We start from the raw sequence: 107,341 nt of genomic DNA, 5'->3' as shown, positions 1-107,341 counted from the left end.
GTTTTTGGTGTTATTGCCGGGTTGTCGTTGTCGTTGTGGTGATTGTGGTGTCTTGTCATTGTCGGTGTATTTTTGGTGTTATTGCCGGGTTGTCGTTGTCGTTGCCGTTGTGGTTATGGTTGTGTCACTGTCATTGTCGGTGTGTTTTTGGTGTTATTATCGGGTTGTCGTTGTCGGTTGTCGTTGTCGTGCTTGTGATGACGTTGTCCTTTATGGTTGTCTTTGTAGTTATGTTATTTCGTGGCTTTGTAGATACTACAGAACCTCATATGTTTAGTGGATGTATGTCGGGGAGTGCTGGTTATTGCTACTGAGCTACGTTGTGGAACGCATAAAAGCTGCCCTTTCTATGTTAGAAATGTAGGCAGCTTTTATAGGGGGATTCCTTGTTTCCAGAGTTCTTGAAGTTTTCCTGCTATATTGGGTAATTCGTTAATTAAATATGGAGCTATGGTTGAGCTTGAGAGCAGCTTTTGAAGTCCATCTGAGGGCATGATGGTGATAACATTGACGGCTATAATGATGATCAAAAGTGCTTCTGCTAAGCCCAACAATGCGCCGCTCCAACGGTTGATGAAGTTCAGGCCTGGGGTTTTTGCTAGAATATTAAGTGCTCTGCCTACGATGACTAGTGCGAATTTTACGCCAAAAAACAATATAGCAAAGGCTAAAGCGTTCAGGATATAGGTATCCAGATTAAGGCCTTTTACGATAAATTCGTATTTTTGATAATTTTGATAGGTTGGCAGTGAAACTGCGTTTCTAAGCAGAGGGGCAAAATCCTTGTAAAAATAAAATGCAACGAGGTAGGCGAGAACAAAACCTGAGAGCGAAACAATCTGGGCAATAAATCCTCTAAAGTAACCTAGCAGCAGACCTAAAGCTACTATCGACAACATGACATAGTCTAATGTATTCAGTGTCACTGTGGATTACCTGCCAGGGGTGTCTGTTTCTACAAGCTCGATCCACTCATTGTATTCATTCTGCAGTTTAGCATATTCCTCGCGTAGTTCTTTATACTCTTCTTTGATGTTTTGAAGTTCTTTTTGCTGAGCCTCATCGTTCAAGCTTTGGTGCATTAATTCTTCTTTTTCTCTGCGGGCCTGGGCTAAAATCCGTTCTTTTTCTTCTTCAAAATGTTGAGCAAGGGCACTTCGTTCTAATTGCTGCTGCTCTAGTAAGGCATCAATTTGAGCTTGATATTGTGTAATTATTGTTGATTTTTGGTCTTCAAGTTGTTGAATAATGTTTGTTTGCCGTTCTTGGAATTCCCCCACTAGGTTGCCTTTATCTTGCTCAAAACGCAGAATCTTGGCTTCTGCCTCGTCCTGGTAAAGGGCGGTGAGTGTTTCTATTTCCTCTTGGTGCGCGGCTGTGAGAATTTCTATTTCTTCTTGATGCTGATTTGTAATTACATTTATTTTTTCTTGAAGTTGGTTCGTAATGGTATCTATTCTCGCTTGTTGTTGGTTTTTGATAGTTTCAAGTTCTGTTTGATGTTGGTTTGTGATAGTTTCAAGTTCCGTTTGATGTTGGTTTGTGATAGTTTCAAGTTCCGTTTGATGTTGGTTTGTGATAGTTTCAAGTTCCGTTTGATGTTGGTTTGTGATAGTTTCAAGTTCCGTTTGATGTTGATTAACGAGTGTTTCCTTCTCCGCTAGATGTTGATTCGAAAGCTTAATGATCTCTTCTTGATGTTGCATGTTGATGATTTCTTTATCCTGCAAATGTTGCTGCATTAGTGTTTCTTTGTCTTGTTGATACTGTTGATTTAACATTTCTTTGTCTTGCAAGTGGATTTCTGAGAGGGACTGTTTTTCGACTCTGTGTTGTTCGTTGAGCTTTTGAAGCTGATGTGCCTTTTGTTGTTTCTCTTGCTCGAATTGTTGCTTTGTTTGTTGGTGTTGTTGTTTTTCTTGGTCTAGCTGTTGTCTTACTTGTATTTGTTGACGTTTTTCCTGCTCTAGTTGTTGTTTGACTTGTTCTAGTTGATGCTTGAATTGCTCTTGCTGTTGTTTAGCTTTCTGCTCTTGCTGTTGTTTAGCTTGCTCTTGCTGCTGTTTAGCTTGCTCTTGCTGTTGTTTAGCTTGCTGTAGTTGTTGCCTCAATTGCTCTTGTTCTTGTTTTGCTTTCTGCACTTCTTGTTTCATTTGCTCTTGCGCTTGGTTACTTTGTACTAGCTTAGCATTTTGTTCACTAATGGATGTCTGGTGTTGCTCGTATTCTTGTTTCAATTCGTTAAAGTTAACGATTAATTTGTCATAGGCAGCTTTGGTTGCTTCTTGGTTCTTTTGGGTTTTGGTCAGTTCTTCCATGATTTCGTTCATACGGAAGCACTCATCTGCCATGTTTACGGCAGCCAGAACGGCGATTTTCTGTGAATCTAGCCGCGGGTAGCCCTTTGCAATACGAAACATTTGGTCGTTCACGTATTCAGCTACTCGCTTCATGTAATTGGTGCTGGTGCTTGCTTTTAATTTGTATTGGTGACCATATATATCAACGGTAATCCTCGTTTTATCTTCAGCGTTCACTTTTTTATATCCTCCCTTAGATGAAAGGCTGGCCCTATCGAGTGTAATTTCGATAAGACCAGCCTGTTTTCCTGCAACTTAAATGAAAGTTGCACTATTTTCTTAACTCTGCCTCATATTGTTGTTCCAGGGTTTGAACTACTTTGGCATGGAGCTCTGTTACTTCTTCATCCAGCAGTGTTCTCTCCGCGTGACGGTATACTAAAGCAATCGCTACGCTCTTGCGGTTTGCGCCTAAACGTTCTCCTGTATAGATATCGAATACTTGAATCGATTCTAACAAGTCTCCGGCAACTTCGGTGATTGTTTGTTCCATTAGACCTACTGGTACACTAGCATTCACTACTACAGCAAGATCGCGCCCAATGGACGGATAACGCGGCAGCAATTTATATACAATTGCATCTCCAGCAGCTTCTAAGATTGGAGAAAGTTCAACCTCAAGTACGTAAGTGTCATCAAGATCACGTTGCTGTTGGACTGTAGGATGCAGTTGGCCGATTCGACCTATTACCTGCTCACCTTCAGCTGTGTTTAAAAGGAGCTCAGCTGTTCGGCCCGGATGGAAGCCATCTGGTGAAGCAGATTTATAGGTGAGTCCTGTAACTCCTAGGTAGCTTACAAGGCGGTCAAAAATACCTTTGATATCATAAAAGTCGACAGCTTCGGACTTCTGCGCCCAATGTGCTTGACGGCGTTTGCCTGTCAATACGATGGAGAGGAGCAGCTTCTCTTGCGGCAAAGCTGTTAGTGAAGCCTCATCTGTTATGAATACTTTGCCGATTTCGAAAATAGCCACGTCATCCATTGTACGGTTACGATTGTAGCTAACAACGTCTAGCAGATGCGGCAGCAAGCTAGTACGCAGTTGGCTGCGATCCTCGCTCATTGGCATCGCGAGCGAGATCGGCTTCGCCGCTGGGTATAGACCCGGCAGAGAAACGGTTTGATCCGGCTGTGTGAAGGAATAAGTGATGACTTCATGCAGTCCGCTTTGAGTCAGGAGATTCCGAGTGATACGACGGATCGACTGCTCTTTGGTCAAGGAGCCGGGCGTCGTCACGCCGGTCATTAAAGTTGTAGGGATGTTGTCGTAGCCGAAAAGGCGAGCTACTTCTTCGATCAAATCGACATCCCGTGTGATGTCTCCGCGGCGGCTCGGCACATGCACGAGCAGCTTGCCTTCGCCTGCCTGCTCGAAAGTGAAGTGCAGGCGCTCTATGATTTGACCCATCTCGGCCAAGGAAAGTTCAGTGCCGAGATAATTATTCACACGGTCAGCAGCAAGCTCGATGCTGACAGGCTTGTGTGAGCCTGCTACGGCTTGGACGATGCCGTCAGCGACTTGACCAGCCGCGTACTGAGCCATTAACGCAGCAGCACGGTTTAATGCCGGAAGCACCGCTTCCGGGTTCACTTCTTTTTCGAAGCGAAGACTCGCTTCAGAGCGGAGCCCTAGCTGGCGCGACGTTCGGCGCACAGAGCTGCCTGCGAACTTGGCGGATTCAAGAAGAATCCGTGTTGTACCTTCTGTCACTTCGGAGTTAGCGCCGCCCATAACACCAGCAATCCCTACAGGCTTCGTGCCGTCCGTAATGAGCAGCATGTGCGGCTCTAGCGTACGCTCCACATCGTCGAGCGTGACGAGCTTCTCGCCTGCCTCAGCGAGGCGTACATCGATGTGGCCATTGTTCAACTGCTCAGCATCGAAAGCGTGAAGCGGTTGGCCGTATTCAAGCATCACGAAATTCGTGATGTCTACGATATTGTTGATCGGGCGGATACCAGCCGCCATCAAACGGTTCTGCATCCACAGCGGAGAAGTGCCTACGCGTACGCCTTCGATAAGGCGAGCCGCGTAGTGCGTACACTGCTCCGTCGCTGTGATCTTCACACTGATGCGGTCAGCAGCTTTCACTGCGGCAGTTCCAGCCGCCCCGAGCGCTGCTTCCGCATCAGGCAGTTTGACGCCGCGCCCAAGGATCGCTGCGATCTCATACGCTGCTCCGAGCATGCTCAAGCAATCGGAGCGGTTTGGTGTCAGGTCAAGCTCTAATACCTTGTCGCTGATAGCAAGGACATCAAGAATCGAGCTGCCAACTTCGGTATCTTCAGGCAGAACTAGGATACCTTCTTGAATTTCCTTTGGCAGCAGCTTGTCGTTCAGACCAAGTTCTTTGGCTGAACAAATCATGCCTTGTGACTCTACGCCCCGCAGCTTAGCGCGTTTGATTTGCAGTCCGCCTGGCAGCACGGCTCCAATCATGGCTACAGGAACCTTTTGTCCTGCATCTATATTTTTCGCCCCGCAAACAATTTGCAAGTCTTCGCCTTGTCCGGCATCAATGATACATACACTTAATTTATCTGCGTCTGGGTGTTTTTCGCGTGATTTTACAAATCCAACAACTACATTCGTTACACCCTTATTGCGATCTTCCACGATATCCACTTCGATGCCGCTTCGGGTCAATTTTTCTGCTAATTCCTCGGCTGTGAAGCCTGATACATCTACATATTCCGATAACCATTGATAAGAAACCTTCATGCTTAACCCCTCCTTTTCCTGATGCTTACAAGTGTAAGAATTGCTTTAAGAACCGTAAATCGTTCGTGTAAAAATGACGAATATCTTCAATACCATACTTCAGCATCGCGATGCGCTCAACGCCCATTCCAAATGCAAATCCTGTGTATTCCTTCGGGTCATATCCACCCATCTCCAGAACGCGCGGATGAACCATGCCCGCTCCAAGGATTTCTAACCAGCCCGTTTGTTTACAAGTACGACAGCCAACGCCGCCACACATTGCACAGCTCACATCAACTTCAACGCTAGGCTCTGTGAATGGGAAGAAGCTTGGACGCAAGCGAATTCTCGTCTCTTTGCCGTACATTTCTTGAACGAATTGAAGCAACGTGCCTTTCAGATCACTCATCCGTACGTTACGGTCGATGACCAGACCCTCAATTTGGGTAAACATATGGGAATGTGTTGCATCATCGTCATCGCGGCGATATACTTTGCCCGGACAAATGATTTTGATCGGAACTTCCCCTTTGCGTTTCTCCATTGTTCTAACTTGAACTGGGGAGGTTTGTGTACGCATTAGAATCTCATCCGTGATATAGAATGAGTCCTGCATATCGCGAGCTGGATGATCCTTCGGCAGATTAAGCGCCTCAAAATTGTAGTAGTCCTGCTCGACCTCCGGACCTTCAGCTACGGTGTACCCCATTCCAATGAAAATGTCTTCAATTTCCTGAATAACTTTGCTTAAAGGATGCACAGCGCCTTGCTGCGACGGGCGACCTGGCAGTGTTACGTCAATCATTTCCGCACGCAAACGGTTCTCGGTTTCTTGCTGTTGGTACGCTGCTTGCTTCTCTTCAATAACCGTTTCAATCGCTGCACGAACGTCGTTCGCTACTTGACCGATAACTGGTCTCTCTTCTGCACTTAATGCGCCCATACCGCGTAACACCTCGGTTAATGGTCCTTTTTTACCCAAATACTTAATACGTAAATCGTTCAACTCCTGCTGACTTTGTACGCCGCTTAGCTCCAGCAGCGCTTCCTGCTTTAAAGCTTCTAACCGCTCTTTCATCGAAATCCCTCCTGAATTAGGCCCCTGAATCACCCTAAATGAAAACACAAAAAAGACTTTCCGCTCCCTCACAAGGGACGAAAAGTCGTGGTACCACCCTAATTAGATTCGTTCACTGGCAAATAAGCCAAATAAACGATTCTCACTTCATTTCAGATAACGGACGATGTGTCCGGTTCCCTCTAATGACAAGCTGATAATAAGCTTCTGTTCAAAGGACTGCTCGGGAGCGAACTTCAGCAGCCTGATTCTCGGGGATAGCTCTCAATCATCGGCTTTCCCTCCCTGTCAAGAAGCACTGCGTACTCTTCTCCGTCAAAGCATTTCACATATATGTACCAGTTATTATATGCAAGATATGCCTGATATGCAAGTGAACTAGCCTCGGGTACTGAATTTCCCTATTGACTTCGAATCATCATCGGCGTATATTTTATTTAAACAGTTTAAACATTAGTTTATATAAACATTTTATTATTTAATTATTTGATACTTTAATTAAGTGGTAAGGAGGAATTCAATATGGAAGATGAACTGATTGCATATACGGATCGTTTCCGCACAACATTTGAAACCGCACATCGGAAAATTGGCCATACGGTACTTAGCCAGTTAAATTCGGAGTTAACAAAGCCACAAATATTCATGTTATTCATGATTTCTAAAGAAGGCGCTCCGAAACAAACTCATCTCGCTGATAAACTTGGCGTTAAACCGAGTGCTATTACCGTTATGATTGATCGACTTGTCCAGAGTGGGCATGTCATTCGTAAACACCATGAGACAGATCGACGGATTGTGCTGGTTGAAATAACCGAAACCGGCAAGGCCATACTCAAACAAGCGGAAGATGTCCAGAAAGAAGTGATTGCTCGTGGACTATCACAGCTTCCCCCGGAAGAAATGCGCATTCTTGTGAGTGCCTTTGAAAAGCTTACTAGTTTTTATTAATTTCATCTTATTCAAGGAGTGGTAATCGTGGAAAACATACAAAAAACAGCTTCAGAGAAATCCATAGAAGCAGAAGGACCAGAACTCAAAAATCGAGGTCTCCTGCTTACCGGCCTTATCATTGCTATGCTATTTGGCGCATTAGACGGCACAATTGTCGGAACTGCAATGCCGCGTATCGTTGGTGAATTCGGCGGTCTTGGCTTAATGGCTTGGTTGACTACTGCTTACATGTTGACATCAACGGTTGTCGTTCCTATTGCAGGTAAACTTGCCGATTTAATTGGTCGTCGTGTCATCTATGTAACAGGTTTAGTCATCTTTATCGCGGCTTCCGCCTTATGTGGAATGTCTCAGAACATGACCGAACTGATTCTGTTCCGCGGTCTGCAAGGTCTTGGCGGCGGTATTATGATGCCCATGGCGATGATTATTATCGGGGACTTATTTACCGGTAAACAACGTGCCAAATGGCAGGGCGTATTCGGTGCGATCTTCGGTCTATCATCGGTTATTGGCCCCCAAATCGGCGGTTGGATCGTTGACGCATTAGACTGGCGTTGGGTATTCTACATCAACCTTCCTGTCGGTATCCTTGCTGTTGTCTTAATAGCAATTGCCTTACCAAAGCATAAAGCAAACGGCAAAGTAAAATTCGATATTCCAGGTATTGTCACCATGATTGTCGGGGTCGTCAGCTTACTGCTGGCATTAACTTTTGGCGGCAAAGATTTCGCTTGGTTCTCTTGGCAAATCATTGGGCTTTTTGCATTGGCTATTGTATCCTTGGTTTCCTTCGTTATTATTGAGAGTAAAGCAGAAGAGCCGATCCTTCCTGTTCGGTTATTTAAAAATAGAACATTTACAACAATTAACGGTGTAGGGTTCCTTATGGCTGTCGGAATGTTCGGGGCTATTATGTTCGTTCCTCTCTTCATGCAAGGCATCGTCGGTATCAGTGCTTCAGCGTCAGGTACAGTGATGACGCCGCTCATGATTACGATGATTGCAGCCAGCGTTGTTTCCGGTCAATTCATTCAAAAAATCGGCGTTCGTAAGCAAATGCTTGGTGGTATGATTATTATGGCTATCGGCTTCTATTTCCTTGGCACCATGGGCATCAGCACGACGAAGTTGATCGCTTCAAGTTATATGTTGATTCTAGGTTTAGGTATGGGGCTAGTTATGCCAATCCTTACACTTGCTTTGCAAGAGAGTTTTCCAAAATCCGAGCTTGGTGTCGTAACGTCTTCCAGTCAATTCTTCCGTCAAATTGGCGGTACCTTCGGTATGACGATTCTCGGAGCCATTATGAACCACAAGTCAACTGTGCTGTTAGAACAAGATTTAACTCCAGTTGTCAATCAGCTTCCCGCGGAAGCAGGTGGGCTGGCTTCACAAATGACGGATATGATTCATACCAATCCACAGGCCTTATATTCTTCCCTATTAAGTCCTGAAACTTTAGCGAAAATGCCAAAAGAATTCGTGGAGCACATGCTGCCAATTCTAAAAAATGCCCTGGTTACATCGCTTCACCAAGTGTTTATTGTAGGCTTAGTGTTCGTTTTACTTGGGGCTATTCTGACACTGTTTATCGGTAACATTAAAGTTTCTGATCGTAAATCTAAGAAATCAGATGGCAAAAAGGAAAACGAAAAAGAACTTTCACCAGGACTCGCTTAATACAAAAAGGCTCTTTTCTCTTAATAGAGAGGAAAGAGCCTTTTTCTTTTTGACACGGAGCAAGCTATAGCGTTTAATAAACTTGGATACCTTAAAAAGGAGAGTGCTCGCCATGAAATATCGCAGACTTGGTAAAACGGATTTGAAAGTTTCCATCGTAGGTGTAGGGACTTGGCAGTTCGGCGGAGAGTGGGGACTTACCTACACGCAAGCTGAAGCGGATGCTATTCTCGATCAAGCAGCTGAACTTGGTATAAATCTGATCGATACAGCAGAATGCTATGGTGACCATCTATCCGAATCTCTTATCGGTAATTACTTATCCCGCCGCAATCGCGAGAACTGGATCGTGGCTACGAAATTTGGCCACCATTTCCACGATCTGTTCACCCGAACAGATGATTTCAGTTCTGAAGGCGTGATCAAACAACTGGACGATTCTCTGAAAGCTTTGCAAACGGACTATATTGACTTATACCAATTCCATTCCGGACCTGATGATTTATTTGATAATGATGTGCTTTGGACAACTTTGGACAAACAAGTTCAAGCCGGGAAAATCCGCCATCTAGGAACATCCATTGGCAGTAATGCTAATATTCATCAAACAGAAGCCTCCAGCAAGGTCCATTCCAAAGCCATTCAAGTCGTGTACAATCGCTTGGATCGAGCACCAGAAGAGCTTGTTTTCCCTTCCTGTGTGAATCAAGATCTTGGTGTTCTGGCTCGTGTCCCTTTGGCTAGCGGCTATTTGAGCGGTAAGTATAAGCCTGGTGCGGTGTTCAGCAACACAGACGTTCGCCATCGTCATGATGCCGAGAGTGTGAAACAGAAGCTTGAGGATGTGCAGCGCATCCAAAAAGAAGAAGTTCCTGAAGGAATGGATATGGCCAAATGGGCATTAGCTTGGTGTTTGAAGCATGATGCCGTTACAACGGTCATTCCGGGCTGCAAAAACCCTGAACAGGTTATTGCGAATGCAAGCGCAACGGAGCTTATCAGTGATAACCACCCACAGGCTTGGAAAGCTTAAGAGAACGAGGAAGGAATGACTTCTGAATGAGTCGTATACAACACGAAGAAACATGGAAGCAACTCAAAGAACACTTGCCTCAATGGGTTACGGAGAGCAAGGCACATACATCAGACGGACATGTTGCTTCCTACATTCCTGAACTTGCTAACGCTCCAGCCGATGTTCTAGGTATCTGTATTATGGATACTGAAGGAAATATCTCTGTGGCCGGCGAATCTGATTTCCGGTTTACCTTACAAAGTATTTCGAAAGTGTTTACACTCATTTTGGCATTGATGGATAACGGTGAAGAGATTGTTTTCTCCAAGGTGGGCATGGAGCCTACAGGAGACGATTTCAACTCGATGCTGAAGCTCGAACTCGTCGAGCCCGGCATCCCCTTTAACCCGCTTATCAATGCTGGGGCAATTGCGATATCATCCTTGATTGCTGGTAGTGATCCTAGGGAGCAGGTCGAACGGATTCTCCATTTTTTCCGAGATATCGCCAATAATCCTTCACTTGAAATCAATCAAAATGTGTTACGATCTGAGTCGGATACCGCACACCGGAATCGATCATTAGCTTACTTCCTGAAAGACAACGGTGTGCTGGATAGAGAGGTTGACGACGTTCTCCACGTCTATTTCAGCCATTGTTCTGTCGAAGTCAGTTGTACCGACTTGGCTAGAATGGCCCTCGTACTAGCGCATAATGGCGTAGATCCGATTCGTAATCAACGCCTTATACCGCGGCGATTCGTGCAGATCGCTAAGACGTTCATGTTTACCTGTGGGATGTACAACGCCTCTGGTGAATTCGCCATGAACGTTGGGCTCCCCGCCAAAAGCGGCGTGTCTGGCAGCATTATGACCATGGTACCTGGACAATACGGGATCGGGTTGGTCGGCCCCGCGTTGAACCGCAAAGGCAACAGCACAGCTGGCGTTCACCTTTTGGGTACGCTGTCGCAGGAATTTAATTGGAGCTTATTTTAGATTTCGTTAAACCAACTTGTAATGCCTAACAAACACTTGCTATCCGTAATATTGTTGTACGTTGTACAACTCTACGTGGGCTAATTTACATTTTCCTCGCGAATGTTGTAAAAAATGCGACAATTCCCGCCAAAAGTATCTATATTGTCTATAAAAAGGCTAAATTGTTGCACAACATACAACATCCTTAGATTTCCCAGAAGAAATCTTCTTTTTACTAAGCATGCTAAAAGGGGCTAAACCTCGGTTTCGGTTTCGGCTTCTGCTATGGTCATGGCTTGGCTTGGCTTACACAGCTTCAAAAGAACCTTCCCATTAGTCGGGAAGGTTCTTTCGCCTATATGGGTATTTTCCTGGTACTTCCGGTACTTCTGGTACTTCTGAGGAATGTCAGAAAAACACTTTGGTTAGTTCAACGGTATCAACTGGAACGTCATATTATCCGCGGCGGAATATGGCCATTGAATCATTTTTCCTCCAGCGATGAGCGAGTTATCGGCTACATTCAATGACTTGCCGGATAGCCTGTTAATAATTTTGAAATAACCGCCGCCTACGCCCTGAATTCCCCACTGATCATTCAAGGTCGAGCCGAAATCCCATTGGATCACGTCTTCACCGTCCATCAAGGAGGCGTTTTTGACAGCCATAGCCTTACCGCTCTTCACGTTGATAATTTTATTAAAGCCTGCCGTTGTCGATGTAATTACCCATTGGTCATTTTGCGCAGTACCGTAATCCCATTGAAATATTTTCGCTCCATTGTTTAGGGCAGCTGCTTCAACGGCAACGGATAAGCCCGTCGATTTGGGTACGATTCGGTACGTTTTACCTGAGATAAAGGAACCGCTCGTCGTTTCTGATCCCGTCAATTTCACCATAACGGTCCCATGTGATGGTACATTTACAGTGTAGCTGTTGGTGAACGTTCCCTTCTCGGTCTTGGACCATAAATCCCTTACGCTAGCTGTAGCATTCAGGCCAATGCTTGAGAAATTGACCGTCATGTTCGCAGCCGCGCTGGAACGATTAAACAACACAACCGCACGCGTCCCATTAGCCTGCAGTTTTTTGGAGTATACCTGCAGACCTCCGAGATCGCTTACTAATATGCCTTGGCTGCCGAGCGCATCCTGATTTACAGCAATCACTTCAGAATTCATCAGTGTATCTTTGGTAAATTGGCTCATCGCGCTTAAATTATTTCCCGCAATTAACGGCGAAGCCATAATCGTCCACATCGAGAAATGCGAACGGTATTCCGTATCCGTCATGCCTCCGCCGAAGACGGCGCCAGTTCCATAATTACCGACCATGAGCATATCTGTGTCATTCCAGCCTTTCGTAGGCCCCGCAAAATTGGCAAGCGGAGCGTTCTGATCAATGATCCAAGTTACTCGATCCCAGTAGTCGAAGATATCATCCGTTGTCCTCCACATATTGCCCGTGGCCGCACCCCACACCCATGGTTTGTTGATGCCCCAATTGCAAATGCTGAATAGGATGGGTCTTCCCGAATTAGCCAGTGCATCTCGGATGATCGTATACCTGGTCTGCGGATCCATGCCCCCATTATCGCACCAGTCGATCTTGACGTAATCAACGCCCCAGGAAGCAAACGTATTCGCATCCTGCACCTCATGTGAATACATCCCCGGTTTTCCAGCACAAGTAGTGAACCCAGCATCTGTGTAGAGACCGAATTTTAAGCCTTTGCTATGCACATAGCTCGCAAGTGATGCCATCCCGCTTGGGAATTTGACCGGATCGGCAATTATGGTACCGTCGCTGGTCCGACCTGTCTGCCAGCAATCATCGATCACAATATACTTGTATCCGGCTGCCTGCATACCGCTGCTTACCATCGTATCAGCCGCTTGTTTAATTTTCACTTCATCTACGTTACAAGCATAGAAGTTCCAGCTATTCCAGCCCATTGGCGGAGTTGGCGATAAGCCATTATTTAAAGCAGAGGCTGTTTGCGGAGCGATGCTGCCGGACAGCACAATAGGCAATGCGAGCAGGAAGGCGAGCAGGATTTGCACGATAAACCGAATTTTTTTCCGAGCGAATTTCCCCATAAAAAACCTCCGTACTAAAATAAATTTAGCTCTACAAGCCATATAGTTGGTCCATATTCAGCCAGTTATTGTTTCCTTTCGAGGTGTCATAACCAAGTTGAATCGTATTCGATCCTGCTTGAAGGGAAATGGTCAAAGAAACGGTGTTCCAGCTGCTCCAGCCGGAAGTTCCAGAAAAATTCAAATTGGCAGCCACGTCTACACCATTTACTTTGACGTATCGGCTCGCATTGCCGGCACCTGCTGCATATCGGAACGTAATCGTCTTCGTTCCCGCACTATTTTGATTCACATAGAAATTAAGCGATGTTCCATTGGTATTCCAGCCTGCGACATAGCCCCTGCCATTAAAGCCGGTCTGTGTGCTTTCGTTGATCATGCCAACACCGCCAACCAAGGTGCGCTGTGCATTTTCCGCTTCATAAAGACCGTTCCCTGCTATATTGCCCGTATAATTGTCCGAAGGAACGAACTGAAGAATAGATGCACCCGCAGCAGCAGTTAGGCTTTGGATATAGGCAGATCCGGTAGGAGCCGTCCAATCACTTCCGATGATAGCGTCTGAAGTTCTTCGATGATTCCATGCTTGCGTAGCATTTTGCTGTAAAAAGTTCAGGTATTGCGATTGGCCTGCTTGTATGCGAAGCTGATTCAGATTGCGGGCAAAGATCATTTTAAATCCGGGAGCATCATTCTCCCCTTCGTACATCAAGGTAGTAGCCGAAGTCATTTTATCTATCACATATCCAGCTGCATTGTTCGCATCCGTTAGGTAGCTGCTCGTACCAGTAACCCCATATAAAGCGGTCGCCGCCCCAAGAAAAGTTCCGTAGTTGTATGTGAAATCCCAATCCTTGACGATGCCAGCTCCAGTGCCTTCCATGTGATCATTGACTTTGCTGCCACTAACCAGCTTCGTTTTGACCCAAGTGTACATTTGCTGGGCTTTCGTTAGATAAGTGTTGTTATTATAGGCATTTTTTAGTTTAATAGCCGTCATCACCATGGGAGCGTTGGTAGCCATATTTTTCTGAGCATTGCTGCTGATTGCCGGATTCGTCGCATCCTTTCTCCACCAGATGCCCCCTCCGTAATAGGTTGTATCCCAGTAAGCATAGACTTGATCGAAGAGGAAGGAGCCTCGATTCAAATATTCCTGCGTGCCGGTAATTTCGTATGCACGCAGACAAGCAAGCGCCCACCAACCAAGGTCATCATTGAATTGGTTATCAATCATATTCGTATATTTTGCATTGAATCCGGTATAAATATCATCAATCATAGTGCGATAAGTGCTGTTTCCCGTCCGCTGATAAGCATCCATGACTGTCTCCCACATTTGAGCCTCCCACCAGAAATCGGTGTACAGTCCTCCGTCGGGTCCATAAGCATGAGCAGCATGTATGAGATGGTCGCTGTTCGTATAGAAGTATTTGGCGTTAGCATCGTAGAACACGTTCACTAATGAATTCATTGCTGCATCAGCATTCGATGCTGTGAAAGCAGATGCACGATTCGCACCTCCCCATACGGAAAGGAAGAGCGCCAATACTAAACTCACACTTAACCATTTGACAGCTGATCTTCTTTGCATGATCACATAAAACAACTCCTTTTCTCATTTAAAATTAGTCGTCGTGAATGCGCTTTCAAAACTGTAAATTTCACCTCCCTTCAGACCAATTTGTCTCTACTTTGTTTGAAGTGTTGCATACGCCTCCAGTAACATAACACCGCTTAGCATCACACTTAACTGAATGGAGCCTTCAGGAGGCATTGTCCAATCTGTGCCGACACGTCCGATGCTGTCTATGCCTTGCTCCATAAGCGTGATTGCATTTTGCTCAATAAGCTTAGCCGGCAGCTCAAATTCGGGGTAAATCTCCGTCAAATTCAGCAGATACCTGATCAGTATCCCTTTGAATAAACCTGTATCGTCGATTCCTTCATCAGGCAGCATCCCAGTAGCACTATCGCACAATCGGTTCTTCACCGCAGTTGCCGTTCGCCAGGCATCCTTCAGGTAAACTGAATTCCCTGTGCAAGTGTAAAGTTCGAGGCCGGCCCCAATGAAGACACCCTGACAATAAGTAAACTGCCAGTCCATATCTATCTTCTCGTCGCCCAGTCGATTGATGCCATCCCACACGAATCCGTCAACGGGGTCGGTTAATGTCCTTTTGTTCCAATCATAGATTTCTTGCGCCCAAGCTAAATCCGCTTCATCGCCAAATCGTTGAAATAAGCGTGCAGCTAGGATAGCGGCTGGAGCGTTAGCTGGCGTGTTCTTGTAATCCAGCTGATTTTTTCGCCAAGCAATCCCTCCGCCCATATGTTGATTCCATCCTCCTCGGATGTCTTCCCACAAGTCGGCAACGCTTTCCCAGTACATCTGAGCGCCTGTCATGTCGTAAGCCCTTAGCCAAGCTAGCGCCATCCACTGCATATCATCATAATATTGATGGCGAAACGTTCCTCCGTTAGAGCGAAGAATGCCGTGAAACAGATGCTCTAATCGGTTCAAATATGCCACATTGCCCGCTCGCGCATAGCCGTCAAGAATGACATCCGCAGCATGTGCTTGCCACCAATAATAGTAATTTTCGCCAGGGCGATTGAGCGTTAAACTATCGTCCCATTGATTCATAATTTGTGTATCCGGATTCCAATAAAGCTTGTGAAAAGTCGCTTGCAGTAGATCTGCCATCGCTGCCGCATTCATCTATCCCTCGACTCCTCTATGCCTAAAAATAAAGGGGCAGATTTTCGGCTGCCCCTGATCTTAATTCATTAGTTCTGTTTCAACAATCCTTGCTTCTCCAGCGCGGCCATACGCTCCAGAAGCATAACGCCGCTCAGATTCACGCTCAAATCCTCAGCAGGCTCAGGCGTTGCCGCCCAAGATTTACTGAACATTGCGCGTTGCTCATCTCTCCCGTACTTCCAGAGACTGTCTGCATTCGTTACTAGAAGCTCAAGCGACTCCTTCTGACCAGGGTCCGCTAGAACGAGTTCAGCCAAATAACGGACATAAATCCCTTTGAATAAACCGCCGTCTCCATTGCTTTCACTAGGCAGCATGCCTGTTACCGGACTTGTCAGCCTGAGCTTCGATGCTTGAGCAGTCCGAGCCGCATCCGCCAGATAGCTCTTATCGCCAGTCGCCTGATGCAGCGCAACCCCTGCTCCGATATAAACACCTTGGCAATAGGAGAATTCCCAGCTCTTATCAATCTTGCCGTCTCCCTCACGGTTTTTCCCATCCCAGACGAAGCCCGTATCCGGATCAACGAGATTGGCCTTCTGCCAATCGTAAATCTTTTTCGCCCAAGCTAGATCCTCCGGCTTGCCGAACTGCTTATATAATCTAGCAGCTAGAATGACTGCTGGAGCATTCGCCGGTGTATTCTTATAATCAAGCTGCGGCTTACGCCATGCAATGCCTCCGCCTTGCTCTTCGTTCCAGCCCGTCTTAATATCTTCCCAAAGCTCAAGCGCGGCTTCCTTGTATTTCTCTTCCCCAGTGGCGTTATAAGCTCGGAGCCATGCTAGAGCCAACCATTCCATATCATCGTAGAAATCATTCGGCAATACGCCGCCATTGCGGTCCAAAATCCCCTGGTACATGTTCGCCAAGTAGCCCTTATACGCCGCATCACCAGTTCTCGTATAAGCGTCCACCAGCGTATCTACACCATGAGCCTGCCACCAATAATGGAATTTCTCATTGCACAGATCGTTGCAAGGCGACAAATTATCGAATAAGTTCAACTTTCCATTCCAATATTGCTTCAGCAGCCCGGCTTGCGCTAGATCCGCACGTTGCTCCCAGGTTTCTCTATTTGTGCTCACTTGCACATCGGTCATCTTATTGTTATTGTCCATTGTCTCCACTCCCCAACTAGCAGCCACGATGATGCCTACCCCAACAATCATCAGGACTATGATCATTTTTAATCGAATTGTCAATTCGCTTCACCTATCTGTCCGACTTGCGTACTATCCTTTCGTTCCTGTAAAAGCAATTCCTTGCACAAAATATTTCTGCAGCAGCAGGAACAAGATCAGTATCGGCACTACCGCAATTAAAGCACCTGCCATCAACGGGCCGAAATCGACCTGTTTGTTATAAGTAAAAGCAGCTAAGCCTAGCTGAATCGTTTTCTTGGCAGGGTCGTTAAGCATAATGAGCGGACCGAGAAAGCTGTTCCAGCCTGCTTGAAAGGTAAATATGCCGAGTGTAGCCAACGCTGGCTTCGCAAGCGGAATATAAATATTCCAAAAAATACGAAGCTCTCCACTGCCTTCAATTCGAGCCACTTCTTGCAAATCACTAGGTAAAGAAACGAAAAATTGCCTCATAAAAAATACCGCAAAGGATCCCGACGCACCTGGCAAAATAATTGCCCAAAATGAATTGAGCAAGCCGTTGCCGCCACCGCCCAGCCAATCATTTCCTCCCATGAAAGGAATGTGCTTCAGCACGAAAAATTGCGGGATCATCGTCACAACACCAGGTATCATCATGGCAGCGAGCAGAATTTTGAACATCATATCTCTTCCGCGGAAATGAAGCTTAGCGAAGGCATAGCCGCTTAAAGAGCCAAAAAGCAAGTTGAAGAGCACACCCATAAACGCAAGATAAAATGAATTCCAGAAATACAGAGCAAATGGAACGAGCTCAAACGCCTTGCGATAATGCTCCAACGTTATGCTGGAGGGAATCCATTGAATCGGCAGCATGAAAATCTCTTCATCCGGACGAATAGAAGTGATAAGACTCCATACAAACGGGACGACCATGACGATGCAGACGGCGATGGAAATGATATACAGGATTGTCGTTTGCCAATAATATTGTTGTTTCACTTTCCATCCCTCCTAGATCACGGATTCCTCTTTGTTTAGTCTCATATTAATAAGCGAAAATACTAGAATAATGATAGACAGCGCAAACGCCATGGCATCGGCATAGCCCATCTGAAGCTGATTGAAGCCCTGCTGATAAATGTGATACACGGTTGTTTTCGTCGAGTTGGCGGGACCGCCCTTGGTCAAGACGAACGCCTGGTCAAATAACTGCAGCGCGCCAATGATAGCCATTGTACTTACGAAAAAGGTGGTCGGTCTCAGCACTGGCCAAGTGATATAGCGAAAGGACTGCCAAGCATTAGCTCCATCCAGCTTTGCGGATTCATACAGATGATCGGGAACCCCGTTAAGTCCCGCTAAATAAATGATCATGTTCGATCCAACGGATTGCCACAAGGTCACTAACACAATGGACAGCATGGCGTAAGGCATTTCAGCCAACCATGAAGGTCCAGTGATTCCAAACTTGCTCAGAACATCGTTCACGAGTCCGAATTCTGGATTTAGCAGCCATATCCACACCGTGGCCGCAGCAACGCCCGAGGTTAACGTTGGCAAATACCCGGCTGTACGAAACAGCTTTACGCCGAAGCGGCTGCGCATAAACAGCAAGGCCATCGATAAAGAGATGGCAATATTCAGCGGAATATAAAGGACAGAGTAAAACAAAACGTTCTTCAACGTCGTCCAAAAGATGTTATCTTCGGCCAGACGCTTATAATTATCTAATCCAACAAAATCGTTTTTACTCACAATGTCATAATTCGTGAAGCTTAGATAGAACGCCATGATGACAGGAATAATCGTAAAAATAATAAATAGCAAAATCGTTGGCGTAATAAAGAGATAACCCATCCTAGCTTGATGTCGACCCAGCTTGGTTATCGATGCCAAGAGAATTCCCCCTTCCACAAAGAGGGAGGGATGACCCTCCCTCACATTTCTAGTTACTTCCCTGCTGCGTTCTGATCGAGCAGCTTATCACCTTGCTCTTGCCCCTTCTTGAGCGTCGCTGCCGCATCCTGCTTACCTTGAATGAATAGCTCAATATTCGGCATCAGACCGTCGCCTTCCATAACCGAGTATCCTGGATGCTGCGGACGAATTTTCGCGAATTCGAGTGTATCCATGAACGGCTTCCAGTTCGGATCGTCCTTGAAGAACGGATCCTGCAGCGCCGGTTTGAAGCCCGGCAGGTTTAAGCTTGTTTTTGCCCATAGCAGCGTGTTGTCTTTATTCGCTAACCACCATTTCTCGAATTCCCATGCCTCGTCTTTATGCTTGGAGCCCGCTGGAATCACGAGACCGAAGCCGCCCATTACGCTTCCTTTGGCGCCGCCAGGTCCAGCTGGAGGAGGAACAACACCGAAATCAAGATCCTTGCCGTATTTCTTATACGTCGAGAGCATCCATGGACCTGTATAGGTCATAGCTACTTTTCCGGTCACGAAAGCATCCGTGCCTTCGCCAAGACCTTTTTCAAACCCAACCTTATATACCTTATCCTTATTGATCAACTTATCCCAGAAATCCAATACTTGCTTGCCTTGATCGTTATTAAAACTCGTTTTCTTCAGATCGCTGGTCATCATAGAACCGCCTGCTTGCTGCAGCCACATATTGAACAGGCCATTATCCTGCATCGACATACCGGAACGAACCAGCTTATCGCCTTCCCATACCGTTAACTGCTTAGCTGCGTTTTCCAGCTCATCCCAAGTTTTCGGAGGTTGTAGTCCTTTCTCAGCAAACAATTTCTTATTATAAAATAGTGCGCGCGCATCAACCGTCAAAGGAAGACCATACAATTTACCGCCAGAGGAAAGCTCCTTCAAGGCTTCATCGTAATAATCAGCACGGTTAATATTGTCTTTCTTCAAATAATCGTCGATTGGGTGAAGCACGTTCTTGGATGCATACAGCGAAGTCCGCCATCTGTCCCAGAACATAATATCTGGTGAGCCTCCTGAAGTAGCCGCAGTTAGAAACTTCGTGATCATATCTTCCTGCAAAACATATTTAACTTTAATCTTGTCTTGCGATTTATTAAAAGCATCTGCCATCATGACAAACTGCTTTTCACCTTCTCCGCCCCAGTCTCCCCAGAACGTAATTTCTACCGGTGCTCCTTTGGTGGCAGCTGTTGATGCTGCCGCTGCTGTCGTGGCCTCAGGTTTCTTGCTTTCCGCCGGTTGATCTCCGCCAGTTTTTGTGCTGCATGCTGCCAAACTAAACGTGAGTGAGAGAGCAGTTAAAACGGTCATCCATTTTTTCATGTTTTTTCCTCCCTTTTTAAGTAAACGTTATAAGTGCAGTTGCTATGTTAAAAGGGGTTCCACCCCCTGTATAACCTAAGATGAGTGTGATGCGTTCACGCGATCATTCAGCAGCTTCTTAATCGATAGGCCACACGCGTCTAACACCAACTCGCTGAACATGGAGTTCGCCCAAGAAAACCATGGCCGCGTATACTGCGACGGATCGTCTACGTGGAAGCCCTCATGCATCAATCCCGTTCCGGCATCGGTGTCGGCTAGTAAATCAAGGATACGCAGCTTTTCCTCCCGGCTTGAAGCAGTAAGACCTTGAACCGCCAGGGAAATATGCCAGATGTAGCGATCCGGCGTATGCGGACTGCCGATTCCCTGAGCCGCTTTCCCCTTATAAAAGTAAGGATTTTCATCACTAAGTATAAAGCTGCGTGTATGCTGATAAACAGGATCGGATTCGGCGACATATCCCAAGTAAGGAATCGAGAGCAAGCTGGGCACGTTGGCATCATCCATCAGATTGAAGTTGCCAAGTCCATCTGTTTCATAAGCAAACATCGTACCGAGCTTGGGATGCTCGATCGTTCCGAATGCTTCTATTCCCTGTTTAATCTCAGCGGCCAGCTTAAGCGATTCACGGCTAAGACTGGCATCCTGCCACACCTGCTCTGAGATTTCAGCGATATAACCCAGCACCACAACCGCAAACATGTTGGCTGGAATCAAATATCCGTATGAACAAGCATCGTCGCTAGGGCGGAAACCTGACCATGTCATCCCCGTATAGCCAACTGGACTGCCCTTTCCATCTCTCGTTAACGTGTCTGTTGGAGGACAATTCAATCGTTGGAAGCGATAAGGAGACTTCGTCTCATGATCTTGTTCAACCCGCCAAAGATTCAGTATTGTATGAACAGCGGATTTGTAGGCATCATTGAAATGTGCGGTTCTCCCTGTTGCTCTCCAAAGTAAATAACTGAGCTGAATAGGATAACATAGCGAATCGATTTCGTATTTACGCTCCCAGATCCATGGGCTCATTTGGGTCAAGTCCTGCCCATGACCTGCGCTGGTTGGCTCCATATTAAAGCCATTCGCATACGGATCAAGTTGAATATATTGCATCTGCCGCTTAACCACACCTTCAATCATATCTGCCAAGCTGGAATCCTCATTCGCTAGAAGCAGATAAGCTCGAACCTGAGCTGATGAGTCACGGAGCCACATGGCCGGTATATCACCGGTGATTACGAAAGTTGATCCGTCCTCTAGGCTTTGAAGCGTTGTTTGATACGTGTTGGAGAAGCAATCGCGGAACATGGCAGCTAGCTTCGGCCGTTGTTCTTTCTGTAATTCATTATTTACTTGCTCAATGAGTTTACTCATTGATGCAGGTAACTTAGCCTCATTCGTCATCGGGTTTGCTCCTCTCTCTTCCGATAAATAAACCGCTTACATTTACGATTATATTGGTATGTATACATTATGTCAATATATATTTATCATATTATTTACATATCATTTAAATCGTTTGATATACCAATCAAAAAGAGACTACTAGATTAGCAGTCTCAGTTTCGATATCCATGATGATTTATTCACCGATCATTTGGAGGGTCCCGTTGACTCCCCGATAATTAGCTTTGCTTCCAGACTTATTTTATTGGCAACCTTCTCGCCTCGCTTCAGCTTTAGCACATTCTCTACAGCAAGCTTGCCGATTTCATCCTCCGCTTGGATCAGATGGGTAAAACGATAGCCGCTGCCAAGCGTCGTAGGAGGGCTATCAAAACAAATAATTGAAATATCCTCGGGTATCTGAAGTCCCATTTGTTCCACAGCAGCCTTAGCCAATAGAGCAATATTATATTCCATAGCAAACAAGGCGGTAATTTGCGGATTGCTTCGCAGGTGCTCCTTAATCATATCGATATCTTTATCAATATTAGGTGAATGAAAAGAATTGGGCAGCGTAGAGGTGATTTCATCTAGCCAAAGCGACCGGTCAACCATAACCCCGCGTTCCGCATGAGCTCGCACGAAGCCTTCTATACGATCCTCAATAGCTGTTGTATCCATTGGCGGCGGCGTAAGTAAGCAAATCTGTTTATGCCCCAAATCAAGCAAATAGTCAGCACCCGTGCGAGCAGCCGTTATGTTATCTGTGCTAATCGAAGCCGCGGCTACGCCTTTGAGATGACGGTCAACCAGAACTAAAGGAAATTGTTGTATGACCAACTTGAGAAGTTCATCATTATAGAACTCCCCTTGTGCAGGAAACACAATAATGCCATCCACGCCTAATTCAAGAAACGATCGAATAGCTTTTTCTTCATTCTCAGGCACACCAAACGATCTGCGCAGCACCAGGAAGCTATCGTGCTCAGCGGATGCCTGCTCCATGCCATAAATCATCTCCGTACCGAAGGTATTCCCGAAATCCGTTATAACTAATCCAATCAGCGTATGCTTGGTTCTCTCGCCCGTAGATGGACCTTCAGACGGAATACCCCCTCCTTCCATGACAAAAGAGCCTCTGCCTGGCTTACGCACGATGAGACGTTCTTCTGCCAGCATCTCCAGTGCCTTTTTGCTCGTAATCCGGCTCACGTTATATTCATCCGCCAGTTCCTTCTCGGAAGGAACGCGGTCTCCAACGTTATATTTACGTTGTATTATTTCTTCACGCAGCGTTTCGAATATTCGCTCATAAATGGGTCTCGAATCTGTTGACAATGCTACCTACCCCCTGCACCCAACCTAATGTTATATCATACGATACCATTAATATATCATGATATACATGTTTTGGATAGAGTCAGAAGGAAAGCTGCTATTTCTTACCTATCTTGATGGAAAACTATCAACCACTCCTATTTATGGGCAGTTTAATTTAATGACAAAAATACAATATTGTCACTTGATTTTTGTATTTTAACTGTTATAATCAAATCAATATCAACCAAATTTGAATCAACGAATCTAAGTAACCCCTATGAGGAGGAATTACCATGGAGAAGAAATTAGAAGGGAAAGTAGCGATAGTCACAGGAGCATCAAGAGGAATGGGACGTGAAATCGCAGAGGAGTTGGCTCGAAACGGAGCCAAGGTTGTTGTAAACTATGCAAGCAATCCAGCAAAAGCTGCAGAGGTCGTTCATGGGATTGAACAGAACGGTGGAATAGCCACAGCCATTCACGCTGATATCAGCCGCGTATCGGACATTGAACTGATGTTCCAGAAAACGATTGAAGCCTATAGTAAGGTCGATATTCTTGTTAATAACGCAGGCCTCATGATCACTAAGCCCATAGTGAATATCACAGAAGAAGATTTCGACAAGCAGTTTAACGTCAACGTCAAAGGTACCTTCTTTGCTTGCCAACAAGCGGCCAAATACTTAAGTGATAAAGGCCGAATCATTAACTTCTCAACCTCTGTCCTCGGTAGTATGTTCCCGACCTACAGCGTTTATGCCGGTACCAAAGGAGCTGTTGAACAGTTCACTCGCCAACTCGCGAAGGAATTTGGCCCGAAAGGCATTACGATTAACGCAGTAGCTCCCGGTCCAGTTAATACAGAACTTTTTACTGCTGGTAAAACGGAAGAGCAAATTGAAGGTATGCGCAAATTGAACGCTTTCGGGCGTATAGGTGAGCCAAACGATATATCAGGTGTTGTCTTATTTTTGGCAAGTGAAGAATCCCAATGGATAACAGGTCAAACGATCCGCGTCAATGGCGGGTTTATCTAAACGGGAGTCAACACAAAAAAGGGGCACAATGTGCCCCTCCTCCCACTCAAGCCATCGCTATTGGAGGGCTTCTTTAATACGTTTTAATGCCCCGATCAGATCATCAATCTCTGTTTCATTTAAACGAATGGTTACGTAATTAGGCGAGATTCCGCCATCGTTAATCTCTAGCAATGCCGTCTCATCCTTGTCATCAAATTTGACCGACAAATTTTCTTTATCGAGTACTTGAATCCATGCCATTATCGCCACCCACTTTCAACCATCATATATTCAAACCATGTTAATACACCATGAATTCTTTGTTGTACACCGTTTCATTATCATCCGCATCCATGACACGCATCTCTAGTTCCCAATTGCCTCGGAAAGGCAGATATGCGCCTTGCGCTTTGTAACTGAATTTCGCAAAGCCATAAGACTCTTCTTGTTTGTTATCCTCGTACATGGTTACTGGCACAGAAATAGGAGCCATTTCTTTATCGTCTAAATAATGAAGCAGCATGAGCACTTGCTTCGGTTTCCCAGCTTTTTCTGGAAGAAATACTTTTGCAACAAAGGTATTGGTTCCCTGGATTTTAGGCGTAATCTCAGCAGATACGTGCACCTTTTCACCCATCTGATGCCACTCTAGCGGCTCGTTGACAGGAATTGGCGCCATATATGTGATGAGCCCTACCAGCAGCACGATAATAACCATAAAGGTAAGATCAACCTTTATCCAGAGAACTGATTGTTTAACCTTTTGTTTGCGCAAATAGATCCGAATAATAAAACCTATGAGTACAACAAGTGCAACAGCACCAATTTTCACAAGCAGCAATATTCCCCACGATGTGTAAAGCAAATAACATAAGTTTGGCAGGAATAACAAGATAGATAAAGATCCGGATAAGGTAAGTACAAGGATGGAGATCAAAGCCATTCTCGAAAATTGTTTCATATAGGAACTGACATCATCACTTTTCTGACGCCATTTTGCATAGAGCAGCACTAAGCCCCCAACCCAACAGGCCGCGCCAACCAAGTGAATAAAATCCAGCCCGATTGTTGCCCATAAAGGAGTAAACGAAGCCGCGTGACCGCTAAAGCTTTTCACCCCTAGAAAACACAAAGGCCATAATAAATCAAGCCACTTTACCCTACCGACAAGTACAAATCCAAGGAAGGACAGCACTAGCATAAGCGCCCAGGAAATACCGATAGTCGTTGCACTAAATAGCTTCCATATCTCTTCCACCCCACCGCCACCAAGTAGAGCTTCGATGTGCGTGAAAATGAGCAGCAATAGAGCTACTAATTGTGCGCGCTGCAGATTGAGAGTCCAAGCTGATAGTACTTTTCGGGTATCGGCCCCTCCTGCTCCCAACAACCTTAACCAGATAACCCAACCAGTCAACGTCAACAACATCAAATACCACAGTCCGCGAGACGCATATTGCAGGATATCTTTCGTTGTTAACTGACCTGTTCCATGATTGTGCCCACCATTTGCGGAAGGTAGATCGAGAGCTTCTTCTTGCGGTGGATTGCCAATCGTTATCGGGTAACTCCCTGCAACAGGGTGTCCATCCGCCGAAATGACGTGATAGCTGATCAAATAAAAGCCCTCGGTTAATTTCGGCAGATCAAGAATTATTCCTGTCTGCTCTTTGTTCAAATAAGCTTTATTACTTGTAATTTCGTCACCGTTATGATCCAATACTTTGATATAAAAAAGTCCTGCATCTAGCTGTTCATTAAATGTAACGGCTACTTGGGGAGGCGAGCTTTCAAGCTTGGTGCCCGCTTCAGGTTGGGCCTGTACTAATGACGCATGAGCAGAGACTGTCTGAGGGACAACTACTGTGCTCAAGAGAATTAAAGCGAACATGCATACGAGCAATGAAGGTATGAACAACAAGCGTTTGGCCGTATAACGTAAAGATCTATGCATCATATATTCCTCTATTCCGAAATCGGTTTACGCCCAGCAAATCCATCCTGTTTGCCATGGTAATAACGAATTCTATCCTCTCCCTGTTTCCAACAAAGCAATACTTCTTGTCCTTCCATCAACGCGGGAAAATCGACAAGACCTGTATCTATATCCTTGAGCTCTACACCCGTAAGCTGAAAATTATGAATAAGCCCGCGCGCTTCGATTTGAAGGAATTCCAGCTCTGCTTCCATAACGAAAAACGGATCCTTCTCAGAGCCGGGTTTCTCAGCATGCTCATTTTTCTTTATACGGAGCTCTGTATATTTTTCCTCAAAATTGTGCTTCAATGCTTGCATTTTCTTCAATTCCTGATCAACAAACGGCAGCATTTCATTTGCCTCTTCTATACTGAACCATTTTTTAACTGACATATCGCACCTCCGTGCCCTAATTTTAACAAAAAAACATGACAACTACGAATTCTACAAATGAGAATGAGGAGGCTCATGCGAGTGCCCATGCTCGTCCACATGAGTAACAGACAGCTCCGCATAACCTACACCTTTGAGTACTTGTATTCGCTGTTGAAGCTCTCTAAGCTTCTGCACCTTACCGCGAACAACTAATATTTCCAAGCATTGCTGATGGTTTAAATGGATATGCATCGTAGAAATAATCGCATGGTGGTAATCATGTTGAAGCTCCATCAAGGTAATCGGCAAATCGCGAATATGATGGTCATACACCATTACGATCGTTCCGGCAACGGTTTCGTCGGGCTGCATGCTGCTAGACGTCAATAGCGCTTTGCGCGTAAGATCACGAATTGCTTCAGAGCGATTATCATAGCCCTGCAAGGCAATGAGCCGGTCATATTGCTCTATGAGAGATTGCGGCATGGAGATACCGAAGCGTACCAGATTTTCTTTGTCAGACATCCGCCCCACTCCTTTTCGTGTAACATTTCCTATACCCTTACTCTAGCAGAAAGCTGCTCTGCCGCAAACCTTACCCGGAGCGAATTCGCAAATTAAACACAATATGGTAAGGTGTATTCATCTATCAATTCATTCATAGGAGTGGGATCATGTCATGTCTATACAACCATTATCTTTTTCGATTGTTGATGTATTTGCCGAGCATAAATATGAAGGCAATCAGCTCGCCGTATTCCGTCATACTGCCCACCTATCCACTGAGGAAATGCTGGCCATTACTCGCGAGATGAACTTCTCCGAAACAACGTTTATCCTGTCGGAAGGGTCTGTTAATGGCGGATATGATGTGCGTATCTTCACCCCGAAAGAAGAGGTAGAGTTCGCTGGTCATCCGACTTTGGGAACAGCCTACATCATTCAAAAAGATATCATAGGACATCCTGTCCAGCAAATTGTGCTTAACTTAAAAATCGGTCAAATACCAGTCACTTTTGACGAGAAAAACCCCGGTATGGCTTGGATGCAGCAGAAGCCGCCTATATTTGGAGAAATTATCGATCTAGATACGATCGCAGCTGTTTTAGGAATTCCAGCTTCGTCCATTGATCCGCGGTATCCGATTCAAGAGGTTTCCACTGGGCTGCCAGCCCTTATTGTCCCTCTAAAAAGCTTGAAAGACGTACAGCGCTGTAAGGTGAATCTTGATCTATATTTCCAACTCATTGAGCCGCTTTCAGCTAAAATGATTTTAGTCTTTTGTCCAGAGACTTATCAGGCAGGCAACTCTTTAAATGCAAGGGTGTTCGGTGACTACTATGGTGCGCCCGAAGATCCGGCTACCGGTAGTGCCAATGGCGATTTGGCTGGATATTTGATCAAATATCGCTATTTCGGCAATGAGTCTATCGATATCAGCGTCGAGCAAGGCTTTGAAATCATGCGTCCTTCCATTCTGTATCATCGAGCATCTCAGAGGGAAGACCACATCTCTATTCAAATCGGCGGTAAAACGATATACACAGCAAAAGGCGAGTGGGTATAAGTAAAATAACAATTAAAATGCCGGGTCCTGTTGAACAGGACCCGGCATTTTATTAGTTCGAACGTTATAGCAACGCTTCTCATTTTATAAACAAGACAACCAGAGTAAGGATAATTAAAATAACGGGCATGCCTATTTTAGATACAGGATCCTTAATACGTAGATGCGTTATGACCGCTCCAACCATAATAACGGCTAATAGCCATCCGCCAATAGCAACAAGACTGTTGTTCCAAATTCCTGCAACCAGGAGTGCGGCACCGGCAATTTCGAGCAAGCCAGTGATGACTCTGAACCACTGAGGCATCCCGTAACGTGTAAATTCATCCACCATTTGCTTTGAACCGAGCTTCAAGGCTCCGAACATCAGAAACCCCAGTGCTAAAATGATTTGAATAATAATAGATACTGTATTCATCTAACTCTCCCCTTTTTTTACCTAATTACAGATAAACTATAATAAGATATCCTAATATTATTATAATATATACTAACATTAGGATATTTATTTGTCAATCATTTTCAACAAGGCATTTAAATAAAAAAAGCTATCCAGCAACGCCTGGATAACTTGAATTTGATTGATATTGTCTTATCTATTTCTTACTGAGTTCTTGTGCTCCAAACCCCAGTTTCTTTAATAAATCGATCATCTGAAGTTTTTCCTCGTTGCTTATAAAGGATAAATTCTCAGATATAACGCCTGCATGTTTCGGGAAAATCTCGTTAAATAAAGTATCACCCTTCTCAGTAATGGCGACAATGGAAGTTCTTCTATCCGTAGGACTCGATTGTCGTTTTACATAATCTTTCTGTTCAAGCTTATCTACCACATAGGTAATACTCCCGCTTGGAATACTAAATATTTCACTAATCCTTTGAATAGGGTGTGGTCCTTTGTTATAGAGAAGCTCTAGAATCATAAAATGGTCCGGACTGATTCCATGACTTTCGATATCTCGTTTGGTATTATCAGCAATAGCTTTGGAAGCTTTGCTCCAGATTCGGAATAATCTTAAATCAAGCTGGCTTTGTTCGTCTCCCTGGTACATGATCGTTCCTCCTTTGGTGTGAATCATTTCCAATTCTTCTTAACTTCCAATCGTAATAACACTATGCTAACTTTAGGCTAATTTGTTTGTCAAGTCATCGACTTTTTTCAGAAAAAAATAAACTCCTCTTCAGGAGTTCATAAGCGCAAGCATCTCTATTTGGGATCTAAAGGTAAAATAAGATCAACCGTTGTTCCTATATCGATCTGACTCTTTATATGAAGACTCCCGTGATGGGCTTCAATGATTTTTTGGCTTACCATTAATCCTAATCCGGTCCCTTTTTCTTTTGTTGTATAAAAAGGTTCTCCTAGCATCGCTATTCGTTCTTCAGAAATTCCACACCCCTGATCAATGAACCGAATAACGAGTTTATTGTCGTCTACTTTCATAATAATTTCGATCATACCGCCTTCTGTCATCGCTTCGATCGCATTTTTAAGAATATTAATAACGACCTGTTTGATTTGATTTTCTTCACAATTGATTAACGGAATGTCCGAATCAAACGTCGTATGGATTTGCACATCGCTAAGAATGGCTTGTGTGTCAAGCAACGAGATCACATCATGAAGAATTTTACGAACATCCTTCATCTCAAAACACACGGCCTGCGGCTTAGCAATAACCAAAAACTCGCTCACGATATAATTAATTCGGTCTAATTCAGTCAACATGATTTGAAAATACTCATCATAATTATCCGTTTTGGTTTGTAATAATTGAACAAATCCTCTAAGTGAAGTTAATGGATTTCGAATCTCGTGAGCAACTCCGGCGGCTAGCTGCCCCACCACTAAGAGCTTTTCTGATTTAATCAGAAGCTCATCTGTCCTTTTACGTTCGGTGATATCTTTTGCAATGCCATAAACACCATCGATCTTATCATTTATAATAATAGGAACCGTCTTTAAATTTAATTCGACAGAGTAGCCACGTTTATTAGTAATGGTCACTTCGATGTTGTTTGACTCACCTTTTGCCGACGCTTCAAACACATTTGATGCCCTAAGGTGATCTTCGCCTACCATCAAATGACAAAAGGATTGTTGCAGCAGCTCTTCCTGCTGATAGCCCGTAATCCTTTCCGTAGCTGTATTCATATTAAGTATTCTTCCATTTAGATCTAATTCAAATATAGCATCGGGGTTATTTTCAACAAGGGACTTATAACTCTGCTCTCTCTCTTCCAGCATACGCCTTGCTCGTTTACGCTCAGTGATATCCTTACATATAAGCTGTACGGCCGGTTTACCTAAGTAGGTAATAGGTACCGCTCTGACCTCCACATCAATAACTAGACGATCGACACGAAGAAATTTTTGCTCAATGGGAGCTGTCGGAACTCTCTCCTCTTCGATCAACCGAATTCGTTCCTTCGCAATGTCTATATAATCGGGATGAACCAAATTCATTATGGGAAAACCAATAAGTTCCTCTGGGCTAGCTGCCCCAAATATTTCGGCACCGGCAGGATTGATATAGACTATTTTCCCTTTACTGTGAACAACTAACGGTTCTGGTGAGTGTTCTACAAGTATTCGGTAACGTTCATCGCTTTCTGTAAGGGCTTTCTTCAAACGTGATACCCACCAGTATAGAACCAATGCCGTAAGTAATACATAAAAAAGACCCTTAGTTGAATGAATAGTGATTGCCCCTGATAAGTTAAGAATGTCCATAACTCTATCGGACAAGATAATCCATAGACTTCCTACAAGCATGTAGACCAAAGAGATTTTAAAAGGAGTTCTGAGATTTAGTGCCTTTGACCAATTATGCATATCATTCTTCCTTAACCTTCCTTTTTCACTCTAACTAAACACACAGGATAATGAACTGACCGTTTTTATACACAGACGAGTTTGATTATAACATTTATTATTCAAAATGATTATCGGTTTTTTATTCCATCGCATAAGTCCTCTAGTAAACAAAAAAAGGAGCCGCCGATTAGCAACTCCTCTACTTCATGATAAATCTTCTATTCATATAAAAGGCAGTGAGTTTATTCAGCAGCCGCGGCCCTTGGCAGAAGACCTACGGGAGCTGCCGCTCTCGGTTTATCTTCCAACACTCGTTTATATTTGGCAGAAGCAGCCTTGAGTTTTATATGCAATTTATCACACTAAGTTCATTAACTGTCTCACGCGAACTTCCAACTCAACGAGCGAGAAAGGCTTCGTCATATAGTCGTCAGCTCCCATTTGAAAGCCTTTAGCTAGATCATCTTCCTTCTTCTTGCCTGAAAGCATAAGTACCTTCATGTCCCGAACGGTTAGACGCGGATCCTTCTTTATTTGCGACAACAATGAGAACCCATCCAGCTTCGGCATCATACCATCGAGAATACAAGCATCATAGGTATTGTCGAGCAGCAAGCCGAGTGCGATTTCACCATCGGAAGCATGAGTAATAGTAATAGGTAAATGCTCTAAATGTGAGGTGAGAATCGCTCGTAAAATCGGATCATCATCCACGATGAGCAGATTTTTCTTGTCAATGTGAGAACTGGCAGCCAACTTACGAAGCTCTTTTTCTTCCTCCTCAACCAAAGCGCTAACAATCCTATCCCTGCCTTGTTGCTTAGCTTGATACATCGCATCGTCAGCCTTAGCCACCCATTCCGCAACCGTCATCCCCTCATGCCACTCTGCAACGCCTGCAGAGAAGGTGACAGAGAAGGTTTGGCCCTCATACTGTGCAACAGCATTTAAACGCACTTTATTAAGTATAGACTGCATGGTTGCAATTGCTTGTTCCACCGTTGTATTCGGAAGAGCAATAACGAACTCTTCGCCGCCAAAACGTGCAAGCAGGTCTGTCGAACGCAAGTTCACTTGAAGCAAATGAGCTAAGCCTTGGAGCACCAAGTCTCCTACGTGATGCCCATAAGTATCATTGATCCGTTTAAAGCAATCAATATCTATAAAAACAAGTGAGATTGGTGCCGGATAACGCTCAATACGCTGCAATTCCATACCAATCTGAAGATCAAAATAGCGCCGGTTGAACACCCCGGTAAGCGGATCACGGAAGGCTAGCTGCTCGAAATTTTTGGTCCTCTTGAGCAGTCCATAGATTCTTGCGGCCAATTCCTCATACTGAAATGGCTTCGTCACATAATCATCGGCTCCCAAGTGAAAACAGCGGACTTTATCATTCAAATCGTTACGACCCGACAATACAATAAGCGGTAACCATTTCAATGTCGGATCCTCTTTGAGAAATTCAAAAAGCTCATAGCCAGACTGAGGATGCATCATAAGATCCAGCGTCACTAAATCATACGTATGTTCACGTAATAATTTCATCGCGCTCTCCACATCGGCTGCCTCATCAACAATACAATCATCGAGTTGAAGACGACGGGTCAAATAAGTACGCAGCACCTCGTCATCATCCACAAGCAGCAATCGACTCTTCATGGATCCAAGCAAAGAACCGCCTCCAGGATCCTGCTGTTCATCCATCTGGATTTCCGTCATACCAATATCATATTCCATATTCATTTCACGAAGTGAAATGATACTGCGTTCTGCACTTTCAATAATCGGGTTGATCGCCAAGAGCAGTTCTTCTCCGTCATTATCCATGGATTGCGTCCATTCCCAGGCTCGAACCATATCCTCAGCCAGCTTACCGATCCGGACATAACCAAAAATAGGCGCACTGCCTTTAAGTGTATGTACAATGCGATAAAACTGTTTTAAATCATCGGCTGCAGCCGCCATCTGGATCGTATCAAGCAGCGAGTTAAGCTGTTTAAGCTGCTTTTCAAATTCACGAATAAACAGCTTTCTTCCTTGTCTAAGAATTCTTGCATCTCTATCCGATTCTGACTTGGAGTCCTTCAACCCCTCTAGGTTCGTATAACTCATGACAGCCAATCACCCTTTTTTATATATAAAATAATCTCAATCTCTATATAGTTCGAATTAACGTTGTAATAATTGTCCGACCGTATCTATTAATTGAAGAGGGCTGAATGGTTTAACAATATAGGTGGTTACGCCTGCTGCTTTGGCTTTTTCTTTGTCCTTATCCAAGGCTTTAGCCGTCAACAAAATTACCGGTATATCCCGATTGGCATTATCGCTATGCCGCAGCCAATCACAGACTTCAACACCCGTCCGCTCCGGCATCATATAATCAAGTATGATCAGATCGTAGGTTTCTTTTTGCAATTGCTCCATCGCTTGTTGACCATCTTCAACTTCCGAGATGGCATAACCTTCATCAGAAAGAGTTTCAGTAAGCAGAAAACGTAGCGCGATTTCGTCATCTGCAAGTAATATTTTAAAAATAGACATTGCGTTCTCCTCAGCCTAAATAGATTAACTTAATTATAGCATCATGCATTCTAGCAGGATAGAAATTTGTCGAAATAAACCGAACTTTTCACTTGTTTTTTTGGGCTGAATAGGCTCTCCATGAGGAGCTGTTAATCTCTTTGAGCCCGCTAATGGTTTCCCAGATATAAACCCAGCCTTCACGCAAGCCATTTACATCGCTGACCCACACTCTTTCATACTCATTAGAGGCACCGGGACCGTTGTACCCCTCCAGAATATCCATTGCTTGCAGCCCTTCCTCTGTTACTTCGAACCACTCGCCAATCACTTTATGATCCCCTTCCGTAAGAGTAAGAGCTGGATATGGGCCTACATCATATAGACGACCAAATATCGTACCCGGTTGTATGGAGATTAAAAAAGGTGCAGCAACATGATGATTACTCTCTCCCGCAAGCAATGTTCCGTAAACGAATACGGAAATCATAATGACTCCTCCTACCTAATCGATGAATTCAGATGTTTCAATTTAATTCCATTAATTCGCTGAGACATTAAAGCATCCCTTCTATCAAGCGCACAAAAGACATACTGCATGACAGTATGTCTCATTAAGATTAGGTTTTTTGCCCCAAGGCCAAGTAAGCACATCCTATGTTTCGTATAAACGGACCATCAGAATGCGGCTTCTTACTGTACGGAAGTCCCCGCCTCGGCAGTCATCTTGAGGTCGGTAAGCCAGGCTTCGAGCGAGGACGTGAGTGCCGCGCGCATGCCATCGGGGTCGGCTGCAACTGGCGGACCGTCCCAGGACTCCGTGGTGTGCACGACAACTCCTTTGAGGGTGGGAGTGATGGTCCAGACGTGGACGCCTTCGATGCCTTGTGCTGGCCCGCCCCAAACGATGCGCCGCATGGGATCGACCTCGCGGATGGTGGAGACGATGGATAGCCCATGCGTCTCCCACTGAAAGGTACTTCCCACCGTGATTGGACCGGATAACCGTGCCTGTGAGACATTTTTCTGCCAAGTTGGCCACTGGTCGATGCCAGTCTGTATCCGCCATACGGTCTCTTGTGGAGCGTTAATTTCGATGGAAAGGTCGACGATGACCTGGGCGTTTCGGTCGACATCGATGGTGGCCCGTTGGGAATCATCAAAGGGACTCTCAAAAATGATCCCACCAATCAGAATAATTATCAGTAAAAGAAAGCTCATCGTGAATGTTTTTAAATTAAACGATCTAAACATCCTATTTCATCTCCTCAGTGTAATTGATTGATCACTTATTAGTGTGCGAAAGATGCCTTACTCTCCTGCAAGGCCAAAACAGTCGAAGTAATCCCCTGCTGGAATGGCGTCGCGGTGATCGGTCCTATCAACCGTTTGTATTTTTCTCCGCTTAGAGTCAGCGGCTCTTCGGTTAAATAAAGCATCTCGACGACTTCTTTCATCACGGGCACACTCATACCTATCAATGATAAACCTAATTTTTTCAGCGGAATCACCGGTTTGACTTGGCCGCTTGCCGTTTGTGCAATCCGTACGATCTCTCGCCCCGATATAAGCCCAGCGCCCGGTATATTCCAGTTCTGTCCATATGCGAGGTCTTTGCCTGCCAGCTCAGCAACCATCACAGCTGCATCCGGTAAATAAACGAATTCGCGGGGAACATGCATGTTGCCGACGAAAAAAGCCATTTTGCCAGCAGCTATCGCTTCCAGGGTCGAACCTAAATACGAGGCTTCATTAGCTGTAGGGCCATAATAATCGGGCAAACGAACAATCATTACTTTCGCCTTAGTCCATCGATTACTGAACAACATCCGTTCGTAGTCCAGGCGTACTTTTCCTTTTATCGTATGAGGCTCCTTTGGATGTTCTTCCGTGACAAGATCCATCTGTTTTTTCCCGTAAGGATAGATCCCATCAATCGCTACTACTTTAATTGCAAGTCGTTCTGCCGCCTCCATCACGGATTCGCCTAGCGGAATCAGTTTGTTTACCATCTCGTTATAAGGTACGTTCGCACAATGGAACAATACGTCAGCACCGCCTGCTTGGGCTACAATGTCGTCAGGATTCATTGCATCTCCAAAGGCGAGCGTCAAATGCTTAGGATTTCCAAGTTTTTCAGCAAACTGTTCCAATTTCTGGCGTGAACGTCCAAAAGCAATGGTACATACCCCCCGTTTGATAAGTTCTTCTGTGATTGCTGCTCCTGTCCCGCCTGTTGCTCCAATTACAATCGCTTTTTCCATTTTCGTCAGCCTCATTTCGTATTTTTAATTTGTGATTGATTAATTACTAACTTGAACTTATCTTATCACGTTGTTATTGATTGGTCAATTACTAAAATTCAAAAATTGAAAAATACAATAAGAACATTTGATTTATAGCAAAAAAAAGGGACTATCCTCCGGCAATCATTACGCCTGCGGATAGTCCCTATTCCGTGCGTTTATCTGAAATTTTTGCTGCCGATCAGTTTGGCGCTCTGCGGCAGCAGCCCCGTATCAGAACCATTAAGGTTTCGCTTGTAAAGCTCTGAGAATGACCGTGACCGCTTCGGCGCGGGTCGTGTTCACTTTCGGTTTCACTGTGCCGTCTCCATAACCGTTGATCAAGCCCTTGGCTGCCGCCGTTGCAAGAGCCGTACGCGCCCAGTCGGATATATCTGCGCTGTCCGGGAAGCTGACGCTCTTGTCTGTCGCAGCCAGCTTGGCGGCGCGAACGACGATCGCCGCCATTTGCTCGCGGGTAATGAGATCGTCCGGCCCGAAACTGTTGTCACTATACCCGGCAACAATGCCTGTCGCTGCGGCAGTCGCAATTGAGCTCTTCGCCCAGTGGTATTCCGTATCGGCAAAAGTTTTGCCGTCTTGCGCCCTAACTTGGAATGCTTTGACGATGACAGTCACGAATTCCGCTCGTGTAATGTTCGCATTCGGCTTAAACGTGTTGTTCGCATAGCCGTTAATCGCGCCGAGCTTCACCAGTTCCCGCACGTTCGCTTCGGACCAATGTCCTTTGATATCGGCAAAGTCCGCTTCGTTCGTTTGCGGCTGCGCGATCTTCGCTTTATCCGATGCCAGAACGGCGAATTTCGTAAAATGGCTCACCGATCCGAATGCTGTCCCGTTCGCTTCGTCGACTTTCAGGCTGTCGAGTGGCACCCATTTATGGGTTTTTTCGTTCAGCCAATATACGCCTGCCGTCGACTTCGCAAAGTCCACCTTCGTCTTGTCGAAAGGTAGTGTAATAACGACCGGCTTGCTAAAGTCGCCAACCTTGTCTTTCTTAATCTCGTAAACCTCGCTGACCAATTGCAAAGCGTTCTATTCGGGCAGGATCGAGGTATCGTTCACTTTATCTACCGTAACTTGAATGTTGCTAGCCATCGCTCCGGCCGGAACTTCGATGGTAGCTCCGTTCAACGTTACCGTTCCGCCGCTGGCGGCCGCAATCGTTGCGGAGTTAGTTGCACCGATGCCGCCACCGCTGGTTACGGTTGTCCTCATAGTCGTATAGATGACAAATTGGGTAAAGTGTTTCGTCCAAACCACTAGGTCATTGCCCACTGTTATTTTGGCTTCTCTTCCTGCGTCAATTTCGCTGTCTGCCACTGATTGGGTATCTGCGGATACCATCTCCGTATCCGCGATTTCGGTAAATACGCCATTTCGTACAAAACCAACCCGTTTGCCCTTTTGGCCCGGGAAGAGCAAACGCACCGCCTTATCGAACGTTAACGATACATCCGTCGATCCGACTTCAATGACGGTGCTCACATTGCCGCTAGGGACCGTTACAATGCTGTTGCTTTGCACTTGCGGCAGCTTGATCGTGCCATCCCAATTGGCGGGAGCTGTAATTTTCGTTCCGTCAGGAATCTTTACAATAACATTGCCCAGAGTGGTAGCCGCATGTACTTCCACTAACGGGAGCGTCGCTTCTTTGTTTGATCCTGCCGTTGTCGTTGCGACCGCAATCTCGGCATTCGTTACACTCGCAGGGACGATAATGGATACAGGTTTAGTCGTCACCTGAATCGGTGCAGTAGAACTGGCCGTTATCGCTTCGGCTCTAGTCACGATCACGGTGTAGATCTGTATGGTCTTTCCGTCTTGAGCCGTCACTGCTACGTAGATCGGATTGTTACCCACGTTCAGGCTGATCGCCCCCGACGCTTGACCGCTCGTCATTGCCGTTCCGTTCACCTTCACTGTCGCGTTGCTATCCGATATTGTAGGCGTCACTGTCAACAACGTTACACCATTCGCCACACTCGCTGTGTAGGAAAATGTCCTCGTATCAAATGATGGACTCAACGTAAGTCCTGATGCTGCTATGCTGCTCAGATTCGCATTACTGGATGCGCTCGGTGCTGTGGCTTGCGGTGTTGCGATGACTTCGTTCGAGTAGCCGCTGTTTCCTTTTACGTTGCTCGCCTCTACCGCGAAATAATAGGTCGTGCCGTTCGTCAGGCTCGTTGCCGTGTAGCTGTAGGTCGCGCCGCTCACCGTCGCTATGGGGGTTAAGTCATAGGAACCGGAAGCTGTTCCCTTATAGACACTATAGATAACTGTTTCAGATAAACCATTCCAAGTTAACGCAACTTGCCCATTCCCAGCTATTGCTGTAAGCCCCGTAGGTGCTGAAGGTGCTGAAGAATTTGCCGCGTTGACTGACAACTTGGCTAGGCTGCTTGTTACCGTGGCCGTTTGGCTGCCCGTTGCGCCGCTGTTCGTGTTCGTCACCACGACGTAGTAATATGTCGTTCCCGTCGCTAACGTCGGCGCTGAGTACGATGCGTTCGTTGCTCCGATAATCGCTGTGCCGCCACTATAGCTGCTAGTCGTGTTGTTGTACCACTGGTAGCTCAGCGTTCCGCTGTCGCTAACCGTCGCTGTTACGCTCAAACTCGGACTGCAGGCGCCTTCGTTCACCGTTGCGCCCGTCGGTTGCATGCCAATGCTCGGTGTGGCCGCGTTCGTCAGCGCGTTCACTATTACAGCCACCACGCTGCTCGCCGCCGTCGCCGTTTGGCTGCCCGTCGCGCTGCTGTTCGTATTCGTCATGACGACGTAGTAGTACGTCGTTCCCGTCGCTAACGTCGGCGCTGCATACGATGCGCTCGTTGCCCCGCTGATCGCTGCACCGCCGCTATTGCTGCTGCTCGCGTTGCTGTACCACTGGTAGCTCAACGTTCCACTGTCGCTCACCGTCGCTGCTACGCTCAAGCTCGGACTGCTGGCTCCTTCGTTCACCGTTGCTCCCGTCGGTTGCGTGCCGATGCTCGGAGTCGCCGCGTTCATCAGCGCGTTCACCGTTACAGCCACCGCACTACTCGTCGCCGTCGCCGTTTGGCTGCCCGTCGCGCTGCTGTTCGTGTTCGTAACGACGACGTAGTAGTACGTCGTTCCCGCCGCTAACGTCGGCGCTGCATACGATGTGCTCGTAGCGCCGTTGATCGCTGTGCCGCCGCTATTGCTGCTGCTCGTGTTGCTGTACCACTGGTAGCTCAGCGTTCCGCTATCGCCCACCGTCGCTGCTACACTCAAGGTCGGATTGCTGGCGCCTTCGTTCACCGTTGCGCCCGTCGGCTGCGTGCCGACGCTCGGCGTTGCCGCATTGATCAATGCGTTCACTGTTACAGCCACCGCGCTGCTCGTTGCCATCGCCGTTTGGCTGCCCGTCACGCTGCTGTTCGTATTCGTCACGACGACATAGTAGTACGTCGTTCCCGTCGCTAACGTCGGCGCTGCGTACGATGCACTCGTTGCGCCGCTGATTGAGGTGCCGCCGTTATTGCTGCTGGTCGTGCTGCTGTACCACTGGTAGCTCAGCGTTCCGCTATCGCTCACCGTCGCTGCTACACTCAAGGTCGGATTGCTGGCGCCTTCGTTCGCCGTTGCGCCCGTCGGCTGCATGCCGATGCTCGGCGTTGCCGCGTTCGTCAGCGCGTTCACCGTTACCGACACCGCACTACTCGTCGCCGTCGCCGTTTGGCTGCCCGTCGCGCTGCTGTTCGTGTTCGACACCACGACATAGTAGTATGTCGTTCCCGCTGTTGCCGTCGGCGCTGCATACGATGTGCTCGTTGCGCCGCTGATCGCGTTACCGCCGCTATTGCTGCTGCTCGTGTTGCTGTACCACTGGTAGCTCAACGTTCCACTGTCGCTCACCGTCGCTGCTACGCTCAAGCTCGGACTGCTGGCTCCTTCGTTCACCGTTGCTCCCGTCGGTTGCGTGCCGATGCTCGGAGTCGCCGCGTTCATCAGCGCGTTCACCGTTACCGACACCGCACTACTCGTCGCCGTCGCCGTTTGGCTGCCCGTCGCGCTGCTGTTCGTGTTCGACACCACGACGTAGTAGTACATCTTTCCCGCTGTTGCCGTCGGCGCTGCATACGATGTGCTCGTTGCGCCGCTAATTGCGGTGCCGCCAGTCGTGCTATTCGCCGCGTTGCTGTACCACTGGTAACTCAGCGTTCCGCTGTCACTCACCGTCGCCGCTACGCTCAGAAGCGCGCTGTCGCCTTCGTTCAGCGTTGCGCCCGTCGGCTGCGTGCCGATGTTCGGCGTTGCCGCATTCGTCGCCGTCCACTTAGCGTACAGTGTCACGTCGGTTGAACCTATGGTGATCGGGACACCTGCCACGTAATCCGTTCCAGTTCCGTCTGCCTTCGTGTTCCAACCCGCGAACGTGTAACCCGTCTTCACTAGGCCTCCCGTGTTGTCCTGAACCATGGCCGTCTTTCCAGACTGATAGATGGTGCTGTCCGTCGGCGCGCTTCCGGACGCAGCGAAGTTGCCGTCATACGTCACCGTGCATGTCATTGTAAGCTTCTTGACGGGTACTTTATAGTTGTTACCCACATCCGAATACACAACATAGGGCGTGCCACTACTGTCGATGGCTATACTTGTAGACTCGGCGCGATCTGCCGAAAAACCGACGAAGCCTACATTTACCCACGCGCTTCCGTTATATTTCATGACGGTTGCTTTACCACTGTTACCCCAATCCTGATACACAACATAGGGTGTGCTGCTGCTGTCGAGGACTATACTAATTTGGTTTGCAGGACCTGCCGAAAAACCGGCTGAGCCTACATTCACCCACGAGCTTCCGTTATATTTCATGACGGTTGCTTTTTCGCTGTTCATATAATCCTTAAACACAACATAGAGTGTGCCGCTGCTGTCGATGGCTATCCTTGTAAAATTTGCATTACCTGCCGAAACACCGGCGGAGCCTACATTCACCCACGCGCTTCCGTTATATTTCTTGACGGTTGCTTTATAGCTATTACCAGCGTCCCAATACACAACATAGGGCGTGCCGCTGTTGTCGATGGCCATACTTGTATTACTTGCAACACCTGCCGAAAAACCGGCGGAGCCTACATTCACCCACGAGCTTCCGTCATATTTCATGACGGTTGCTTTATTGCTATTACCCCCATCACTATACACAACATAGGGCGTGCCGCTGCTGTCGATGGCTATACTAGTATAATTTGCAACACCTGCCGAAAAACCGGCGGAGCCTACATTTACCCACGAGCTTCCGTTATATTTCTTGACGGTTACTTTATTGCTGTAACCCCCATCCGCAAACGCAACATAGGGCGTGTCGCTGCTATCGATGGCTATACTTATATTAATTGAACCACCAAAACCGAGGGAGCCTACATTCACCCACGCGCTTCCGTTATATTTCTTGACGGCTGGATTACCCCCATAACTAAACGCAACATAGGGCGTGCCTCTGCTGTCGATGGTTATCATTGTATTACCTCCACTAGTTTGCGTTACACCAGCAGAGCCTACATCGACCCATTGTTCAGCCGCCGCTTGGGCAACCATTGGCGCGCCCATATTGGGTACGCCTGACAAAAAAATCAGCGTTCCCAGCAGGAAACTTAATAAGTTATGATTAGTCTGCTTTACTTTTCGATTCATTTTCCTCTCACTCCCCATCTATAATAAATCAATAGTAAAATTCTGGTATCCAACACTACCGAGAGCCGTAAAAAATCCCCCTTTGCAACGATATCCACGTCCTACCGTATTCCACGATTTTCGTCGCGTAAAACTTAACTTTAGTAAACTTCAAATCATCCCTTTATAAGTGTACTAAAGCCAAATAAAAGAATAATGAAAGATTCGGCCATAAATAAATAAAAACCCCGTAGCATCAAGCCTTCGCGGTTTTTGTCAACTGATTTAATTATTTATTTTCTGTCGGCGAACCCTCTCACCAACATATCGTATTAGGTGCGAACTCCTTTTTTCTTTCGTGTCTTGTCATACGCTGATTCTAACAAGAGGCAAAGTTAGCCGTGACAATCTATGATTCATAACATAAAGTATTCCATCTGAAGATGGAGGTGTATGAATCATTGGCAATGATAAAATATTCAACCGGTCCCTTAAATAACCTTGCTTTCCGCAACAAGATTGTTTCGAAAAATATTATTATTAATGCCGCTCATCGTGGTCGGAACGATCAGGGAAAAGTTCACGTCAAAGTATTTGCCTTAAATGGAAGACGGCGATTGATTGCCTCTCTCTCCTTTGTAGTCGGTCCGTTGTCTTCTGCGATTAAAATCATTGATGTTTCCAAGACGAAGGCGTACGAGGTGCAATTTTCGTCGAGCGATAGGGATATACTGTTTGCTGTATTCGGAATCAGCCCTAAAAACAAATATGTTGCAGCACATCGCGTCGTTCATTCGGAGCTGACACGTATATAAGAATGAGAAGACCCCGACACTTGATGTGCCGGGGTCTTCTCATGAAGCAGGGAGCTATTCTTCTGACTTTCCTATTATCGCGCAGCTCCGCCAAGAATAATATCCAAGTGCCGAGAAGTGTCATACACCGTCTGCAGCGGAGTTTCTGCATAAAGTCCTACTTCAGCCGTTATGGTATCGGTATATCCGATGTCCTCTAGCGCTGTGCGGACCGCCGTCCAATTGACATCTCCTGCGAGCAGCGGGACAAAGCCGTTGCCATTGCCTACGCTTGGCCGGTAATCCTTCACATGTACTTTGAATATACGTGAACCAAGAATTTTGATCCACTGCTGCGGATAACCGTTATGCAAAATATTGCCTACATCAAAATAAACCCCGACATATGAAGATTGAAGATCATCGACATAAGCACGCATTTCAAGCGGCGAGAGCAAAAATTTGTTCCACACGTTTTCGATGCCAATGCGAACGCGCCGTCTTTCTGCTTCTTTCACCAGCAAAGCTAGTTCCGCACGGCTGCGGTCGTAGCATTCATCGTACGAAGTCTCTTCGTTGACAGCTCCAGGCACGACAAGCACCGTATCGATACCTAGCAGCTCCGCTAGCTCCAGCTGTTTCTCGACAACGCGACGCCCCTGCTCACGTACAGACGCGTCTGCCGAAGATAGCGGAGTGTGCCACAGTAGAGAGGTAGACAAGCTTCGCAGCTGTATACCGTACTCTTTGGCCATAAGGCCAATCTCCTCTGCCTCCTTCACAGTCGTCTCCATGGTCAAACCTACGCCGCCTAGCGGATTGACATTCAGCTCAACCGCATCATAACCAGCCTCACGGCTAACCGAGAATAACTGCTGAAGCGGCAGCCCTTCAGGGAAACACCATTGATTTACTCCTTTTAACATGCCTTAACCTCCTTCGTGTATTTCAATATAGTAACATTCGTACGTTTATGCCGAAGTGATCGTTATCGTTTGCTTCGCAACAGCCGAATCATTCGCTGCCAGTGTAACCTCAAGTGTCGCTGCCGCTTCGCTATAATCACCAAGTACTAGCTCCTGCCGTCCTGTTTTCACAGCTGCGACAAACGCCCGATTCTGCTCGAGGTAGAAATCCATCTCCGACGTCAAAGTCACGTCTTGCGTGTCATCTACAATCCGAACCGTCATACCGCTTATTGACACGTAGAAGTCATGCCCGAAAAACTCCACATCCCCACGTCCAATTTTACGGGACAAGACCGTATTGCTGATCGTGCCTAGCGCCCCGCTTCGGAGGCCGAAAGATACGATACCCACATCATACACCGTTGCCTCTGGATAATTTCGATGGATGTGTCGCTGCTCGTAGTTCGCTTGGACGTAGTCAAACTCACCTGCCAAATAACGAATTAAGTCCACTTGATGTGTCGATTGCTCTACAAGTTGACCGCCCGAAAGATTCATAAGCCTCCACCAACCTACTTCTGGCATGCCGCCAATTCGGTACGCGAGCACCATATCTACTTGCTTATCAGCCAAATACTGCTTTGCCTTCTGTACAGTGTCTAGATAGCGCAAGCAATAGCCTGAAGAATGAATGATGCCTGACTCACGAATGATCTGTTCTTTACGACGCACTTCTTCCATATGTAAACCGGTCGGTTTCTCCGATAACAGATGTATGCCCCGTGCTGCAGCCGCTTCTTCAATCCCTTCCCTAGCAAAAGGCGGTGTGCATATATAAAGCGCATCGATTAATCCCGCATCCAACATTTCTTCCAAAGTTTCGTACTTTTTTGCGCCGAATGCTTCAGCTATCTCCCTCGCCCGATCTGCGTTCATATCGCATACGGCCGTAATCACTGCGTCATCGATTTGCTGCAATGTTTTCATATGATACTCTGCCATGCCGCCTACACCGATAAATCCAATTCTTACTTTTTCCATCCGTTGTTGCCTCCCTATGTGTTTACGTTTACTTTATTAGCATATCGAATCAGAAAGCGCTTGTATTTAGGGAAACCGAACCGCAATTTACGCAAAACGCAACTAGTCCAGCACCGAACCGTGCTGCAACCTTTGACTTTTCCGCCAAACGGTAGGCGGGAGACCTTCTTGCTCCTTAAACCACTGTGAAAAGGAATGCAGCCTAAAAAAGCCAACTTGCTCGGCGATTTCACGTATGTCCTTATCTGTTGAGCTAAGCAGCCATTTTGCCTCCTGCAAACGGCACTGCTGCTGATATTGCTTTGGGCTAACGCCATACATTTGTTCAAATACACGGCGAAACGCAGGCTCCGTAAAACCGGCCATCTCTGCCAAATCAGAAATATGAACAGATTCCTGCACATTTTCACGAATGTAGTCAGCCGCCTTGGTCACCGTCATCCCCTGCAAATCCTGCTGTGAGTGTTCAAGTAAAAAAAGCAGCAGCACTTCCATCCATGCCGAATAATTAGCTTGCTTTTCCTTTAGGAACGACGCTTTCATCCGAAGCCACTCCCGGAATAATCGCTCGAATCGCTCTTTATCCAGTCGGGATAAAGCAAGGAATAACGGCGATCTATCAGCGCCGCCCCCGTCTCCAGTAAATCCGCTGCCTCCGAGCTTCGCTACCAGCTCCATCGTACGCGCCGTTACGCCTTGCAGCAAAATAACCCCAAATCTCACATTCGTCACCGCTTCGAACCTGTGTGACAAGTCTGACGGGATAATGACGATATGCCCTGCTTCCATCCAGCTTCGCCTCGACCATTCGAACAAGCACCGTCCTTCTAACACGATACTGACTTCAACGGCCGAATGACGGTGAAATCCATCATCATAAAAATCGGCATCATGTGTGCCAATAAAACTGCGGATATCCAGCTCATCTTGCATTTGTCTAGTACCACCTCCAAAGCGATCGGACGCTCACTACGTTTTCTTTCCTTTTAATTTCAAGAAGGTAAAGGCATTTCCTTCAATTTGACGGCAATATGTACGAAGCAGGCTCAACGAAAAAAAAGCAGCACCTCTAGGGATGCTGCTTCTATGCTTGATTGGTTGTTAATTCGCGTGTTTTCACGATGATTTTGCGGATGCTGTCTTCCGATAAATGAAAGACTTTGATAAGTTCCATCACCGTGGAACCCGTTTGGTACAACCGGAAAATTTCTCGATTTCTACGTTCAATGATAATACGTGTTCCGTTATTTTCTCCCCATCCAGCGCGCTTCTGCTCTTTCTTAGGGATATATACAATTTCACCTTGGATATATTCTTGTAATTGTTTTAATAGGTTAGGGGGAAGAACGTCTTTCCCGTTCTTGTAACTCATGGATGAAAACCTCCTCAAATTGTCGAGCAAAGTTAAACTTTGTCTGATTTGCAGAGAGTATCTTCATCGCCCCATAACCTCCTACCATTCTCAAAAAATGGAATAAAAAAAACACGATCATAATCGTGCCTGTCGGTTGTATATGCAATTATACACTTCAGGTGAACGGTTATTCCACGAATGATATTCAGTTAGGAGACGAGTACCTCTGCGGCGGCCGCAACATTCATCGCTACTGTCATTGTGTTCATTAAAAAGCACTCCTTTCACCAGATAGTTTAATTTTTGAATTTGGGTTGGAGAGCAAAGTCTCTCCTAATTTATGGTGTTCACTATGTGTTCACATTCTCATTATATGTAAAAAGCATCTCGCTGTCTACTCATTCAGGAAAAATATGCGGGGGCCTAGCGACCCCCGTTTGGAACGATGGACTCTGCTTACGCAGAGACCACCTCTGCTTTTGTTGTAATCACTTTGATCACTCCTTTCCGAAGTAATTAGCCGGCCGGCTACCTTTATATTTACTCATATTTCCAGCTTGTTCTCAAGTGAAAGAATGGTTATAAAGATTCTTTCCTAAGTGCCAGTGATTGGGGTGGCTGATCGAGCGCCATCACCGCGATGCCGCTGCTGTTCAGCAGCGCGCGGATGTCGCGCGCGAACTCCACGGCGTGCGTACCATCGCCATGAATGCAGATCGTGTCCGCGCGCATACTCAGGTCCTCTCCCTCCCGGGAGAGGACCTTCCCTTCGCGGACGAGCCTTACGACCTGCGCCGCAGCGTCGGCGGCGCTGGGCAGCAGCGCCCCCGGCTGATCGCGGGGCGTCAGCGTGCCGTCCCGCTGGTAGCTGCGGTCCGCGAAGGCTTCGCTCGCGGTCTGCAGCCCCGCGGCGGCACCCGCCCGCAGCAGCTCGCTGCCGGGCGGGCCGAACAGCGTCAGCTCCGCGCTGACGCTGGCGGTCGCAGCCGCAATGGCCGCGGCGAGATCATGGCGCTTCGCAGCCATGTGATAGAGCGCGCCATGCGGCTTGACGTGCTGCAGGCGTCCGCCTTCGGCGTGGACGAACGCCTGCAGCGCCCCGAGCTGATACAACGTCAGCTCGTAAGCCTCCGCCGGCGTGATCGCGATCTCGCGCCGGCCGAAGCCCTGTAGATCGGGAAGGCCCGGATGGGCCCCGATCGCAACGCCCTTGCGCAAGCACAGCTGCACAGTGCTGCGCATGGTTGCGGGATCGCCTGCGTGGAATCCGCAGGCGATGTTTGCAGAACTGACGAAGTCAAGCAGCTCCTCATCCCGACCAAGGCGATAAGTGCCGAAGCCTTCGCCCATATCACAATTCAAGTCAATACGCAGAATTATCACTCCAATTCTTCAGTTCTTTGCTTCTTCTTTTAGTTCCACAGTTCTCCAGCACTTAAACTCTTCAGTTCTTCAGTTCTTCAGTTCTTCAGTTCTTCAATTCTTCAGTTCCTCAGTTCCTCAGTTCCTCAGTTCCTTAGTCCTTCAGTTCTTCAGTTCCTCAGCCTTCATTTCTTCATTTCTTCATTTCTTCATTTCTTCTTTTCTTCTTTTCTTCAGTTCTTCATTTCTTCACTTCTTCTTTTCTTCAGTTCTTGAGTCTCTCAGTTCCTCTGTCCATCAGCCCATCAGTTCACTCAGTTCCTCAGCCTTCAGTTCCTCAGCCCTTCAGCCCCTCAGTCCTCAATTCCCCCACGATCCCGCACCCAAGCTCGAACCCCAGCCTCAAGCAGCCGCAAATCCATCGCCTGCAGCAAGAGCTGCTCCTGAGCTTCCCGATGGCTGACCTCCCTGAAGCGAAGCTTTCCGCCTGGTTTCACCTGAGCTACTAAGGGAAGATCGGCCGTGATGACATGCGCGATGCGCGGGTAGCCTCCGGTTGTTTGGCAGTCCGCCATCAGCAAGATGGGCTGGCCACTTGGGGGTACTTGAATCGTCCCTTGGACGACTGCTTCTGAGATCATCTCACTCGGTACGCCATTAGATAGTTCTAGCTTCTTCCCTTCCAAACGATAACCCATTCGATCCGATTGCGCGGTAACGATATAGCTTTGAGCCAAAAAACTCCGTCTGCTTGCATCTGTGAAATGGGTGGCTTCCCTACCTTGTATCACTCTTATAACAGGATTCTCTTCATAGTCCGGACGAATAAAGGAACTCACAGCCCCTGGAAGGTGAAGATAATCACCTACTACGACTTTTCTTACTGGCAACTCATCTCCCGCTTGTAGTGCTCTTCCTTGGTGACCGCCTATACCCGCACGTAAATAGGTGCTTCTGCTGTCCATTACAGGTTTCACTGCGAAACCACCATACACGGCTAAGTAGGCTCTGCAGCCCTTAACTGCATAATGAACATTTAGCTGCTCTCCTTTACGGATCTGAAATGATCGCCACAATGGAACCGGAATACCGTCAACATCGGCTTCCATATCAGCACCGCATAGAGATATCAGCATATCCTTCTGCGCTACCATGCTCGGTCCAAGCAGTGTCATTTCTAGAGCAGCTGCGCCCCAATCATTCCCAACGAGTATGTTGGCTGCTCGATGCGCAAAGAGGTCCATGGGGCCTGATGTAATGACGCCATATTTCCGCTGTCCATAACGTCCCTCATCCTGCAAGGTTGATAATAACCCTGGCTTGATGACCTCAAAGCCCATTTCGCATGTTCCTCTCCTTTTCATATTGGAACTGCTCTGTCGTAATGGATACAAATCTTACTTGATCTCCTACCTTCAGTAGTGATGGCGGATCGGATTCTGGACGAAATAATGCCAGTGGAGTACGACCAATCAAATTCCAGCCGCCCGGCGTTTCAAAAGGGTAAATGCCTGTTTGGGCGCCGCCAATGCCTACAGAACCAACAGGTATACTCGTCCGAGGTATCGATTTCCTCGGTGTAGCTAGCTGGTTATCCAAGCCTCCTAAATAAGGAAATCCAGGTGCAAAACCAATCATATATACTGGATAGATCTGTGAGGTATGAAGGTGCACAATCTCTTCCTTGCTGACATGATGATAGGCTGCGACATCCTCAAGATCCGGACCATAATCCTCACCGTAACAAACAGGGATTTCAATAGTTCTCCCAGTCTCGTTACTATGAACCTCATTTGTATGTTCAAAGTTATCCAAGAGATGTTGAATATGTAATAAGACAATGTCATAGGGGAGTAACGTACTCGTCCAGCTGGCACGCCCATTTTTTCGGGTGGTTGCCTTTTCTGAATAGTGATTGTGAACTTGGAAGCTATCATAATAAATCGTGATTGTTGTATACGCTGTTACTATTTCGATAAAACCTTCAAAACGATTATTCTCTAAGTAAGCTGTTAACTGACGCACTCGATTTAGAATGGATAAATCAATGTCTGCACCAAGCCAAATCACAATAGCCGTATCTCCAAGCATATGGCATTCGTAAGTGAGTTTGGTCATGCAAAATGTTGCTTTTTGAGCCAATTCGCACAGAGTTCAGGCCAAATGTACGCTTCCTGATGATCATCAGCTATTCCAATACCATGACGCCCGCTCTCAAAAACGTGCAGATCAAAAGGCACTTTATGACGGCTAAGCGCCCCTGCAAATAGCAAACTGTTCTCGACAGGAACGGCTGCATCATCTGCTGTATGCCAGAGAAAAGTAGGTGGCGTATGCGCTGTTACTTGTTGATCATTAGATAGCAGCGAGACTAACTCCTCATCCGGTGTTTTTCCCAGTAAATTGAGCTTTGAACCTTCATGTCCATACTCTCCGGAGAATGTAATAACGGGGTAACACAGCACCATCACATCGGGACGACTGCTTTGTCTATCGATCGGATCAACGGACTCCTGATCCCCTGCATCGTAATGAGTACCGGCTGTAGAAGCTAGATGTCCACCTGCCGAGAAGCCGAGAATACCAATGCGGTTCGGATCAATTTGCCATTCTTCCGCATGATGTCTTACTGTTCGAATTGCCCGCTGTGCATCTTGGAGCGGAACCGGATGTTCGTAGGGAGCTACGCGATAATTCAAAACAAAAGCTGAAATCCCAAGTCCATTTAACCATTTGGCAATGGGCTCTCCCTCATGATCAGCACGCCTACCGTAGCCTCCTCCGGGACATACTATAACTGCAGAGCTCAGCCCTTCCTTAGACACAGGGTATAAAGTCAAACTCGGACATCCTTGGTTATATTCACCTATGCTATCCTTGGATGCTCCGGGCCATAATTCAATCGTTTTTATCATACTCAATGTGAAACCCCCTATTTTCATTTTCGTACTAAGTTAATAATATCGAATCTCATTCAAGTAGCAAGAGTCTATTTGACAAAAAAAGGAGATGATCTTCATGATAGTAGCTACAACAGAAAACATTGCAGGCTATGAAGTCACGGAAGTGTTGGGCAGTACATTTGGGGTCGTCGTGCGAGCCAGAGGAATTGGCGGCGATATTCTTGCTTCATTAAAAGGGCTTGTCGGCGGGGAAGTCACGCAGTACACCCAGATGGTAGAAGACGGGCGAAAGCAAGCTATGGACCGATTAGTCAAAAACGCCGCAGCTATGGGAGCTGATGCTATCGTAATGATGCGTTTCGATAGCGGCGACATCGGACAAAACATGAGTGAAATTGTCGCTTATGGCACCGCCGTCCGGACACGAAGGCTATGAGTGGACTTGGTCCAATTTTACTTATCTATGGAACATGGGTTATCGGATTTATCATTCTCCTTCTTCTGGGTTATCTCATTTATGACAAACGCTATAAAAGCAACGGTTCAAAGACGCCTAGCAAGCCTTCAAACGGCTTTGTCTCAACCTCAGAGGTGTTCATTGATCCAAAAGATGGATTCACTTACCGCGTATATTACAATCCTAGATCAGGGGACCGGGAATACATTCGCGAATCATAACGCCATTCAAACAAAAAAAAGCCGAACACTAGAAAGAGTCTTCACTCTCTCTAAATGTACGGCTTTTTTTACGGCCACAACCTAGTCCCAAATAACTTCCCAATTTCCGTTCACACTAGCTTCAATCGTGCCTCGCTCCATGATGTATCCTGCCAATAGTTCAGCTACGTCCGTCGGGATATCCTTGATGACCAGTTTGTCTTGGAACATCGCATAATTGCCGCCGCCAGCAGCCCGGTAATTATTCATAACAACATCATATGAGGCTTCAAGATCCAGCGGTTTCCCTTCATATTCCAGTTGTACGACACGCATGCCAATTGGGCGGGATATGTTCAATTTATAGGTAATCCCTTCCCACATATCATAGTTATAATGCTGCGGCTTCGGGTCTCTAAACTTGCTGCTCACCTGAACTTCACCCGATAACGTTAATTCAAAGTATTCTGCTGACTGCTCTAAAGCATCCTTGATGTCTTGTCCGGAAATCCGAATCACTTTCAGTGTATTCGGATAAATGTAGTTAGATACGATGTCCCTCATTGTAATATCGGATGGAAATCCTGGAGATACGTTATCAAACAACGCTGTATTTGAAATGGCTGCTCCCGATAGCTCCATCTGAACACGATTGATGAACTCGATTAGCGCATTGTCCTTCAAGCGAATTTGCATGGGATCTTTGACGAGCATATCTCCGGACAGCTTACCAATTGGTTGATCGAGCCACTCCTGAGTCTTCGCTTCATATGGGCTAACAAGCTCTATCAATTTCTGGTCCGCTTCAATATTAGCCACAGAAAGCAGCTCCGATTTCTTGGCATCGATGCGCCATTTGCCATCTATCTTCGAAAGCTCTAATTCCACTTTGCCAAGTGACACACCGGCAGTTCCTGGTTGAACAATAACGACACCGTTGATTTCTGCTCCTGCGATGCTTCGATGTTGATGCCCTGTAAGCAGAACATCTATACCTTCTACTTCCATACATAGCTGATAGCCCTGATTTTCTCCCGTTAATGGCTCTGTTGGTTCACCCGTTGTTAGATGTCTTTCAAAACCGCCATGGTAAGATACAACAACGGCATCCGCTTGCTCATTCTCCTTGAGGAACTTTACCCATTTCTTAGCTGACTCTAAAGCATCTTCGAACCGCAGACCCTCGATATGATCGGGATTCTCCCAATTCGGAATATAGGGTGTTGTCAATCCCAGAATTCCTATGCGAACACCGTCAGGTAACTCTTTAATCAAATAGGGCTTTCCTAGGAACGGTTTTCCGCTCTCCACATCCACAATGTTTGCACATAGCCAAGGAAACTTGGATTCTTGAACCGCTTTTCGCAGTACACGAAGTCCATAGTTAAATTCATGATTACCAATAACGGCCGCATCATAACCCACATAGTTCAGACCTAGGACCATTGGATCCATCGGATCGTTATTCAATCTAGCATGATGATACGCAAGCGGCGTACCTTGAATCAGATCCCCATTATCGATCACAATTACATGGGCTTCTTTCTTCCGTTCTGCAGCAATAAGCGCAGCCACTTTGGATAGACCCACATCGTTAGGTTGATTGTTTGCATAGTGAATAGGCAGCATATTTCCATGCAGATCACTTGTTTCTAATATAGTTACTCTACTTTTCTGCAGCTTACTAGGTTGAGTCAAATTACCCACTCCATGCATGTTATTTTGTAACGCCATACATATCGATTGTCAGATTAACAAATACTTCACACTATCTTCCATATATTATATGATAATGTTATAGTACATCATAGATAAAAGTAAACAATTAAACGGAGGTCAAAAAAAGATGATGAAAAAATTTACTGTCATTAGCTTGTCCATGATTGTTGCTGCAGGTGTTCTTGCAGGCTGTGCAAAAAAAGAGGAAACAGCCCCTGCTGCATCCGCATCCACCAAAGCTTCTGCAACACCGGCTGCAGCTGCAGGCTTCGTACCTAAAGAGCTTAAAGTACAGTTCGTTCCTTCCCAAAATGCAGAGACGCTTGAAGCAAAAGCAAAGCCACTTGAAAAACTATTAGGAGACAAACTGGGCATCCCCGTTAAGGTTTCCGTATCAACAGATTATAACGTTGTTATCGAAGCAATGGCATCCAAACAAGTTGATGTTGGCTTCTTGCCTCCAAGTAACTACGTTGTTGCCCATGACAATCGTAAAGCAGCAGACCTGCTTGTACAAGCTACACGTCTAGGCGTTGACGATGCAACAGGCCAACCAACGAAGGATCTTGTTGATTTCTATAAATCAGAAATTCTCGTTAAAGCTGATTCCCCAATCAAAACAGTCGCTGATCTCAAAGGCAAGAAAATGGGCTGGCAAGGTGTTACATCCGCAGCTGGTTACGTTTACCCAGGATTCGTACTGAAAAAAGCTGGCGTAGATCCAGTAAAAGATGTAACTGGCGTTCAATTCCAAGGCCATGATAAAGCGGTTATCGCTCTTCTTAACGGACAAGTTGACGCTGTAGGCGTATTCCAAGACATTCGTGCAAACATGACTAAAGATTACCCAGATGTTTTCAAACAAACTCGTGTTCTTAGCTTCTCTGACAAAATTCCTAATGATACTATCGCTGTCCGTTCTGATATGGATGCAGCATGGAAAAAGAAAATTACGGATGCGTTTATCGCTATCGGTAACGACCCAGAAGGTCAAAAAGTCATTTTCGATGTTTACTCACACAAAGGCTATGTAGCTTCTGATGATGCCAAATTCGACATCGTTCGCAGCGTAAATAAAGAAATGGGCTTGAAATAAGCTTTGCTCCCTGTAAATTGAAAAAAACCTCTACATGATCTTTTTGAATCATGTAGAGGTTTTTTTTGCATTCTACTCCGAACCTCCCTTGCATACTATGAATGTGGCACGTCCGCGTAAATGTTTTTTTACTTTTGCATGACAAACGTTTACCTGGACCTGTCATATATCATAGTGAGGTGAAAATTGGATGTTCGAAATGCTTATTAGCTGCAAAAAAGAAGTCTCTATCCGATGCGGTAAAGACGAGATAAGGGGGGTTATTACGAATTACTATCCTACTTTTCGACTTTTGAAATTGAATAACGTCTTGATTCCTATAGAGCTGATCGAACAAATTGAGGTGTTTGAACCTGTTTTGAGTTCAGTAGCCCGCTCACAGAACCACCGTGAAAATAGGTCACTTCGCTTGGTAGCCCAAGGAAGGCATTACAGCTAATGCTTTGATAGAAAAATCCCCTCAAGGATTTGATTTTAGAGTCATTCAGCTTTTCGTGAGAGCAAATGGGCCCAAAGGCTATTTAGCAACTTGAAGTTGCAGTTGGTACAACATTTTTAGCCCATTTGTTGCGAAATGGCCTGTATCGGACCAAATTGTTGTACACTTTGCAACAACGAAGATAAGAAGGCGTGATTTAGGCAGAATTGTTGCACGTTATACAACTTCCCAGCTCATAAGCGGGTTAAAATCAATTTGCCAGTAAATAATCTTCCTCTGAACCGATTTTTTCCACAATCCACGAAATCCGATAGACAGTTATCCTGTTATCCTAAAACCAACACAACGGTTCTGCCCTGAAAGAACCATCCTAATGAAAAGCCTCATTTATGAATAAATAAGCCTCCAAACCCACTGTGATAGCTGGAAATGGAGGCTTATTTTCAACTAAATTTCACTTATTAAAATACTTCCCCATGTCCTCATACAATGCGTTTGCGGAGTGTCCCTGAGATGTAGTCAATGACGGAGACGGTGACAATAATACCAATGAGGATGATACCTACTCGCGGCCACTGCCTTGCGTTGAGAGCGAAGATGAGTGGTGTACCGATACCACCTGCACCAATAACACCTAGCAAGGTCGCTGAACGGACATTAATCTCAAAGCGATATAAGGTATACGAAATGAAATCAGGAATGACCTGCGGCACCACGGCATACGCCATCCGCTGCCAAATGTTTGCACCCACAGCTGTCATGGCTTCTGTAGGTCCCATATCCATATTCTCAATGGCCTCTGCATACAGTTTGCCGAGCATCCCCACGGAGTGAAGTCCTAAAGCCATAACCCCAGCAAAGGCATTAGGGCCTACAGCTTTAATAAAGATCAAAGCCATAATAATCTCCGGTATTGTCCGGACGACACTTAAAAACAATTTCCCTGTGCCTGAAACTGCACGAAATCGACTCATATTCGCTGCTGCCCAGAAAGCAAACGGGATACAGACAATTGCTGAAACAAAGTTTCCTAAGTAGGAAATCGATAAGGTTTCAAGCAAGGATCGAAGTAAATCCTCTCCTTCTGGGATATACACATAGGCCCAGTCAGGATGTACTAAACCGGTTAACATAGACTTCGTGAGAATCCATGTCGTTGGTTGGAAGCCTGTCAACTCAAGGCCAGTTAGTGCCCATATGAACAAGGCAGCAACGGCAACCCAACCGATTATCTTATACGTAGTAGAACGCGAAGCTGACATCGGTTTCGCGCTGCCTTTTAGCAAATAGGAACGGAATCGTGTGCTGACCAAATCAATAATAACAACCACTAATAAGGTATAAATAACAATGGCGCAGGATTGATCGTAACGGAACAGATCCAGCGTGTTTTTGAGCAGCAAGCCAATACCTCCGGCTCCAACCAATCCGAGAATGGCTGAGGCACGAATACTAACTTCGAATGTGTACAATAAATGAGCCAAGTACGTAGGAGCTACCTGAGGAATGACGCCGAAACGAATGAGTTTGAGTTTGTTAGCGCCTACAGCCGTCATGGCTTCAAGCGGTCCGGGGTCAATAGCTTCCGTTGATTCGTAAGAAAGCTTAGATATAATACCAAACGTGAAGAAGATTAGTGCAAGTGTACCGGCCGTTGGGCCAAAGCCTACTAGAACTGCAAACAGTGCTGCGTAGAGCAGATCTGGAATCGTTCGGAATAGATTCATGATAAGTCTAGCTGGGTAGAACAACCACGGCGCCGTAGTAACATTACGAGCTGCAAGCAATGCCATCGGGAATGCAAACAGGGCTCCAATTGCTGTACCAATAATGGACATCTGCAGCGTTTGTGCCATTGGCTTCCATATATCAGCGAAAAACAGCCAATCCGGCGGAAACATTTCGGCTATGAATTTAAGAATCTCCGGAGTACCGGTAACGAGCTTCGTCAGCGTCGCATCTGTCTGATAAATACTCCCAATCAGGAAAAGTACCATGATCAGGGCAATGAGATAGATTTTCGTGCGAGGAGGCTTCTTGACTATCGCTACACTCATTCCTCCAGCACCCCCAAGAGCTCGTCTTTCTTAATCGCACGGCCATAAATCTCGGAGAAAACATCATCCGTTGCTTCCGAAACGGGTCCGTCGTATACGACTTTACCTGCGCGAAGTCCGATAATACGAGTTGCATATTCACGTGCGAGGTCAATAAAGTGAAGGTTAACGACAGTCGTTATACCAAGCTCTGTATTGATTCGCTTCAAGTCATCCATAACTTGTCTAGTCGTTAATGGATCAAGTGAGGCTACCGGTTCATCCGCTAAAATGATTTTCGCTTCTTGCGCCAGCGCTCTCGCGATAGAAACACGCTGCTGTTGACCGCCGGACAATTCATCGGCGCGTGAATAAGCTTTTTCCCTAATATTGACTCTCTCCAGCGCTTTCAAGGAAAGCTCGATATCGTGTTTAGGGAACAAACCGAGAACTGTGCGTAGGGTGGAATGGTAGCCTACCCGTCCGGATAACACATTTCGAATCACGGTAGAACGCTTGACCAGGTTAAAGGTTTGGAAGATCATCCCGATATCTCTGCGCATGCGGCGTAATTCGCCACCGTTCGCCTTTGTTATGGATTTGCCATCGATTAATATTTCTCCATCTGTCGTCTCATGCAAACGGTTAATCGCACGCAGCAAAGTAGATTTACCTGCTCCTGATAGACCTACAATAACAACGAATTCTCCGGGATGAATGGTTAAATTAATGTCATTCAACCCAATAGTTCCGTTAGGATATACTTTGGAAATATGCTTAAACTCAATCATATAAGTCCTACTTTCTTTTAAAGAGTATCTGAAGTTCAGACAGACTACTTTCAACGTATTTCGGCAAAATCCTTTTTTCTAAGATAACCTTTAGAAAATATTCATATTCCTTTGTTCACTACAACAAAAAAGTGGTCTCATAGGCTATCTGAGACCACTTTTATCATGATGATTTATACTTTGGCACGCCAGCGTTCTTCTATCTTCATCCCTTTCCAAACCGCAATGGAAATCGCCCACGCCACCACGAACAGAGCAACTAAGATATACCCTAGTGTCCCGAAATCAATCTCCTGCAGCCACGTCCAGAAGGTCCCTTCCAAGCTGAATTCTTCGGAGAGAACTTGACCTAGCTCGATCACGCCAATAATTAAAGCAGCAATGACGGCCAATGCGGTCACTGTTAAATTGTAATAAAGCTTACGTACCGGTGTATGAAATGCCCATTTGTATGCTTTGGTCATGAACATCCCGTCAGCAGTATCGAAGAGGCTCATCCCCGCCGCGAACAGCAGCGGAAGTGAAATGACGCCAATGAAAGGGATCGCTTCCTTCGCTGCATGGGCTGAGATCGCTAGCAGCGCGATTTCGCTCGCTGTATCAAAGCCTAATCCAAAGAGAAAACCTAACGGGTATACATGCCAGCTTTTGCCTATGAAAGAGAAAAGTGGTTTGATCATTCGAGCAATGAATCCACGGGACTCTAGAAGCTCCTCAAACTCTTTATCATCATTGGTGCCGCCGCGAAATTTCAAGAACATTTTATATAGATTGATAAGAATGAGTAAATTTAAAATACCAATAATGACAAGAAACAGACCGGAAACCGAAGCGCCGATAACACCGCCAAAACGCTGCATCCAAGGAAGCTCACGTTCTGCCCATTGTACGGAGAATGCAGTCACAATAGCCATGATGAAGACGACGGAAGAGTGTCCCAATGAGAAGTAGAAACCAACACCTAATGGGTTCTTTTTCTGCTGAACGAGCTTGCGTACGGTATTGTCGATCGCCGCAATATGGTCAACGTCGAAAGCATGCCGCATCCCTAATGTGTAGGCAAGGAGCCCAATCCCCCAAAAGGCAGGCGTCATTTTCGCTACACTATATAATCCGATAAGCCCAAATATATGTAGGAGGACGATCACACCAACGTATCCAGCCCAGCTTCTTCTCTGCTGTAGAATTGATTTCCACATCTTTGACACCCTGCCTTTCATTTCGTGTTACGATTTAATAATAATGTAGCACACGTGTGCATGACTTGAGAAGTACCTACCTCATTTTTTTGTGAAGAAATCTAACACATATCTGATATAATAGGAACCGTTCCAAAGATGGACTACGGAAAGGAATGGATCGGCCTTATGTCTCTTCGTATTTTCAAGCTTTTTACGATTCTAGTGCCTGTTTTCATCATCGGCGGCTTTGAGTATATTCGTCATGAATTTTTACTTAATTATTTAACCATGGAAGCTGGTAATTTCACGATTACCATCATTACACTGCTGCTTTCGTATCTCTTCGCTTCGTGGATGTTTCAAAGTATTGAGCGCAGCAACGAGAAAGTGACAATCGGTGAAGCCCGCAGGGCTGTGTATGAAGAACGTGAGCGTTTGGCCAGAGAGCTGCATGATGACTTGGCTCAAACCCTTTTCTTCCTCAATGTGAAGTTGAAGCAAGGAGATTTAGAAGAAGCCAAAGCAGCGGTTTCAGAAATCGATAACTCGCTGCGACAAGCCATTTTTAATCTAAGAACACCGCCGGAGGAAGGAGCTAACTTCCAGCAGCGCATCCATAAATTTCTGGAGAATTGGCAATTGGTGACGGGAATTGAGCTTCATGAGAAGCTAACTGTGGAAGAGAACAGCTTCTCTTCTGGAGAAGAAGTTCAGCTTTTCGGCATTATACAAGAAGCGTTTACCAATATACGCAAGCATTCCATGGCAACGCAAACTTCAATTACTCTGGAAGCGCATCCTGAGGCATGGCGTCTACACATTACCGATAACGGAAACGGACTGTATCACGGAACAGCTAAGAGTAAGACCTATGGCGTTGAATTGATGCAGAAGCGTGCGGCCGAGCTTGGTGCATCTTTCGAGCTAAAGATGAAAGAACCAGGCGAGTTGGCAACGGGAACTACACTTTTGGTACAAGCAGATAGGAGGAGGATCTAATGCCGAGCAATCAGCCGTTCCGTGTACTCATCGTAGACGATCATCCGCTGGCTAGGAAAGCAATACGCAGCATGCTGGAGCCTGTATCTGACTTCTATATTGTGGGAGAAGCAAGCAGCGGGGAAGAAGCTATTCTTTTATGCGGAGAAGTCGCGCCAGATGTGGTTTTGATGGATATACATATGTCCCCTATGGATGGACTTGAAGCAACGCGGCGCATTAAGCAAGCATACGGGGCTATACGCATCGTCATGCTCACCGTTTCCGACGATGTAGCCGATCTCTTTACTGCGCTGCAATTCGGAGCCCAAGGCTATTTGTTAAAAAACATGGACCCTGACGAATGGCTCACTTACCTACGCGCGCTGCTCGACGATAATTCAGAAGCCGCCAGAGGGATGGCGGATAAGCTTTTTCAAAGATTCCGCGCGCCCATGGGTACGCATACCGAAGGCCCGACACCGAGCATGTTGACCTCTCGTGAACAGGAAATTACCGCCTATGTGGTCTTAGGGGATAACAACCGGCAGATTGCAGAAAAGCTGCTAATATCCGAGCATACGGTTAAAAATCACATGAAAAATATATTAGTAAAGCTCGGACTCGAGAATCGTGTCCAGCTCACTGCATTCGCCATTAAGCACGGACTGACACGAAAAGGACAAAACTAGTCGAAAAAATAGCCCAGTCGAGTCATACTCTTATGCTTGTCGATCAGGTAATATGGACAACATGATAAGAGTTAATTTGAAAGGGGAAACAAATAAATGTTTAAAAAGCTTATGTTTAATGCAAGTATTATGTTGATTGGCTCTATGCTTCTCGCGGGTATCGCCAGCGCCCACGTTACTGTATATCCCAAAGAATCCACACAAGGCAGCTACGAGAAATTTACGGTACGTGTGCCTTCAGAGAAAGACATTCCTACTGTGAAAGTAGAAGTGAAATTCCCTATGGATGCTGTAGCGGTTTCTCGCTTCGAGCCCAAAGCAGGTTGGACCTACGAGCTAGCCAAAGATTCCGCTGGTAAAATTACAGGTGTAACTTGGAAAGCAACCGGAGATGGGCTTGCTAGTACGGAATTCGGTGAATTCAACATGCAAGGCAAGGTAGCGGATGCGGCTACCGAGATCGTGTGGAAAGCCTATCAAACTTATAAGGATGGCAGCGTGGTTGAATGGGTTGGCGCTAATGGATCTGACAAGCCTGCTTCTGTAACGACAGTCAAAGCCAAATCAGCAGCCGGTGCTACAACAGATAGCCACGGACAGGTAATAGCTGGTAATGCTGCAGCGAGTGGCACATCATCCAACACTACTCTCTACCTCTCCATTGCTGCAGTCGTACTTGGAGCTTTATCCCTGATCGTGTCACTTACAAAAAAGCGTAAATAATAAAAAGGCCTTGAGCTCTCTGTGAACATAACAGATAACTCAGGGCCTTTATTTATTTCCTTAAGCTTGTTTTCTTTGGTAGATTCGGAAGTAGTATTCGTAAGGATTTTTCTCGTTCCGTTCGCCTTGTTCACTGGATACCAAGGTCCATTTGGACAAGTCTAGATCGGTCATAAACGTATCCGCTTCAAACTCATGCTCGATGTGCGTAATATACATGCGGTCTACGACGGAAGTAAACAGTCGGAAGATTTCCGCCCCGCCGATAACGAACAGTTCCTGATCACGGAAACTGTCCACCGCTTCTTGCACAGAGTGAATAACTTCACAGCCGTCCGCTTGGAACTGTGGATTTTGAGTGAGAATGATGTTGCGTCTGCCCGGTAACGGCTTGCCAATGGACTCATACGTCTTCCGCCCCATAAGAATAGGGTGACCCATCGTCACGGATTTGAAAAACTTCAGATCCCCTGGTAAATGCCAAGGCAGTGTATTATTCACACCGATGGCTCGGTTGCGATCCATTGCAAAAATAAATGAAATACTCATGCAGGAGCCCCTCCCTTCGTCACATGTTGTTTATACAGCCACAGGTGCTTTAATCGTTGGATGCGGATTGTAATCCAGCATTTCAATGTCACTAACGTCGAAATCAAATATAGAAGCGACATCCTTGTTCAGCTTGAGCGTTGGCAATTCGCGTGGCTCGCGGCTGAGCAGGGTTTGAATTTGATCCATATGATTCGTATAAATATGGGCATCTCCGATCGTATGGACGAACTCACCGACGCCTAACTTACATTCATGTGCAATAAGATGCGTCAGCAATGCGTAGCCAGCGATATTGAAAGGGACGCCAAGGAACGTATCTGCGCTGCGTTGATATAATTGGCAAGACAGCTTGCCCTCTGCCACATAAAACTGGAACATGGTGTGACAAGGCGGAAGCGCCATGCTGGGTACGTCCTCCGGATTCCATGCTGATACGATGAGACGGCGGGAATCAGGGTTCGTTTTGATCATATGAATAACCTCTTTGAGCTGATCAATCGTGCCTCCCTGCGTTGTCGTCCAATCCCTCCATTGTTTGCCGTAGACATCCCCCAGCTCACCGTATTGCTTAGCAAACTCATCATCCTCGAGCACCTTTTTCACAAACGCATCCATTTGCTCATCGTATTGAAGCTTGAAGGTCTCGTCTTGCTGTGAGCGTAACCCGAAATTACTCATATCCGGTCCCGAATAATCCGCGCTCTCCACCCATTTCTTAAATGCCCATTCATTCCATATGTGGTTATTATGTTGTAACAGATAACGAATATTCGTGTCGCCTTTAATAAACCACAACATTTCACTAGCGATTAAGCGAAAAGGTACCCTTTTTGTCGTCACCAAAGGAAATCCTTCTGCTAGATCGAAGCGCATCTGCCTGCCGAATACCGATATTGTCCCTGTCCCTGTTCTATCTTCCTTTTTCGTACCATTGGTAAGAATATCTTGTAATAGTTCCTGATAGGCTTTCAAGCTTAAGAACCTCCATCTCTATGTTACGCATGTATTTATCTATTTTACCCGCATAGAGCCCTTTTGGCTACCTGTCTACAATCGTGAATATGCTGAAACTTTCGTATGTAAAAATGGCCTCTCCACGAAATTCCATTAGCGACGAGGATGCATTTTGCGTGCGTATATGGTACATTTCTAATGAAAAATACAAGAGGTTCGCGAACTCCCTCTCTAAAAAACTATGAAATGAGGAACCACCCATGTCAGCAGGTAGAAGCAATGAAGATTTGAAAGAGATTACCTTATTAGGCAATCAAGGAACCAAATATGTCTTCAACTATGATCCCACTTTATTAGAAGCATTCGATAACAAGCACCCGAACAGAGATTACTTTGTTAAGTTTAATTTCCCTGAATTCACGAGCTTGTGTCCCGTAACTGGACAACCTGATTTTGCTACACTCTACATCTCTTATATTCCGAATATTAAAATGGTGGAGAGCAAATCACTTAAGCTGTACCTGTTCAGCTTCCGGAATCACGGTGACTTCCACGAGGACTGCGTCAATATTATTATGAATGATTTGATTGAGCTGATGGCGCCTCGTTATATCGAGGTTTGGGGCAAATTCACCCCGCGCGGCGGCATTTCTATCGATCCTTACTGCAATTGGGGTCAACCCGGCACGAAGTTCGAAGCGATGGCTGAACATCGATTGATGAACCATGATCTTTATCCGGAAAAAATTGATAATCGCTAATTGGCAGATTATAAATATTAAGCTTAGTCAGTCCTTAGGGGTTGATTAGGCTTTTTTTGCTCTATTTAAGCTGGTAGAAAAGTCCGCTTGAATCGGACCATTCGGCAAAAAGAACCCGTTCATGATGGCTGATTCCACTCAGCTGCAGAAGCTGCTTCAGCCATTCCTGATCACGGCCGAGACGCCCCAGTGCTGCTTCATTGATACTTCCATTCTCAATAATACTCTCCGGCAGGCAGACCCTTTTCTTAGGCGAATCTGTCTCACCATCATTCTGGCTTCCCGGATCCTTTTGACGTAGAACGCTAATGCTACCATTCGTCTCAAACAACGCATAGGCGACTTCCCTCATAGAGAACACATCATTTTCCCGCAGCAGCATACTTAGTTGAGCAAAGTCCAGATTGTTACGCTTCATCGCCTTGAAGTCGATAACCCCATCACGGATCAGTAAATCTGGTGTTCCCGATGCATATCGTGAAATCCAAGGGACAGCCCATATAAATTTCTCGAGGCCAAGTGCAAGCAGTGTCCAGATCACAAGTGCGAATACAAGATGGCTAAGATGAACACTGTCATCATAAATCGTATTTCCAACTAACTCACTGAGCATTAAGGAGGAGACAAAATCAAAAGCCGTAAGCTGAGAAATCTCTTTCTTTCCCAGAAGTCGTGTCATGATCAGCAATCCAACCAAAGCAACAGCTAACTTTACAGCTATGCTTACATACATGGTAATTTCCATCATATCACTCCCAGAACTGTCACTTAAAATGGTATGACCCTTACAAAGGCAAAGTGATTGTGACAGTCGTACCGACGCCTTCTTCACTTTCGTAGTTTATTTCACCATTCATCGTTTCTATAATCCGAATGCTAACCGCGGTCCCTAACCCCGTTCCAACATCTTTCGTTGAATAGAACAAATTACCGATACGAGAGAGCTGATCCTTCGTCATTCCCTTACCATTATCAATAACCTTGATTTCGGCTCGGCCAACCAATCTTTTTAAGCTTACCTGTACCTCACCGTTGGCGGGCGTCGCTTCTATGGCATTTTTAATTACATTCACCAAGGCTTGCTGCAATTGTCCACGGTCTGAAAAAATATAAATTTGATCCTCCAGACTGACAGTAATCTCAACACCATTCTTCATCGCCATTGGCGTTAGAAGCACAATAATGTTGTTTAATACGTCAGAAAATGAAAAAGATTCTAATTTGGTTAGTTTCGGCTTGGAAAAATTTAAGTAATCATTAATGATCGATTCTGCTCTAGCAAGCTCTTCCATGGCAATATTCAGGTATTGTTGATTCTTCCCTTGCTCGTTCGGGCGCATAAGCTGCAGAAACCCTTGAACAACAGTTAATGGATTACGAACCTCATGTGCGATGGATGCAGCTAACTCGCCAAGCGTTTTCATTTTTTCAGCTTTTTGAATTTGAACTTTCATTTTAAATCGCTCTTCATGTATTTCTTGCAGCATGGATGATAACCAGGTTCCTAGAACTAGGAGTATGCCAAAAGAGATCATAGCAGGAATAGTAGCAAGATCAAACGATTCAATGCCTTTATAAAGAGACACATAGCTCAATAAAATGAGCAGCATAACCAGTAACGGACTTAACGAAACCAATATAGCTACCTTTATTCGTGAGCTTCCTGTTAATTCTTTGATCTTGTAAGAAGCTGCAAAAGGGATAATAAAACTGAGTGTCATACTAATATAGCCAAATATAAGCGCATCTCCACCTAGATACGTACGCATGAGCAATATCATAATAAAATTAATAAGACCTGCTAAGGGTCCCCAATAAATGTTCGAAATGACAAGGGGAACATAACGTAAGTCCCAGTACAAATCAAGTTCATAATAAGAAAATAATAAGCAAAGCGAGGAGGCTGTGCCATAAAGTAAGCCCATCACGATCGGTGACGGATCATTGCGCCATCGATCTCCAAAGACACTCTGTAATAAGACAGGAGCAAGGACGATAAGGATGTTCAAAAATAATTTTTCTAATAACATAGCTTACACTGCGCTCCCTTCATTCCACTCTTCCAATGTTTCTGCAAGGGTAAGCGTTATCCTTTTTTTAACAGGGAGAAATATGTTAAAAAAGGCTCCAACTAAAGCAGCATCTTACACTGCCGTTTAGTCATAGCCTAGATAAACTCTTTTTTAACAAATACACGTCATCTTCTTCTTCCCTACTCGGCCCATCGATTCCACTTTATGAATATATTCAGTCGCGAGCGGCACTTTACAAGCTGTTTGACCGACGTCGACATGAACCTTACCAATCTCATTAGCTACTTCCATCGCTGCTTCAAATAGTGGAAAACAATACGCACCCACCGTAATAACAAAGGTGTTCATTGTATATCTAACGCGATTTCTTTCCGCATGAATCGTTGTTCTCACTTGCTCCAGCAGCTGCGCAATTTCATGAAGATCCAGCTTCTCATCTGGTGTGATACTTATATAGTTTGCATAAGTGCTCCACCCGCATGTGGCAATTAATTCGTCGGGAGATTGCAGCCATTCCCTTGCCAATTCAAGCGCACTGCTGCTTTCTGCAGCCACGCCCGCTACCGTATATTCAGTGAGCATATACCAATAGGCTTGCTTCGCCCAATTCTGAAGTTCTTGCTTCGTCATTGTTTTTGGATCAATGGAGAGTCCGGCCAAATACATCGCATCCGTATTGCCTGAATCATACAGAGCAAGGGCAAGCTCACGGTCTTTTTTGACGAATTTGACCAGCTTCTTCAGATCGCCTACTTTTACTCCGAAAAAAGGCTCCTGCGCACCATGCCGAAGAAACGTTTTCTTCGTTTGTTCGCTTCCGAGCTCCTCTAGGTTATTCATTACCTCTTCAAATGTCATAGATTCACCACTCAACATTCATTTTTCCGTATTGTATCATAGGGCAGATCATGATGTGAAATTCCTTCTCCTTCGCAAACAAAAAAGAGTCAGGAGGATAACCTCGCCGACTCTTTATCTGTTAAAATCTTATTTGTCCTTGTCTTTATCCTTGTCACTGCCTCTCATCACAATGAGCTTGTATGTTTTAGTGGAGTTATCCTCAGCTGTCACCTGAATCTCAATCGTGTTCTCACCTTTTTTCAAGTGAATGACGTCAGATGCTGCTCCATTTACAATTAATGCTCCGTCTATCGTTACCATTGCACGGCTATCTGCAACAGTTGGCGTGATGGAGATCTTACTAGTTCCATTTGACACCGAAACCATGTATGCTGTTACATTCGCTCCGAATTCCGGACTTAATGTTCCCGCACTAATCGTCAAGCTGCTTAGATTCGCATTGTTTGATAACAACCGAGTTACTGTCAGTTGATATGTCTTTGTAGAATGATCTTCGGCTGTAACAACTATGTCGATCCTATTCTCGCCTACATTTAGCTGAATGTCATTGGAAGCCTCTCCACTAGTGACTGATGCTCCGTTAACCATTATCTTCGCTTGGTTGTCCGATACCATTGGATGGATGCTGATTTGAGCTATCTCATTAGACACACTGGACGTATATTCGGTTACAGCTGCATCAAATGTAGGACTTAATGTACCTGCACTGATCGTCAAACCGCTTAAGGTGTTGTCGGTCGAAGGCCATATTTCCATAGCTGTTACACCAGCTGCCTTTTCATAATTGGTCCCGATATTGTTCAAGAAATTCTTATTAACCGTAATATTTAAGCCTGCCTGCAGCTGAATCCCATTCGTATTTCCTGTTAGCGTATTCCCTGTAATTTGTACGTTTTGAGGATCTCCCTGTCCCACACTATTGGCATTTTGGTCACCATTGTCGTGTTCGAGCAGAATTCCCCAGTAATTGCCCGCTGTATTATTACGAATATGATTATTGATAATCCGAGTACCTGGTCCGTTTAAAATATTGATCCCAACGCCGTTATTGACTGTTGTCGTATTTTCTATCGTGTTGTGCTCGATCAACGTATCCGGCGTCCCCATCGAAACGACTATGCCTTCACGTGAGTTTTGAATGACATTGTCATGAATGTAGTTATTAGGACCCGTTTTACTATGGTTGCTTGGCGTTGTACCGCCTGTGTTTCCAAGCCCTATGCCACCGCCGGTAAATATGTTTTCGATCGTATTCCCGTGAACTTCGTTCAAATATTCCAGCTCACCATGAAGATCAATAGCATCCAATTTGGTATTGGTATAGTGATTATTTCTCAGAACGTTATTGTGCGCTACATTTTGGATGAGGGAACCATGACGCAAATACGGCCCTTCAAACGTAGAATTTTCCACCACATTCCAATACGTATCATTATCAAAACCGAGCCTATCAACCTTCGGCATTCCTTGGATCGATGTTCCATAGCCTGCTCCGCCGCCACCGAGATCGGTTGCATTGCGGAATGTACTGCCGCGAACTACGACATCATGGCTGTTCTCAATCCGAATCGCCATTCGTCTAAACCGTTCAACAGTAACCTGATCGATGGTCACGTTATAGGACGGATTCTCACCATAGTTCGCTATGGCAATCATGCTGTCGGGTCCCCCGGCCTCTGGATTATTCGTTGTATGCTCTAAGGAAAATGTACGATTCCAAGTTGAAGTCACTGTCAGGTTCGAAACGACTATATCGTGTTGATTGGATGATTTCAAGACTGAACTATTCTTGACATCGTCAATACTTGATTTCAGAAGAGTGCCTGTTTGGCTTTCTCCTCTTATGTTCACTCCGGATTTGAGTTTTATGTTAATAAACCCGTCAGGCGATGTTTTCAAGTTATACACACCATTCGGTAAAAAGACTTCATCGCCGAAAGCGGCAGCATTGATCGCATTTTGAATAGCTACCCGGTCATCTTGTTCATTATCCGCTGGGTCGGCGCCATAATCTACCACATTAATCGTATTTCCCGTTACAGCATTAGGTGCATGAATGGGGTGCTCAGAACCATCGGGTTTCGTCAAGCCAGCCTTCGTGAAAGGAACTGTTCCAGGGGGAGCCGTTGGTGTAATATTCGGAACAATAGCAACCGGTGTATCTCCGGATACAAAAGGCGCATAAATCATCACTTCCGTTAAGCTGGTAAAAGTACTGCCATCCGAGTTACCGTGTCCTACTACTCTTAGGAAGCGAGCATTGGTATCTGGGAAATCAAATGCCTGCATGTTAACCGTACTCGCGCGGCTGCTGCCACTAAATACATTCGTCCATGTTGCAGCGTCGTTTGAAGTTTGAATATCGATAAGGGTAGCACGTTGATCTCCTTTATAAAAAGCTATGCCCACGTACCCGATACTCTTCGTTTGCCCTAAGTCAAACATTACATATTGACCATCGCCAGAAGCTGACCAACGGCTGTATAAATTGTTATCCAGTGTATTGCTCTCTACATTTCCATCGCTGCTGCTAGCATTAACTTCTACAACCTGCAAGGGAGTAACAGGTGAAGCTAACGTTGTCGTGCTATAAGTCAAAGGGGTTGAGGAATAGTTCCCAGCTGCGTCTCCGGCGATGATTTTATAGGTATAACTCGTATTTGGTGTTAATCCTTCGACGTTATAATAGGTACTGCCATAAACGGTAGAAAGAACGGAGTCATTTTGATAGACCAAGTAATTGGTTACTAAAGTATCATCTGTAGCTGCTGGCCAGGTTAATTGGACAAAGTTCGTTCCCAGATTGCTTGACTTTAAGACAGCGTTTGATGGCCAAGTAGGCGGTGTATTATCGCCTTGAACCACTCGTTTCACTACCAACTGCGGCTTAGGATTGGATGCCGTCGTTTCTTTGGAATACACATTAACCGATCTGCCTAAGCCTTGTGAATCACCGACAACAAAGGACACTGCGCCATCTGATAAATGTTGTCTTACATAATTGGTCACGTCTACCGTATATAGAGCCGGCTTAGATATCGTATTAGGCTGAGTGACCGTAATCTGCCCGAGTTGAGCTAATTGAGCCAGATCCGTCTGGGGCGCTGTATTCCAAGTAATGGCTGCTTCCTGCCATGTAATATCGTTCTGAGCGAACACTTGTAAAGCTGTGTCCACGTCATTTGCACCGCTCCCCCGTTTTGCAGAGACCTGCAAATAATACTTGTACGCACTGTCCGAAACAGCAGCCAAGTTAAATTTATAGTAGGCCTGTCTTTTGACTGTGTTGCTGGACAAAATGTTGTATATACCCGTTGTTGAGCTCGTTTTGGTATCAAAGTTGGTATTTGCAATTGCTGCATTCGTAGTGTCCAGAGCGATAGCCGCATCCGCTGTAGGCAGCAGGGCAGCTACATCCACCTCAACATCAGTCGCGTTTCCTGGCGAAGGGATGAGGAGTAATGAGAAAACCGTTGAAATCATTAACATCATGGCTAGCTTTCTTTGAATGAAATGAGTTTTCATGTGAATAGGCTCCTTATTCTGATTAATAGTTTGAATGCATATGTAAGCGTATACAAAAACCTTGTGACCAACATCATACTCTCTTTCAATCTAATTTTATTGTCATTTATTTAGGTCTTAGAGGGGTATTATTAGGATTTGGCTGATATGGCGGTAAGCCTCGTGCAGCCTCAAACAAATAAGCGCGAAAAGCACGCTTTCAGCGAAACTTCCGCGAGTCGAAGCTCGCAGACAGTACATCGAGCTAACTACTCTAGTTAATATCTCAAGTTTATATAATCCTCTGCATGTTACCTAATTGGACAATTATGGAACAGCAGGCTGATTTATCGAGCAACTCAAACGACAGATTTACCTAGGCAGCAAAAAGAAAAAACCGATCCACGAGGATCGGCATTCGGAATCTTTTTAACTAATCTTCTTTTTAAACTAATATAAAGGTTTCGGTTGGTACACAGGCGGTTGAGGCTGAGGGCATTGCGGGAAAGGGAGAATATCTCGAATTTGATTGAAGGCATAATGTTTGGTTGCAAATTGGGTGTGGTATAAATATTCAATTATATAAATAGACCCACCTTGAATACTGCACAGAATACCAGAAATACCAGTGCCGTCCATTAGGGATACACCTACTGGGCTTCCGATCAAGGAATACGTTTTATGCTGTAATGACATAGGCCATCACCTCCTGAATTACCTTATGCGGCGAAGCGCCCAAGGGTTCAGTTTACTTCGCGCTTCTCCACCCGCACACGACCCGAGAAGAACGTAGCGCCACCGCCCATATCGGCTACTCGGTCAGGCGTAAGCGCGTTAACCAACGCTTTGTTCCCCGGCAAATCCGCCCAAAGCCCTTGGCTCACAACCACGCCCGGGAGCACATCCGTGCCAGCCGCTACGATTAATTCGCACTCTCCGCGATCATTCCAAACACGGGCAACATCACCACTAACCAAGCCTAATGCGGACGCATCCGCCTCATTCATATGAAGCTTCGGCGTTTTCTCCATGCGAATATGCTTTTCATTATGCGCAAACGTCGAATTCAGGAAGTTATGATTCGGTGCTGGAATGAACAAGAATGGCAGGTCACCATCATCCACTAGTGGCTTATATGTCGGAAGTGGCGGGAACCCTTTACTCTCCATCTCATGAGAATACAGCTCGATCTTCCCGCTTGGTGTCTTCAATTTCCCAGGGAATAAGGGCTTAACATCCGCCTTGATAAACTGTTTTTCCAGTAGTGTTTCATACGATATGTTATTCAGAGCTGGGTTCCCGGGATGATCCAAAGCCTGTCGAATCAAAGCTTCATCGGTATCCCTTAGAGCCTCATCCTCATAGCCCATCTCCACCGCCAACAGACGAAACACATCCACATTCGCTTTACTTTCCCCAAAAGGAGCCATGACGGGAAGCTGAAGGTGCACATATTGATGCCAATAGGAGCGGTAAAAGTCCGTATTTTCAAAGGAGGACGTTGCTGGAAGCACAATATCCGCAAACTTCGCTGTTTCGGTCAGAAACAGGTCATGAACAACGGTAAATAGGTCCTCCCGCTGAAGTCCCTCTCTCACCTTATTCGCATGAGGAGCAACTAACGCCGGATTGGAATTGTACACATAAAGCGAACGAATAGGCGGATCAAGCTCCAGCAAGGCATTCCCGAGTAAATTCATATTGATTTGCCGAGCTTCCTTCTCTCGTAAGTCGGGCCGCTGTAAGGCCGGAATATTATGTTCCAAATAGCTGCCATTTCCTTTAATCGCGCCGCCGCCTTTATGCAGCCACTGCCCCGTTAACGCTGGTAAGCACGCTATGGTCCGCACACACATACCACCGTTATCATGATGCTGAATGCCATTCCCAATTCGAATAAAAGATGGCGATGTCTGACCGTATAATCGAGCTAAGCGGTAGATGTCTAGGGCAGGTACGCCCGTTATTGTAGATACCACAGAAGGATCAAATTGACGCACATGTTCCCTTAGCTCCTCATGCCCAGCGGTATATTGCTGCATAAACGCTTCATCTACCAAATTCTCAGCGAACAAGATATGCATGATTCCAAGAGCAAGGGCAGCGTCTGTTCCTGGCAAAATCGGAATAAACCAGTCCGCCCAGCGGCCTGTTTGGTTCTTGTGAGCGTCAATCACGATAATTTGCGCGCCATTCTTACGGGCTTTTTCAGCCAACATAACCTGATGCATATTCGTGCTGACCGCATTAATGCCCCACATGATGATCAGCTTGGCATGAACTGTATCCTCAGGATCCGTCCCGAAGCTTCCTCCCATCGTATACTTGTAGCCTTCTGTGCCTGCTGATTCGCAAATGGAGTACAGCAGTCGGCTCGCACCCATCCGATTGAAAAAGCGGCGATCCATCCCTTCCGTCCCAATCCGTCCCATGTTGCCATAGAAGCTGTAAGGCAGAATAGACTCGGCTCCCTCATCTGCGATTAGCTGCTTCCAGCGACTAGTTATGGTTTCGATCGCTTCTTCCCAGGTAATTCTTTCAAACTGGCTGCCTTCACCCTTAGGCCCCACGCGCTTCATGGGATACTGCAGCCTTTTATCATCATATATACGAGCCGTCATGTTGCGGACTTTATTGCAAATAGCCCCTTGTGTTACCGGGTGATTCGGGTCTCCCTCTATTTTAACGATCTTTCCAGCTTCTTTATGAAGCAGCAGGCCGCATTGATCTGGACAATCCAGTGAGCATACGGCTGGGAAAATACCATTTTGTTCATCACGCATCGTTGTAAGCATTTGGCACTCCTTTCAACACTTCAATTCTTTTTTACTATATAACGAAATGAAGCGAAGCGAAAGCCTCTTTACATTTAGTACAACTGCTCCACGGCCCAATCCCCTTCCAATGGTTCGCAGCTCACTTGGGGCAGCTTTAATGCCTTAATGGCTAGTTGCAAATATTCACCTTTGAAGCAGATTTCTTTGGATAATGGCAGTGATAGCTGCTGTAGAGCGTTCATATCTTTCGAATAAAAAGCAGCGTCCCATCGTACTTTAGCGATTATGCGGGCTGTAATTTCTGGCGGAATGCCTTTGGCCCGGGAAATAAGCTCGGCAGCTGCAAGAGGATTAGTGCGGATAAACGCATGGACCCGAACATGTGCTTTTAAGTAGGCAACTGCGTCACCTTCATGATGTCGCGCCCAATTCTCATCAGCAACAATTCCTGTTAAATAATTCTCCCCCATTCCCTCTGGAAAAAGCACATGGCCAACGCCGTGGTATTGAGCCAAGCTAATATACGGCTCCCACATGACACTTCCGGCAAGCTTCCGCTTCACGATCCCCGCCATGCATTCATCCATTTCTTTATGTTCAAAATGATTCTCATGACCTCCATGCGATTGAAGCAGCTTCGATAAACGATAACCCGCACTCGATTGCGCTGCCGATGAAAGCGGCCACTGGCAGATCTCCGAAATTCCGTTGATCTCCAGCCCTTTGCGCATAACGAGTGAAATCCCTTGTCCACCTGAGGTTTTACCGTCAAAGGCTAGTAGAATAGGACGAAATGCAGGCAGCGTCTGACTGAGTGATTGACTAAGTACAATCGGATAGTCTCCCAAGGAAGCAATCTGGATGCTTCCCCCTATCAAGCCCTGCAAAAGCAACGTTCCATTAGCTGCATCCAGCCATTTTACATGCACAGTACGGCTAGGATTCGCTAAGATGAGCTCTTCCTCCAACCAGCCAAGCTCTTTCATGATGAGCGCTGACCACATATGGGCCGTTCCGCTTTGATAACCAACTGTAATCGTGGGCTGCTCCTTAGAAGCAACGGTTGTTGGTGCGCCCGAGGCAATTGACGGACTCTGTATGCGAAAAGAGTGATGACGAACCCACTGCTCTAGTTCATTCTTATCAATTAAGATTTCTTTCCCTATTTTCACAAAAGGAAGCTGCTTTAATTTACGCCATCTGTCAAAGGTGGATCGGCTTACACCAAGCAAATCGATCGCATCATACAAAGAAATGAGGTTGAATCGCTGGTTGGTCATTGTCATCGCGCCTCCTGCCGGGGTTAAGATGGTCATTCATCGTCATTCATGTTCATGTGTTTCCAATTCATTGACAGTTAGGTGGGCTGAGATTATATTTCATTATAGAAATATATTCATAGTAAGTCTATAGGAATTATACAATTTAAAACCAAGCCATTGGAGATAGCTTGGTCAGAAAGTCAACGAAAGCAAATTATCGTTAGGGGGATATGAACATGACTCATTTTGCTAAAAAAGGCTGCACGACAGCCATCGTATTACTTCTTGCTTCCTCTTTACTACTGACAGCCTGCGGCAAAACAGAAGCTACTGCATCAGCGAGCGGCGGAGCACCTGAAGTAACTGAGCTTCGCTATCAAGGAGGTGTTGGCTCCGTTACTTTTCCAGAATTAGCTGAGGACTTGGGATACCTTGCCCCTTTGAAGCTGAAGTTTATCGGCAACACGATTAGTGGTCCTCAAGATATTCAAGCTGTCGTTACGGGGGATACCGACTTTGGCGGAGCTTTTAATGGGGCCATCGTGAAATTGATATCTGCCAAAGCTCCGATTAAGCCAGTGATTGCTTATTATGGTGTCGATGAGAACACGTGGACGGGATATTACGTGTTGGATGGCAGTCCTATCAAGTCTGCAAAGGATTTGATCGGCAAAAAAATCGCGGTGAATACACTAGGCGCTCACCATGAATTCGTCATTAAGGAATACCTGCACAGAGCCGGCTTAACGACGGAGGAAATAAAGCAGGTAACGCTTGTTGTCGTACCGCCGGTCACAACGGAACAGACGCTGCGCGCGGAACAAATTGATGTAGCTGCACTAGGCGGTGTACTGCGTGACAAAGCGCTGGAGCGCGGCGGCATTCATCCTTTGTTTAAGGATATCGATCTGTTTGGCACCTTTAGTGCCGGCAGTTATGTCCTGACTGATAAATTCATCAAGGCGAATCCGAATGCCTCTCGAAAATTTGTTGAAGCAACCGCCAAAGCCATTGAGTGGGCTCGCACAACACCCCGGGATGAAGTCGTTGCTCGTTATGAGAAAATCATTAACGCACGAGGCAGAAAAGAAGATACTTCTACTGTGAAGTTTTGGAAAAGCACCGGTGTTGCCGGTAAAGGCGGTTTGATCTCCGAGAAGGAATTCGATACATGGATCCATTGGCTTGTGAACGAAGGTGTCATCAAAGAAGGGCAATTGAAGGTCAAAGATTTGTACACGAATGAATTCAATCCTTTTGTTAACGAGAAAAAGTAACTGTTTATAAAGCCAGTCCCGACTGGCGAAACCGTTAAGGAGGTGCTGTAAATGACAGCTAAAATCAGCATTCAGCATGTGCAGAAATCGTTTCGAATCCAAAGAAACCTGGGGCATTTGAAAGAAGATTCACAGCCTATTTCCGCCCTAAAGGATATCAATTTGGAGGTGAAGAAGGGCGAATTCATGGTCATCGTCGGGCCAAGCGGCTGCGGTAAATCAACCTTGCTAGACTTACTTGCGGGCTTAACAAAGCCTAGCAGCGGGCAGATTTTGTTAGATGGCAAGGCCATTACAGGACCGAATCTGGACCGCGGTATCGTGTTTCAGCAGTATGCGCTTTTCCCCTGGAAGACGACGCTGGCGAATGTGGAGTTTGGCCTCGAAGCCAAAGGGGTGGGTCGCAAAGAACGCCGCAAAATTGCCCTAGAGTTTATTCATCTGGTTGGGCTTGCCGGCTTCGAAAACCGTTATCCCCATGAGATTTCAGGAGGCATGAAGCAGCGGGTTGCGATCGCCAGAAGCTTGGCCTACGATCCCGAAGTGCTGCTGATGGATGAACCCTTCGCTGCGCTGGATGCGCAAACACGTGAAACCCTGCAAAGCGAACTGCTCCGTATTTGGGAGGCTACGAAAAAAACGATCATTTTCATCACGCATGGCATTGAAGAAGCGGTTTACTTAGGACAGCGTGTCGCTGTAATGACCTCTCGTCCAGGAAGAATCAAGAAAGTCATTGATATCCCTTTTGAATCACGAAGAAGTGAAGAAGATTTACGGTCTCATCCTGACTTCGTCAAGCTGCGCCATGAGGTGTGGGATTTGCTTAAAGACGAAGTAACGAAAGCCCAGGAGCAAGAGATAGCCAAGAGCTTGGATAGCTTTGAGCACAATAAATCTGAATTAAAAGGAGGCGTCATGAATGGCTAGTGTGAATGCGGGTAAAGCCCTGGTTCTTCGTGAAAAAGAAAGCTTTGATGTCGTCAGTTGGTCCTTAGCGAATCTAAGAAAACTGTTCAAAAATGCCATTGTCATCGTGGCCTTGCTTTTCGTATGGGAAGTGGCACCTCGCGCAGGGCTCGTTGATCGAACGTTCTTCCCTCCGATCTCCGAAATTGCGGCTGCTTGGTGGCAGTTGCTGCTGTCGGGTGATCTTATCGAGCATACGATAGCCAGTTTATCGCGTTCTTTGGGCGGATTTACGCTGGCAATCCTCATCAGCATCCCTCTTGGTCTGGCCATCGGTTGGTGGAAGCCCGTATCGGAGTATCTCAATCCCTTGCTCGAATTATTGCGAAATACGGCCGCACTTGCCATACTCCCGGTCTTCATCCTATTACTCGGACTTGGTGAAACCTCGAAGATTGCCATCGTGCTGTATGCCTGCACGTTCCCGCTTCTACTGAACACCATAAGCGGCGTCAAAAATGTCGATCCACTTTTGATCAAATCAGCTCGTTCCATGGGTTTATCGCCAGTCAGCTTGTTTCGCAAAGTGATTATTCCCGCTGCGACACCGACTATTTTCGTAGGCATTCGGCAGGCTGGAGCCGGTTCTATTCTAGTGCTCGTTGCCGCTGAGATGGTCGGTGCGAAGTCCGGTCTAGGTTACTTAATTCAATACACACAGTTCAGCTTTCAAATCACGAATATGTACGCTGGCATTATCTCTATTTCGGTTATTGGTTTAATCATTAATTACCTGCTCGTTACGCTGGAGAAGAGATTAACAGGCTGGAAGCAAACCTATAGTGAATAAAAAAATAAAAGGGTGCGTGAGTGATCATGAGCAAAGCCAAAAGACAACTGCATTTAAATGTATTCATCATGAATACGGGACATCATGAAGCATCATGGAGACACAAGAACACAGAGCCGGAGAATATTACGGATATTCGATATTTTCAACGGATTGCGCAAATTGCGGAACAGGCTAAATTCGACTCCCTCTTCTTGGCGGATGGGTTAGCGGTCAGTCAAAACATTAAACATGGCGCGTTTGTTGGGCTTGAACCCTTCACTTTACTATCTGCCTTAGCCTCGGTAACCGATCATATCGGACTTATCGGCACCGTCTCTACAACGTATAACGAACCCTTTCATGTTGCGCGCAAATTTGCCTCGTTGGATCACATAAGCAAGGGGAGAGCAGGCTGGAATATCGTCACATCCGGAAGCTCCTTTGAGGCTAGCAATTTCAGCAAAGATGACCATTTGGAGCACAGCAAGCGCTATGAACGAGCCAAAGAATTCTTAGACGTAACGACCAGTCTATGGGACAGCTGGGAAGATGAAGCCCTGATCATTGATCGAGAATCAGGCACCTTCGCAGATCGAAGTAAGGTCCGGGAAATCAATCATGTCGGCGATACCTTCAAAGTGCGCGGACCTCTGAATATACCAAGGTCTCCGCAGGGATATCCTGTGCTTGTTCAAGCGGGCTCTTCCGAATCCGGCAAAGAATTCGCCGCTCAGTATGCGGAGGCTATATTCACTGCTCAACAAACTCTGGTAGAGGCCCAACAGTTTTATTCGGATGTAAAATCAAGACTTGCCAAGTATGGCCGATCTCCTGAGCAGTTGAAAATCTTACCGGGCATCTGCCCCATCATCGGCCGCACCGAATCAGAAGCCAAAGAAAAAGAGCAAGAATTAAACGAATTAACCGTTCCGGAATATGGGCTGAATCAATTGTCCAATATGTTGAACATTGATTTAATCTCCTATCCGCTGGATGGACCTCTGCCAGAGCTGCCAAGCTTGTCCGACATCAATGGGAATAAAAGCCGCTTCCAGTTGGTCGCTGATTTAGCGAAGCGCGACAATTTGACCATTCGCGGGCTGCTTCACCGTCTAGCTGGCGGACGCGGTCATCGTACGTTTGCTGGTACGCCTATTCAAATAGCTGACCAGCTGGAAGAGTGGTTCTTACACGGAGGCAGTGACGGGTTTAATGTGATGCCGCCTTATTTACCTGCCGGATTGGAAGAATTCGCACAGTTCGTCATACCCGAGCTGCAGCGAAGAGGATTGTTCCGAACGGAATATTCAGGAACTACGCTGCGGGGACATTTGGGCTTGTCTCGGCCTGCTAATCAGTATGCGACTGCTGCCGTTGGAGGCGCATAAATATAATTAAAATGGAGGTAATTCGTATGAGTACAAATGAACAAGTTAAGGTAACTCCAGATCACATTGAGGTGCTTCCGATTGCAGGCAGAATTGGTGCAGAAATAAAAGGGGTGAGCCTTAGCGCTGATCTGGATACTCAGACGGTTAGGACGATCCGCGAAGCGTTATTGCAGCACAAAGTCATTTTCATTCGCGATCAGCATCAGCTGGATGACGCGGGGCAGGAGGCTTTTGCTCGCCTGCTTGGTGATCCTGTTGCTCATCCGACGGTGCCAATTAAAACTGGAACCGATTATGTGCTTGAGCTTGATTCTGCTCATGGCGGGCGGGCCGACTCTTGGCATACCGATGTGACCTTCGTCGATGCTTACCCGCAGGCTTCTGTGCTTCGCGCCGTTGTAGTTCCCGCTTCCGGCGGTGACACGGTTTGGGCGAATACGGCTGCAGCTTATGAGCACCTCCCTTCTGAGCTGCGCACCCTCGTGGACCAGCTATGGGCACTGCATAGCAATGACTACGATTACGCCGCGCAGCGTCCTGAAGTCTCTCCCGAGAAAGAACGTCATCATCGGGAAGTGTTTGCCTCCACGGTGTATGAAACCGAGCATCCGATCGTTCGTGTGCATCCCGAGACGGGTGAACGTACCCTTGTGCTTGGCCATTTCGTGAAGAAAATCCTGGGCCTTTCTTCCGCGGATTCTGCCCAACTATTTTCTCTACTCCAGAGCCATATTACTAAGCTGGAAAATACGGTACGTTGGCGCTGGTCTGCCGGAGATGTCGTGATCTGGGACAATCGCGCAACGCAGCATTACGCGATCAACGACTACGGAGATCAGCATCGGATTGTGCGCCGAGTCACCGTTGACGGCGATGTTCCGGTGAGTATCGATGGCCGACAGAGTGTAACACGCATCAAACAGCCATCCGAGTCGTTAACCAAAACGAGTGCTTAGTTGAGATAAACAAATGCCCAACTACTAGGTTTTTGGCCTTGTAGTTGGGCATTTATTAGCTAATCCAATATTCCGCCGCCTAGAATAAAGCGGTACTGCAAATGAAAATGATTTTCAATAATCTGATCGATCCGAACCCCGCCTGTTTTCTTCGAAGCCGAATGAATGATCTTCCCGTCACCTAAATAAATTCCCATATGACTAATGGGCTTCTGTGAAGCATCCAGCCCTGCATAATCCGCTGCCCGATTGCCTCGAAAACTCGTAAAGAACAATAAATCTCCCCGCCGTGCCTTGCTTATATCACGGTACTTGCGTTTAGACAAGGCATCTACATAGGCGGCCTGATTTTTGGCATCCCAAGGCAAATCCATCCCGAGTGCATACAAATACACCCAACGTGTAAAATCAGAGCAGTCAAACGAAGAAGGCTCCAATCTGTCGGAGCCATACACATAAGGTGTCCCTAGGTAGCTGATAGCCGTATCTATCACATTCTCTACATAGCTTCCTTGTTTGGGAACAATAGCGGGATTGGGGTAAGCCTGAATCAACGGGAAGCCGTTAGGTAAGAGGGCCTGTTTCGTACTTCCCGTCGCCATGCTCCTCACCTGGTTTGTTGTGAAGTGCTGCTCTACTCCCAAATCCCCTATATACAGCTCTGCATCACTGTTCGTTAAATTCCAGTCCGACATTCTGTTATCGGTCTCACGCTCTATTGCAAGGTTCGAATGCTCCTTAATACCGTGCTGCTCCATTTTTGATTTCTGGGAGCATCCGCTAAGTATAGAAAATGTGCAAGCCAGCAACAAACTAAAGACGATTTTCCGCATCATCAAAGTCATCCAATAAACCCCTTGTCCATGTGATGCTGTTAGGATGCCAAAATTTTGTAAAAACAAACATGATGAAAACATCGTCACAGCAGCATTCTTTGTCAGGTGGAGCGAATCCCGCGACTTTAAGGATGTTTTTCATCGTTACGGAGCCAATTTCTCGCGCTCCCACCACTGTAACGATGAAAAACATCGTCTCAGCAACATTCTGCGTCAGGTGGGGCGAATCCCGCGAAATTCCTGAGAATATGATCAAGCAGACTGCCTTAAGAATAAAACATCCTTCGGATGACGAACAAAAAAAGCCCGCAGGCGAAAACTCCACCCACAGACTTGATTACTAACGCTGCTTCTTACCCAGATTCAGCTCTTTCATGATTTGTTGGCCTGTCGGTGTTTGAGCTAAGCCGCCTTTGGCTGTCTCCCGGTGTTTCTCCGGCATTGCCGTGCCTACTTCATACATCACTTGAACGACTTCATCCGAAGGGATGACGGATCTGACACCGGCCAAAGCCATATCCGCTGCTGCCATCGCATTAACCGCCCCGAATCCATTACGGACAATGCAAGGAATTTCAACCAAACCGCCAACAGGGTCGCATATGAGCCCCAATGTGTTCTTCAGAGCAAGCCCCACTGCATGCATCGCCTGTTCCGGCGTACCGCCGCGAAGCTCCACGAGCGCACCTGCTGCCATACCAATGGCGGACCCAACTTCGGCCTGGCATCCTCCTTCAGCACCGGAGACGAAGGAGTTGTTGGCGATGACATAACCGATGGCACCGGCGCTTAACAAGCCTTTTACCATATGGTCGTCATCCCATCCAAATCGCTGCTGACTGCTAATGAAAACACCCGGGATAATTCCGCAGGAGCCAGCCGTCGGCGTGGCGATGATTCGTCCCATGGATGCGTTGACTTCTGATACGGCGAGTGCATAAGCCATCGCTTTGCAGGCCTCTTCGCCTAAGGACGCTTCTGTCGTTGTCATATAGCTCGCAACACGCTGAGCATCTTTTCCTGTCAACCCGCTCCGGGAGGTCGTATCCTCCGTCAATCCTTTGGCAACAGCTTCTTTCATGATTTGGTAATACGCTCGCATTTTTTCAAAGACATACTCAGGTGGTTTACCCGATTCTTGGCTCTGATCAGCCAGCATGACTTCTGCAATGGTTAATCCTTCGGAAGCACATACTTCCGTTAATTGTTTCAATGTCCGGAATCTCATTTATTCGCCTCTTTCTGCGAGGTCTACTTTTTTTATTTCGTGTATCATACTTAAATTCTTAAGCTCCTCTATAAGCGAATCCGGAATCGATACATCCGTTTCGATCACTGTCATCGCTTCTCGATCGCGGCCTTTCCGATCCAGATCCATGAAACCGATATTGATTTCGCTGCGACCCAATAAAGCAGTAATATCTGCAATCATTCCTGGACGGTCATGATGGGAAATAACTAGCGTAGGGTATACCGCAGTAAATTTTACATCAAATTGATTCACATTAACGATCTCAACATTGCCTCCGCCGATCGACGCTCCCGTCATACTCAATTCCCGTGTATCGGAAGAAAGTATAAATCGAACAGTGTTGGGATGATCAGCCTTATCTTTACTTGTAAGAAAGGCAATCTCCACACCAAGCGCTTCGGCTTCTTCGGCAGCAGCAGGAATACGCGGATCATCGGTTTCATAATCCAGTAGACCGCCAATGAGCGCCAAATCGGTGCCATGCCCCCGGTAAGTATCGGCGAAAGAACCGTATAGTATGATTTCAACCTTCTTTGGCTGTTCGCCAAGCAGTTGTCTCGCAACACGTCCTAGCCTGACCGCTCCCGCGGTATGAGAGCTTGATGGACCGATCATAGATGGTCCGATGATCGAAAACACATCTTTAAAACGCATCATACAGCTCTCCTAACATATAGTGTTGTTCCCTTTACTCCCATTGTATGAAGCCAATACAATAAAGACAAGTCTTCAATGCGTCCTTATATTCCCATATTATCACAATCTCATTCAGCAATTGGAGTGGCTTGGAGCAAATTCAATTGTGTGGCCACAGTGACTGCCTTCACGCGGTTATTGACGTGTAATTTACCGAAAAGATTTCTCATATGCACCTTGACTGTTCCCGCGGACATCACTAACCGCACGGCGATTTCTTTATTGGATAATCCCGCCGCCATCCACTGCAAGACTTCAATCTCACGCTCTGTTAAAGGGTTCGTGGGGGCCTTAAGCGCTCCGACGAACTTAGGTTCTTGAATGCTCTGTGAACTGCCGTAATAGCCGAGCAATCTTTGTACATAATTGATTTGCGAAGCCAGCATGTGCAAGACACCTAACCGGTCTGCTGCAAAAACACCAGACGTCAAATTATTTTCCAAATAAAGGACTCCCTGCAGTTCCCCTTGTGCAATGATAGGCAGCCCTAATACGGATTTGGGTTTATGCTGTTGGACATAGGGGTCTTCTGTAAATAGCCCTTCCCTTACCGCATCTTCCAGGATGACAAAATGGCGCTTAATGGCTACATAACTGATTAAGTTCTGGCAAACGTTCTCATACTGACTTAGCAGAATACCTCCCCTTAAGGGCTGTTCTCTTCCTTCCGCTTCCACAATCTGCTCCACATAAAGTTCCGCTGAACGTATGGCTATGAAACAACCTCTTTGCGCCCCCGCAACCTCGATTAAAATACTCATTAATTTAGAGAGGAGATGATAGGAATCCGTCTCTTCTGAAAAAGCTTGAGAGGCCCGCATGACGGCCGCTAGTTCTAGCACCTGTGAGTATCCGTTGCTTGTCTCGCTTGTTTCAAATTCTGTTCTCTCTGATAACATGACAGGTTGATCCGAAGAATCACGATTCATCTCTAACAGCAGCGGCCCATCTTGCTGAGCAATCCTAAATCGCTCACAATCGCCGTTTGCCTCCCACTGCTGCAAGCAATTCTCTAAGTCCATTCGCAATCCATACGCACTCTTATATCTGCGATCCATTGTTTTCTCAAGAAGTTTCATTATGATCTCATCGATAATCGCAGGTACTTGCGAATTGAATGTTAATAATGGAAGAGGCGTTTTGGCTAAGTGAGCATGAGCCCATTCTAGCGGATCCTTCGCATGAAAAGGAAGTTGACCTGCTAGCATTTCATAGAAAGTTACCCCTAAAGAGTAAAGATCGGTGCCTCCATCCACAACGCGGTTCAATTGCCCCGTACGCTCGGGTGCCATATAAGGGGGAGAGCCCTCAATAAGCGGCATGTTCCTTGCTTGTCTGCCCCCGTCCATCGATAACACGGAGTGTCCCATGCCCGTCAAACTAACTCGTAGAGAGGATGGCACTACGACAATCGTATCCGGTCTGATATTCATGTGTACAATATGTATTTTATGCAGTTGCTCCAGCACACGCGCTATTTGAATCGCAATCTTAAGAAAAACAGGAATAGATATCTGACCTGATTGAGCAAAATGACGCAGTGTCAAGCCATGTACCCATTCACTAGCCAAGACTAGGACATTTCCTTGTCTTAATAAGGCGATTGGTTTGATAACACCTTGTATATTTAAACTTCCGGCTATTTCATATTCATTAATAACCTTCGCATTTTCTATAATCGCTCTATGGCCTTCTTTAACAATCTTTAAAAGCACCTCGCAAGCATGTTCATCTGAGGTAGCGTGGCAAACGATAATCGTTGGGTCTTCAAAAATAACTTGATGAATTTGATAACCAGTTACGGTAATCATTATGTCGGCTCCTTTAATCAAAAAAGGTAGAGTCTTTCCTCATAGTAACACATTCGACGACAATTCGCCTTTACATGTGAAAAAGCGATCCCTCCCTTGTGGAACTAGGAGAAAAGATCGCTTTTCGAAGATATATTAACATTTACTTTAATTTGGCTGTCCACACTCATTTTGCGAAGATATTGTTTAGGTGTACATCCGTTGAATCGTTTAAACAACTCGTAGAAATGAGCCATATTCTCTATCCCAACAGACTCGGCAATTTCGTTCACACTACGGTTTTCCGTAACAAGCAGCCGCTCCGCTTTGGAAATACGCTTTTGATTGACGTAATCGGTAAACGAGGATCCCATCTTTTTCTTGAAATATTTGGAGAAGTAAGTGTAACTCATACCAGCGATTTGGCTCACTGCTCCCATGTCTATTTTCTCTGTCAAATGGTCATCCACATAAGCAACAAGCGACCGAATGATATCAACATCGGCATCCACATTGACATGCGTCGTTAACAACTCCCGGTTGTCATAGCGAAGCAGCATCAAGAGCAGATGCTTGATATGCATGCTGACTGCGATTTCATAGCCTTTATTTTTGCCCATAACCTCATTATGTGTATCCGTGATAATCATGCCAATTTCCTTCTTCACCTTTTCGTTTTCCCGGAAAATGTAATTCAGCTCTTCTAATGGATGAAATATTTCTAAAAAATGCCGGTAATACATCATCATAGCCGGATCGAAATAAGGTTGAAGGTCGATGTGCAGCACGATGTAGACGAGATCCTTATCACCGATCTTTCGTCCTCTGTGCAATTGGGAAGAACCAATAACCACCACATCCCCGGCATTAAGCGAGTAGACATGATTAGGCGTCTGAATTTCGTGAGTCCCTTCTTCAACCAAAATCAACTCAACCTCTTTATGGTAGTGCCAGGGATTCAATTCTTTCTGTTCTTTTCCAGACTGGGTAAATCGCCACACCTTCATACATAACGACGCGTTTTGGTAGGGGATCGGCTCTTTAAAAATTTCCATGGATGTCAATCACCGCACTTTCAATCAGCACTAATATGGATATAAAAAGAATAAATGTCCGCATATACGGTAACTAGTATTACGCATATGATATAGATTAGTTAGAAATAATTATACATCAAAGTGAGGAGTGAGTTTGATGAAAGTAGCCATTATCGGTTGCGGGGGAATGGGAAATGTACACGCCCTTAGTTACGTTAACATGCCGGATGTGCAGCTTGTTGGCGTCTGCGATACGGATTTCAAGCTAGCGCAAGAACTTTCCGCGAAAACAGGGGCACGTGCATTTAATTCCTTTGAAGCCATGTTGGAAGAGATTGATTTCGATGTCATCAGTGTGACATTACCAAGCTTCTTACATAAAGAATATACGTTGAAAGCGGCAGAAGCCGGTAAACATGTGATTTGTGAAAAACCGCTTGCGCTTAATTTAGAAGATGCAGAAGCTATGATCCAATGCTGCGAACAAAATGGCGTTCGCCTTTTTGTCGGACACGTTGTTCGTTTTTTCCCCGAATATGTACAAATGAAACAAGCCATCGATGAGGGGAAATTAGGCAGAGTCGGCGTAGTTCATGCCAAGCGGATAGGCTCACATCCCGGGAATCTCAGACCGTGGTTCTACGAAGCGGATAAAAGCGGCGGCGTTATTGCCGATCTCATGATACATGATATTGACTATTTACGTTGGGCGGTCGGAGAAGTGAAGTCGGTATATGGCTTGAATCAACGCGTTAATGACATCGACTACGCTCTGGTCACTCTTCTTTTTGAAAACGGGGCGGTTGCCAATCTGGAAGCATTTTGGGGGTATCACGGACCTTTCCAAACCGCCGTGGAAATTGCGGGCAGCAAAGGCATCATACGAAGCGACAGTCAAAAAAGCAGTTCTCTGCAAATCTGCAAGGCCCCTTCCGATTCAGAAGACAGACGTTTCGCAGAGGTTCCGCAAAGTCCAGGCTTCTCTAGCCCCTATGACTTGGAGATAGCTCATTTCATTCAATGCATTCGAGATGGAAGCGAATCCATCGTAACGGCTAACGATGCTTATAAGGCGCTAGAAATTACTATGGCTGCGCTGGAATCGGTACGGACAGGGAAGTCTGTGGGGCTGCAGCTTAGCTCAAAGCTCGGGGAGGAAACAGCATGAAGAAATTAAAAGTAGGTATGATCAGTTTTGCGCACGGCCATGCATACTCTTATTTGAATTCGTTCATGGCCATGTCGAATGTCGAAATCATCGGTATCGCGGACGAGATCAAAAGCCGCGTAGCAGAAGTAACGACCAATTATGGACTGCCCTATTATGAAAATTATGAGGATTTGCTTGCTGCTGATATTGATGCAGTCGTCATTTGCTCGGAAAATGCCCGTCACGCAGAGTTAACACTAGCGGCTGCGAAATCCGGCAAGCATGTGCTTTGTGAAAAACCGCTTGGCATTTCCGTCTCCGAAATGGAAGCCATGATTAGCGCTTGTAAGGAAAACGGCGTTCAGCTTATGACTGCTTTTCCATGCCGGTATTTGGCTTCGGTTATTAAAGCGAAGGAAGCGGTCGAACTTGGTGAGATCGGCGATATCATAGCCATTAAGGGAACCAATCGCGGTTCGCTTCCTTCCGGTTGGTTCCTCCAATCGGAGTTATCCGGTGGCGGAGCTTTGTTGGATCATACCGTTCACGTCATGGACTTGATGAATTGGATTACCAAATCCGAAGTGAAAGAGGTCTATGCCTATTCAGCCACTTTATTTAACGATCATCTGGATATCGATGATGCTGGCATGATACATGTCAAGTTTGCCAATGGCGTGTTTGGCGTTTTAGACACAAGCTGGTCGCGGAACGCGTCATTCCCTACTTGGGGAGATGTGACGATGACGATCATCGGTACGAAAGGAACCATTGCGATCGATGGTTTTGCTCAGAAAAACGAGCTATATAGTATGGAAAACGGAAAAGGCGTATGGAATTTCTGGGGTGACTCCATGGATGATTACTTGGTGAAATCATTCGTTCATGCGCTGCTGAATGGCGAACAGGTACCGATCACCGGGGAAGATGGATTACGTTCAACCGTTGTCGCCTTAGCGGGTTACAAATCCGTAGGACTGGGGCAGCCCGTTTTGTTATAAGCGAAAATAGAGTTGTCTCAGAACGAAATTCATACCTCCATTGGATTTTGCCAATGGAATCAACTTTCAGGCCTCGAAATTCTTTCTTCTATTGGAATAAATCCAATGGAATTGACTTTTAGGCCGCCAAATCCCTACTTCCATTGGATTAATCCAATGGAAGTAGCAGACAGACTGCGAAATACATAAAGTGGGATTTCATTTTTCTGAATTTGACTTTTGGGATAGCCCCCTTCAGCTTTCGTGACGGTAGATGGGCTATAGGATTACAAATGTTGTATTTTCTACAACAATTCTCACGCCTAGAGGCTATTTTGCAGCTTGAAGTTGTAGTTTGTACAACATTTCGAGCTCACTTGTTGCGAAATGGCCAGTATAGGAGCAAATTGTTGTACATAATGCAACAACGCAGTGAGAACGGCGAGATTTAGGCAGCTAATGTTGCACCTTCTACAACAATATTCAATTGAGAATATGGTTTAATTCATTCGGAACCTCAATGAGAGCATATTATATGACGATAGATATCAATTTAAGAAACATCCATTAGATTAGACGCGCGGCGTATAATCTCTAGAACTTCTCTTTGTATGCAAAAGGGGCTGTCTCAAGAGTGAGACAGCCTCATGCACATATGATTTTAGCTTATCTATTTCTATTTCTATTTCGTATCGATCATTCTGCTAATCATTGCCACTGCTTCCTCGCGCGTAATCTCATTATTCGGCCTTAACGTACCATCCGGATATCCGCTAACAATCCCTTGGTCTACGAGCACTGGAACGTATTCGTTCGCCCAAGCCGGGATCTTGCCCCCGTCGAGGAATGAACTACCCGCTCCGACTGCCTTGCTGTCTCCAGCTTTCAAGATGCGTCCGATAATCGCAATCGCTTCAGCTCTTGAAATAGGCACGGAAGGCGCGAGATAAAGCTTATTCTGACTGGAAGTTCCCCCCAGCCATTGATTCGTAAGCGCCGTAGACATATAAGGCACTGCCCATGGTGCTACATCGTCCCGATCCGCGTATTCCATCGGCAGGTTACTGGATGAAAGCACAGTGCCCATTGCCCCAACTACGATCTTGGCAAACTCTTGCCTTGTAATGGATCGCGTAGGTGCAAAGATAAGGCCATCCCCCTGATTAATGCCGTTCACCGCACCAATCGATGCGAGACGATAGACCATATCGCGAGACCAGCGATTGTTCATATCTTTGAAATCCTGCATATCTGCGTTATACAGGAGAGCATATTTGCTAAAATGCGGAAGCGTCGCAGTTATCGTGCCTGCTAGCGGATTCATCACGCCGCCGATATATTCCCACTTCTTCGTTCGCTCGTTATACCAATAAATACCCGCCTTACTTGGATCCTGAATCTCTTCTAAATTAAAGCGGATCGTAAGCTCCGCAGGCTCTTTCAGCTTAATCGGTTTATCAAACTTAAATTCATAGATATCTCCTATGACTTTCAAGCCGTCACTTTCATAGGCTTTCAGATTCCGTACTACGCCAATCCCAAGACCTACGTTCTCTTGCATTGGCTGCGCTGCAAATCGAAGTGCCGCTCGATCACGAATTTTCACAATCGATTCTTGATTAGGCACAAGCTTAGCCGAGCTGACGAACTCCACATCCTGCTCCAGCTCGATGAGCCGTTTCAGGATATTTTGCAAGGTTTCCTCCACTACTTTATCAGCTTGCTGCTGCGAATCACCGGAAGAACCGTCTCCGTCAGGGTTCGGGTTCGGATTCGAAGGCGTCGGCGGAATATACCAGTCATCATAGTTAGGTTTAGATGGCGGAGGTGCATCTGACTTCTTGCCGACTTTAACGATGAGCGTATCCTCAAATGCGTATTCTGTCGTCACTGCATAGGAGGCTTTGACAACCAGCTCGCCCTCATAGTCTGCTGCAACCTGCCCTTGCTCCGAAACGGAGCCGTTGGCGTCACCCAGAATCACACTCCAGCCTACTTGACTAGGATCAATAACCGTAGATACGCCGTTCTTATCCACACCTACTAGCTCTAATGATTGCTTGCTGCCTGCCGGAAGGCTGAGCTCTTCTCCATCAGCCGATAGCTTTCCTGAGGCTTCAGCAACAGGTCGAAGCTCCACCTTCATGAATGCATCCACGGCTTGATTCATAACCTCAGAGCTGTAAATCGTCTCATTATCCGCATCATCCTTTGCTGTGACGACAATGGATTTCGACAAGTAACCCTCGATCGGCAAGGCATGTTCGAAAGCCCCATCCGTTTCTACGGTAATAGGCTGCCCATTGATGCTTACTTTGCTCCCCGGCTCAGCTACCCCTTTGACCAACACCGTTTTATCGGTAGAAATGGAGCCTAGTCGCTCAATTTTGAGGTCGGGTGCTGTTGTATCTGAGAATACCCTTGTGCCGCTGCGTGTTTGGTCTCCGCTCGCATTCGTGGAAAGGAGTTCAATCAAATTGGCCCCTTCCTCTAAGGGAATAGTTTGCTTCCAATCAGCTCCCGAGAATGTGCCTACGTTTTTATCATTCACACGAACGATTGTGGAAACCGATTGATCCGCATGCAGCTGCAATTGGAAAGATTTCTCGTTCACGACATAGGTTTTCTGATCACTCTGTCCATTCTCCCCATACGAATTCGTAATAGGCTCGTTATTCATATTCAATTGAGTTAATTCAACCTTGGCTGGGTTAGGCACTGGTAAGTAAGCCCCAGCAGAAATAGCTGGTTCACTATACACCTTGCCACCTTCGACCTTCTTGTACGCACCGATGGATACCTTATAGGTCGAGCCTGGAACAAGTCCGACCGTTGTGCCAGTGTCATCTTTAATCATCCCGCCAAGGGTTGTTTCCTTAGCGTCTCCTGGCACATCCACGGTGCCTATGCCTGTTACAGGTTTATTATTCTCATCCAGCAGTTGGATCGTGTAACCGTCTACCGCCTGCGGCGTTTTCCAAGATACACCCAGCAAACCGCTGCCTGCCGGTAATGCTTTAACCTCTTGCGGTTGTACAGGCTGATGAGGGTTTACAATTGTGATGGCTGCACCGCTATATTTGCTGTCCAGATTCGTGTCGCCTTGTGATAAGACGGCTTTGACGTAATAAGATCCGCTTGCTATCGTCTCAGGGAGTGTAATCTCCGTAGTCCCATCCTGAACAGAAATGTCTTTAACTAACAGGCGGCCTGGATCATTTTCGTTATTCGTGCTTAGGAAAAGAGACACTTTTTCGTTCGTCGTATGATCTCCTTGCCAGTTCACCCTGACTTTATTGCCACCCTCGGGATCCACTGATGCGGTTACATTCGACAAGGTTGCAGGTACGGTTACATCCATCAATGACCATTCAAGCGGTTGGTCGGACTTCACTTTCCAATTCCCTGCCATGTTACTTACAAGCTGCTTTTGGATTGAAACGTACACACGCTTCTCTAGCATTCCCGATTGCGAATCCTCTGGTGTAATTTCCTGTACCAAGTAGTTTTCGTCGATCGTGAGCGGATAATCCTGGCCGCTCGGATCTGTGACTTGTAGATTTGGCGGCGTTTCCCCCGTGTACTTGAGTTCGAATAACGCTGCTTCTTGATCAGCTGTGACCGGAATTTCATATTCGTTGGAGTTAGATAAAATACTTACACGATCAGCAGATTTCATCGATGCTGCAGGTTTCTTCGAGCTTGCGACGCGTTTAATATTCGTCCCGAAGGTCATCGCTGACACATTTCCGGAATCATCGATGTACTCCTTTTCCATCAGCCCTTCCGCTTCCGGCAGCATGTCTGCCGTTAACCGCGACGATGCGAGTGTCGGCCTGCGGCTTCCCCAAGCATATTGATAGCCAAACGGAATGCCAATAATTCTGACCTTCCCCCAAACCTTCTCGGAGCTGATCTCTCCTGATGCATGAGCGATTTCTTTGCCGCCAACAATCGGCACCGCTCTAGGGATTCTGACTGTTAATGAGCCTCCACCCGCCATGTAAACAGGACCTAACAAGCCATGCTTGGACGAATCATATTCGAAAACAACATAGACTTCACCTATAATCGCATCGAAAATTTCAAGCCTTGCTCCAGCCTTAAGCGCTATACCGAAGTTGGTTAATGAATCTTGAAAGTCGACGCTTCCGTACACTTCCTTGAGAATCGGAAACTTCAGAATCTCAAATTCACCAGAAAATTCCATTCCCCGCATTGATAATCCCAGCGTCACATTATCTGCCGTTATAACCTTGGCAACACTTAGCCCGCCAACCATGACAACTTTCAGTGGAGGCAAAATATTAAAATTGCCTGTAACCGTGTCATACAGATTACGGAACCCGCCACCGCCTTTGGTGATAAATGCCACAGGTGCTATCGGGATTAGCGGAATTCCAGGCTCCCCGCCAACAACGAAGACGAAGTTATCAGGGATTGGCACACCGCTTTCCGTAAAGCGCAGCGTCAGCAAGCCATCCAATTCAACAACCTGGAATTGAACATGCCCCTCGATTTCGAATTTCTTATTAAAGGTATCCAGCATGACCCTGCCGCTTGCGCCAAAATCAAGCCCAGGCACCATGCCCTCCGGCAATCCGGCATAACCTTCCGCGCGGAGTCCCATGAAGCCGAAGGTGTTCGCCCGCCCGAACATGTTCGTCTCTTTTCTCATCCCGAACTTCGCTTCATCCAGGGATAAGCCCACCTTAAGGAGGTCATCCGTCTGGTCTTTCTCAGCCCCATCCCCCTGCTGCCCACCATTATTATTCGGTGGCGGTGGGTTTTGATTGTTATTCCTGTTCGGATCTTTCTCCTCTTCCTTTTTCTGTCCTGGGTTGAAGTTCATCGACACCGACCCGCCGAAAGAAACACTCTCATTCCCAATGACTGCATTCTTAATCTCCACTTGGAAGAAGGACATATGCTGCAATACCGACAAACCTTTCAGCACTTCCCAGTTAATTTCAATAGGCTTCTGCCCATCATCTTCGTTCGCATCCAGTGAATAGCGGCTTCCATCAACCAATTCGATACTAAACGGACCAAACGAAAACGGAAATCCAGGAATGGACAGCACGCCGTTCCCTTTCAACTCAATGTAGTTTCCTTCATGGGAAAGGTCCTGATCATTTTTTTGAATCACCATTTTTTGCGAGGCTTGTCCGAAAATCGCGCTCAATTCCTTCGATGTATCGTGGCGGATGACTGAATTAATGGTCGCTCCCGCTCCGATTTCGAAGTACGAATTGTCTCCAGCCATCGAGCGAATCGGCCCTCGGAACTCAAGCAAGGCTTCTTTCGAGGCACCTGCATACTGATGCTTCAAATCAGCTAGCTTGGACTCATTTTCAACCGGAACCAGATTGTAAGTCTCATTCCCCTCAACATCCATGTTCTCGCCAACAACGAGCAATATCCCGTAGTCTCTCGTTTTATAGCGCTTGTCTGTTGTGAATTCGACCTTCTTCTCAAACGTACCGATCACGCCGGCATTAATTCGAATCATGTAAGTGCCTGGCTCATCCTTAAGCGGAGGCCACAGCGTGTCTTTCAGCTGGACCGTGATTTGTTTATCATCCACAACAGTGACATCCGTACTCGGAACGGATACTTGCGCCCCATCACGTTCACGGATCATCTGCACTTGCCATTCGTTTGAACCCTTTAGAACCTCGAACCCTTTGCCTTGCAGAGCTATCGACGGATTCTCATCCAACATATACAGTTTCTTAGGAAGCGCCTCTAGAACCTGTACTTCGGGAATTTTGCCTGATAAGGCTGGCAGGATTACAAAGGAAGCTTGTATATTTTCTTCGCTGCCGGCTGCTTGTACAATAACTTGAAATTGTGCAGCTTTATACACCTTTTGCGGCTTTGGCCTCACTTTCCAAGTAACCGTCTTAACCTCGCCGACCTTCACGCCTCCTACCGCTTTCGTTGATCGCTCTCCTTGTACAAGCTCAAGCTCAGCAGGCAATCCAAGAACGGCCTGAACATTCTGCTGCTCTACGGAACGATCGATCGAATTGTCGATATCCACACGAACCTCGAACTCTGCTTCCTTATAACCAGTCCCATTTTCATTGACCTTTAATTGTTTCGGCGCCCCGATTTGCAGCCCGTAGGTCGCTCCCTTTTGAGAGGTAAAAAAGCTGCCTAACCCGTAGTAAGTTTCAAACACAGCTTCCTGACCAGGAGCAAGATTCGAAGGATCCCAGTACATGGCAACGGCACTGTCCGCCGAACCATAAGCATTTTGCGTACTTGTAAAATCCAGCTGCGGATTCACCGTGTAATCCCATTTGGTCTCGGAAATACCATTCCAATGGGCAAGAATCATCCGATTCGGCGATTTATTTCCCCAGCCCTGCATGAAGCCGTATGACATCACCTTTGGATTCAAAGGGTTGTCTGTCGCTCTCCAATAATACGGAAGTGACCCTTCGATTTTCGTTTCATTTCGAATATACGTATTGCCGCCTGATAAGGAGATGGGAGAAGCATCCTGCGGTCCCAGCATCGTATCAAGCAGAATGCGAGACCCGACATTTTGATCCTGTTTCGTCGTGTTTTTAACCTTGTAAGAGATTTTTATGTTACCCGCATTCGGGTTCGTTTGGTCATCTACTAACGTTAGCGTCTGAGCAATCTCAAGACCTTCAACATGCCAGACGGATTGATTCGCGAGGCCTTTATTCTCAGGCGAATAGGTAAAATAACCATTCGTTCCTAGAAATCCGTAACCATTTCCATAAATAAAATCTTTTCCATTAATACGGAATGTCGTAAACGAAGTTTCTGGCAACTTATCGCGGAACAGCAGCGGTTTGTTGTCGTCGCTTGTTTTGAGCGGAGCCCCCATCTTCGTCATCACGCTGAAGCGTCCTGTTTGCTTATTGACACTTACATCCATGAAATCATTCGCAACCGTGAGCGGCTGAATTTCCGCATCAATCGCAAGCGCCAGCTCTCCACCGATAGGCAGACATAACACAATTGTCATCATAATGAGTGCAAATTTCTTCCAAATCTTTGCTTGTACCGCCTTCATGTTTCACTCTCCTCTACAAAGGAAAAGCATCAACCACCAAAGAAAAGTTGATGCTTCCTCGTTATTCCGAAGTCTTCGTTGGTAAAATGTAGACATGAACGAGCTTCGTCTGACGTTCTTGGTCTTGGATAAAGAACGTATATAGGCCATATTCCTTAACCGGTAAATTGCCATCTGCTAGAGCTTGCCCAAAGGTCTTAAAATCGCCTTTATTTTTATATCCCCGCGCCCATTTCATTTGACTTAAGCCTTGTTGTCCGAACAGCTTCAACTGAATCGCATCGCCATAGACCACTGCTTCTGTATCTTGAAGCTGCTTCGAATTAACATACAGCGTGAATGTCGTTGGTGCGATTACAATCGCTTTGCGCACAACAACCATTTGATTACCGGCGCGATCCGTCGCTTTGTAAGTAATTTCGTATTCCCCGGGAACCCCAGTTTGAATATTGTGGGACACACTGAGCTTTTCCTTCAAGTTGCCATCTAGATTGTCAGATACTTCAACATCGGAAGCCGGGTTAATAGCTGTTGTTCCAGCATCGATTAGCAGTTGCTCTCCGCTTAAGAATCGAATCTTCGGCGCTTCTCGATCGATATTGTTCACATCGATTCGCAGGGCATATTTGTTATTCAAAGCATCTGTCGCTTCTACCCAGCGTGTTCCATTTTCCGTGAAGGTTACGACATTTCCTGTAATTCCTACATACGTCAGTGCCCTGTCAGCTGTTAATGTGACCTTGACGTTGTTTCTTGTAGGCATTGTTTCACTGTAAGCATATGTAACCTTCGCCGTTGCTCTTGTGATATTACTTACTGTCGCTACGGATTCAGCGGTGTTACCGGCTAAATCTTGAACGAGGAAAGTAAATGTCCCGTTCTCTTTGAAAACAAATTGATTGGATCTGTTATTATTCAGCACTTGGATGGGTTCGTTAGCTTCTACAGTTACAATAACATCATCCTTCGTTGGTGCTGTCTTGCTGTATGTAACGTTCAAAACGGGGCGCGTACGATCGATATTGTATACATTCGCCGTTACTGTCGTTTCATTGCCCGCACGGTCTGCTACTCGGAATACATAGTTCCCATTTGCTGTGAAATCACGAGAAGTACTGCCATTATTGCCGATGACATTGATCGGTTCATTGGCTTCAACGCTTGCGCGAACGTCCGCATTGGTCTTTGTCGTCATGGCCGTTGAATATTGAATACTAGCCACAGGTGGCGTCTTATCAATCCGATCCACATTCGCGTTAATCTCGCGCTGATTGCCCGCTGCATCTTGGTAAACAAACTTAAATGTACCATTCTGCGTAAATGTGTATGTCGTCAGTCCCCCATTATTGACAACCGTTGGAAGTACTCCGGAATCATCCCGAGCCCCTAACGTAGCGACCACATCATGATTCGTCCATCCCACCTCGCTATAACTCACAGTCGCCGTTGGAGGAGATCGGTCGATTACGGTTACCTCCGCTGTTACTTGGCCTTCGTTTCCTGCTGCGTCTCGATAATAAAACACGAAACTTCCGTTTTCTTTGAACGTATACTGCGTACTTCCTTCATTGTTGGTTACCGTTACAGGATCATCTTCACCCGTGAAGGAAAGGGAGACCATAACATCTTGCTTCGTCCATGTATTCTCGCTATACGTAAGCACTGGTACAGGAGATTGTTTATCAATAAAATTGACTGTTGCCGTCTTCTGCGAAACATTCCCCGCCTCGTCTTGAAAAATAAACGTATGCGAGCCGTTTTCCGTAAAGGTATACGTATCGCTTCCAGCTATCGTAACTACGCCATGATTGTCATCATAGGTAATTAAAGTCACGGTCACATCTTCATTCGTTTTACTCTGCGTGCTATACATCAAATCTGCTGTCGGAGGCACCAGATCGATATTTTGGACCGCGACCTCTCCCTCGCTAGTCAGTGTAGTGCCCCCGTCCAGCAGCGTATATTGAAGTGTCCCATTCGTTTTAAAATCATAGACGGCTTGCTGAACCGTTTGTGAGACCAGAACTGCATCTTCGGGTACAACGATATGGCTTACTGACAGCGCAGGATTGCCAGACGCATCTACCGTCACACGAACGGGGCCGTTCGTCCAACCGCTGGGGGATAAGGTCACCGCTGCATAAGGTAAACTTCGATCAATTCCATTCACAGTCGCCATAGCCTTACCGACATTACCTGCGTCATCTACAAATTCAAACTCAAAGGAACCGTTATCCGTAAATAGGTACTCCTTGCTCCCACTGCTAGGTTTCGTCACCCTTACCGATTCGTTAGCAGTCAAGGTTGCTTTCACATCGCTAGCGGTGCGCCCTGCAGGACTATAGGAAACCACGCCTACCGGGTTCGTATTGTCAAGCTGGAAGAGCGAGTTTGTGCGGCGGATAGCCTCGTTCCCAGCTTTGTCCGTTACCTTGGCCCACAAATACCAGAGGCCATTCGCCCCGCTCAATTCGGCCTTATGATCTGCACCTAACGCGGTCCATGCTGTTGGAGCCGTACCTGCATTCATCGACCAGGCATAGGCATAAGTAAGTTCGTTAGCCGCAGTCATATTATCCGTCGCTGAAATAACTGAGCTTGCCGCTTTCTTTTTGTCCGAAACTCCCTCTACACTGAACTGAATCTGTGGCTTCGTCTTATCGATCCAGGTCACGGCTGCGACTGCCGTATTCTCATTGCCTGCTTTATCGCGAAATACGAACGTGTACGTTCCGTTTGCTTGGAACACATAGCTGAATCCGCTGAGATTGACTACATCGATATCACCTGAGGCTGTATTGGTATCCGTTGCCGTCAATGTCGCCGTAACGGACTGATTCGTGATTTGTGTTGTGTTGTAGGTTATTTTCACCGCAGTCGGTTTCGTTACATCATAGATAACCGTATCCGAATAGGTCGTACTGATGTTGCCAGCCACATCACGGTATCGGACAGAGATCGTCCTTACACCTTCCGTTTCCGGTATGGTAACGAGCTTGGAAGCGGTAAATGCTTCCCAGCTCCCCCAAGTTGTGCCTCCGTTCGTCGACAGCTGCATATCGATGGGTCCATGCAAATCTGTCGCTGTGAGCTCTACCGCTACAGACTTGTTGTTCGTTTGTTCTACAGGGATATGTATCGTACCGGTGGGTGCGAGGTCATCCAGTAAATATGGACCGCCCCGCGCCAGCTGCCAGTTGCCGGCTTGATCATAAACCTTGGCATGAATGTAGTACGTACCCGATTTATTTTCAATTTTAAAAGTTCCGTTCGTCGAGCTGCTCCATGCCGCATCGTTTCCATCGGTTGTCGCTTGATTCGAGACGACATACTTAATGACATAATTCCCAAGCGCTGTCGTGATATTATCTGACAAGCTAAGACTTGTCGTAACCGATTTACTGTACGTGCTCGTGCTTGGATTGCTAAAGGCAACTGTTGGTTTCGTATTATCCAGCACAAAGCCCTGTGTTGTACTTGCATAACCGATGTTTCCTGCGCTATCTGCAGTCTTGATATGTAAATATTGCGTGTTATTCGCATTCGCTGGAGAAGATAGTGTTGCGCTGTGAGACGTTTTGGAGCCTGTTCCATCATAAAATAGCTTCCATTCCGGAGCGCTAGGACTTGGGACTGTTACACTGCTAGACCACAAATAGCTTGCCTGGCCGAGCGTTCCTCTAGCTTCCGCCAAGGATACATTCACTTGTCGCGCATTGGCAGGCGTGCTGTTCCCTTGCTCAGAGAAGGTTACTGTCGGTGCTGTTTTATCGATGACATAATCCAGACTTTCCAGCGTCCTCACATTCATCGCATTGTCCGTTGCTGTGATTTTCAGCTTATAATTGCCTTCCAGGCTGTTCGGTACGCTTAACATTCCTAAAGCGCTGCTTGCGGTACCCGTCGAGTAGGAAACCCCTTCCTTGAACCATTCGTAGCTCCATTGTTTCAAGCCCGAGAAGGCGTCAAGGACCGAGTATGTCACATTTTGACTCTTTTGGGCGGTACTTGATATAGGTCCGAGCGTAATTTTGGGCGGTTCATTATCAAACATAATAGAGCCAGACGACCTGATGGTCGTATTGCCGGCAGCGTCCACTGCTTTGGCGTGTAAAAAATAGATGCCTGTGCCTGGCGGATCTAATGCGGCCGCTCCACTCAGAATGCCCGTTGAAATCTCCTCGTCTCGTGGCGGCAGCACATTCTGAGTCCACGTATAATAAAGGTTGACATTCTCATTCACTGGCGTGTCACTTGCTGTTATAGTAACGCCATGGCTTTTCTTAATAATGCCAATCGCGTACTGCCCGAATGCTATCGTTGGCGGTTCATGATCATAATTGAACGGTCCAGCCGAGCTAATCGTTTCGTGCCCGACCTTGTCTACAGCTCGAGCATGAAGATAGTAAGTCCCGTTACCTGTAGGGTCGGGAGCCGCCGTTCCGCTCACTATACTGCTATTAATCTCCGCAACAGCTGGCGGCGCAGCGCTTTGCGTCCACGTGTAATAGAGTGACACACTCCCTTCAACGGGCAGATCAGTCGATGTTACCGTAACCCCATGGCTATTCTTATAGTCTGAATTGGATTGTTGTCCAAATGTGATGGTAGGAGCGGTATTATCAATATAAACTTCGGTCTTGAACAAACTTTTGAAATACGTGATGTTATCCATGGATGTGCCATCGCTAAAGTTCGTTTTGTAATTCGAGAAAGAATGCCAAGCGTTTTCCAACTTATTTGTATAGCATAATTCTGGCCCTTGCTTCATGATGAGTCGACCGGAGGCCATAGAAGCTCCGACCGTGTACTTAAATAAAGAGGGATAGCCCATATATTTGGGTGGTGTTTCAGGAATTCTAAAGATAGCCGGTGTAGTTTGGCTGCCTACCGTTTCAGTTATAACAATGCTGTCTTTGTGACAGGCAGCGCCACCATTCTCGAATTGCACATTCAAGTAAATGGTGTCCCCTGATTTGAGAAAATACTTCCTCGTAAGTGGATCCAAACCCGGTGTTGCAATGACAGATATCCCGTCAGGCTGATGCATAGGGGCCGGCAATAAGGTGGCCGCCGCACTTACTTCACTCGCATACGGTACAAGTCCCCCAATCAAGAGGATGAGCGCCAGTATGATTGAACTTATTTTTTTCATAGTACCTCCTATTTATCGATGCCGTTTCCCTATACTAAATTAATCAAATTACGACAATATTCCGCGTTTTCACATACTAAAAATACCTGTAAATGCGACTAAAGCACCATACCCCAAATGGGGTATTATTGGTGTTTTTATCGAAAAAAGAAAAAACACCGTTCCACATACGCAAGAATGCGTACCTGAAAAGGTGTTTTTGGTTATTCGGGAGATTATTATTTCGACTTTTTCGTTCTCTCATCCAAAGCATTCAATTGATCTACATGATAATGCATATCCTGTAAGATTTCACTTACTTCACTATTTATCGTCGTTTCAACTTCCCCAATTTTACTCAAATCAATTTGCGCTTGGTGCTGGCTATCCTTGATATGGTTCAGTTCGGCACCTAGCTGCAGCGTGTCATTGGCAATCACTTTAACGCCATCCGATATGGTAAGGATATGAGCAGAATTTACGGAAATTCGCTCTCTAACCGTATCCATCGTTTCTTCAAACGTAGAGAAAGACGAAAAGCTTTCATTAATTTTCTCATCAATCGCTTGCAGCTGCGCTGTGATATTACCTGCAGACTCCTCCGTTCCATGAGCCAATTTGCTCACTTCCTGAGCGACAACGGCGAAGCCTTTGCCATGCTCTCCTGCACGAGCAGCTTCAATGGATGCATTTAGCGCTAGAATTTTGGTCTGTCTGGAAATTTTGGAGATGACCTCACTCATCTCATTAACGACAAGGGTCATACTAATTAACTCATTCATCAAACCGCGTGTCGTTTGAATGTTATGACTTAATTGTTGATTCAACTGCTGAATATCCATGAATTCATCGGATGTCGTGTTCAGCTGATGACTATATTGGTTTAATTCCTCAGACTTTTTCTCATAAACGCTCACAAACTCCTCTAATTGCTCATAATTACCTAGAGAAGCTTTCTTAAGTCCTTCAATATTATGTAGATTGTCCTCTATACTTTTCGTCACATAGGCAGCAGAAGTATTCACATGCTGAAGGGTGGATTTCATATTCGCTAAGAAAACCGGAAGCTCCTCTTGAATCGAGTTGCCTTGGTCAGAGACAATAGAAAGGGTATCCATCACTTCTAAAATTTCCTTCGCAGATGGTCGGTCCGCTTGGTTCTCACCAATATAGGAATAACGAATCGTTTGATGTTCATCAATAATATACGTGCTTGGAATCGCAATTCGGAATGAGTCCCATTTAATTGGCGTGAATACCTCATAAGACTTTATGACTTCTCTCGTTTCGTCCGAAAGAATGGGGAATTTGATGCCGTTCGCGTTAACATAATCTTTGATGTTGGCTAGCTTTTGTCCAGCGATGGCAATGAGATTAACGCCCTTTTCCAAAAATCGCTCATAATACTCATTTAACTCTGGCATCTGTTTCTGGCAATTATGGCACCATGTTCCACGCAAGAAAATAATAACTAACGGCTTGCCCTTGAAATCTTCCAAACCCTTAATACCTTGTGTAGAATCTAGTCGAAATGGTGCTGCCTTTTTCCCTATAGATAAACCTTTCTTAGCCATGCTGCCACCCCAATTTAACATGATATTCGTAAATAGCTTCCTTCAGTCTAGCTGAAAACTAGCGGGAATGCTACCATATTTCGGATAAAAAGTTGATTATTTCGACAAAAAATGACCCACTTATAGGCCAACAGCCATAGCGGGTCATTTCATCTTTCTATCAGTAGAGCTCTACCTCGGCAAAAGCCATTCGATACCGATTCGCATCACTCGGATTAGGCCGCAAATTCGTGCCTTCAACTTTCACGTAGCGGGCCGTTACCGCTGAGAAGCTGAAGCTTTGTGCGGCATTTCCAGGTTGTGCATATGCCGTTCGGGTCACAGCCGTCGTCCAATTCACGTTATCTGTCGAGGTCTGGATCGTAAAGTCGATCGGGAAATTTTGGCCGACATTCCCTGTATCATTACGCGGATAAATATCTACTTTGGCGACACTTCGATTGGAGCCCATATCGAACGTTATGGATTCCGTATGATTCGTCGTTAAGCTGTTGTTACTCGTCCAGCCCATTGAACCCGTAACACTGTTCCGCTGACCATCATTTACCTTAGACGTGGAGAAATTACTATTCTCAAGTGTGCTGCTTGCGGTTACAATCGCACCATTTGCCAAATTTGAAGCATAGACCTCTACCTCGGCTAACGCCATCCGATAGCGATTCGCATCACTTGGATTCGGGCGCAAATTCGTACCTTCGATTTTCACATAACGTGCCGTTGCCGCTGGGAAGCTGAAACTTTGTACGGCATTGCCGGGCTGTGCATAGCCCGTTTGGATCACAGCATTCGTCCAATTCACGTTATCTGTCGAGGTTTTGATCGTAAAGTCGATCGGGAAGTTCTGACCCACATTCCCTGCGTCATTACGCGGGTAGAGATCTACTTTTGAAATCGTCTTACTGGCTCCCATGTCTAACGAAATAGACTCCGTATGGTTTGTCGTTAGATTGTTGTTGCTCGACCAGCCCATTGAGCCCGAAACGGCATTACGTTGACCATCATTCACTTTAGCAGCCCCGAAATTCGTATTCTCAACAGAGCTTGTCGCAGTTACACCCGCGCCTAAGGCTAGGTTGCCAATAGTACCATACACCTCAAACTCCCAAAGCGAATAACCGTAAATGGAGCCTCTTAGTGTTCCATTCATTTTCACGTAGCGGGCCACCGTAGGTGTAAAACTGATGTCGTCGGTTCCCCCATCACCTGTTGTCGTGGTAAACACGTTCACCCAAGACGTTCCATCATTTGACACTTGTATCTGGTAGCTCTTTCCATACGCTGCTTCCCAAAACAGCTTCACTGCATCGATATATACACTGGAGCCCAGATCTACGTAAATCCACTCCGAATCTGTATAGTTAGATCCCCATCTCGTGCCTAAGTTCCCATCGAAGGAAAGACTAGGTGCTGCTGCCGAAGAAGATGCGGTTGCTGTCTTATTCAGAGCAAGGTTCGGTCGTTGAACCGGCTCGGCAATTTGCGTTGGCAAAATGGTAACCGGCGTATGGGAGGCATGATTGAGGATATTCATACCATATAAATTTTGGGCAGGCGTCGGGCTGCCAGGCGGAACAATATTGTCAAAGGTGATGTTGCTAATCATTTTGGTGCTGCTGTAGCCTTTCAATGTGCCTAGGGTCGTGCCGACATCGCGTACATTGATATTTTTTATAGTTAATGTATCGATCGTACCGCCACCCAAGTTATCTGCATTGCGGATGATAAAATAAGCCCAGGTGCGCATACTGTCGTTCGTTTTGGTTATTCTTTCAATATCAATATTATCAAAAGTTACGTTCGTCAGGGCTCCCACCCCGTATTTATGGTCAATCCCAATGCCTACCGAAGCATCGTAAACCACACTGTTCTTGAAGGTGACCCCGCTTTGATCCTGCCTCATCCCCTGACCAACCTTGTAGCCGAAGCAAACCGTCCAGGCAATCAGATCATCAAAAACGACATTACTTACAGGCTCAGGACTGCCCGGCCAGTTAAGACTAATATCAACAGTCTGGTCCCATGTCTTGGTCGTGTAAGGATCATCTAAACCGATTCCAATCCCATGCTGGACAAGGACATTCTGCGATTCATTGACATCGATCCCATCATTTTCACCCATATCAAAACGGTTAAAAATCTTCAGGTTTTTGAACGTAAGATCATTGGATCTAGCCGGTGTAACCGCCCATGATCCTGAATCCCTAATCAACGGACCGTCAAAAGTAAAATTAGTTGCACCTATCGGTACAATGATATTACTAGCGAAATTGTTCGTCGTTGTCGCGTATTTTCCATTGCCATCAATGGTTCCCCGGCCATAAATTTTCACATTGTCAGTACCAGTCGGTGTGTACAACCACCAAGTGACATCTCTATTTTGAGAATCTTTGTGCCAATTAACGGTATAGTCGCTGGCAACGCCGGTAAAACGGAGCACCGCACCACCATCCAAATAAAGCGCGACGTCGCTCTTCAGCTGTAAATTCCCCGCTTTATAAATCCCCGCCGGGACGAACACAATCCCCTGACCGCCGGCATAATTGGCTGCATCGTTAATGGCATTCTGAATAGCTGTTGTCGCCATGGTAGTGCCCGTGCTATCTGCGTTGTAAGGAGCATTTTTGACATTATATATGCCTGTGCCGGAAGAAGCCGGTTTATTCGTTTCCGCCGGATCGGCTGCGATGACCAAGGTGCGGAGCTCATTGATTTTCACAATCAAATATTCGTCGCCACTCACCGTAAAGGTCAGCTTGTTCCCGCTCGTTGTCCCTGTCAAATTCAATTTCTTGGGACTAATCGAATAGGAAGTGATGCTGGTTTCACCCAGTGCTGTAACCTCAATGGTCGCAGATCCCAACATGGAAAAGTGGGCGTAATCATAGTCACCGGTGTATCCAACGACGGGAATTGTCGTGGAATCTACCTTGAGTGAGTAGACCGTAGATGCTGAATAAATCGAAGGCAGCGCATACGAAGATATCGTTGCTGCGTGCACATTAACAGGTAGAACAGCTGAACTAGAAAAGATGAATACGAAAGAGAACATAGCGATGAACCAAGCTTTCATTTGTTGCACATAAATTCCTCCTTAGAATTAGTATCTCATTCCCATTTATTAAGCGCTTTCATAACTTTTATGAAAAAGCACACGTTATCACGTTTTTCAATATATTCACCTCCCTTCCGCTTTCAGCATCCATTTGCAGGTTGCTAACCATAACCAAAGAAGAGCAAATGTCCTGCGGTGCAGCGCCCTTGCTCTTCTCCAGTTACTTCTTATTCTCCCAGTACAACCCTTTGCAGCTCCTGCGCCATCTTTTCGTTAATGGCTTTATCCCATCGGCTAAGTGTGCGTGATATACGGCGAATCATCTAAACCGAATCGAACGAACGTGTATCGATCCGTGTAAATACATGTATTCTTGTCTATGTCTTTATCCGTCCACCCAGGCTTATCCGTAAAGCTGTCAGGTCCTACCTTATAGAGCTCGCCTTTTATGTGATGATGCGGACCTAGCAAATTTCGGCAGCTGTTTGCCATTTCTACCTCGATTACATTTTCGCCTTTACGCAGGAAGGAAGTGATGTCTGCCTCGTAAGGCTCCCAGAGGAACGTTCGAACCTCTTTATTGTTAATATACAATCGACTGACAATGGTATTTGGCGGTGTGGAAAAGCTCCATTTCGCCTCCGTCCAATCATTTCTATCGATATATACCTTTTGTTGCATATGAATTTTACCGCTATAGAAAGGAAATCCTTGACTAACGAGATCCCCCGTACGCACGGAAACAGGTAGTTCCGTAAGGACAAACGGACCCATCGTATGAACCGCTTGACGCTCTCCGCTCAGGTAGGGCAAGCTTGACTCTACAGCGAAAGCCCCCATGATATAGATATTTTCGATTTCTGTTTCGAACGTCAGCTTATTTCCTTCCGATTCAAACTGTTTCGCATGCTCAATTGCTGCGTAAGTCTGAGAAGAGTTGTAGAAATAAGATTGAAGTCGAATTCGATTTACTCCTGGCACGATCATTCCACTAATATTCACTTTTTGGAAAGAAATATCTCGCCACCAGCCAGAGATTACCGATTCCACTTGTCGCCCGTTCAGTTCGATTCTGACATCTTCCGGCTTCTCTAGGACCACATATACTTCGCGCGAAAGATCAACATCAAAGGCAACCTGGAATTCGAATTCTAGTTCGATATGAACAGGTCGTCCAAAAGCTAAAAGCTGCTCTTGAATAAACACCACCGGCTGAGGCCCTGACCAGTCTCCGTCTTCAACACGTAAACGGCATGTATCCAGCGTCAAACTGTTTCCCTCACGACTAGAAATCTGCCAAGTATGATCTAAAATGATTTTCGATTCTGGCTGCCAAGAAGTCGTTCTATTTGTATCAAACATCTCTTCATTTTGCGCTGCTTCTTCAGGTACGATCTTCACAACATAAGACTGCCCTGGATGAAAGGTCAATGGAATGCGTACCCCGCAATCGGTATCTTCCTGTTCGATAGATATAACCCCGCCTGTTTCCAGGTCAATTAAGGATACTTTTCCTTTTCGGAACAACTCTACCTGCACGGACTCATAGTGTTCCTTACCGGAATTTACGATGTAGTACACAATCGCGCCGTCCAAAGCTAACGTCTGGACATTCATTGTATCCTCTGTTATCGCTTCTCTGGCATGATCCAACATACGGATGGATGGAGATACGGTGCTGGACAAGGCGTTTAGCAGCGAACTAGAATTCCATTCGGGTTTGAGCGCACTCTCAATTAGCTGATCTAACTCCTTATCCAGTTCTCCATTAATAAGCGTCGGAAATGGCGCAAATGCAACAAGGCAGCCGCCTTGAAGGACGAATTGCTTCAACAAATCAACCGTAACACGGTTCAAGGTTACACTTGGCGGAATGATCACAACTCGGTAGGATGCCTCGCCGACAATAAAGCTCCCGTTGCTGACACTACCGTGACTTTCAATAATGTTTTCACTGCCATAATCGTGCTCTACGAATGTTTGGCACATCCAACGCGAAAGCTGGGTAAAAGCTTTATGGTAAGGCTCGATTTCTGACGAATCCTCACCACATTGATGAACCCAAGCAGAGCGGATTGGGTGCAGAAGTAATACTTCGGGTTGACGTGTTCCTTCGGAAAGCAGCATCGACAGCCTCGCGAAGAAATCATTAAAACCTTTATAATCCTCCCACCAAGGCTGCTGATAAAATAGGGACGGCGGATAGTCACGTTTTCGTAGGCCTCTCAAGCTATATCCTTGCAAATGCTGACACATCAAATTAATCCCGTGGACAAATTGCCACTCGCCTATTCGCTTAAGATCCTCAAAGCTGACATTCCAGCCTGAACACCCGAAGCTTTCCGTAATCGTCTGCTTTTTCCCAAGTTGATGGGCTACCGAGCCTACCTGTTTAGGAACAATAGGTTCTTCACTAATAAACCGACCTAACCAATCACAACCCGGAATTTGCAAATACTCATAAAAAGCCATCGGATCCCCGACAGAAGTCACTTGATGCATGAGCACTTGTTCATCTACAACGTGACCTGTTGCTGACCATCCCTTGCTATTACACCATTCCCCAATTTGTTTCGAATAGCTTTGTGTGAACATCGTGGTTACGCATTCCCAATAGTCATATCTTGCTTTACTGCAGCCTTCCACATTCATAAACAAAGCGGGAAGAGCTTCCTTCAGGTCGTAGCCATATCTAGACTCAAAAGCTTGCTCCAAATCAAACGACCAGGGCAATTGTCCGCGAGCAAACTGCGGTTCGTCCGTAAACACACCTTTCAGATCGTCTCCGAACTCTCCGCCGAAGCGTTCCCAATAGGCCTCGTAGGTCGTTTCAATGAAAGCCCGAACGGTTTCCATACTTAGCGTATCAATATAATAGGGATTTACTTCATAGAAAAACCTTAAATCTGCGCTACTCTCTTCTGCTGCTGATAATAAACGATAGCCCTGCTCAGATTTGGCATAGAAACCGATCGTTCTCTCAGCTGGGCTCTGAAAAGGGGCATGCTCATAGGCCAGTCTTTTTTGCTGGTAAGCGATCCCCATTGCTGGAACTTTACCATCTGCGAAGCCGCTCGGCCATCCATTTTCATCATATAACCATGGGGTCATACCGAGCTCTTTGCTTTTCTCGATACAAGTCCGAACAGCTGACATCCACTCTTCACCCATATATGGAGTAAGGAGTCCTCCTCTGGCATGCATAAAAAATCCACCTATCCCGGCATTATGCATTTCCTCGATCTGTCGTTCTAATTCCTCCGTTTCCAATTTATCATTCCATGACCATAACGGCACTGAGCGATATTGGACAGGAGGATTATGAAGTTGATCCCAAATCGTCATCTTACCTTCACCTCATGCTTTCAAGCATAACTGAACTAAATCATCCACCTGTGCTGTAGCCAAACAGACCACCGCATCAGCAGCGCCATAATAGATTTTCACTTCACCCGATGGTTCCAAAATCATGCCTCCAGGGAAAATGACATCGTTGCGGAATCCGCCGTCGATCTCATAGCTGGCTTCTGGCGCAAGCAAGGGCTCTTGATACATGCCGATTACCTTTTTCGGATTGTGGAGATCGAGCAGCATGAGACCTGCTGTATACCTTTTTTTCCACGTAGGTTCCCAGCCGTTCTTCCCTCTTGCAGGATCGATATCCACCGCATGAAACGTGGTCAGCCAGCCTTTTTCTGTTTTTATAGGAGGTGCGGCAGGGCCGATTTTATCATTGGCGAAGGGAACATGCTCAACCGCCAGCAGGAGATCGGAATTACCCCAATATTTCAAATCCGGAGAATCGGAGATCCAGGTGTCAAATCGGTCTGCCCCTCCACGGCTGTATACGGTAAAAGGCCTTTCCAAACGAACGTATTTGCCTCCGATTTTCTCCGGGAACAGCACCATATTGCGAAGATCCGGCGTCGATAAACTGAGTACTTCGAAGTTTTCAAAGTCATCGGTAACGGCGATACCGCCTCGAATCCCATGCTGCGTATCCACTGCAAAGCACATGTAGCATCGACCGTCCATAACCGTCAATCGAGGGTCATAGGCCCGAATGATTTCTCCATCATTCATCTTGAAGCAAGGCTTCGGCCCAGCCTCCCAATGGATTCCATCACGGCTGTACGCAATCCCAAGATCCGTTGTGGAATGCGGCTCAAGTGTTTGTTCGCTTCTGGAACCATAATCATTGCGAAATACCATCACATATTGACCATTGAATTTGGTAACGCCCGCGTTAAATACAAGCGCAGTAGGGTAAGGAACCCTATCCGCGTCCAAAATCGGATTAGCAGGATGACGACGAATGAAAGAACTCGACTTTAAAATCCCAGGTATAGGTAAGACCATAGTAAACAACCTCCAGATTGATATTTGTATTAGGCAGGCGTCTTCCCCTCCTAGCCTTTCAGTGAACCAGCTGTCATTTGCATAAACGATTTATTCGCGATCATATACGCAACGAGCAGCGGCAAAATCGATAAACAAGCCCCTGCCAGCATATAATGCGTTTGAACCGCAGCCGATGCCCCATAGCGAAGATAGGATAGTCCGACGGTCAGCGTTTGGAGTTTGGGATTGGTCATCGTAAACACTAACGGGCGTAAATATTCATTCCAAGCTCCGCAAAAGGTAAACAATGCTCCTACACCCAATCCTGGGCGCATCAAAGGTAAAATAATTCGCCAAAATATCCCGCCGTTCGAGCAGCCGTCAATACGCGCAGCCTCATCTAATTCCCGGGAAATACCTTGTAAAAAGCTCAGTAAAATAAAGAAAATATACGCGTGGCCGCTCACCAAAATGAGGACGACACCCCATAAACTCGTATGAAGGTGGAGCTTGACCATAAGCTCAAATTGCGGCCGAATCACAACGGCTCCAATCGATATGAACATGGTAGATGCCTGAATCGCAACGAAGATGGCTTTCCCCGGGAATTTAATCCGGTCAACCACATAAGCTGCCATCGATGCTACGATCAGCGTTCCGATCGTTGTTGCTCCGCTTAGAAAGAGGCTGTTCCATGTAAATCGAGCGAAATTGGCTTGCACCCATGCT

Annotated in this window: 81 protein-coding genes and 1 riboswitch (1 of these 82 running past the window's edge); of the genes, 21 read left to right on the top strand and 60 right to left on the bottom strand. The window is 46.1% G+C overall.

What is annotated here, in order from left to right; all coding sequences use genetic code 11:
* Positions 1–371: 371 nt before the first annotated feature.
* The 4 genes from AC58U0_RS27310 to pheS form a co-directional block, all read right to left on the bottom strand.
* Positions 372–926 carry a CvpA family protein gene (locus tag AC58U0_RS27310; protein WP_497382007.1) on the bottom strand — a complete coding sequence of 185 codons (555 nt, stop codon included), beginning with the start codon at positions 924–926 and terminating at the stop codon, positions 372–374.
* A gap of 6 nt (positions 927–932) precedes the next feature.
* Complete coding sequence (locus AC58U0_RS27305) at positions 933–2,537, bottom strand: cell division protein ZapA (protein ID WP_497382006.1); 1,605 nt, start codon at positions 2,535–2,537, stop codon at positions 933–935.
* Between the two features lie 94 nt (positions 2,538–2,631).
* On the bottom strand, positions 2,632–5,085 hold the full coding sequence (gene pheT, locus AC58U0_RS27300; RefSeq protein WP_497382005.1) for a phenylalanine--tRNA ligase subunit beta: 2,454 nt from the start codon (positions 5,083–5,085) through the stop codon (positions 2,632–2,634).
* Positions 5,086–5,110: 25 nt separating this feature from the next.
* Positions 5,111–6,145: a phenylalanine--tRNA ligase subunit alpha gene (pheS, locus tag AC58U0_RS27295; protein ID WP_057304785.1), complete on the bottom strand. Its 1,035-nt coding sequence runs from the start codon at positions 6,143–6,145 to the stop codon at positions 5,111–5,113.
* 522 nt (positions 6,146–6,667) lie between these two features.
* On the opposite strand from pheS, the gene AC58U0_RS27290 reads away from it, so the two are divergent.
* From AC58U0_RS27290 to glsA, 4 genes are all read left to right on the top strand, one after another.
* On the top strand, positions 6,668–7,096 hold the full coding sequence (locus AC58U0_RS27290; protein WP_497382004.1) for a MarR family winged helix-turn-helix transcriptional regulator: 429 nt from the start codon (positions 6,668–6,670) through the stop codon (positions 7,094–7,096).
* 63 nt (positions 7,097–7,159) lie between these two features.
* On the top strand, positions 7,160–8,782 hold the full coding sequence (locus AC58U0_RS27285; RefSeq protein ID WP_497382018.1) for an MDR family MFS transporter: 1,623 nt from the start codon (positions 7,160–7,162) through the stop codon (positions 8,780–8,782).
* Between the two features lie 112 nt (positions 8,783–8,894).
* Positions 8,895–9,815, top strand: coding sequence for an aldo/keto reductase (locus tag AC58U0_RS27280; RefSeq protein WP_497382003.1), 921 nt, complete (start codon positions 8,895–8,897; stop codon positions 9,813–9,815).
* Between the two features lie 26 nt (positions 9,816–9,841).
* Positions 9,842–10,795 (top strand): glutaminase A, encoded by a 954-nt coding sequence (gene glsA / locus AC58U0_RS27275; protein ID WP_497382002.1) that lies wholly within the window; start codon positions 9,842–9,844, stop codon positions 10,793–10,795.
* A 407-nt stretch (positions 10,796–11,202) separates the two neighbouring features.
* Here glsA and AC58U0_RS27270 read toward each other — a convergent pair whose 3' ends face one another.
* From AC58U0_RS27270 to AC58U0_RS27230, 9 genes are all read right to left on the bottom strand, one after another.
* On the bottom strand, positions 11,203–12,876 hold the full coding sequence (locus AC58U0_RS27270; protein ID WP_497382001.1) for an RICIN domain-containing protein: 1,674 nt from the start codon (positions 12,874–12,876) through the stop codon (positions 11,203–11,205).
* Between the two features lie 31 nt (positions 12,877–12,907).
* The gene (locus AC58U0_RS27265) at positions 12,908–14,470 is read right to left on the bottom strand and encodes a glycoside hydrolase family 76 protein (RefSeq protein ID WP_497382017.1); all 1,563 of its coding nucleotides are present in this window, start codon (positions 14,468–14,470) and stop codon (positions 12,908–12,910) included.
* A 96-nt stretch (positions 14,471–14,566) separates the two neighbouring features.
* On the bottom strand, positions 14,567–15,598 hold the full coding sequence (locus tag AC58U0_RS27260) for a glycoside hydrolase family 76 protein (RefSeq protein WP_497382000.1): 1,032 nt from the start codon (positions 15,596–15,598) through the stop codon (positions 14,567–14,569).
* A 68-nt stretch (positions 15,599–15,666) separates the two neighbouring features.
* Positions 15,667–16,845 carry a glycoside hydrolase family 76 protein gene (locus tag AC58U0_RS27255; RefSeq protein ID WP_497381999.1) on the bottom strand — a complete coding sequence of 393 codons (1,179 nt, stop codon included), beginning with the start codon at positions 16,843–16,845 and terminating at the stop codon, positions 15,667–15,669.
* 30 nt (positions 16,846–16,875) lie between these two features.
* Positions 16,876–17,745 (bottom strand): carbohydrate ABC transporter permease, encoded by an 870-nt coding sequence (locus tag AC58U0_RS27250; protein WP_497381998.1) that lies wholly within the window; start codon positions 17,743–17,745, stop codon positions 16,876–16,878.
* Positions 17,746–17,757: 12 nt separating this feature from the next.
* Complete coding sequence (locus tag AC58U0_RS27245) at positions 17,758–18,603, bottom strand: carbohydrate ABC transporter permease (RefSeq protein ID WP_497382016.1); 846 nt, start codon at positions 18,601–18,603, stop codon at positions 17,758–17,760.
* Between the two features lie 92 nt (positions 18,604–18,695).
* Entirely contained in the window at positions 18,696–20,024 is a 1,329-nt protein-coding gene (locus tag AC58U0_RS27240; RefSeq protein ID WP_497381997.1) for an ABC transporter substrate-binding protein, read from the bottom strand.
* 75 nt (positions 20,025–20,099) lie between these two features.
* On the bottom strand, positions 20,100–21,434 hold the full coding sequence (locus AC58U0_RS27235; protein ID WP_497381996.1) for a glycoside hydrolase family 125 protein: 1,335 nt from the start codon (positions 21,432–21,434) through the stop codon (positions 20,100–20,102).
* A gap of 189 nt (positions 21,435–21,623) precedes the next feature.
* Entirely contained in the window at positions 21,624–22,754 is a 1,131-nt protein-coding gene (locus AC58U0_RS27230; protein WP_497381995.1) for a GntR family transcriptional regulator, read from the bottom strand.
* Between the two features lie 275 nt (positions 22,755–23,029).
* On the opposite strand from AC58U0_RS27230, the gene AC58U0_RS27225 reads away from it, so the two are divergent.
* Positions 23,030–23,773, top strand: coding sequence for an SDR family oxidoreductase (locus tag AC58U0_RS27225; RefSeq protein WP_497381994.1), 744 nt, complete (start codon positions 23,030–23,032; stop codon positions 23,771–23,773).
* Between the two features lie 57 nt (positions 23,774–23,830).
* Here AC58U0_RS27225 and AC58U0_RS27220 read toward each other — a convergent pair whose 3' ends face one another.
* Genes AC58U0_RS27220 through nikR form a run of 4 tightly spaced genes read right to left on the bottom strand, consistent with a single transcriptional unit; the run spans position 23,831 to position 26,632 of the window.
* Positions 23,831–24,016 (bottom strand): hypothetical protein, encoded by a 186-nt coding sequence (locus AC58U0_RS27220; RefSeq protein ID WP_497381993.1) that lies wholly within the window; start codon positions 24,014–24,016, stop codon positions 23,831–23,833.
* A 40-nt stretch (positions 24,017–24,056) separates the two neighbouring features.
* The gene (locus AC58U0_RS27215) at positions 24,057–25,709 is read right to left on the bottom strand and encodes a copper resistance CopC/CopD family protein (protein ID WP_497381992.1); all 1,653 of its coding nucleotides are present in this window, start codon (positions 25,707–25,709) and stop codon (positions 24,057–24,059) included.
* Positions 25,710–25,720: 11 nt separating this feature from the next.
* Positions 25,721–26,125 carry a DUF2203 domain-containing protein gene (locus AC58U0_RS27210; RefSeq protein ID WP_497381991.1) on the bottom strand — a complete coding sequence of 135 codons (405 nt, stop codon included), beginning with the start codon at positions 26,123–26,125 and terminating at the stop codon, positions 25,721–25,723.
* A gap of 51 nt (positions 26,126–26,176) precedes the next feature.
* Entirely contained in the window at positions 26,177–26,632 is a 456-nt protein-coding gene (gene nikR, locus AC58U0_RS27205; protein WP_497381990.1) for a nickel-responsive transcriptional regulator NikR, read from the bottom strand.
* Positions 26,633–26,792: 160 nt separating this feature from the next.
* Here nikR and AC58U0_RS27200 point away from each other — a divergent pair, with 160 nt between their 5' ends.
* On the top strand, positions 26,793–27,674 hold the full coding sequence (locus tag AC58U0_RS27200) for a PhzF family phenazine biosynthesis protein (protein ID WP_497382015.1): 882 nt from the start codon (positions 26,793–26,795) through the stop codon (positions 27,672–27,674).
* Positions 27,675–27,753: 79 nt separating this feature from the next.
* Here AC58U0_RS27200 and AC58U0_RS27195 read toward each other — a convergent pair whose 3' ends face one another.
* The 10 genes from AC58U0_RS27195 to AC58U0_RS27150 all read right to left on the bottom strand — a co-directional run bounded on the left by AC58U0_RS27195 (position 27,754) and on the right by AC58U0_RS27150 (position 40,991).
* On the bottom strand, positions 27,754–28,092 hold the full coding sequence (locus AC58U0_RS27195) for a DoxX family protein (RefSeq protein ID WP_497381989.1): 339 nt from the start codon (positions 28,090–28,092) through the stop codon (positions 27,754–27,756).
* Positions 28,093–28,270: 178 nt separating this feature from the next.
* Complete coding sequence (locus AC58U0_RS27190) at positions 28,271–28,726, bottom strand: MarR family winged helix-turn-helix transcriptional regulator (protein ID WP_497381988.1); 456 nt, start codon at positions 28,724–28,726, stop codon at positions 28,271–28,273.
* A 155-nt stretch (positions 28,727–28,881) separates the two neighbouring features.
* The gene (locus AC58U0_RS27185; protein ID WP_497381987.1) at positions 28,882–30,510 is read right to left on the bottom strand and encodes a PAS domain-containing sensor histidine kinase; all 1,629 of its coding nucleotides are present in this window, start codon (positions 30,508–30,510) and stop codon (positions 28,882–28,884) included.
* 339 nt (positions 30,511–30,849) lie between these two features.
* On the bottom strand, positions 30,850–32,607 hold the full coding sequence (locus AC58U0_RS27180; protein ID WP_497381986.1) for a response regulator: 1,758 nt from the start codon (positions 32,605–32,607) through the stop codon (positions 30,850–30,852).
* Between the two features lie 57 nt (positions 32,608–32,664).
* Entirely contained in the window at positions 32,665–33,039 is a 375-nt protein-coding gene (locus AC58U0_RS27175) for a response regulator (protein WP_497381985.1), read from the bottom strand.
* A gap of 88 nt (positions 33,040–33,127) precedes the next feature.
* A complete protein-coding gene (locus tag AC58U0_RS27170; RefSeq protein ID WP_497381984.1) occupies positions 33,128–33,508 on the bottom strand; it encodes a gamma-glutamylcyclotransferase family protein in 381 nt (126 codons plus the stop codon).
* A 203-nt stretch (positions 33,509–33,711) separates the two neighbouring features.
* Positions 33,712–34,272, bottom strand: a complete 561-nt coding sequence (locus AC58U0_RS27165) for an SRPBCC family protein (protein WP_497381983.1) — start codon at positions 34,270–34,272, stop codon at positions 33,712–33,714.
* Between the two features lie 38 nt (positions 34,273–34,310).
* Entirely contained in the window at positions 34,311–35,282 is a 972-nt protein-coding gene (locus AC58U0_RS27160) for an SDR family NAD(P)-dependent oxidoreductase (protein ID WP_497381982.1), read from the bottom strand.
* Positions 35,283–35,546: 264 nt separating this feature from the next.
* Complete coding sequence (locus tag AC58U0_RS27155) at positions 35,547–36,347, bottom strand: S-layer homology domain-containing protein (RefSeq protein ID WP_497381981.1); 801 nt, start codon at positions 36,345–36,347, stop codon at positions 35,547–35,549.
* Between the two features lie 12 nt (positions 36,348–36,359).
* Positions 36,360–40,991, bottom strand: a complete 4,632-nt coding sequence (locus AC58U0_RS27150; RefSeq protein ID WP_497381980.1) for a beta strand repeat-containing protein — start codon at positions 40,989–40,991, stop codon at positions 36,360–36,362.
* A gap of 440 nt (positions 40,992–41,431) precedes the next feature.
* Between AC58U0_RS27150 and AC58U0_RS27145 the strand changes: the two genes are divergently transcribed.
* On the top strand, positions 41,432–41,785 hold the full coding sequence (locus AC58U0_RS27145; protein ID WP_171690817.1) for a hypothetical protein: 354 nt from the start codon (positions 41,432–41,434) through the stop codon (positions 41,783–41,785).
* 74 nt (positions 41,786–41,859) lie between these two features.
* Here AC58U0_RS27145 and AC58U0_RS27140 read toward each other — a convergent pair whose 3' ends face one another.
* The 8 genes from AC58U0_RS27140 to AC58U0_RS27105 all read right to left on the bottom strand — a co-directional run bounded on the left by AC58U0_RS27140 (position 41,860) and on the right by AC58U0_RS27105 (position 49,344).
* Positions 41,860–42,690 (bottom strand): sugar phosphate isomerase/epimerase family protein, encoded by an 831-nt coding sequence (locus tag AC58U0_RS27140; RefSeq protein ID WP_497381979.1) that lies wholly within the window; start codon positions 42,688–42,690, stop codon positions 41,860–41,862.
* A 45-nt stretch (positions 42,691–42,735) separates the two neighbouring features.
* Entirely contained in the window at positions 42,736–43,713 is a 978-nt protein-coding gene (locus AC58U0_RS27135; RefSeq protein ID WP_497381978.1) for a Gfo/Idh/MocA family protein, read from the bottom strand.
* A 102-nt stretch (positions 43,714–43,815) separates the two neighbouring features.
* A complete protein-coding gene (locus AC58U0_RS27130) occupies positions 43,816–44,646 on the bottom strand; it encodes an AraC family transcriptional regulator (protein WP_497381977.1) in 831 nt (276 codons plus the stop codon).
* A 151-nt stretch (positions 44,647–44,797) separates the two neighbouring features.
* On the bottom strand, positions 44,798–45,085 hold the full coding sequence (locus AC58U0_RS27125) for a CD3324 family protein (RefSeq protein WP_047681764.1): 288 nt from the start codon (positions 45,083–45,085) through the stop codon (positions 44,798–44,800).
* 561 nt (positions 45,086–45,646) lie between these two features.
* A complete protein-coding gene (locus AC58U0_RS27120) occupies positions 45,647–46,444 on the bottom strand; it encodes a LamB/YcsF family protein (RefSeq protein ID WP_497382014.1) in 798 nt (265 codons plus the stop codon).
* A gap of 338 nt (positions 46,445–46,782) precedes the next feature.
* On the bottom strand, positions 46,783–47,769 hold the full coding sequence (locus tag AC58U0_RS27115) for a 5-oxoprolinase subunit C family protein (RefSeq protein ID WP_497381976.1): 987 nt from the start codon (positions 47,767–47,769) through the stop codon (positions 46,783–46,785).
* Positions 47,759–48,547, bottom strand: a complete 789-nt coding sequence (pxpB, locus tag AC58U0_RS27110; RefSeq protein ID WP_497381975.1) for a 5-oxoprolinase subunit PxpB — start codon at positions 48,545–48,547, stop codon at positions 47,759–47,761. Before pxpB ends, AC58U0_RS27115 begins: the two co-directional genes overlap by 11 nt.
* The gene (locus AC58U0_RS27105) at positions 48,544–49,344 is read right to left on the bottom strand and encodes an alpha/beta hydrolase (RefSeq protein WP_497382013.1); all 801 of its coding nucleotides are present in this window, start codon (positions 49,342–49,344) and stop codon (positions 48,544–48,546) included. The genes pxpB and AC58U0_RS27105 overlap by 4 nt, the downstream gene beginning before the upstream one ends.
* A 103-nt stretch (positions 49,345–49,447) precedes the next feature.
* On the opposite strand from AC58U0_RS27105, the gene AC58U0_RS27100 reads away from it, so the two are divergent.
* Positions 49,448–49,768 (top strand): heavy metal-binding domain-containing protein, encoded by a 321-nt coding sequence (locus AC58U0_RS27100; RefSeq protein ID WP_029194039.1) that lies wholly within the window; start codon positions 49,448–49,450, stop codon positions 49,766–49,768.
* Positions 49,765–50,010 (top strand): HD family phosphohydrolase, encoded by a 246-nt coding sequence (locus AC58U0_RS27095; RefSeq protein ID WP_497381974.1) that lies wholly within the window; start codon positions 49,765–49,767, stop codon positions 50,008–50,010. The genes AC58U0_RS27100 and AC58U0_RS27095 overlap by 4 nt, the downstream gene beginning before the upstream one ends.
* Before the next feature lie 81 nt (positions 50,011–50,091).
* On the opposite strand, the gene AC58U0_RS27090 is transcribed toward AC58U0_RS27095, so the two are convergent.
* A complete protein-coding gene (locus tag AC58U0_RS27090; RefSeq protein ID WP_497382012.1) occupies positions 50,092–51,669 on the bottom strand; it encodes a bifunctional metallophosphatase/5'-nucleotidase in 1,578 nt (525 codons plus the stop codon).
* A 166-nt stretch (positions 51,670–51,835) separates the two neighbouring features.
* On the opposite strand from AC58U0_RS27090, the gene AC58U0_RS27085 reads away from it, so the two are divergent.
* Positions 51,836–52,804: a phosphate/phosphite/phosphonate ABC transporter substrate-binding protein gene (locus AC58U0_RS27085; RefSeq protein ID WP_497381973.1), complete on the top strand. Its 969-nt coding sequence runs from the start codon at positions 51,836–51,838 to the stop codon at positions 52,802–52,804.
* A gap of 921 nt (positions 52,805–53,725) precedes the next feature.
* Here AC58U0_RS27085 and phnE read toward each other — a convergent pair.
* The 3 genes from phnE to AC58U0_RS27070 form a co-directional block, all read right to left on the bottom strand.
* Complete coding sequence (phnE, locus tag AC58U0_RS27080) at positions 53,726–55,300, bottom strand: phosphonate ABC transporter, permease protein PhnE (RefSeq protein WP_497381972.1); 1,575 nt, start codon at positions 55,298–55,300, stop codon at positions 53,726–53,728.
* The gene (gene phnC / locus AC58U0_RS27075; protein ID WP_497381971.1) at positions 55,297–56,070 is read right to left on the bottom strand and encodes a phosphonate ABC transporter ATP-binding protein; all 774 of its coding nucleotides are present in this window, start codon (positions 56,068–56,070) and stop codon (positions 55,297–55,299) included. Before phnC ends, phnE begins: the two co-directional genes overlap by 4 nt.
* A 173-nt stretch (positions 56,071–56,243) precedes the next feature.
* Complete coding sequence (locus tag AC58U0_RS27070; protein WP_057304747.1) at positions 56,244–57,269, bottom strand: HoxN/HupN/NixA family nickel/cobalt transporter; 1,026 nt, start codon at positions 57,267–57,269, stop codon at positions 56,244–56,246.
* 168 nt (positions 57,270–57,437) lie between these two features.
* On the opposite strand from AC58U0_RS27070, the gene AC58U0_RS27065 reads away from it, so the two are divergent.
* The 3 genes from AC58U0_RS27065 to AC58U0_RS27055 all read left to right on the top strand — a co-directional run bounded on the left by AC58U0_RS27065 (position 57,438) and on the right by AC58U0_RS27055 (position 59,644).
* Positions 57,438–58,250, top strand: coding sequence for a sensor histidine kinase (locus tag AC58U0_RS27065; protein ID WP_497382011.1), 813 nt, complete (start codon positions 57,438–57,440; stop codon positions 58,248–58,250).
* Positions 58,250–58,921, top strand: a complete 672-nt coding sequence (locus AC58U0_RS27060; protein ID WP_497381970.1) for a response regulator — start codon at positions 58,250–58,252, stop codon at positions 58,919–58,921. The genes AC58U0_RS27065 and AC58U0_RS27060 overlap by 1 nt, the downstream gene beginning before the upstream one ends.
* Before the next feature lie 96 nt (positions 58,922–59,017).
* A complete protein-coding gene (locus AC58U0_RS27055; protein ID WP_497381969.1) occupies positions 59,018–59,644 on the top strand; it encodes a YcnI family copper-binding membrane protein in 627 nt (208 codons plus the stop codon).
* Between the two features lie 60 nt (positions 59,645–59,704).
* On the opposite strand, the gene AC58U0_RS27050 is transcribed toward AC58U0_RS27055, so the two are convergent.
* Together AC58U0_RS27050 and AC58U0_RS27045 are read right to left on the bottom strand one after the other, a co-directional pair.
* Entirely contained in the window at positions 59,705–60,193 is a 489-nt protein-coding gene (locus AC58U0_RS27050) for a dihydrofolate reductase (protein ID WP_497381968.1), read from the bottom strand.
* Positions 60,194–60,223: 30 nt separating this feature from the next.
* Positions 60,224–61,168: a thymidylate synthase gene (locus AC58U0_RS27045; protein WP_497381967.1), complete on the bottom strand. Its 945-nt coding sequence runs from the start codon at positions 61,166–61,168 to the stop codon at positions 60,224–60,226.
* A 187-nt stretch (positions 61,169–61,355) separates the two neighbouring features.
* A riboswitch (PreQ1 riboswitch) is annotated at positions 61,356–61,399 on the top strand.
* Positions 61,400–61,410: 11 nt separating this feature from the next.
* Between AC58U0_RS27045 and queF the strand changes: the two genes are divergently transcribed.
* A complete protein-coding gene (gene queF, locus AC58U0_RS27040; protein ID WP_029198588.1) occupies positions 61,411–61,911 on the top strand; it encodes a preQ(1) synthase in 501 nt (166 codons plus the stop codon).
* Positions 61,912–61,972: 61 nt separating this feature from the next.
* Here the strand turns inward: queF and AC58U0_RS27035 are convergent, their stop codons facing one another.
* From AC58U0_RS27035 to AC58U0_RS27005, 7 genes are all read right to left on the bottom strand, one after another.
* Entirely contained in the window at positions 61,973–62,656 is a 684-nt protein-coding gene (locus AC58U0_RS27035; RefSeq protein WP_497381965.1) for a DUF421 domain-containing protein, read from the bottom strand.
* A gap of 40 nt (positions 62,657–62,696) precedes the next feature.
* Positions 62,697–63,941: an ATP-binding protein gene (locus tag AC58U0_RS27030; RefSeq protein WP_497381964.1), complete on the bottom strand. Its 1,245-nt coding sequence runs from the start codon at positions 63,939–63,941 to the stop codon at positions 62,697–62,699.
* Positions 63,942–64,094: 153 nt separating this feature from the next.
* Positions 64,095–64,802 (bottom strand): DNA alkylation repair protein, encoded by a 708-nt coding sequence (locus tag AC58U0_RS27025; RefSeq protein ID WP_497381963.1) that lies wholly within the window; start codon positions 64,800–64,802, stop codon positions 64,095–64,097.
* A gap of 129 nt (positions 64,803–64,931) precedes the next feature.
* Positions 64,932–68,330: a cadherin-like beta sandwich domain-containing protein gene (locus AC58U0_RS27020; protein WP_497381962.1), complete on the bottom strand. Its 3,399-nt coding sequence runs from the start codon at positions 68,328–68,330 to the stop codon at positions 64,932–64,934.
* A gap of 429 nt (positions 68,331–68,759) precedes the next feature.
* Entirely contained in the window at positions 68,760–69,005 is a 246-nt protein-coding gene (locus tag AC58U0_RS27015; RefSeq protein WP_497381961.1) for a hypothetical protein, read from the bottom strand.
* Positions 69,006–69,052: 47 nt separating this feature from the next.
* Positions 69,053–71,104, bottom strand: a complete 2,052-nt coding sequence (locus tag AC58U0_RS27010; protein WP_497381960.1) for a molybdopterin oxidoreductase family protein — start codon at positions 71,102–71,104, stop codon at positions 69,053–69,055.
* 74 nt (positions 71,105–71,178) lie between these two features.
* Positions 71,179–72,366: a helix-turn-helix domain-containing protein gene (locus AC58U0_RS27005; protein WP_497381959.1), complete on the bottom strand. Its 1,188-nt coding sequence runs from the start codon at positions 72,364–72,366 to the stop codon at positions 71,179–71,181.
* 218 nt (positions 72,367–72,584) lie between these two features.
* On the opposite strand from AC58U0_RS27005, the gene AC58U0_RS27000 reads away from it, so the two are divergent.
* Genes AC58U0_RS27000 through AC58U0_RS26980 form a run of 5 tightly spaced genes read left to right on the top strand, consistent with a single transcriptional unit; the run spans position 72,585 to position 77,713 of the window.
* Positions 72,585–73,625 carry an ABC transporter substrate-binding protein gene (locus tag AC58U0_RS27000; protein WP_497381958.1) on the top strand — a complete coding sequence of 347 codons (1,041 nt, stop codon included), beginning with the start codon at positions 72,585–72,587 and terminating at the stop codon, positions 73,623–73,625.
* Positions 73,626–73,676: 51 nt separating this feature from the next.
* Positions 73,677–74,555 carry an ABC transporter ATP-binding protein gene (locus tag AC58U0_RS26995; RefSeq protein WP_497381957.1) on the top strand — a complete coding sequence of 293 codons (879 nt, stop codon included), beginning with the start codon at positions 73,677–73,679 and terminating at the stop codon, positions 74,553–74,555.
* A complete protein-coding gene (locus AC58U0_RS26990) occupies positions 74,548–75,384 on the top strand; it encodes an ABC transporter permease (protein WP_497381956.1) in 837 nt (278 codons plus the stop codon). Before AC58U0_RS26995 ends, AC58U0_RS26990 begins: the two co-directional genes overlap by 8 nt.
* A gap of 26 nt (positions 75,385–75,410) precedes the next feature.
* A complete protein-coding gene (locus tag AC58U0_RS26985) occupies positions 75,411–76,754 on the top strand; it encodes an LLM class flavin-dependent oxidoreductase (RefSeq protein ID WP_497381955.1) in 1,344 nt (447 codons plus the stop codon).
* A 26-nt stretch (positions 76,755–76,780) separates the two neighbouring features.
* On the top strand, positions 76,781–77,713 hold the full coding sequence (locus AC58U0_RS26980; protein WP_497381954.1) for a TauD/TfdA dioxygenase family protein: 933 nt from the start codon (positions 76,781–76,783) through the stop codon (positions 77,711–77,713).
* Positions 77,714–77,772: 59 nt separating this feature from the next.
* Here AC58U0_RS26980 and AC58U0_RS26975 read toward each other — a convergent pair whose 3' ends face one another.
* The 5 genes from AC58U0_RS26975 to AC58U0_RS26955 all read right to left on the bottom strand — a co-directional run bounded on the left by AC58U0_RS26975 (position 77,773) and on the right by AC58U0_RS26955 (position 83,342).
* On the bottom strand, positions 77,773–78,558 hold the full coding sequence (locus AC58U0_RS26975; RefSeq protein WP_497381953.1) for an NlpC/P60 family protein: 786 nt from the start codon (positions 78,556–78,558) through the stop codon (positions 77,773–77,775).
* Positions 78,559–78,889: 331 nt separating this feature from the next.
* Complete coding sequence (sdaAA, locus tag AC58U0_RS26970; protein ID WP_268616895.1) at positions 78,890–79,777, bottom strand: L-serine ammonia-lyase, iron-sulfur-dependent, subunit alpha; 888 nt, start codon at positions 79,775–79,777, stop codon at positions 78,890–78,892.
* Positions 79,778–80,455: an L-serine ammonia-lyase, iron-sulfur-dependent subunit beta gene (gene sdaAB / locus AC58U0_RS26965; RefSeq protein ID WP_497382010.1), complete on the bottom strand. Its 678-nt coding sequence runs from the start codon at positions 80,453–80,455 to the stop codon at positions 79,778–79,780.
* A gap of 110 nt (positions 80,456–80,565) precedes the next feature.
* A complete protein-coding gene (locus AC58U0_RS26960; RefSeq protein WP_497381952.1) occupies positions 80,566–82,308 on the bottom strand; it encodes a protein kinase domain-containing protein in 1,743 nt (580 codons plus the stop codon).
* A 104-nt stretch (positions 82,309–82,412) separates the two neighbouring features.
* Entirely contained in the window at positions 82,413–83,342 is a 930-nt protein-coding gene (locus tag AC58U0_RS26955; protein WP_497381951.1) for a helix-turn-helix domain-containing protein, read from the bottom strand.
* A 139-nt stretch (positions 83,343–83,481) separates the two neighbouring features.
* On the opposite strand from AC58U0_RS26955, the gene AC58U0_RS26950 reads away from it, so the two are divergent.
* Together AC58U0_RS26950 and AC58U0_RS26945 are read left to right on the top strand one after the other, a co-directional pair.
* The gene (locus AC58U0_RS26950; RefSeq protein ID WP_497381950.1) at positions 83,482–84,492 is read left to right on the top strand and encodes a Gfo/Idh/MocA family protein; all 1,011 of its coding nucleotides are present in this window, start codon (positions 83,482–83,484) and stop codon (positions 84,490–84,492) included.
* Positions 84,489–85,475 (top strand): Gfo/Idh/MocA family protein, encoded by a 987-nt coding sequence (locus AC58U0_RS26945; RefSeq protein ID WP_497381949.1) that lies wholly within the window; start codon positions 84,489–84,491, stop codon positions 85,473–85,475. Before AC58U0_RS26950 ends, AC58U0_RS26945 begins: the two co-directional genes overlap by 4 nt.
* A gap of 661 nt (positions 85,476–86,136) precedes the next feature.
* On the opposite strand, the gene AC58U0_RS26940 is transcribed toward AC58U0_RS26945, so the two are convergent.
* From AC58U0_RS26940 to AC58U0_RS26910, 7 genes are all read right to left on the bottom strand, one after another.
* The gene (locus tag AC58U0_RS26940; protein ID WP_497381948.1) at positions 86,137–92,511 is read right to left on the bottom strand and encodes an S-layer homology domain-containing protein; all 6,375 of its coding nucleotides are present in this window, start codon (positions 92,509–92,511) and stop codon (positions 86,137–86,139) included.
* A gap of 61 nt (positions 92,512–92,572) precedes the next feature.
* Positions 92,573–97,666 carry an Ig-like domain repeat protein gene (locus AC58U0_RS26935; protein ID WP_497381947.1) on the bottom strand — a complete coding sequence of 1,698 codons (5,094 nt, stop codon included), beginning with the start codon at positions 97,664–97,666 and terminating at the stop codon, positions 92,573–92,575.
* A gap of 218 nt (positions 97,667–97,884) precedes the next feature.
* Positions 97,885–99,219: a redoxin domain-containing protein gene (locus tag AC58U0_RS26930; RefSeq protein WP_497381946.1), complete on the bottom strand. Its 1,335-nt coding sequence runs from the start codon at positions 99,217–99,219 to the stop codon at positions 97,885–97,887.
* Between the two features lie 160 nt (positions 99,220–99,379).
* The gene (locus AC58U0_RS26925) at positions 99,380–102,289 is read right to left on the bottom strand and encodes a discoidin domain-containing protein (protein WP_497382009.1); all 2,910 of its coding nucleotides are present in this window, start codon (positions 102,287–102,289) and stop codon (positions 99,380–99,382) included.
* 276 nt (positions 102,290–102,565) lie between these two features.
* On the bottom strand, positions 102,566–105,616 hold the full coding sequence (locus AC58U0_RS26920) for a glycosyl hydrolase (RefSeq protein WP_497381945.1): 3,051 nt from the start codon (positions 105,614–105,616) through the stop codon (positions 102,566–102,568).
* 12 nt (positions 105,617–105,628) lie between these two features.
* On the bottom strand, positions 105,629–106,630 hold the full coding sequence (locus tag AC58U0_RS26915; RefSeq protein ID WP_497381944.1) for a glycoside hydrolase family 130 protein: 1,002 nt from the start codon (positions 106,628–106,630) through the stop codon (positions 105,629–105,631).
* Positions 106,631–106,680: 50 nt separating this feature from the next.
* Positions 106,681–107,341, bottom strand: the 3' portion of a protein-coding gene (locus AC58U0_RS26910; RefSeq protein WP_497381943.1) for a carbohydrate ABC transporter permease. The gene runs 230 nt beyond the window's last position; the window shows 661 of its 891 coding nt (coding positions 231–891); the start codon falls outside the window, past its right edge — the gene reads right to left on this strand; its stop codon occupies positions 106,681–106,683.

It is taken from the genome of Paenibacillus sp. J31P190 (assembly GCF_059692075.1).
This window is presented reverse-complemented; position numbering and strand designations above follow the sequence as displayed.

Excerpts from the sequence above, each read along its gene's own strand:
- pheT (WP_497382005.1), bottom strand. The coding sequence starts at position 5,085 with ATGAAGGTTTCTTATCAATGGTTATCGGAATATGTAGATGTATCAGGC.
- pheS (WP_057304785.1), bottom strand. The coding sequence starts at position 6,145 with ATGAAAGAGCGGTTAGAAGCTTTAAAGCAGGAAGCGCTGCTGGAGCTA.
- AC58U0_RS27290 (WP_497382004.1), top strand. The coding sequence starts at position 6,668 with ATGGAAGATGAACTGATTGCATATACGGATCGTTTCCGCACAACATTT.
- AC58U0_RS27280 (WP_497382003.1), top strand. The coding sequence starts at position 8,895 with ATGAAATATCGCAGACTTGGTAAAACGGATTTGAAAGTTTCCATCGTA.
- glsA (WP_497382002.1), top strand. The coding sequence starts at position 9,842 with ATGAGTCGTATACAACACGAAGAAACATGGAAGCAACTCAAAGAACAC.
- AC58U0_RS27270 (WP_497382001.1), bottom strand. The coding sequence starts at position 12,876 with ATGGGGAAATTCGCTCGGAAAAAAATTCGGTTTATCGTGCAAATCCTG.
- AC58U0_RS27265 (WP_497382017.1), bottom strand. The coding sequence starts at position 14,470 with ATGCAAAGAAGATCAGCTGTCAAATGGTTAAGTGTGAGTTTAGTATTG.
- AC58U0_RS27260 (WP_497382000.1), bottom strand. The coding sequence starts at position 15,598 with ATGAATGCGGCAGCGATGGCAGATCTACTGCAAGCGACTTTTCACAAG.
- AC58U0_RS27245 (WP_497382016.1), bottom strand. The coding sequence starts at position 18,603 with ATGGGTTATCTCTTTATTACGCCAACGATTTTGCTATTTATTATTTTT.
- AC58U0_RS27240 (WP_497381997.1), bottom strand. The coding sequence starts at position 20,024 with ATGAAAAAATGGATGACCGTTTTAACTGCTCTCTCACTCACGTTTAGT.
- AC58U0_RS27235 (WP_497381996.1), bottom strand. The coding sequence starts at position 21,434 with ATGACGAATGAGGCTAAGTTACCTGCATCAATGAGTAAACTCATTGAG.
- AC58U0_RS27225 (WP_497381994.1), top strand. The coding sequence starts at position 23,030 with ATGGAGAAGAAATTAGAAGGGAAAGTAGCGATAGTCACAGGAGCATCA.
- AC58U0_RS27220 (WP_497381993.1), bottom strand. The coding sequence starts at position 24,016 with ATGGCATGGATTCAAGTACTCGATAAAGAAAATTTGTCGGTCAAATTT.
- AC58U0_RS27215 (WP_497381992.1), bottom strand. The coding sequence starts at position 25,709 with ATGCATAGATCTTTACGTTATACGGCCAAACGCTTGTTGTTCATACCT.
- AC58U0_RS27210 (WP_497381991.1), bottom strand. The coding sequence starts at position 26,125 with ATGTCAGTTAAAAAATGGTTCAGTATAGAAGAGGCAAATGAAATGCTG.
- nikR (WP_497381990.1), bottom strand. The coding sequence starts at position 26,632 with ATGTCTGACAAAGAAAATCTGGTACGCTTCGGTATCTCCATGCCGCAA.
- AC58U0_RS27195 (WP_497381989.1), bottom strand. The coding sequence starts at position 28,092 with ATGAATACAGTATCTATTATTATTCAAATCATTTTAGCACTGGGGTTT.
- AC58U0_RS27190 (WP_497381988.1), bottom strand. The coding sequence starts at position 28,726 with ATGTACCAGGGAGACGAACAAAGCCAGCTTGATTTAAGATTATTCCGA.
- AC58U0_RS27185 (WP_497381987.1), bottom strand. The coding sequence starts at position 30,510 with ATGCATAATTGGTCAAAGGCACTAAATCTCAGAACTCCTTTTAAAATC.
- AC58U0_RS27180 (WP_497381986.1), bottom strand. The coding sequence starts at position 32,607 with ATGAGTTATACGAACCTAGAGGGGTTGAAGGACTCCAAGTCAGAATCG.
- AC58U0_RS27175 (WP_497381985.1), bottom strand. The coding sequence starts at position 33,039 with ATGTCTATTTTTAAAATATTACTTGCAGATGACGAAATCGCGCTACGT.
- AC58U0_RS27170 (WP_497381984.1), bottom strand. The coding sequence starts at position 33,508 with ATGATTTCCGTATTCGTTTACGGAACATTGCTTGCGGGAGAGAGTAAT.
- AC58U0_RS27165 (WP_497381983.1), bottom strand. The coding sequence starts at position 34,272 with ATGTTTAGATCGTTTAATTTAAAAACATTCACGATGAGCTTTCTTTTA.
- AC58U0_RS27160 (WP_497381982.1), bottom strand. The coding sequence starts at position 35,282 with ATGGAAAAAGCGATTGTAATTGGAGCAACAGGCGGGACAGGAGCAGCA.
- AC58U0_RS27150 (WP_497381980.1), bottom strand. The coding sequence starts at position 40,991 with ATGAATCGAAAAGTAAAGCAGACTAATCATAACTTATTAAGTTTCCTG.
- AC58U0_RS27140 (WP_497381979.1), bottom strand. The coding sequence starts at position 42,690 with ATGTTAAAAGGAGTAAATCAATGGTGTTTCCCTGAAGGGCTGCCGCTT.
- AC58U0_RS27135 (WP_497381978.1), bottom strand. The coding sequence starts at position 43,713 with ATGGAAAAAGTAAGAATTGGATTTATCGGTGTAGGCGGCATGGCAGAG.
- AC58U0_RS27130 (WP_497381977.1), bottom strand. The coding sequence starts at position 44,646 with ATGCAAGATGAGCTGGATATCCGCAGTTTTATTGGCACACATGATGCC.
- AC58U0_RS27125 (WP_047681764.1), bottom strand. The coding sequence starts at position 45,085 with ATGAGTTACAAGAACGGGAAAGACGTTCTTCCCCCTAACCTATTAAAA.
- AC58U0_RS27115 (WP_497381976.1), bottom strand. The coding sequence starts at position 47,769 with ATGGGCTTTGAGGTCATCAAGCCAGGGTTATTATCAACCTTGCAGGAT.
- pxpB (WP_497381975.1), bottom strand. The coding sequence starts at position 48,547 with ATGACCAAACTCACTTACGAATGCCATATGCTTGGAGATACGGCTATT.
- AC58U0_RS27105 (WP_497382013.1), bottom strand. The coding sequence starts at position 49,344 with ATGATAAAAACGATTGAATTATGGCCCGGAGCATCCAAGGATAGCATA.
- AC58U0_RS27100 (WP_029194039.1), top strand. The coding sequence starts at position 49,448 with ATGATAGTAGCTACAACAGAAAACATTGCAGGCTATGAAGTCACGGAA.
- AC58U0_RS27095 (WP_497381974.1), top strand. The coding sequence starts at position 49,765 with ATGAGTGGACTTGGTCCAATTTTACTTATCTATGGAACATGGGTTATC.
- AC58U0_RS27085 (WP_497381973.1), top strand. The coding sequence starts at position 51,836 with ATGATGAAAAAATTTACTGTCATTAGCTTGTCCATGATTGTTGCTGCA.
- phnE (WP_497381972.1), bottom strand. The coding sequence starts at position 55,300 with ATGAGTGTAGCGATAGTCAAGAAGCCTCCTCGCACGAAAATCTATCTC.
- phnC (WP_497381971.1), bottom strand. The coding sequence starts at position 56,070 with ATGATTGAGTTTAAGCATATTTCCAAAGTATATCCTAACGGAACTATT.
- AC58U0_RS27070 (WP_057304747.1), bottom strand. The coding sequence starts at position 57,269 with ATGTGGAAATCAATTCTACAGCAGAGAAGAAGCTGGGCTGGATACGTT.
- AC58U0_RS27065 (WP_497382011.1), top strand. The coding sequence starts at position 57,438 with ATGTCTCTTCGTATTTTCAAGCTTTTTACGATTCTAGTGCCTGTTTTC.
- AC58U0_RS27060 (WP_497381970.1), top strand. The coding sequence starts at position 58,250 with ATGCCGAGCAATCAGCCGTTCCGTGTACTCATCGTAGACGATCATCCG.
- AC58U0_RS27055 (WP_497381969.1), top strand. The coding sequence starts at position 59,018 with ATGTTTAAAAAGCTTATGTTTAATGCAAGTATTATGTTGATTGGCTCT.
- AC58U0_RS27050 (WP_497381968.1), bottom strand. The coding sequence starts at position 60,193 with ATGAGTATTTCATTTATTTTTGCAATGGATCGCAACCGAGCCATCGGT.
- queF (WP_029198588.1), top strand. The coding sequence starts at position 61,411 with ATGTCAGCAGGTAGAAGCAATGAAGATTTGAAAGAGATTACCTTATTA.
- AC58U0_RS27035 (WP_497381965.1), bottom strand. The coding sequence starts at position 62,656 with ATGGAAATTACCATGTATGTAAGCATAGCTGTAAAGTTAGCTGTTGCT.
- AC58U0_RS27030 (WP_497381964.1), bottom strand. The coding sequence starts at position 63,941 with ATGTTATTAGAAAAATTATTTTTGAACATCCTTATCGTCCTTGCTCCT.
- AC58U0_RS27025 (WP_497381963.1), bottom strand. The coding sequence starts at position 64,802 with ATGACATTTGAAGAGGTAATGAATAACCTAGAGGAGCTCGGAAGCGAA.
- AC58U0_RS27020 (WP_497381962.1), bottom strand. The coding sequence starts at position 68,330 with ATGAAAACTCATTTCATTCAAAGAAAGCTAGCCATGATGTTAATGATT.
- AC58U0_RS27015 (WP_497381961.1), bottom strand. The coding sequence starts at position 69,005 with ATGTCATTACAGCATAAAACGTATTCCTTGATCGGAAGCCCAGTAGGT.
- AC58U0_RS27010 (WP_497381960.1), bottom strand. The coding sequence starts at position 71,104 with ATGCTTACAACGATGCGTGATGAACAAAATGGTATTTTCCCAGCCGTA.
- AC58U0_RS27005 (WP_497381959.1), bottom strand. The coding sequence starts at position 72,366 with ATGACCAACCAGCGATTCAACCTCATTTCTTTGTATGATGCGATCGAT.
- AC58U0_RS27000 (WP_497381958.1), top strand. The coding sequence starts at position 72,585 with ATGACTCATTTTGCTAAAAAAGGCTGCACGACAGCCATCGTATTACTT.
- AC58U0_RS26995 (WP_497381957.1), top strand. The coding sequence starts at position 73,677 with ATGACAGCTAAAATCAGCATTCAGCATGTGCAGAAATCGTTTCGAATC.
- AC58U0_RS26990 (WP_497381956.1), top strand. The coding sequence starts at position 74,548 with ATGGCTAGTGTGAATGCGGGTAAAGCCCTGGTTCTTCGTGAAAAAGAA.
- AC58U0_RS26985 (WP_497381955.1), top strand. The coding sequence starts at position 75,411 with ATGAGCAAAGCCAAAAGACAACTGCATTTAAATGTATTCATCATGAAT.
- AC58U0_RS26980 (WP_497381954.1), top strand. The coding sequence starts at position 76,781 with ATGAGTACAAATGAACAAGTTAAGGTAACTCCAGATCACATTGAGGTG.
- AC58U0_RS26975 (WP_497381953.1), bottom strand. The coding sequence starts at position 78,558 with ATGACTTTGATGATGCGGAAAATCGTCTTTAGTTTGTTGCTGGCTTGC.
- sdaAA (WP_268616895.1), bottom strand. The coding sequence starts at position 79,777 with ATGAGATTCCGGACATTGAAACAATTAACGGAAGTATGTGCTTCCGAA.
- sdaAB (WP_497382010.1), bottom strand. The coding sequence starts at position 80,455 with ATGCGTTTTAAAGATGTGTTTTCGATCATCGGACCATCTATGATCGGT.
- AC58U0_RS26960 (WP_497381952.1), bottom strand. The coding sequence starts at position 82,308 with ATGATTACCGTAACTGGTTATCAAATTCATCAAGTTATTTTTGAAGAC.
- AC58U0_RS26955 (WP_497381951.1), bottom strand. The coding sequence starts at position 83,342 with ATGGAAATTTTTAAAGAGCCGATCCCCTACCAAAACGCGTCGTTATGT.
- AC58U0_RS26950 (WP_497381950.1), top strand. The coding sequence starts at position 83,482 with ATGAAAGTAGCCATTATCGGTTGCGGGGGAATGGGAAATGTACACGCC.
- AC58U0_RS26945 (WP_497381949.1), top strand. The coding sequence starts at position 84,489 with ATGAAGAAATTAAAAGTAGGTATGATCAGTTTTGCGCACGGCCATGCA.
- AC58U0_RS26940 (WP_497381948.1), bottom strand. The coding sequence starts at position 92,511 with ATGAAGGCGGTACAAGCAAAGATTTGGAAGAAATTTGCACTCATTATG.
- AC58U0_RS26935 (WP_497381947.1), bottom strand. The coding sequence starts at position 97,666 with ATGAAAAAAATAAGTTCAATCATACTGGCGCTCATCCTCTTGATTGGG.
- AC58U0_RS26930 (WP_497381946.1), bottom strand. The coding sequence starts at position 99,219 with ATGGCTAAGAAAGGTTTATCTATAGGGAAAAAGGCAGCACCATTTCGA.
- AC58U0_RS26925 (WP_497382009.1), bottom strand. The coding sequence starts at position 102,289 with ATGAAAGCTTGGTTCATCGCTATGTTCTCTTTCGTATTCATCTTTTCT.
- AC58U0_RS26920 (WP_497381945.1), bottom strand. The coding sequence starts at position 105,616 with ATGACGATTTGGGATCAACTTCATAATCCTCCTGTCCAATATCGCTCA.
- AC58U0_RS26915 (WP_497381944.1), bottom strand. The coding sequence starts at position 106,630 with ATGGTCTTACCTATACCTGGGATTTTAAAGTCGAGTTCTTTCATTCGT.